The sequence below is a fragment of the Pseudomonas sp. BW16M2 genome (genome assembly GCF_014268865.1).
Classification (GTDB): Bacteria; Pseudomonadota; Gammaproteobacteria; order Pseudomonadales; family Pseudomonadaceae; genus Aquipseudomonas; species Aquipseudomonas peradeniyensis.
Window position 1 is genome coordinate 1 of sequence record NZ_JABWRI010000025.1, and the last position, 88,275, is coordinate 88,275.

Annotated in this window: 75 protein-coding genes and 2 pseudogenes; 34 read left to right on the forward strand and 43 right to left on the reverse strand. The window is 64.3% G+C overall.

Annotation, left to right across the window (positions count from 1 at the left end):
• Positions 1-247: 247 nt before the first annotated feature.
• Complete coding sequence (gene rhtA / locus HU735_RS19800) at positions 248-1,135, forward strand: threonine/homoserine exporter RhtA (RefSeq protein ID WP_186714885.1); 888 nt, start codon at positions 248-250, stop codon at positions 1,133-1,135.
• A 185-nt stretch (positions 1,136-1,320) separates the two neighbouring features.
• Positions 1,321-1,602, forward strand: coding sequence for a hypothetical protein (locus tag HU735_RS19805; protein ID WP_186714886.1), 282 nt, complete (start codon positions 1,321-1,323; stop codon positions 1,600-1,602).
• A gap of 40 nt (positions 1,603-1,642) precedes the next feature.
• Here the strand turns inward: HU735_RS19805 and HU735_RS19810 are convergent, their stop codons facing one another.
• Together HU735_RS19810 and HU735_RS19815 are read right to left on the reverse strand one after the other, a co-directional pair.
• Positions 1,643-3,445 (reverse strand): aminopeptidase P family protein, encoded by a 1,803-nt coding sequence (locus HU735_RS19810; RefSeq protein WP_186714887.1) that lies wholly within the window; start codon positions 3,443-3,445, stop codon positions 1,643-1,645.
• A gap of 140 nt (positions 3,446-3,585) precedes the next feature.
• The gene (locus tag HU735_RS19815) at positions 3,586-3,966 is read right to left on the reverse strand and encodes an antibiotic biosynthesis monooxygenase (RefSeq protein ID WP_186714888.1); all 381 of its coding nucleotides are present in this window, start codon (positions 3,964-3,966) and stop codon (positions 3,586-3,588) included.
• An 88-nt stretch (positions 3,967-4,054) separates the two neighbouring features.
• Here HU735_RS19815 and soxR point away from each other — a divergent pair, with 88 nt between their 5' ends.
• On the forward strand, positions 4,055-4,543 hold the full coding sequence (gene soxR / locus HU735_RS19820; protein ID WP_186714889.1) for a redox-sensitive transcriptional activator SoxR: 489 nt from the start codon (positions 4,055-4,057) through the stop codon (positions 4,541-4,543).
• On the opposite strand, the gene HU735_RS19825 is transcribed toward soxR, so the two are convergent.
• The gene (locus HU735_RS19825; RefSeq protein WP_186714890.1) at positions 4,510-5,487 is read right to left on the reverse strand and encodes a helix-turn-helix domain-containing protein; all 978 of its coding nucleotides are present in this window, start codon (positions 5,485-5,487) and stop codon (positions 4,510-4,512) included. The genes soxR and HU735_RS19825 overlap by 34 nt on opposite strands.
• Positions 5,488-5,569: 82 nt before the next feature.
• Between HU735_RS19825 and HU735_RS19830 the strand changes: the two genes are divergently transcribed.
• The gene (locus tag HU735_RS19830) at positions 5,570-6,118 is read left to right on the forward strand and encodes a cysteine hydrolase family protein (protein WP_186714891.1); all 549 of its coding nucleotides are present in this window, start codon (positions 5,570-5,572) and stop codon (positions 6,116-6,118) included.
• A gap of 4 nt (positions 6,119-6,122) precedes the next feature.
• Here HU735_RS19830 and HU735_RS19835 read toward each other — a convergent pair whose 3' ends face one another.
• A complete protein-coding gene (locus HU735_RS19835) occupies positions 6,123-6,686 on the reverse strand; it encodes a helix-turn-helix domain-containing protein (RefSeq protein WP_186714892.1) in 564 nt (187 codons plus the stop codon).
• A gap of 84 nt (positions 6,687-6,770) precedes the next feature.
• On the opposite strand from HU735_RS19835, the gene HU735_RS19840 reads away from it, so the two are divergent.
• The 7 genes from HU735_RS19840 (at position 6,771) to HU735_RS19870 (ending at position 14,027) form a co-directional block, all read left to right on the forward strand.
• Entirely contained in the window at positions 6,771-7,715 is a 945-nt protein-coding gene (locus HU735_RS19840; RefSeq protein ID WP_186714893.1) for a DMT family transporter, read from the forward strand.
• A 263-nt stretch (positions 7,716-7,978) separates the two neighbouring features.
• On the forward strand, positions 7,979-10,885 hold the full coding sequence (locus HU735_RS19845) for a monovalent cation/H+ antiporter subunit A (RefSeq protein WP_050704996.1): 2,907 nt from the start codon (positions 7,979-7,981) through the stop codon (positions 10,883-10,885).
• A complete protein-coding gene (locus HU735_RS19850) occupies positions 10,885-11,229 on the forward strand; it encodes a Na+/H+ antiporter subunit C (RefSeq protein WP_028690551.1) in 345 nt (114 codons plus the stop codon). Before HU735_RS19845 ends, HU735_RS19850 begins: the two co-directional genes overlap by 1 nt.
• Positions 11,226-12,905: a monovalent cation/H+ antiporter subunit D gene (locus HU735_RS19855; protein WP_186714894.1), complete on the forward strand. Its 1,680-nt coding sequence runs from the start codon at positions 11,226-11,228 to the stop codon at positions 12,903-12,905. Before HU735_RS19850 ends, HU735_RS19855 begins: the two co-directional genes overlap by 4 nt.
• On the forward strand, positions 12,902-13,390 hold the full coding sequence (locus HU735_RS19860; RefSeq protein ID WP_186714895.1) for a Na+/H+ antiporter subunit E: 489 nt from the start codon (positions 12,902-12,904) through the stop codon (positions 13,388-13,390). The genes HU735_RS19855 and HU735_RS19860 overlap by 4 nt, the downstream gene beginning before the upstream one ends.
• On the forward strand, positions 13,387-13,665 hold the full coding sequence (locus tag HU735_RS19865) for a K+/H+ antiporter subunit F (protein WP_011534656.1): 279 nt from the start codon (positions 13,387-13,389) through the stop codon (positions 13,663-13,665). The genes HU735_RS19860 and HU735_RS19865 overlap by 4 nt, the downstream gene beginning before the upstream one ends.
• On the forward strand, positions 13,662-14,027 hold the full coding sequence (locus tag HU735_RS19870) for a Na+/H+ antiporter subunit G (protein ID WP_186714896.1): 366 nt from the start codon (positions 13,662-13,664) through the stop codon (positions 14,025-14,027). The genes HU735_RS19865 and HU735_RS19870 overlap by 4 nt, the downstream gene beginning before the upstream one ends.
• A gap of 3 nt (positions 14,028-14,030) precedes the next feature.
• On the opposite strand, the gene HU735_RS19875 is transcribed toward HU735_RS19870, so the two are convergent.
• Positions 14,031-14,225 carry a hypothetical protein gene (locus HU735_RS19875; RefSeq protein WP_186714897.1) on the reverse strand — a complete coding sequence of 65 codons (195 nt, stop codon included), beginning with the start codon at positions 14,223-14,225 and terminating at the stop codon, positions 14,031-14,033.
• Between the two features lie 11 nt (positions 14,226-14,236).
• Positions 14,237-14,707 (reverse strand): hypothetical protein, encoded by a 471-nt coding sequence (locus tag HU735_RS19880; RefSeq protein ID WP_028690546.1) that lies wholly within the window; start codon positions 14,705-14,707, stop codon positions 14,237-14,239.
• 259 nt (positions 14,708-14,966) lie between these two features.
• Between HU735_RS19880 and HU735_RS19885 the strand changes: the two genes are divergently transcribed.
• Entirely contained in the window at positions 14,967-15,209 is a 243-nt protein-coding gene (locus HU735_RS19885; RefSeq protein WP_186714943.1) for a hypothetical protein, read from the forward strand.
• A 4-nt stretch (positions 15,210-15,213) separates the two neighbouring features.
• On the opposite strand, the gene HU735_RS19890 is transcribed toward HU735_RS19885, so the two are convergent.
• The 3 genes from HU735_RS19890 to HU735_RS19900 all read right to left on the reverse strand — a co-directional run bounded on the left by HU735_RS19890 (position 15,214) and on the right by HU735_RS19900 (position 17,689).
• On the reverse strand, positions 15,214-15,408 hold the full coding sequence (locus tag HU735_RS19890) for a hypothetical protein (RefSeq protein WP_186714898.1): 195 nt from the start codon (positions 15,406-15,408) through the stop codon (positions 15,214-15,216).
• A 116-nt stretch (positions 15,409-15,524) separates the two neighbouring features.
• Positions 15,525-17,009, reverse strand: coding sequence for a methyl-accepting chemotaxis protein (locus tag HU735_RS19895; RefSeq protein WP_238349859.1), 1,485 nt, complete (start codon positions 17,007-17,009; stop codon positions 15,525-15,527).
• Between the two features lie 275 nt (positions 17,010-17,284).
• Complete coding sequence (locus tag HU735_RS19900) at positions 17,285-17,689, reverse strand: TraR/DksA family transcriptional regulator (RefSeq protein ID WP_050704989.1); 405 nt, start codon at positions 17,687-17,689, stop codon at positions 17,285-17,287.
• A 342-nt stretch (positions 17,690-18,031) separates the two neighbouring features.
• On the opposite strand from HU735_RS19900, the gene HU735_RS19905 reads away from it, so the two are divergent.
• Entirely contained in the window at positions 18,032-22,576 is a 4,545-nt protein-coding gene (locus HU735_RS19905; RefSeq protein ID WP_186714900.1) for a hypothetical protein, read from the forward strand.
• 38 nt (positions 22,577-22,614) lie between these two features.
• Here the strand turns inward: HU735_RS19905 and HU735_RS19910 are convergent, their stop codons facing one another.
• From HU735_RS19910 to HU735_RS19945, 8 genes are all read right to left on the reverse strand, one after another.
• Positions 22,615-23,388: an enoyl-CoA hydratase gene (locus tag HU735_RS19910; RefSeq protein WP_023662690.1), complete on the reverse strand. Its 774-nt coding sequence runs from the start codon at positions 23,386-23,388 to the stop codon at positions 22,615-22,617.
• 13 nt (positions 23,389-23,401) lie between these two features.
• Positions 23,402-24,529 carry an acyl-CoA dehydrogenase gene (locus tag HU735_RS19915; RefSeq protein ID WP_110738759.1) on the reverse strand — a complete coding sequence of 376 codons (1,128 nt, stop codon included), beginning with the start codon at positions 24,527-24,529 and terminating at the stop codon, positions 23,402-23,404.
• Positions 24,530-24,537: 8 nt separating this feature from the next.
• Positions 24,538-25,731, reverse strand: coding sequence for an acetyl-CoA C-acyltransferase (locus HU735_RS19920; RefSeq protein WP_186714901.1), 1,194 nt, complete (start codon positions 25,729-25,731; stop codon positions 24,538-24,540).
• Between the two features lie 12 nt (positions 25,732-25,743).
• A complete protein-coding gene (locus HU735_RS19925) occupies positions 25,744-26,511 on the reverse strand; it encodes an SDR family NAD(P)-dependent oxidoreductase (protein WP_186714902.1) in 768 nt (255 codons plus the stop codon).
• Positions 26,512-26,523: 12 nt separating this feature from the next.
• Positions 26,524-28,170, reverse strand: coding sequence for an AMP-binding protein (locus HU735_RS19930; protein WP_186714903.1), 1,647 nt, complete (start codon positions 28,168-28,170; stop codon positions 26,524-26,526).
• 89 nt (positions 28,171-28,259) lie between these two features.
• The gene (locus tag HU735_RS19935; RefSeq protein ID WP_186714904.1) at positions 28,260-32,813 is read right to left on the reverse strand and encodes an NEL-type E3 ubiquitin ligase domain-containing protein; all 4,554 of its coding nucleotides are present in this window, start codon (positions 32,811-32,813) and stop codon (positions 28,260-28,262) included.
• Positions 32,814-32,883: 70 nt separating this feature from the next.
• The gene (locus HU735_RS19940; protein ID WP_186714905.1) at positions 32,884-33,912 is read right to left on the reverse strand and encodes an AraC family transcriptional regulator; all 1,029 of its coding nucleotides are present in this window, start codon (positions 33,910-33,912) and stop codon (positions 32,884-32,886) included.
• A 64-nt stretch (positions 33,913-33,976) separates the two neighbouring features.
• Positions 33,977-34,840 carry a LysR substrate-binding domain-containing protein gene (locus tag HU735_RS19945; RefSeq protein WP_062573400.1) on the reverse strand — a complete coding sequence of 288 codons (864 nt, stop codon included), beginning with the start codon at positions 34,838-34,840 and terminating at the stop codon, positions 33,977-33,979.
• Between the two features lie 114 nt (positions 34,841-34,954).
• Between HU735_RS19945 and HU735_RS19950 the strand changes: the two genes are divergently transcribed.
• Positions 34,955-36,061, forward strand: coding sequence for a 2-aminoethylphosphonate--pyruvate transaminase (locus HU735_RS19950; RefSeq protein WP_186714906.1), 1,107 nt, complete (start codon positions 34,955-34,957; stop codon positions 36,059-36,061).
• A gap of 34 nt (positions 36,062-36,095) precedes the next feature.
• Positions 36,096-36,923 (forward strand): phosphonoacetaldehyde hydrolase, encoded by an 828-nt coding sequence (gene phnX / locus HU735_RS19955; RefSeq protein WP_186714907.1) that lies wholly within the window; start codon positions 36,096-36,098, stop codon positions 36,921-36,923.
• A 109-nt stretch (positions 36,924-37,032) separates the two neighbouring features.
• Here the strand turns inward: phnX and HU735_RS19960 are convergent, their stop codons facing one another.
• On the reverse strand, positions 37,033-37,593 hold the full coding sequence (locus HU735_RS19960; protein ID WP_050704977.1) for an NADPH-dependent FMN reductase: 561 nt from the start codon (positions 37,591-37,593) through the stop codon (positions 37,033-37,035).
• Positions 37,594-37,751: 158 nt separating this feature from the next.
• On the opposite strand from HU735_RS19960, the gene HU735_RS19965 reads away from it, so the two are divergent.
• Positions 37,752-37,970: a hypothetical protein gene (locus HU735_RS19965; protein ID WP_028690532.1), complete on the forward strand. Its 219-nt coding sequence runs from the start codon at positions 37,752-37,754 to the stop codon at positions 37,968-37,970.
• Here the strand turns inward: HU735_RS19965 and HU735_RS19970 are convergent.
• From HU735_RS19970 to HU735_RS19985, 4 genes are all read right to left on the reverse strand, one after another.
• Positions 37,954-40,197, reverse strand: a complete 2,244-nt coding sequence (locus HU735_RS19970) for an Orn/Lys/Arg decarboxylase N-terminal domain-containing protein (protein ID WP_186714908.1) — start codon at positions 40,195-40,197, stop codon at positions 37,954-37,956. The genes HU735_RS19965 and HU735_RS19970 overlap by 17 nt on opposite strands.
• Positions 40,198-40,332: 135 nt before the next feature.
• Positions 40,333-41,088: a DNA polymerase III subunit epsilon gene (gene dnaQ / locus HU735_RS19975; protein WP_186714909.1), complete on the reverse strand. Its 756-nt coding sequence runs from the start codon at positions 41,086-41,088 to the stop codon at positions 40,333-40,335.
• Between the two features lie 161 nt (positions 41,089-41,249).
• Complete coding sequence (gene rnhA, locus HU735_RS19980) at positions 41,250-41,696, reverse strand: ribonuclease HI (RefSeq protein WP_028690529.1); 447 nt, start codon at positions 41,694-41,696, stop codon at positions 41,250-41,252.
• A gap of 13 nt (positions 41,697-41,709) precedes the next feature.
• Positions 41,710-42,483 carry a methyltransferase domain-containing protein gene (locus tag HU735_RS19985; RefSeq protein ID WP_028690528.1) on the reverse strand — a complete coding sequence of 258 codons (774 nt, stop codon included), beginning with the start codon at positions 42,481-42,483 and terminating at the stop codon, positions 41,710-41,712.
• An 84-nt stretch (positions 42,484-42,567) separates the two neighbouring features.
• On the opposite strand from HU735_RS19985, the gene gloB reads away from it, so the two are divergent.
• The 12 genes and pseudogenes from gloB to HU735_RS20045 all read left to right on the forward strand — a co-directional run bounded on the left by gloB (position 42,568) and on the right by HU735_RS20045 (position 55,486).
• The gene (gene gloB / locus HU735_RS19990) at positions 42,568-43,347 is read left to right on the forward strand and encodes a hydroxyacylglutathione hydrolase (RefSeq protein WP_186714910.1); all 780 of its coding nucleotides are present in this window, start codon (positions 42,568-42,570) and stop codon (positions 43,345-43,347) included.
• Positions 43,348-43,447: 100 nt separating this feature from the next.
• Complete coding sequence (locus HU735_RS19995; protein ID WP_186714911.1) at positions 43,448-44,875, forward strand: lytic transglycosylase domain-containing protein; 1,428 nt, start codon at positions 43,448-43,450, stop codon at positions 44,873-44,875.
• Positions 44,876-45,068: 193 nt separating this feature from the next.
• Positions 45,069-46,901 carry an extracellular solute-binding protein gene (locus HU735_RS20000; RefSeq protein ID WP_202888871.1) on the forward strand — a complete coding sequence of 611 codons (1,833 nt, stop codon included), beginning with the start codon at positions 45,069-45,071 and terminating at the stop codon, positions 46,899-46,901.
• Positions 46,898-48,730, forward strand: coding sequence for an extracellular solute-binding protein (locus HU735_RS20005; protein WP_186714912.1), 1,833 nt, complete (start codon positions 46,898-46,900; stop codon positions 48,728-48,730). The genes HU735_RS20000 and HU735_RS20005 overlap by 4 nt, the downstream gene beginning before the upstream one ends.
• Position 48,731: 1 nt before the next feature.
• Positions 48,732-49,805 carry a microcin C ABC transporter permease YejB gene (locus HU735_RS20010; RefSeq protein ID WP_011534684.1) on the forward strand — a complete coding sequence of 358 codons (1,074 nt, stop codon included), beginning with the start codon at positions 48,732-48,734 and terminating at the stop codon, positions 49,803-49,805.
• Position 49,806: 1 nt separating this feature from the next.
• Positions 49,807-50,826, forward strand: a complete 1,020-nt coding sequence (locus tag HU735_RS20015) for an ABC transporter permease (RefSeq protein WP_028690523.1) — start codon at positions 49,807-49,809, stop codon at positions 50,824-50,826.
• 1 nt (position 50,827) lies between these two features.
• Positions 50,828-52,438 carry an ABC transporter ATP-binding protein gene (locus tag HU735_RS20020; protein WP_186714913.1) on the forward strand — a complete coding sequence of 537 codons (1,611 nt, stop codon included), beginning with the start codon at positions 50,828-50,830 and terminating at the stop codon, positions 52,436-52,438.
• A gap of 131 nt (positions 52,439-52,569) precedes the next feature.
• Positions 52,570-53,397, forward strand: a complete 828-nt coding sequence (locus HU735_RS20025) for a hypothetical protein (protein WP_186714914.1) — start codon at positions 52,570-52,572, stop codon at positions 53,395-53,397.
• Between the two features lie 410 nt (positions 53,398-53,807).
• On the forward strand, positions 53,808-54,053 hold the full coding sequence (locus HU735_RS20030; protein ID WP_186714915.1) for a hypothetical protein: 246 nt from the start codon (positions 53,808-53,810) through the stop codon (positions 54,051-54,053).
• A 148-nt stretch (positions 54,054-54,201) separates the two neighbouring features.
• Positions 54,202-54,393 (forward strand): annotated as a pseudogene (locus HU735_RS20035) (DUF3077 domain-containing protein); the annotation flags it as partial.
• Between the two features lie 140 nt (positions 54,394-54,533).
• On the forward strand, positions 54,534-55,157 hold the full coding sequence (locus HU735_RS20040) for a hypothetical protein (RefSeq protein WP_186714916.1): 624 nt from the start codon (positions 54,534-54,536) through the stop codon (positions 55,155-55,157).
• Positions 55,154-55,486, forward strand: a complete 333-nt coding sequence (locus HU735_RS20045; RefSeq protein WP_050704964.1) for a hypothetical protein — start codon at positions 55,154-55,156, stop codon at positions 55,484-55,486. Before HU735_RS20040 ends, HU735_RS20045 begins: the two co-directional genes overlap by 4 nt.
• 94 nt (positions 55,487-55,580) lie before the next feature.
• On the opposite strand, the gene HU735_RS20050 is transcribed toward HU735_RS20045, so the two are convergent.
• A complete protein-coding gene (locus HU735_RS20050) occupies positions 55,581-56,897 on the reverse strand; it encodes an APC family permease (protein ID WP_186714917.1) in 1,317 nt (438 codons plus the stop codon).
• 394 nt (positions 56,898-57,291) lie between these two features.
• Complete coding sequence (locus tag HU735_RS20055) at positions 57,292-58,104, reverse strand: LuxR C-terminal-related transcriptional regulator (protein ID WP_096048302.1); 813 nt, start codon at positions 58,102-58,104, stop codon at positions 57,292-57,294.
• A gap of 123 nt (positions 58,105-58,227) precedes the next feature.
• Between HU735_RS20055 and HU735_RS20060 the strand changes: the two genes are divergently transcribed.
• Positions 58,228-59,043 (forward strand): carbon-nitrogen hydrolase family protein, encoded by an 816-nt coding sequence (locus HU735_RS20060; protein ID WP_186714918.1) that lies wholly within the window; start codon positions 58,228-58,230, stop codon positions 59,041-59,043.
• 57 nt (positions 59,044-59,100) lie between these two features.
• On the opposite strand, the gene HU735_RS20065 is transcribed toward HU735_RS20060, so the two are convergent.
• Together HU735_RS20065 and HU735_RS20070 are read right to left on the reverse strand one after the other, a co-directional pair.
• The gene (locus tag HU735_RS20065; protein WP_186714919.1) at positions 59,101-59,973 is read right to left on the reverse strand and encodes a contractile injection system protein, VgrG/Pvc8 family; all 873 of its coding nucleotides are present in this window, start codon (positions 59,971-59,973) and stop codon (positions 59,101-59,103) included.
• Positions 59,974-60,160: 187 nt separating this feature from the next.
• Entirely contained in the window at positions 60,161-61,264 is a 1,104-nt protein-coding gene (locus HU735_RS20070) for a polyamine ABC transporter substrate-binding protein (protein ID WP_186714920.1), read from the reverse strand.
• A gap of 138 nt (positions 61,265-61,402) precedes the next feature.
• Here HU735_RS20070 and HU735_RS20075 point away from each other — a divergent pair, with 138 nt between their 5' ends.
• Positions 61,403-62,194 carry a response regulator transcription factor gene (locus HU735_RS20075; RefSeq protein ID WP_186714921.1) on the forward strand — a complete coding sequence of 264 codons (792 nt, stop codon included), beginning with the start codon at positions 61,403-61,405 and terminating at the stop codon, positions 62,192-62,194.
• Positions 62,195-62,196: 2 nt separating this feature from the next.
• On the opposite strand, the gene HU735_RS20080 is transcribed toward HU735_RS20075, so the two are convergent.
• From HU735_RS20080 to HU735_RS20090, 3 genes and pseudogenes are all read right to left on the reverse strand, one after another.
• Positions 62,197-62,652 carry a hypothetical protein gene (locus tag HU735_RS20080; protein ID WP_186714922.1) on the reverse strand — a complete coding sequence of 152 codons (456 nt, stop codon included), beginning with the start codon at positions 62,650-62,652 and terminating at the stop codon, positions 62,197-62,199.
• Between the two features lie 41 nt (positions 62,653-62,693).
• A pseudogene (locus HU735_RS20085) lies at positions 62,694-63,180 on the reverse strand (MAPEG family protein).
• Positions 63,177-63,491, reverse strand: coding sequence for a DUF2834 domain-containing protein (locus HU735_RS20090; protein ID WP_186714924.1), 315 nt, complete (start codon positions 63,489-63,491; stop codon positions 63,177-63,179). Before HU735_RS20090 ends, HU735_RS20085 begins: the two are co-directional and overlap by 4 nt.
• 112 nt (positions 63,492-63,603) lie before the next feature.
• Between HU735_RS20090 and HU735_RS20095 the strand changes: the two genes are divergently transcribed.
• Positions 63,604-64,428: a helix-turn-helix domain-containing protein gene (locus HU735_RS20095; protein WP_238349860.1), complete on the forward strand. Its 825-nt coding sequence runs from the start codon at positions 63,604-63,606 to the stop codon at positions 64,426-64,428.
• 45 nt (positions 64,429-64,473) lie between these two features.
• Here HU735_RS20095 and HU735_RS20100 read toward each other — a convergent pair whose 3' ends face one another.
• The 4 genes from HU735_RS20100 to HU735_RS20115 form a co-directional block, all read right to left on the reverse strand.
• Positions 64,474-65,826 carry an MFS transporter gene (locus HU735_RS20100; protein ID WP_186714926.1) on the reverse strand — a complete coding sequence of 451 codons (1,353 nt, stop codon included), beginning with the start codon at positions 65,824-65,826 and terminating at the stop codon, positions 64,474-64,476.
• A gap of 208 nt (positions 65,827-66,034) precedes the next feature.
• Positions 66,035-67,258: an amidohydrolase family protein gene (locus HU735_RS20105; RefSeq protein WP_186714927.1), complete on the reverse strand. Its 1,224-nt coding sequence runs from the start codon at positions 67,256-67,258 to the stop codon at positions 66,035-66,037.
• 172 nt (positions 67,259-67,430) lie between these two features.
• Entirely contained in the window at positions 67,431-67,901 is a 471-nt protein-coding gene (cynS, locus tag HU735_RS20110) for a cyanase (protein WP_186714928.1), read from the reverse strand.
• A 28-nt stretch (positions 67,902-67,929) separates the two neighbouring features.
• Positions 67,930-68,589 carry a carbonic anhydrase gene (locus tag HU735_RS20115; RefSeq protein WP_186714929.1) on the reverse strand — a complete coding sequence of 220 codons (660 nt, stop codon included), beginning with the start codon at positions 68,587-68,589 and terminating at the stop codon, positions 67,930-67,932.
• A gap of 110 nt (positions 68,590-68,699) precedes the next feature.
• Here HU735_RS20115 and cynR point away from each other — a divergent pair, with 110 nt between their 5' ends.
• A complete protein-coding gene (gene cynR, locus HU735_RS20120) occupies positions 68,700-69,590 on the forward strand; it encodes a transcriptional regulator CynR (protein ID WP_186714930.1) in 891 nt (296 codons plus the stop codon).
• A 3-nt stretch (positions 69,591-69,593) separates the two neighbouring features.
• On the opposite strand, the gene HU735_RS20125 is transcribed toward cynR, so the two are convergent.
• From HU735_RS20125 to HU735_RS20165, 9 genes are all read right to left on the reverse strand, one after another.
• Positions 69,594-69,932: a hypothetical protein gene (locus HU735_RS20125; RefSeq protein WP_186714931.1), complete on the reverse strand. Its 339-nt coding sequence runs from the start codon at positions 69,930-69,932 to the stop codon at positions 69,594-69,596.
• A 75-nt stretch (positions 69,933-70,007) separates the two neighbouring features.
• Positions 70,008-70,616, reverse strand: coding sequence for a TetR/AcrR family transcriptional regulator (locus tag HU735_RS20130; RefSeq protein WP_186714932.1), 609 nt, complete (start codon positions 70,614-70,616; stop codon positions 70,008-70,010).
• 88 nt (positions 70,617-70,704) lie between these two features.
• Positions 70,705-71,715 carry an alpha/beta fold hydrolase gene (locus HU735_RS20135; protein WP_186714933.1) on the reverse strand — a complete coding sequence of 337 codons (1,011 nt, stop codon included), beginning with the start codon at positions 71,713-71,715 and terminating at the stop codon, positions 70,705-70,707.
• Between the two features lie 105 nt (positions 71,716-71,820).
• Positions 71,821-73,029: an MFS transporter gene (locus HU735_RS20140; protein WP_186714934.1), complete on the reverse strand. Its 1,209-nt coding sequence runs from the start codon at positions 73,027-73,029 to the stop codon at positions 71,821-71,823.
• A 115-nt stretch (positions 73,030-73,144) separates the two neighbouring features.
• Complete coding sequence (locus HU735_RS20145; RefSeq protein ID WP_186714935.1) at positions 73,145-73,861, reverse strand: 4'-phosphopantetheinyl transferase superfamily protein; 717 nt, start codon at positions 73,859-73,861, stop codon at positions 73,145-73,147.
• A 16-nt stretch (positions 73,862-73,877) separates the two neighbouring features.
• On the reverse strand, positions 73,878-75,572 hold the full coding sequence (locus tag HU735_RS20150; protein ID WP_186714936.1) for an aldehyde dehydrogenase family protein: 1,695 nt from the start codon (positions 75,570-75,572) through the stop codon (positions 73,878-73,880).
• Entirely contained in the window at positions 75,569-76,438 is an 870-nt protein-coding gene (locus tag HU735_RS20155) for an SDR family NAD(P)-dependent oxidoreductase (protein WP_186714937.1), read from the reverse strand. Before HU735_RS20155 ends, HU735_RS20150 begins: the two co-directional genes overlap by 4 nt.
• 32 nt (positions 76,439-76,470) lie before the next feature.
• Positions 76,471-77,646: an FAD-dependent monooxygenase gene (locus HU735_RS20160; RefSeq protein WP_186714938.1), complete on the reverse strand. Its 1,176-nt coding sequence runs from the start codon at positions 77,644-77,646 to the stop codon at positions 76,471-76,473.
• Positions 77,643-84,812, reverse strand: coding sequence for a non-ribosomal peptide synthetase (locus HU735_RS20165; RefSeq protein ID WP_186714939.1), 7,170 nt, complete (start codon positions 84,810-84,812; stop codon positions 77,643-77,645). The genes HU735_RS20160 and HU735_RS20165 overlap by 4 nt, the downstream gene beginning before the upstream one ends.
• Positions 84,813-85,077: 265 nt before the next feature.
• Between HU735_RS20165 and HU735_RS20170 the strand changes: the two genes are divergently transcribed.
• Positions 85,078-85,716 (forward strand): TetR family transcriptional regulator, encoded by a 639-nt coding sequence (locus tag HU735_RS20170; protein WP_186714940.1) that lies wholly within the window; start codon positions 85,078-85,080, stop codon positions 85,714-85,716.
• Positions 85,717-85,783: 67 nt separating this feature from the next.
• On the opposite strand, the gene HU735_RS20175 is transcribed toward HU735_RS20170, so the two are convergent.
• Positions 85,784-86,764, reverse strand: coding sequence for a LysR family transcriptional regulator (locus tag HU735_RS20175; protein ID WP_238349857.1), 981 nt, complete (start codon positions 86,762-86,764; stop codon positions 85,784-85,786).
• Between the two features lie 195 nt (positions 86,765-86,959).
• Between HU735_RS20175 and lysA the strand changes: the two genes are divergently transcribed.
• Positions 86,960-88,189 carry a diaminopimelate decarboxylase gene (lysA, locus tag HU735_RS20180; RefSeq protein ID WP_186714941.1) on the forward strand — a complete coding sequence of 410 codons (1,230 nt, stop codon included), beginning with the start codon at positions 86,960-86,962 and terminating at the stop codon, positions 88,187-88,189.
• The last annotated feature ends 86 nt before the right edge of the window (positions 88,190-88,275 follow it).

Consider the following 88,275-nt stretch of genomic DNA (forward strand, 5'->3'; position numbering starts at 1 on the left):
TGATATTCAAGGAGTTTTTCGTTCCGATGTCGCTGGAAGTGGGGCGCATTATAAGGGGATCTGACAGGGCGTCAACCTTTTATTTCAGGAATATGAAAAGGACCGCGCCAGGGCTACCAAGCGTCCTCCACCGCCCTTGCCGCGCCTTACAGCCCTCACACCATCTTCCCCATCCCATCCTTGCCAACCCGCCCACCACTGCGCACTATATTGCGCACCCTTGCGCGCACAATAAACGGAAACCTTCATGAACACCCCAAACCGCAGCTTGACCGCCACGCTGTTCCCCATCGGTCTGCTGCTGATCGCCATGGCCTCCATCCAGTCCGGGGCCTCGTTGGCCAAGAGCATGTTCCCCGTCGTCGGCGCCCAGGGCACCACCGCCCTGCGCCTCATTTTCGCCAGCATCATCATGCTCCTGCTGTTGCGCCCGTGGCGCGCTCGCCTGGACGCCAGCACCCTGCGCAGCGTGATCATCTACGGCATGGCTCTGGGCGGCATGAATTTCCTCTTCTATATGTCTTTGCGCAGTGTGCCACTGGGTATCGCCGTCGCCCTTGAGTTCACCGGGCCGCTGGCAGTGGCGCTATGGGCCTCGCGACGGGCGCTGGACTTCCTGTGGATCGCCCTGGCGGTCGCCGGCCTGCTGCTGCTGATTCCCGTTGGCCAGGCTGGTGCCAGTCTCGACCCGGTCGGCGCCGCCTACGCCCTGGGGGCCGGAGTGTGTTGGGCGCTGTACATTCTCTATGGGCAAAAAGCCGGCGCCGAGAACGGCATCCAGACTGCAGCCCTGGGCGTGGTGATCGCCGCGCTGTTCGTCGCCCCCATTGGCATCGCCCACGCCGGCAGCGCCCTGCTGACGCCAGCGCTGCTACCCGTGGCCTTGGGTGTGGCCATCCTGTCGACAGCCCTCCCCTACAGCCTGGAAATGGTCGCCCTGACCCGCATGCCCGCCCGTACCTTCGGCACGCTGATGAGCATCGAACCGGCCTTTGGCGCATTGTCCGGGCTACTTTTCCTGGGCGAGAAACTCACCCTCTGGCAATGGCTGGCTATTCTCGCCATCATCACCGCCTCGGTAGGCGCAACCCTATCCATGAAACGGGATACAGCACCGCCCGTGGCCGCCGACTGATTTGAGAAATATTTGCATTTAGCTGACCTGCAACCTTGTACCACCCGGCGTGGCTGATTAAGCTGTCACCCAATCATCATCTTGACGCTATCTACTGTGCGGCACATGGACGCCGGGGATCATCAGGGAAGAGGCAAAGCGCAAACGACAGGTCCGTTAAAGCACTCGGGCCGATAAGGACAGGAATGAAACGTATTTTGCTCATCCTGGGCATCCTGGCCATCGCGGGATGCGCCGCGACAGCCAACACCGAGGTGAAGCGGGGGAAGAAGGGCCTGCACATCAACTGCTCGGGGCTCTCCTCGTCGTGGGACAAGTGCTACAGCAAAGCCGCCAGCGCGTGCAGCAGCAAGGGCTACAAGGTCATCGCCCGCTCCGGCGACACCGACGAAGAGCCTGGCGACTATGTATTCGGCATCAACCCCGCCGGCTATACCAGCCGCAGCATGATCGTGATCTGCAAGTAACAGATGCAAACAGGGCAGCCAGTGGCTGCCCTTTTCATAGTCAGAGCGCTGCGGTGCGCCGCTCCAGCCAAGCCAGCGCCTCGCCTTCGAGCAGCGGTGCCAGGCGTTCCCGCACCGTCTGGTGGTAACGGTTCAGCCAGGCGATATCTTCACTGCCCAGTGCCTCGACCAGTAGGCAACGCGTGTCGATCGGGCACAGGGTCAACGTCTCGAAGTTCAGGAACTCTCCGAACTCACTGGTACCGGCCTCGCGGTTGACCACCAGGTTCTCGATCCGCACGCCCCACTGCCCCGGGCGATAGGTCCCAGGCTCGATGGAACTGATCATGCCCGGCTGCATGGCCGTCTGCGGTGTGGCAGCAGCCTGGTAGGCGATCACCTGCGGGCCTTCGTGCACGTTCATGAAATAGCCGACACCGTGGCCGGTGCCATGGCCGTACTCGACCTGATCGGCCCAGATTGGTGCCCGGGCAATGGCGTCGAGCAGCGGCGAGAGTATCCCGCGTGGGAAGCTGGCCCGCGACAGGGCAATCATGCCCTTGAGTACCCGGGAGCAATCGGCCTTCTGCTCATGGCTCGGCTCACCGATCGGCACCATGCGGGTGATATCGGTGGTCCCGCCCAGATACTGGCCACCCGAGTCGATCAACAGCAGACCATTGCCTTCGATGACGGCGTGGGACTCTTCGGTGGCGCGGTAATGCGGCATCGCGCCGTTGGCGTTGTAGGCCGCGATGGTGGAAAAGCTCAGCGACACAAAGCCTGGGCGGCGGGCACGGGCCGCGCTCAACTGGTCGTCGATGGTCAGCTCGGTGATCGGTTGCGCGCCAAGGTTCGCTTCGAACCAGGCGAAGAATTCGCACAGCGCCGCGCCATCCTGCTCCATGGCCTGACGGATATGGACGAGGTCGCCCTCCCCCTTGCGCGACTTGCTCAGGGTAGTCGGGTTGATACTCTCGACCAGCCGCACCTGCTGGTGCAGGTTGTCCAGCAGGCCACGGGTGACCCGCGCCGGGTCGACCAGCAGGCTCGCCGCGGCCGGAATCGCGGCCAGCGCGTCATTGACCCCGGCGTAGTCGCGAACCTCGATGCCATCAGCCGCCAGCACCTGGCGCAGGTGGTCATCGACCTTGTCACGCCCGACAAACAGGAACGCCTTGTCCTGGCTGACCAGCGCGAAGGAAACGAACACGGGGTTGTAGGAGACATCGCTGCCCCGCAGGTTGAACAGCCAGGCGATGTCGTCGAGGGTGGCGATGAAATGCCAGTCGGCGCCCTTCTCCCGCAGCGTGCTGCGCAACTCGGCGAGCTTTTGCGCACGGTTGACCGTGGCATAGGGTGGCAGGTGCTGATACACCGGATTGCCCGGCAGCGAGGGACGGTCAGCCCAGACACGCTCCAGCAGATCGAGATCGGTGCGCAACGTCGCGCCTCGCGCCTGCAGGCGCTCGCCCAGTTGCCGCGCCGAGGCCAGGGCCATGACCGCGCCGTCCACCGCGACGGTACCGGACACTTCTGCGCCCAGCCACTCCAGCGCCCCCGGCTGGCCGGGGCGCAGCTTCATCAACTCGATGCCGCTGCCGGCCAGTTCCTTGTCCGCCTGTTCCCAGTAACGGCTGTCAGCCCACAGCCCGGCAAAGTCTGCCGTCACCACCAGCGTCCCCACCGAACCGAGGAACCCGGACAGCCACTGCCGTCCTTGCCAGTAGCCCGGCAGGTACTCGGACAGGTGCGGGTCGGCCGAAGGCACCAGCAGGGCATCCACGCCCTCCCGGGCCATGACCTCGCGCACGCGGGCAAGGCGCGCCGGGATGGATTCGTGAAGGGGGTACTGACTGTTCATGCGCACTCCTGCGGATAGGTGTCGACGGGTCCAGGACGCTGATAATGGAACAGCCGGCAGGCGCCCGCAATCTCCGCGACCGTAACAAGGCATGCATTGCCCCATGTGCCCTGATTCGGCACCCCGTGCTTGATGCTCCGCTATGCGCCCTGGGCATCAAGCACCGCACCCAGCTGGCAATGCAGGCCGCCATCGGCGCCACGCACCAGGCTGCGCAGCGTCTGGTACGCGGCGAAGTTCACCCCACGGGCCTGATGCTCGCCCAGCAGGTCGAGGAACGGCTCCTCGATGAAGCAGCCGGCGGCGGCGGCCCAGGCCTGGCGCGATTGCCAACGCAGGTGCTGGAGTACCCGGCGACCATCGTCGCTGACCTGGATGCTGACGCTGAGCAGGCCGTCGCAGCGTTGCGCGAGGTGCTCGCTGCGCACCACCAGGGCCTCGGCCAGGGCATCCTGGCGCAAGGGTGGCACGTCGTACTCGATCATCTGGGTGAACCACAGGGATTGGGTGTTGGCCGCCATGACGCATCTCCTCGTTTCGGGCTCTTGCAGCAGATGGTCGTGGAGGGTAAAACCTCCAGCTAACTCAAGGTCAAGGATTTTATTGCCGATGAAGCCCCCTTCCGCCCAGGAGCGCCTGCTCAGCGTCGGCCAGCTGGCCGCGCGCAGCGGCGTGGCCGTGACCGCCCTGCACTTCTACGAGACCAAGGGGCTGATCCACAGCACCCGCAACGCCGGTAACCAGCGCCGCTATCCACGGGCCATGCTGCGCCGGGTGGCGGTGATCAAGATGGCCCAGCGCCTGGGCATCGCCCTGGCCGACATCGCCAGCGCCCTGGAGGCCCTGCCCTGCGATCACACCCCCACCGCCGACGATTGGCAGCGCCTATCAGCGCGCTGGCGCGACGACTTGAGCCGGCGCATCGACGAGATGGTGATGCTGCGCGATCAGCTCGACGGCTGCATCGGCTGTGGCTGCATGTCGTTGAAGGAATGCCCGCTGCGCAACCACCACGACCGCCTCGCCGATGAAGGCCCGGGGCCGCACCCGACCACCAGCGAAGCTCAGCCGCTGATGACCGCGAAGCGCCGCCGGTAGTCGCTTGGGGTCATCCCGGTCAGGCGCTGGAAGACCTTGCGAAAAGCGCTGGGGTCCTGGTAGCCGACGCCCCAGGCGATCTGGTCGACGCTGCGCCGGGTGAACTCCAGCAAGCGGCAGGCCCGGCCGACCCGCACCTGCTGCGCGTATTCGGTGGGACGCAGGCCGGTGGCGGCGCGAAAGCGACGCAGGAAGGTGCGCGGCTCAAGGCCCGCGCAGCCGGCCATGTCGGCCAGGCCAGCATCCCGGGCCTCCTCGGCCTGCAACCAGTGCTGCACCTTCAGCACCGCCTCGTCACCATGGTCCAAACGCGGCTGGAACAGGGCGCCGGGCAGCGGCGCCGGCGAGGGCTCGACCGCAAGATAGCGGGCAGTCTCGCGGGCCAGGGTGTGGCCGAGGAAGCGTTCGATCAAGTGCAAGCCGAGGTCGGTCCAGGCCATCAGCCCGGCAGAGGTGACGATGTCGCCGTCGTCGAGCAGTGGCTGGCTGCCTTGCACCCGCACCTTGGGGAAACGATCGGAAAGGGCCTGGGCATAGTTCCAGTGGGTACAGGCCGCCCGACCATCCAGCAGGCCGCTGCCGGCCACCAGGAACACACCGATGCACACCGAGGCCAGCACGGTACCCTGGCCGTGCACCTGGCAGAGCGCGGCGCGATGGGCCTGCAACACCTCGGCCGACGGGGTCGCCGCCAGGCTCGGCGGAATCATCAGCGCCCGCAGCGCATGGCCGCCTGCCGGCTGGCTGTCATGCACCACCTGCAGCTGCCCCGCGCCATCGAGCTGCCAATGGGTCACCCGCAGCACCGGCAGATCGTGTGCGCCCAGCTGCGCAGCGACCCGGTTGGCCACCGCGAACAGGTCGGTCAGGCCGTGCACCGCCGCGCTCTGCGCGCCGGGATAGATCAGCACGCCGATTTCCAGGCTGTCAGTTTTTGCCGTCATTGTGTCGCTCGCGCCTATCCTCGATCGGGTCGCCACAGCCTATAACTATCGGCAGTTCATCACTACTGCCGCAGGAGGCACCATGAGCAAGCGCGCCCTGATCATCATCGATATCCAGAACGACTACTTCCCCGGTGGCAAATGGCCCCTGGACGGCGCCGAGGCAGCCTCCGACAACGCCGCCCGGTTGCTGGCCACGGCCCGCGAGCGGGGCGACCTGGTGGTGCATGTGCGCCATGAGTTCGAGAGCGCCGACGCGCCCTTCTTCGCGCCAGGCTCGGCCGGCGCGCAGATCCATCCCAAGGTCGCGCCGGCGGCCGGCGAGGCGGTGGTACTGAAGCACAAGGTCAACAGCTTCCGCGACACCCAGCTGAAGGCCCTGCTCGACCAGCACGACATCAAGGCACTGACCATCGCCGGCAGCATGAGCCACATGTGCATCGATGCCGCGACCCGCGCCGCCGCCGACTTCGGCTATGAAGTCAGCGTGGCCCACGATGCCTGCGCGACACTGGCGCTGGAGTTCGACGGCAAGTCGGTGGCGGCGGCCGATGTGCACGCCTCGGCAATGGCCGCGCTGGCATTCGCCTACGCCAGGGTGGCCAGTACCGACGAGTTGCTGGCCGGTTGAGGGCTCAGATCACCACGTTGCGCACGAAGCGCACCGGCTCCTGGCCGTCGTTGCGGTAGGCGTAGCGGCAGTCGCTGGGAAAGACGAAGAACTCGCCCTTGCCCAAGTGCCGCTCTCCCCCTTCGATGATCAGGGTCAGGCGGCCTTCGGTCACATAGATCTGCTCGCTCCAGCCGGCGGCATCGGCTTCGCTGGCGTAGCACTCGCCGGGGGCCAGGGTCCACTCCCACAACTCGACCTCGCGTCGCGCCGGGCTGCTGCCAAGCAGCACGGCGCGGCTGGCAGGGTACACACCGGCCCAGGCCAGCTCTTCGATGCGGCTGGGGTCGCGGCGGTCCGGCGCCTGGATCAGGGTGCTGAACGCCACCCCGAGCGCTTCGGCGATCAGGTCCAGGGTGGTGAGGCTGACATTTTTCTCGCCGGCCTCGATGGCCACCAGCATCCGCCGGCTGACCCCGGAACGCTCGGCCAGGGCGGCCTGGCTCAGGCCGGCGTCGCCACGCAGGCGACGAACGTTCTGGCTGACATGCTGCAGCACCGATGCGCGGTGCTCGGAATCTTTGTGCACTATATTGCTCACTGGTAGGGGATGCGCAGTATACTGCCCACTTTGCGGCGAATTGTGCGCCGCCCCTTCCGAGTGCGCAAGACCATGAGCCAGGCCCCCACCCGCAAACCCACCGTCAGCTTGCGCCTGAGCAAGGCCGAACTGGTGCTGGTGTTCATCACCATGCTCTGGGGTGGCACCTTCCTGATCGTGCACAACGTCATGACCGTCAGCGGGCCGATGTTCTTCGTCGGCCTGCGCTTTGCCGCCGCCGCGCTGTTCGTCGGCCTGGTGTCGGCCCGTTCGCTGTCGGGGCTGACCTTCACCGAGCTCAAGGCCGGCGTGCTCATCGGCGTGTCGATCATGCTTGGCTACGGCTTGCAGACCATGGGCCTGCAGACCATCAGCAGCAGCCAGTCGGCGTTCATCACCGCGCTCTACGTGCCCTTCGTGCCCCTGCTGCAGTGGCTGGTACTGGGCCGCCGTCCGGGCCTGATGCCGAGCCTGGGCATCGGCCTGGCCTTCGTCGGCCTGATGCTGCTGGCCGGGCCCGAGGGCGGCACGCTGCACTTCAGCGAAGGCGAACTGGTGACGCTGGTCAGCGCCGTGGCGATTGCCGGCGAAATCATCCTGATCAGCCGCTACGCCGGCAAGGTCGATGTGCGCCGGGTCACCGTGGTGCAACTGGCCACCGCCTCGGCGCTGTCGTTCCTGATGATCGTGCCGACCCAGGAGCAACTGCCCGGTTTTTCCTGGCTGCTGCTGGCAAGCGCGGTGGGCCTGGGGGCCATGAGCGCGGTGATCCAGGTGGCGATGAACTGGGCGCAGCAGTCGGTTTCGCCGACCCGCGCCACCCTGATCTACGCTGGCGAACCGGTGTGGGCCGGCATCGTCGGGCGCATCGCCGGCGAGCGTCTGCCGGGCGTGGCATTGATCGGCGGGCTGCTGATCGTGCTGGCGGTGGTAGTGAGCGAGCTGAAGATCCGTCGCCAGGATGAGGCCGACGCCTTGCGGGATGATGAGGCGCGTGAGCGTGAGGCGGGGTTGTAGCGCCCTGTGGCCTATCGCCCAGCACTTTGGGCTGCACTTTCGCGCAGGAAACCATGATTGCGCAGCCAACGCGCTCCCACAGGGAATGCGCATGGTTTGATTGCGGCGCCACGAGCACACGATCAGCCGCTATGCTCTGAAAGAAACTGTTATAAAAAAACAGCTTGTCACAGCACATTTGTAGGATCCTGCAAACCCTTGCGTGTTGGTGATCAACCGTCCGGCACGTATGATCCTTGGCAAACTTCTCAGAACAGAACGCTATGTCATTGATTGTGCTATTGCTTCTGCCCTTCCTGGGCAGTTGCCTGGCGGCTGTACTGCCGCACAACGCACGCAACGCCGAGTCCATCCTTGCCGGGCTCGTGGCTCTGGTCGGCACCGTCCAGGTGGCGTTGCTGTACCCTCAAATCGCCGATGGCGGGGTCATTCGCGAAGAATTCCTGTGGCTGCCGAGCCTGGGCCTGAACCTGGTCCTGCGCATGGACGGCTTCGCCTGGCTGTTCAGCCTGCTGGTACTGGGCATCGGCACCCTGGTGTCGCTGTACGCCCGCTACTACATGTCGCCCCAGGACCCGGTGCCGCGCTTCTTCGCCTTCTTCCTGGCGTTCATGGGCGCCATGCTCGGCCTGGTGATCTCCGGCAACCTGATCCAGCTGGTGTTCTTCTGGGAGCTGACCAGCCTGTTCTCCTTCCTGCTGATCGGCTACTGGCACCACCGCGCCGACGCCCGCCGCGGCGCCTACATGGCGTTGATGGTCACGGGGGCCGGCGGCTTGTGCCTGCTGGTCGGGGCCCTGCTGCTCGGCCATGTGGTCGGCAGCTATGACCTGGACAAGGTCCTGGCTGCCGGCGACACCATCCGCCAGCATGCGCTGTACCCGGTGCTGCTGCCCCTCATCCTGATCGGCGCCCTGAGCAAGAGCGCGCAATTCCCCTTCCAGTTCTGGCTGCCCCATGCCATGGCGGCGCCCACCCCCGTCTCGGCTTACCTGCACTCGGCGACCATGGTCAAGGCCGGGGTGTTCCTGCTGGCCCGCCTGTGGCCGGCGCTGTCGGGCAGCGAGGAATGGTTCTGGATCGTCGGCGGTGCCGGTGCCGCCACCCTGCTGCTCGGCGCCTTCGCCGCGATGTTCCAGAACGACCTCAAGGGCCTGCTGGCCTATTCGACCATCAGCCACCTCGGCCTGATCACCCTGCTGCTGGGCCTGAACAGCCCGCTGGCGGCGGTCGCCGCAGTGTTCCACATTCTCAACCACGCCACCTTCAAGGCCTCGCTGTTCATGGCCGCGGGGATCATCGACCACGAGAGCGGCACCCGTGACATCCGCCGCCTGAGCGGCCTGTTCCGCCTGGTGCCGTTCACCGCGACCCTGGCCATGGTCGCCAGCGCCTCGATGGCCGGCGTGCCGCTGATGAACGGCTTCCTGTCCAAGGAGATGTTCTTCGCCGAGACCGTGTTCATCACCTCCACGGCCTGGGTCGAAGCGGCCCTGCCGGTGATCGCCACCCTGGCCGGGACCTTCAGCGTGGCCTACGCGCTGCGCTTCACCGTCGATGTGTTCTTCGGCCCACCGGCCCAGGACCTGCCACACACGCCTCACGAGCCACCACGCTGGATGCGCGCGCCGGTCGAACTGCTGGTGCTCACCTGCCTGGTGGTCGGCATCTTCCCGGCGCAATCGGTCGGCCCGCTGCTGGCCGCGGCCGCGACCCCCGTGGTGGGTGGCGTGCTGCCGGAATACAGCCTGGCCATCTGGCACGGTTGGAACGCGCCACTGATGATGAGCCTGATCGCCATGACCGGCGGTATCGTGCTCTACCTGCTGCTACGCAAGCAGCTGCAGCGCGGCCGCTTCCCCTACCCACCGCTGATCGAGCGTTTCAACGGCAAGCGTCTGTTCGAGCACGGCCTGGTGCGCCTGATGCTGCTGGCCCGGCATGCCGAGCGGCTGCTGACCACCAAGCGCCTGCAGACGCAATTGTTCATGCTGGTGCTGGCGGCCTTCGTCGCCGGCCTGGTGCCGTTGCTGTACAGCGGCCTGAGCTGGGGCGACCGGCCGAAGATCCCGGGCTCCGGCGTGTTCGTCGCGCTCTGGCTGATCGCCATCGCCTGCGCCATCGGCGCCGCCTACCAGGCCAAGTACCACCGACTGGCCGCCTTGATCATGGTCGGCGTCTGCGGCCTGATGACCTGCATCACCTTCGTCTGGTTCTCCGCGCCGGACCTGGCACTGACCCAGCTGGCGGTCGAGGTGGTCACCACCGTGCTGATCCTGCTTGGCCTGCGCTGGCTGCCACGGCGTATCGAAGGCGTGTCGCCGCTGCCTGGCAGCCAGGACCGCGCACGCCTGCGGCGCCTGCGCGACCTGGTGCTGGCGGTACTGGTCGGCGGCGGCATGGCGCTGCTGTCATACGCCATGCTGACCCGTCCGACGCCTAACGACATCTCATCGTTCTACCTCAGCCGTGCCTTGCCCCAGGGCGGCGGCAGCAACGTGGTCAACGTGATGCTGGTGGACTTCCGCGGCTTCGACACCCTCGGCGAGGTCACCGTGCTGGTGGCCGTGGCGCTGACCGTGTTCGCCCTGCTGCGCCGCTTCCGCCCGCCGAAGGAGAGCATGCAGTTGCCGGCCCAGCAGCGTTTACTTGCGCCGGACGTGGTCACCGACCTGGTCAACCCGCGTCAGGCCACCGACACCGCGCTCGGCTTCATGATGGTGCCGGCCGCCCTGGTGCGCCTGCTGCTGCCGATCGCCCTGCTGGTGTCGATGTACCTGTTCATGCGCGGCCACAACCAGCCGGGTGGCGGCTTCGTCGCCGGCCTGGTGATGTCGGTGGCGTTCATCCTGCAGTACATGGTCGCCGGCACCCAGTGGGTGGAGGCGCAGATGAGCCTGCGTCCGCTGCGCTGGATGGGCACCGGCCTGCTCTGCGCCACCCTCACCGGCGCCGGGGCGATGCTGCTGGGCTACCCGTTCCTGACCACCCACACCGCCCACCTGCACCTGCCGCTGCTGGGTGACGTGCACGTGGCCAGCGCGCTGTTCTTCGACATCGGCGTCTACACCGTGGTGGTCGGCTCGACCCTGCTCATTCTCACCGCCCTGGCCCACCAGTCGGTGCGCGCCTACCGCCCCGCCAAGTCCAGCCAAGCAGGAGCCGCCTGATGGAAGAAGTCATTGCAGTCGCCATCGGCGTCCTGGCCGCCTCCGGGGTCTGGCTGGTCCTGCGCCCGCGAACCTACCAGGTGATCATGGGCCTGTGCCTGCTGTCCTACGGGGTCAACCTGTTCATCTTCAGCATGGGCAGCCTGTTCATCGGCAAGGAGCCGATCATCAAGGACGGCGTGCCCCACGACCTGCTGCACTACACCGACCCGCTGCCCCAGGCACTGGTGCTCACCGCGATCGTCATCAGCTTCGCCATGACTGCGCTGTTCCTAGTGGTGCTGCTGGCTTCCCGCGGCCTGACCGGGACCGACCACGTCGATGGCCGGGAGCGTGAGGAATGAGCGGGATGAACCAACTGATCATCGCGCCGATCCTGCTGCCGCTGATCACCGCCTCATTGATGCTGCTGATTGGCGAGAAGCACCGCTGGCTCAAGGCGCGCTTGAACCTGCTGTCCACCGCCGTCGGCCTGGGCATCGCCATCACCTTGTTGATGTGGGTGCGCACCCAGGGCCAGGCCGAGTCCATCGGCGTCTACCTGCCGGGCAACTGGCCGGCGCCGTTTGGTATCGCCCTGGTGGTCGATCACCTGTCGGCGCTGCTGCTCACCCTCACCGGCATCGTCGGCTTGAGCGCCCTGCTGTTCGCCCGGGCACGCTGGGATGGCGCCGGGGCCAGCTTCCATGCGCTGTTCCAGATCCAGCTGATGGGCCTGTACGGCGCCTTCCTCACCGCCGACCTGTTCAACCTGTTCGTGTTCTTCGAGGTGCTGCTGGCGGCCTCCTACGGCCTGCTGCTGCATGGCTCGGGGCGGGCGCGGGTCAAGGCTGGGCTGCACTACATCGCCATCAACCTGTTCGCCTCGTCGCTGTTCCTGGTCGGCGCGGCCATGCTCTATGGCGTGACCGGCACCCTGAACATGGCCGACCTGGCGCTGAAAGTGCCGCTGGTCCCGGAAGCCGACCGCGGCCTGCTGCATGCCGGCGCGGCGATCCTGGCCATCGCCTTCCTGGCCAAGGCCGGGATGTGGCCGTTGAACTTCTGGCTGGTGCCGGCCTATTCGTCGGCCAGCGCGCCGGTGGCCGCGCTGTTCGCGATCATGACCAAGGTCGGGTTGTACGCCATCCTGCGCATGTGGACGCTGCTGTTCTCCGGCCAAGCCGGCGCCTCGGCGTTCTTCGGTGGCGACTGGCTGGTGTACGGCGGCCTGGCGACCCTGGCCGTGGCGGCCATGTCGATCCTCGCCGCCCAGCGCCTGGAGCGCCTGGCGGCCCTGAGCATCCTGATGTCCGCCGGCACGCTGCTGGCCGCCGTCGGCTTCGGCCAGTCGATCCTGACCGGCGCCGCGCTGTTCTACCTGGCAAGCTCCACCCTGGCCCTGTGCGCGCTGTTCCTGCTGGCCGAGCTGGTGGAGCGCTCGCGTTCGGCCAACGAGGCGCCGCTGGACGATGAAGAAGATGCGATGCCCTCGCCCCTGGAGTCGCTGCATCCGCCCAAAGGCATCAACCTGGACGACGAGCAGCAGGTGGTGATCGGCCAGATCATTCCCTGGACCATGGCCTTCCTCGGCCTGAGCTTCATCGCCTGCGCCCTGCTGATCATCGGCATGCCGCCGCTGTCGGGCTTCATCGGCAAGCTCAACCTGATCAGCGCGCTGTTCAACCCGCAAGGCCTGGGCATTGCCCCGGAGCAACCGCTGGGCGCCGCGGGCTGGACCCTGGTCACCCTGCTGGTGCTGTCCGGCATGGCCTCGCTGATCGCCTTCGGCCGTGTCGGCATCCAGCGCTTCTGGAAGCCCGAGGAGCGCCCCTCCCCGGTGCTGCGCCGCTATGAATGCGTACCCATTGTCATCCTCCTGGGCCTGTGCATCTTCCTCAGCCTCAAGGCCGAGCCGCTGCTGCGCTACACCCAGGACACCGCCGCCAGCCTGCGCACGCCGGAGGCCTACATCAAGGCCGTGATGTCGACCCGGCCACTGCTCGGCCCGACCACCGCCGGCCTGGAGGTGCAGCCATGAACCGACTGTTCCCCGCGCCGCTGCTGTCCGTCGCGCTGTTCGTGCTGTGGCTGCTGCTCAATCTGTCGGTCAGCCCGGGCAACCTGCTGCTGGGTGCCCTGCTGGGCATCCTCGCACCGATCCTGATGGCGCCGCTGCGCCCGCAGCATGCCCACGTGCGCCGGCCCTGGGTGATCGTCAAGCTGATTGGCCGGGTCGGCCTCGACGTGATCCATTCCAACCTGCAGGTCGCCCGTGGCGTCCTGCGCGCCGGTAGCACGCCACCGCGCTCGGCGTTCGTGCACATTCCCCTGGACCTGCGCGACGCGCACGGCCTGGCGGCGCTGTCGATGATCACCACCGTGGTGCCGGGCACCATCTGGTCGGAGCTGGCCCTGGACCGCAGCGTACTGCTGCTGCACGTGTTCGACCTGGACGACGAACCGGCGTTCGTCGAACACTTCAAACACACCTATGAACGCCCGCTGATGGAGATCTTCGAATGAGCGGCCTGCTTGCCAATGCCGTCCTCGCCAGCCTGTTCATCTTCGCCCTGGCCATGGGCCTGACGCTGATCCGGCTGTTCCGCGGCCCGTCCGCCCAGGACCGGGTACTGGCCCTGGACTACCTGTACATCCTCGGCATGCTGATGATGCTGGTGCTGGGCATCCGTTACGCCAGTGACACCTACTTCGAAGGCGCCCTGCTGATCGCCCTGTTCGGCTTCGTCGGCTCCTTCGCCCTGGCCAAGTTCCTCCTGCGTGGCGAGGTGATCGAATGAACGAAAGCGTGGTATTGCCGTTCTGGCTGGAACTGGTCACGGCCGCCTTGCTGCTTACCGGCAGCCTGTTCGCGCTGATCGGCGCCATAGGCCTGGTGCGCCTGAAGGAGTACTTCCAGCGCATGCACCCGCCCGCGCTGGCCTCGACCATCGGCGCCTGGTGCGTGGCGCTGGCCTCGATCCTGTACTTCTCGGTGCTCAAGCAGAGCCCGGTGCTGCACGCCTGGCTGATCCCGATCCTGCTGTCGATCACCGTGCCGGTGACCACCCTGCTGCTGGCCAGGGCCGCGCTGTTTCGCAAGCGCACCTCGGGCGAGGACGTACCGGAAGAAGTCAGCAGCGGGCGTGATCGCGGAAACTGAACCTCAGGCCTGGCTCAGGCGCTGCAACTCGCGTCGCACCATCGCAACGAAAGGCGGCGGGCTCATCTGGTAGAGCTCGCCGGCCACCCAGGCAAGCCATGCCCCCTGCAGCTCATCCCGGCGCGCCAGCAGACGCTCGGCCTGCTCGAGGGCCCGGGCCTGATGCTCGCGGTGGAAGTCGGCCCGCGAGGCGGGCATGGCCTCGTCGCTCACTCGCTGGCCTTGAAGGTGGTCAGCTCGCCCTTGCGCCACTTGGCGACCTTGCCGGTCACCGCCTTGAGCAGCTTGCCCAGGCCTTCCTGGACTTGCTGCTGGGCCGCGAACACCAGCATCACGCCCTGCCCTTCACGGAACACGATGGCCTCGCCTTCCGGCACGGAAACGAAGGCGTAGTCGCCCTGCCCGTACACATTGAACTTGATCTCGCGAAAACGCAGTTCGAGCTTGCCGCCTTCGCGGCTGGGCAGTACCGCGGCGCGGAAGTGGTCACCCACTTTCAGCTCCAGGCGCTGCTTGTCGTCGACCACCATGGCGTCGTCGGTGTCGATCTCGGCCATGTACAGGCCGTCGGGGTTCTGCTCGGTGACATACACGAAGCGCCCCTGGAACAACTTGACCAGCTTGGCGCGCAAATCGCCCAGGGCAAACAACGCATGGGTATCAAGAGTACTGACTGCCAATGAAAAGCTCCTCACATCAATTACAGCGGGCCGCACCGCGCACGCCGCTGGGCGTGGGGTGGCAGCCACTTCAAGTCGAAGTCCGATGGACCATGGATTCGGTAAGCGAAGATCCACGCACAGGGACGATACGCCAAGCAGGGAACACTTCCCCGCTGGAACATCCGGCGTGCTTCGGCAAACTATCCGCAAATAGGAAACGTATTACCTGACAGCTATGGGGTCAGGAAGATGCGACTACTGAGGGCGACACTTCAGCATGAGTGTGCCCCAACCCTTCGTCGCGCATTACAGGGATACGAATATGCACGAAAACACTGAAATCCGTCGAGAGGCGCGTAACATTTCTTGTCATGCGATGGTGCCAGACAAGCCTCGATATCGTGTCGTGGCAGCCGGTAAAGGCTTGTTCCACATCACCGAAAGCCCCTCAGGCAAGGTCCGTGGCTTTCGCCAGCGTTATAAGGACGCCTGTGAACTGGCACGCTGGCTGGAGCGCTGAGGCCTCACGCCGCATGACTCCTGTCCACTTGCCGCTGCCACGCCGCCTGGCACTCCAAGGCCTCGTCGCGGCTGGCAAAGGCCGTGCCACGGCGCTCACCGTCAACCAGCACCACCCAGCAGGCCCTTTTGCCCAGGGCCTGCAAGGACCGTGGCACACCACTGCCGATCATCACGGCCACATCGACTCGGCTAGTCATCATTCCCTCCGGAATTTAATTAGCAACCTAACGATGAACGCATGATACGACCTGGGTACCCCGCGAATAAAGCACATAGCGGTACAGCAGTGTTGCATCCCAGGCAACAAATCGCCTCAGTTGAGCCCGGGTTCGGGCCGATACCCCAGGCGCAGGCCGCCCCAGTGCCGTCCTGCAACGAAGATCGGCACCGACAGGTCGTGCATCAGCTCACCGGTGTCTCGCGTGTACGTCTGCAGCAATACCCGCTGCTGGTGATTGCCGCAGCGTGCACCCGTGCGGTCGTCAAACATGCGCTTGCTGCGGTTATGTGCGGTGTCGTGGGCGATATCGCCGGTCAGCGGCTGGTTGAAGGCATTGTTGTGGGTCGGCACATACCCCTGCTGGGTGCAGGCGATGGCATACACCAGCCCGTCCTGCATCAGCAGCGGCTCCTGGAGCTGTGGCAGCACGGTATCGGTGTAGTGGTCGAAGCGCGTGGAGAAACGCGGGGGCTGCATGCCGGCAATCGGCCGGTACTGCCGGTCGAACAGATCATCCAGGCCGATGCGCCCCTGTTCGATATCCGCCTCGAAACGCTCGCCGATCTGCCGCGCGCCCGCCTGCGCCAGCTCGAACACCCGCTGGTGGTAGGCATCGAGGCCGACCTCGGCCAGCCGTTCGCTGAGGCTTTCCACCTGCCCCTCCATCTGCACGGCCGCCTTGGCCAGGCGCCGGGTCTGCTGGTCGCTGACCTCCAGATCGCCACGCACCTGGGCCACGGCCTGGAACAGGGTGTCGAGCTGGGCCTGGTTGACCTGCGTGCCCCCGGCGATCTCGCTCACCTGCCCCTCGACACTGGCCGCCAGACTGGCGATCTGCGCCAGCTGCCCGCCGGCCTGCTCGACCTGGCCGACCCCCTTGCCCAGGTCCTCTGCCAGCGTGCGGATCTGCGCCACAACCTGGGCAGTGCGCGCCTGGATATCCGCCACCATCTGCCCCACCTCCTCGGTGGCGCTGGCGGTGCGCCCGGCAAGGCCGCGCACCTCGTCGGCCACCACCGCGAAGCCCCGCCCATGCTCACCAGCCCGAGCCGCTTCGATGGCGGCGTTGAGCGCCAGCAGGTTGGTCTGGCTGGCGATGCCCTGGATCACCAGGGTAACCCGGGCGATATCCTCGCTGCGCTGGTGCAGGGCCTCGATCAGCTCACGACTAGCCGAAGCGCGTTCACTCAGTTCGCGCATGCACTGGATGGATTCGGCCAGCACCTCGCTGCCGACCACACTGCTGCCGTGAGCGGTGCGAGCGGCCTCCAGCGCCTGCTGGCTAAGCTGGGCAGTCTGCTCCTCGGTGGTGATCATGATCTCGGCGCTGCCGACGATCTCCTGCGCCGCCCCCAGTTGCGACTGCACCCGGGCAGCCAGTTGCTGTACCGAATGCGCCACGGCAGCGGCCGACAGGGCATTGTGGCTGGTGCCCCGGGCCAGTTCCTGAAGTAGAGCACCATCCTGGGCTGGTGCCAGGGGCGGCTGCACCGCAGCCACCTTGCGCACACGCGGCAGCCACAGCACCAGAAGCGCCAGCGGCAAGGCCAGGTACAAGGGCAGCCCGGCGAACGCCATGGCCGCCAACACCGCACACAGTGCAACGCCCTGCAACAGGGTAACGGCGGTCCCCGCAAGGGCCGGGGTGGCCCGCGGTGATTCGCTGGCCGGCAGAGATCCTTCTCGCATCATCTTCGTGGTCCATCCGCATGTCGTTATTGTGACGCCATTAAACGCCACTATAACGCCATTATCCACGCTCACTTGGATGCAGCCGGCCACCCGTTGATACAGGGCAAGAAAACACGAAGGCCCCAGGGATCACTCCGTGGGGCCTTGCGCAAGGCGCTGGATCAGATCTGCCGCTGGTGGCGGTCGAGCTGCTCGTGACGCTCCTGGGCTTCGATGCAGTACTTGGTGGTCGGGCTGATCAGCAAGCGCTTCAGGCCGATCGGCTCGCCGCTGTCGTCGCACCAGCCGAAGCTTTCATCGGCGATGCGGTCCAGGGCCATCTCCAGCTGCGGCAGCAGGCGCTGGTCGCGGTCGATGGCGTTGACCAGCCAGGTACGCTCTTCCTCGACCGAGGCCACGTCAGCCGGATCCGATGGGCTGTCCAGGCTTTCGATGGAGGTGCGGCTGAGTTCGATGCGCTCGTGCGTTTCGACTTTCATCGCTTGCAGCAGCTTGGTGAAGAACGCGAGCTGTTCGGCGTTCATGTAGTCATCGGCCGACATGGCCAGCAACTGTTCCTTGGTCATCGATTTCTCTATGAAAAAATGTGCATTTGGGCGATTCGGGTGCCGCCGGCGAAGCTTCGGCGGCGGCGGAATTCTTCAAGCGCCAACCGGCACTCTTTTACAGGGGGCGGCAGTCTAAGGCGCCGCGCACGAGTGGGCAACAGAAATGACGGCGGATTTGGCCGAAACACGTGAGGAATCCGCTGACTGGCGCCGTGGAATAGTACGGATTGCGCATCTGCGCGGAGCCACTGGGTAATATGCCGAAATAATAATGGTTCTCTCGGGTAGTAGCCAGCTAGCGCACGAATCGCCAGGCAAGCGCGCTTGATTGTGGCCCTCTCAACGACCCGAGGCCCCCTCATGAACGACAACCTGCACCAACGCCTGGCCAGCTTCAGCAGCCTGGACTGCAAGGTCGCCAAACGCTTCAGCGACCGCCCCACCCTGCTGGACGCCGCAGATGACATCCTGCGTGAACAATGGCAACAGCGCCATGTCAGCAGCGTACATGACCCACTAACCCTGTACCTGGCCAGCCCCCAACCCGATCCAGGGAGTGCCTGGGTCCGGCCGCTTTCACAGGTCTTGGTGGAGCGTTACTGTCAACCGGGCACCTTGAGCCTCACCGCCGAAGAAGACTATCTCACCACCCGAGCCGAGGCCGATCCGGCCTGGAGCGTGGATATCGACCTGCACGAGGTCGAACTGCTGATCAACGAAAGCGGACCGCTGCTGCTCGAGATCTACCTGCAGCAATTGATCGCTTACTGGAGCCGCTTCGACAGCAGCGGCGTGACGCCGTGGAGCTGGTACTCCGGTTACCTGCGCAACCAGTTCCAGCAGGCTCAACGCAAGGCAACCCGCTTGCCGGGCTTTGCCCGTGCCATTTTGCAGATGGTGCACGACGATCCCGCCGGAGGTCAGCGCGACCGCTGGGCGAACACCCAAGGGCTCAAGGCACTCAATATGGGGTTGGACTTGTCAGCCGGCGGCAGGCTCGATGCCGATTTGTCCAGCGCGGTGCTGATCGAGCACAGCGACAAAGATCCCTCGCGCAACGTAGCGCTGCTCTACACACTGACCGGTCGCCTGTTGCGCTATCCATCACGCCCGGCGTTGCTGCGAACGCTCAGCAACGCATTGCCGGTTGCGTTGCGTTCCACGCCACGCCAACTCGAGATCGCGGCCTCGACCGACTCGGTATTTGAAGTCCAGGCCCTCGGCCTGCTGATCCAGCTACTACGGCTCATCGAACACCTCGCCGGGCAATACCGCGGCAGGCTCGACGCGCTTGCCATGAACCGCGACCTGGATCGCCTGACATCATTGATCGATCTGTGCGACGAAGTCGAAACCGCGCAACGCCAGGCCCTCAGCAAACAACTGCCTGACTGGCTGCGCAACGCCACAAGCCGCTCACTGATGCAGTACAGCGAACGACTGATCGATGTCGCCCAGCAATACCGCGACAGCAGTGGGCAATTCTGGCTTGACGGTATCGAGGAAGCCGAAGCCTTCGCCAACCGCCAACTGGCGGCACGACTGGCCAGCGACCATCCACAGGACACACTCAAGCCCGAGGATGTCGTGGTCACCAACTACCAGACCACTGCCAGCGCGATCGCCGGTCAGGACGCGCTCATCACATCGGGGGAAGTCACCCCGGTCGACTTCTCGCTGGCGCAACTGGCCATCGGCAACTTGGGGCTGCTCAGGCCAGGACGCGTAGCCCTGAGCCGAAAGGACGGCGATACCCTGCCTGCCTGGATGGACGCCGCTTATCTACGTCGCCTGGTCTGCGAGCTCGACATAGGCCGCGCCTATCCCGCCATGCTGCGCGAGAAGCTGCTGGACGATCCGCTTCGACGCCCGCAACGTCAACGCCAGCTAAGCGATCAGTTGCGGGTACAACTGCCGGCACTGGCAATGGAGCTGTACCTTCGCGGCCAACTGCCAAGCCCTACCTTGGCAGAGCACATCGCCCATGTGTTCGTACCCGGTCCCGACCAGGGCACGACGCGCTGGATCATGCGAGCACTGGGGTTCATCAAGGCGCCTGGCTCATCACCGGATCATCCGTTCAATACCTGGCTGATCGAACCCGAAACACCCGGTACCGAGGGCTGCCTGCTGTATCGCCCCCTGCACATGGAGCCGCTGCTGTACTTCAGCGACCGCATGGCCCTGTTCGTCGCCATCAGCACCGCAGGTGCGCTGCAGGACGACCTGCTGCAACGCTTGCCCGCCGAGGACCGGCGCTTCTATGCCCACGGCGGCTTCATCGAACCCCATCTGTTCGTGCCCCTGGACGATACCAGCGCCGTGCCTTTCGGGACTCCCGCCCCGATCACACTGTCCGTAGAGGATGCGGTAAGCGATATCGGCAAAGCGCTCTATGAGGGATGCGTGACCGAATCGATCCAACGTTTCGAGGCACAGTCCGCCACCACCGCCCAGGCACGCTGGGAAAGCTGGAAGGAACTGGGCTGGTTGCTGTTCAACACGCTACTGCCCTTGGCAGGCAAAACCCTGGGCAAGATCGCATGGCTGGCCCAGATGGAAGTCGCCCTGACCGATTTCGTCGAATCCGATGCCGAGAAAAACCCGACAGGTCATGAGCTGGCACTGGTCAACCTGCTGGTAAACATCGCCTTGTTGCTGTTTTCCCACTCCCTGTTCCGCCTGGAACTGGAACAGGGCGATACCGCGCAATTGCCGCTCGAACAAAGCCCCCCGACCCTACCTGAGAAAAGCGAGCCCCTCTCCTTCGCCCCCCCATCGCCACCTTCTCGCCTCGAGTTCGGCTGGGCACACCCCGATCGCACACTTAACGCCACACAGCGCAAGACACTTGAGACACTCAAGGCCACGGTTGCCGCTCCCGTGCTTGGTAAACCGATTCCAAATGGCACGCTGCGGGGCCTTTACCTCAAAGGCACACGCTTTTACACGTTGCTTGACGGCAAGGTCTATGAAGTGGAACTGGCTGAACCACAGAAACTGCACATCATCGGGCCGGACGGCACCCAGGGCCCATGGCTGCACCGTGACGAGATCGGCCGCTGGCAACTCGATCTGCGCCTGGGCCTGAAAGGTGGCATGCCATTGTCCGAGCAGATCCGCAAACTGCGCCTGGACAAGGAACAGGCCATGCTCGCTGCCAATGAGGCGATCAAGGCAGACAAGCAAAGCCTCTCGACCAAGCTTGCGCAGATGGCCACGATTGAAAAACTGGTTCACGCCACCCCGGACGACACCATCCTCGAACAGTGCCAAGGCAAGCTCCAGGCACTCTCACAGTTCTGGGGCGAACATATGGAACACCTCAGGGCACGCAACGCCCTGGAACCGGTGAAGGACTTCAGGAAAGTACATGCCTTTGCGTTGTATCAGGATGCCACCTGCCAGCATTTATTGCGCAAGCTCCTGAACAAACGCTACAAGCCCAGTCGCGAACAATTGCTGGTAATCGCCCGACAACAAGAGCAGAACCACGAGGAACTTACCCCCGCCGATATCCAGATCGCCACCCAACGCCTGGACAAGCTGGTCCCCCTGCTCGAGCAGATGATCGACAACAACGACCGGTTGCGCCAACGCCAGGAGGAGTTGGCCAGGCTGGCCAGCCAGCGACACCCGCAGATCGTCGAATGGCGCGACCTCGCGGCCCTGCCTGCGGCCACGGCACAAAAGGACCTGCTCATGCGCTTCCTGCTGCTGGAGGGCCAACTCAATCGCCTGACCCTGGTTCATGGTCTGACCAGCGAAGCGTGCTACTGGCGGGATCGCTTCTGGAGCAACTTCCAGCTGGGTATCGTCCAGCGCAGTGAACTGTACAACCTGATCGACCCGGCACAAGAGCTCACAGTCCGCCTGCTGCGCAGCATCCAGGGACACTTCCAGGCAGCAGCCCGCCAGCTCGGCAATCTCGGTGAGCTGATCCAAGGTCAGGCCGCGCAGCAGACCTTGCGTCTGTTAAAGGACGAGTTGGAACACATACAGGCGCTGATTGCCCAGGATCTTGGCAACCTGCCCGACTATCCCCCGGTCAGCTCCCTGAAGCAGTTACGCAACAAGGCGCCCGGCCTGATCGAGACCACCGAGCATGGTCTGCTGCTGGCCGAGCCCCGAGCGGACGATGAGAACACCGTGGACATACCCGGCCCGGATAGCAAGACACCCGGCCAGACCTACCACCTCAAGCAAGGCGAATGGGTGGAAGTCACGCCGCCCTCTGCCCCAAGCCGCCCCTCGGGGCACAGTCTCAAGCGCCTGCTAAAAGACAGCGACGGTTTGATAGCAGAAGCCCAGAAAGAGGTCGAACGCCTGCTGCGTGCATCGGACAGCTACCTGCCCGTGGAGATCGAAGAGTCCGTGCTGCACCAGCGCGACCGCGTCCTGGCCATGGTCGACGGTATCGAGGCACGCCTGACCCAGGACAATGAAACCGATGAAGCCAGCCAGGGCAAGGACGCCGAGACGGTTGCCAAACACCTGCGCGAATTGGCCGAGACGTTGACCAGCCAAGCGACACGAATGCGAATAGAGGCCGCAGTGACGCGCAAGCCCAAGATGGGTGAGGTGCAGTTCCTGCTGGAGCAGGGCGAGGCGCGTATCGCCAAGGTGGGCCAACGCACGCGCCTGGCCAAGGTCAAGGGGCGCCCTGTCGACTACATCGATGAGTACAGCATCAGCCATGATGGCCAGGTGCTGTGGTACGCGCATTTCCACTACCCCGCCCTGGACACGGCCAAGGCCGACTTCACCGCCGGACACCTGAAAACCGCCGCCCAGCGCCATACTGCCGGCGGACGCTACACCGATGCCAGCGGCAAGGACGTCGAGGTCTACCGCGCGCCCATCACCAGCGCTGCGGCCGAGCGCTACTTCTTCAACCTGGAGTGACGTCAGTGGGGCGCCGCACGGACGGCGCCCCTGTTACATCAACGGTCCTTGAACTGCGCCTCGCGCTTGGCGATGAACGCGGCCATGCCTTCCTTCTGGTCTTCGGTGGCGAAGGCGGCATGGAACACCCGGCGCTCGAAGCGCACGCCCTCGCTCAGGGTAACCTCGAAGGCGCGGTTGACGCTCTCCTTGACCATCATGCTCACCGGAATCGACTTGCTGGCGATGGTCGCGGCCACCTTCAGCGCCTCCTCCACCAGCTCTGCCTGCGGCACGATACGCGCCACCAGGCCGGCGCGTTCGGCTTCCTCGGCCCCCATCAGGCGGCCGGTCAGGCACAGCTCCATGGCCTTGGCCTTGCCGACGGCGCGGGTCAGGCGCTGGGTGCCGCCCATGCCCGGCAGCACGCCGAGGTTGATCTCCGGCTGGCCGAACTTGGCGTTGTCGGCGGCGAGGATGAAGTCGCACATCATCGCCAGCTCGCAGCCACCGCCCAAGGCGAAGCCCGACACTGCGGCGATGATCGGCTTGCGCCGGTTGGCGATGCGGTCGGAATCGCTGAACAGGTCGTCGACGTAGATCTGCGGATATTGCAGCTCGGCCATTTCCTTGATGTCGGCGCCAGCGGCAAAGGCCTTGGCGGAACCGGTCAGCACCACGCAGCCGATGTTCGGGTCACGCTCCAGCTGGTCCAGGGCCTGGTTGATCTCGCCGACGATCTGCGCGTTCAGCGCGTTCAGTGCCTGTGGGCGGTTGAGGGTGATCAGGCCGACCTTGCCGTGGATGTCCAACAGGATGGTTTCGAATGCCATGCAGTCTGCTCCTTCAAAGATTGCGCGCAATGACCATGCGCTGAATGTCGCTGGTGCCTTCGTAGATCTGGCAGACCCGCACGTCGCGGTAGATCCGCTCCAGCGGGAAGTCGCTCAGATAGCCATAACCGCCCAGGGTCTGCAAGGCGTCCGAACAGACCTTTTCGGCCATTTCCGAGGCAAAAAGCTTGGCCATCGAGGCTTCCACCAGCGCCGGGCGCCCGGCGTCGCGCAGGGCGGCGGCGTGCAGCACCATCTGCCGGGCCACGGCGATCTTGGTTGCCATGTCGGCCAGGCGGAAGGCCACGGCCTGGTGCTCGATCAGCGGCTTGCCGAAGGTCTGCCGCTCGTTGGCGTAGTCGCGGGCCGCCTCGAACGCGGCGCGGGCCATGCCCACCGACTGCGAGGCGATGCCGATGCGCCCGCCTTCGAGGTTGGCCAGGGCGATCTTGTAGCCCTGCCCTTCCTCACCGAGGCGGTTGGCCACCGGCACGCGCACGTTGTCGAAGACGATCTGGCAGGTGTCGGAGGCATGCTGGCCGAGTTTGTCCTCGACCCGCGCCACCTGGTAACCCGGTGAGTCGGTAGGCACGATGAAGGCCGTGATGCCGCGCTTGCCGGCGTCCGGATCGGTGACGGCGAAGACGATCACCACCCCGGCGTTCTGCCCGGACGTGATGAACTGCTTGCTGCCATTGAGCACGTAGTGGTCGCCTTCCAGACGAGCGCGGGTCTTCAGGCTGCTGGCGTCGGAGCCGGCCTGGGGCTCGGTCAGGGCAAAGGCGCCGAGCATCGCACCGCTGGCCAGTGGCGCCAGGAACTGCTGCTTCTGTGCCTCTGTGCCGAACTTGAGGATCGGCACGCAACCCACCGAATTGTGCACGCTCATGATGGTCGAGCAGGCGCCGTCACCGGCGGCGATCTCTTCCAGGGCCATGGCATAGGCCACATAGCCGGTGTCGCTGCCGCCGTACTGCTCCGGCACCAGCATGCCGAACAGGCCCAGGCCGGCCATCTCCTCGATAGCCTCCTTGGGGAAGCGGTGTTCTTTGTCCCATTGCTCGGCAAACGGCTTCAGGCGCTCCTGGGCGAAGTCGCGCACGGCGTCGGCGATCTGTTGTTGCTCTTCAGTTACCAGCATGATTCACCTCAGTACAGGCACTCGACCGCCATGGCCGTCGCTTCGCCACCGCCGATGCAGATGGCCGCCACGCCACGGCGCAGGTTGTTCTGGCGCAGGGCCGACAGCAGGGTTACCAGAATGCGCGCGCCCGATGCGCCGATCGGATGGCCCAGGGCACAGGCACCGCCGTGGATATTGACCTTTTCATGGGGCAGGTCGAGGTGCTTCATGGCCGCCAGGGTGACCACGGCGAAGGCCTCGTTGATCTCGAACAGATCGACGTCGGACAGGTTCCAGCCAGTGCGCTTGAGTAGCTTGTCGATGGCGCCAATGGGCGCGGTGGGGAACAGCGCCGGGGTGTCGGCAAAGGCCGCGTGGCCATGGATCACCGCCAGCGGCTTGAGGCCGCGTTTCTCGGCCTCGGAGCGACGCATCAGCACCAGCGCGGCGGCGCCGTCGGAGATGGAGCTGGAGTTGGCCGCGGTAACGGTGCCACCTTCGCGGAAGGCCGGCTTGAGCTGCGGGATCTTGTCCAGGCGCGCCTTGGGCGGCTGCTCGTCGTCCTTGATGACGCGCTTTTCCTTGCCCTCGGTGACTTCCACCGGAACGATCTCGGCGGCAAAGCGGCCGCTCTTGATCGCCTCCTGGGCACGGGTCAGCGAAGCGATGGCGAAGGCGTCCTGGGCCTCGCGGCTGAAGTCGCCCTTCTGCGCGCAGTCCTCGGCGAAGGTGCCCATCAGGCGCCCCTTGTCATAGGCGTCTTCCAGGCCGTCCATGAACATGTGGTCGATGATCTTGCCGTGGCCCATTCGGTATCCGCCACGGGCCTTGTCCAGCAGGTACGGAGCGTTGGTCATGCTTTCCATGCCACCGGCGACGATCACGTCGGCGCTGCCGGCCAGCAGTTGGTCATGGGCCATGATCGCCGCCTGCATGCCCGAGCCGCACATCTTGTTCAGCGTGGTGCAGGTGGTGTGCTTGTCCAGGCCGGCACCCAGCGCCGCCTGGCGTGCCGGTGCCTGGCCCTGGCCGGCCGGCAGCACGCAACCGAACAGCACTTGCTCGACACTGGCGGCATCGATACCGGCGCGCTCGACAGCGGCACGGATGGCTGCGCTGCCCAGTTGCGGCGCGGTCAGGCTCTTGAGGTCGCCCTGCAGGCCGCCCATGGGGGTGCGCACGGCGCTGACGATGACAATCGGATCGTGGTTCAGGCTCATGTTCGGTTCTCCTTACTTGGCAGCCATGCGCAGCGCGCCGTCGAGACGGATCACTTCGCCGTTGAGCATGCTGTTCTCGATGATATGACGGGCGAGCGCTGCGAACTCCTGTGGACGGCCCAGGCGCGGCGGGAACGGCACGCCGGCGGACAGCGAGGCGCGGACTTCGTCGGTCATGCCGGCCATCATCGGGGTTTCGAAAATGCCCGGGGCGATGGTCATCACGCGAATGCCGAAGCGGGCCAGTTCGCGGGCCGCCGGCAGGGTGAGGCTGGCGATGGCGCCCTTGGAGGCGGCATAGGCGGCCTGGCCGATCTGGCCGTCATAGGCGGCGATGGAGGCGGTATTGATGATCACGCCCCGCTCGCCGCCTTCGTCCGCCGGCCCCTCGGCCATGGCTGCGGCGGCCAGGCGCAGCAGGTTGAAGCTGCCGATCAGGTTGACGTTGATGACCTTGGCAAAGCTGCCCAGTGCGTGCGGGCCGTTCTTGCCCAGGACCTTCTCGGCACCGACGATGCCGGCGCAATTGACCAGCCCGTGCAGGCTGCCGAAGGCGCTGACGGCGGCATCGACCGCCGCCTTGGCGGCCTGTTCGTCGCTGATATCGGCTACCGCGAAGCGGGCATTGGCGCCCAGTTCAGCGGCCTTGGCCTCGACGGCCGCGGCGTTCAGGTCGACCAGCATGACCTTGGCGCCAGCCTCGATGAGCATCTGCGCAGTGGCGGCGCCCAGGCCCGAGGCCGCGCCGCTGACGATGAAGTTCTTTTGAGTGATGAGCATATCGGTCTTCCTTCAGGCGCCCGCAGCGATCGGCTGCGCGGCTTGTTGTCGGGCGATTTCCTGGTTGCGCAGGATGAAGCGTTGCAGCTTGCCGCTCGGGGTCTTGGGCAGCTCGCCGACGAATTCGATTTCACGCGGGTAGGCGTGGGCGTAGAGGCGCTGGCGTACATGCTGGCGCAGGGTTTCCTCAAGTTCGGCGCTGCCCTGGTAACCCTGGGCCAGCACCACGAAGGCCTTGATCAGTTCGGTGCGCTCCGGGTCCGGCTTGCCGATCACCGCCGCCTCGACCACGGCCGGGTGCTCGATCAGCGCGCTTTCCACGTCGAACGGGCCGACCCGGTAGCCCGAGGTGGTGATCACATCGTCGCTGCGGCCGACAAAGCTGATGCTGCCATCCTGGTTGAGCTCGACGGTGTCGCCGGACAAGTAGTACTTGCCGATGAAGGCCTTGGTCGGCAGCCCGTGGTAACCGGCGAACCAGCACAGCGGCGACTGCTCACGGTCCACCGCGAGGATGCCGGGCTGGCCGACAGGCAGTTCGTTGCCCTGCTCGTCCACCACGACGATGCGGTGGCCGGGAATGGCGAAGCCCGCCGAGCCCAGGTGCACCGGGTGCGCCAGCGCGTGGTGGTTGCACAGCACCATGCCCAGCTCGGTCTGGCCGTAGTGGTCGTGGATGGTCACCCCGAGCTCGTCGGCGAACCAGCGGATCACCTCAGGATTGAGCGGTTCGCCGGCACTGCTGACCACCCGCAGGCGCCCCTTGATCGGCGCCGAGAACGCACTGCCCGCCGCGATCAGCAACCTGTAGGCGGTAGGCGAACCCGCCAGGTTGGTGATGCCCAGCTTGTCGATGACCCGCGCGCAGCTCTCGACGCTGAACGGACCGTCGTAGAAGGTGGTGGCATGGCCCAGCGACAACGGGCCGGTGACCGCGTAGTAAAGGCCGTAGGCCCAGCCGGGGTCGGCCAGGTTCCAGAAGTTGTCGTCCGGGCGCAGGCCGATGGCATCGCGCATGTAGCCCTGGAACGCGACGATGGCGCGCAATGGCACTTCCAGCGGTTTGGCCGGGCCAGTGGTGCCCGAGGTGAACATCAGCAGGAAAGGATCGTTGCCGCTACGCATGACCGGCGCGCATTCGCTGGCAGCGGCCTCGAGGCTGCGGTGAAAGTCCAGCTCGCCCTCGGCGGCGGCGACCGTGACGATGGTCGGGCAGCCCGCCACCCCATCGAGCTTGGGCCGATTGTGGCGGTCGGTGACCACCACTTTGGCGCGGGACTGCTCGAGACGGTGCTCGATGGCCTTAGGGCCAAAAGCGGTAAACAGAGGTTGGTAGACCGCGCCCAGGCGCCAGGTGGCCAGGATGGTCACCAGCAATTCGGGGGTACGCGGCATGAGCCCGGCGACCCGGTCGCCGGCCTCGACGCCCTGGGCCTTGAGCACGTTGGCAAAGCGTGCGGCCAGGGCCTGCAGTTGGTCGAAGGTGTAGCGCCCGCTGTTGCCATCCCGGTCTTCCCAGACCAGGGCGGGTTTGTTGCTGCCGGCGTGGCGGTCGCAGCACTCGACACAGGCGTTGAGGGCCTCGAGGTTGCCATGCAGCGCCGCGGCGGCGGCCCGGGCATGGTCGAACGAACGGGCGGCCTCGGCGTAATCGCGCATCGTCAGACTCCTGGTTTCTTATTGTTGGAGTGCACCATCGGTCTGACGATGTTCGCGCCGAGCGGCGCGGCCGGCAATGGCCAAAGCTGTCAATCCGGCTGAGCGGATTCGCCATCCTCCGGGTCGAGCTTGACGCCCACGGCCTCGAGGTCCAACACTTCCTGGGTCAGCGTGACCATCATCGTGCGCTCACTGGCCTCGCGCTCCGCCGCCACGGCATTGCAGGCCTTCAGGTACGCATCGCTGCTCAAGGCCTGCTCATCCAGCGCGGCAAGCTTTTCAGCAAACTCTTCGTCATGCTGGGCAAAGAGTTCGCCATGCCGCACTTTCAGGTAATCACGCCAGAATTCACGATTGGCCAGGCTCTGCACCAGGTGCCCATCCGTCTCGTCCGCCAGCACCGCATCGACCGCCCGCTCCTTCAGCGAAGGCGTGATATCCGCCACCGCGCCATACAACATCGACCTGGGCTGCCCGATCAGGCCCAGCGTGTCGGCCAGCTCGACCCGCAGACCAAGCACGACCTCCAGCTCGTCGACCTCCTGCCCCGCAGCCTCCCGCAGCATCACCTCCTGCCTGGCGAACTCATCGAGACGGTCCAGGCGAAACAGGGCTCGTCCCAGCTTCAGCAGTTCGTCACCATTGCTGCCCACTTTGCCCTGTACTTCGGCATGGTGAACCAGCGCCCGCATCCACAACCTGCTGAAGCGTTCCGCGACACTGTCATGGCAGGTGAGCTGGATACCGGCATGGGCGAAAAGGTCATCGCGCAACTCGCTGTCGGTGTCGATATCCTCGATCAACTGCCAGACCTGCTCGCCCAGGTATTCAGAGGCCTGGAGGAAGTCCTGGGTCCTGGTGAGAGTGGCCAACAGCTGGAACAATTGTGCGCTGCCTTCGAGTTGTTGCACGCGCTGCCACATGGCACGTCGTTCAGCACGCCCCTGCGGCTCACCCGTCTCGAGCCAACGTTGCAAGGGGTCGATAACCTCCTGTAGCTGCGCATCGACCGGTTCGTCAGCGTCCCCGGCCATGAATGCGGTCAACGTTGGCAGTGGCACCGGGTTGCCGTCCAGGTTCACGCGACGCCTGAAGGCCCGCGAGGTTGCCATCAGGCCATTGGGAATCGTGGAAATCAGGTTGAAGCGCAGATCGGCCAGGATCAGTTGCGTGCATCGCTCGATACCTGTCGGCACGCTTCTCAGGGAGCATCGGTTCGCCCTGAGGAATTGCAGTTCGGTAAGACGGGAGAAGTCCAGCTCGAGCGAACGCAGCGGATTGAAGTCGAGCACCAGGGTCTCCAGGCCTTCAAGGCTGGACAAGGTGGCGACACCCGAGGCATTCATCTGGATGCGGTTCGACCTCATTTCCAGCCGCCTGAGCCTGGGCAACTGGGCAATCTGCTCAGGTACCGAAGTCAGCAGGTTATTGTTCAGGCTCAAGGTTTCCAGGGAGTCGAAGCAGCCCAGGAACATCGGCGACATGCTCATCAGGTCCATGCCGGACATGCGCACCTCGTAGATGTGCCCCATGTCGATTTCCGCCGGCAGGTCGGGCAATGAGCCGATGCGCCAGCCCTCGATGCTCAGGATACGCCCGACACGGTCCTGGCCGCGGCTGCGAATGGTTTCACCCTCATGGCGCCAGGCGCTGCGCAGGCGATTGGAGAACTGCCGGCGCCGATTGCGCAGTGCACGGCTGCGCGGCTCACGCTCCCAGGCGCTTAGCGTATCTTCCAGGTAAGTGAAGTTGGTTTCCTGGGACAACAGTTCCTCGATGGCATCCCCGGTGCGCAACTGCCACTCCTGGATCATCCTGTCCACCTCGATGATACTGAGCGAGGGGTAAAGCGCCCTGACACGTAGCCTCAGGGTATCCATGGTCCCAGAGCGCCTGGAAAGAGAGCCGCCAAGGGTGTAGCCGACTCGTCCATCAGGCAAGCGCTTGCCAGGGTTGAACCTGGGGGCCACTGCCCGCCAGCCTAACCGATTGATGATGGCGCCTCGTGATTTTGGCAGTTCGCCGATGATCGCTTGGCGCAGTTGCTCGGCGGGTGACTGGCCAGTGAGCTTGAGGGCCAGCTTCCCCTCCTGCCCAAGCACGCCGACCAGGGCCTGGAACAACCCGCCCGGCGCGTCGATGTCCTGCTCCAGCGCCAGCCCCTGGTGGTCATAAAGGTGGAACTGGCCCGACCGCCAGACCAGCACAGTGCGTTTCTCGCGCAGACCTTGAGGGTCCAACACACTGATCAGGCGACCAAACGCCGAACCTTCGCGCAGCTCCAGGTTCAGCGACGCAGGCCAGTTGGCGAGTCTGGGCAGCAAGGCCAGCACCAGCTCGCCAGTCCCATCGGTGTAGCTGGTATCCAGCAAAAGACCTTCCAGTGCCCGTGTCAGTCGCGCTTGCCCGAGCAGCGAGCGAACCTGCTTTAGGATCGTCATCGGCAGCCGAGACTCGCTGATGGCCACCCGACGCAACATCGAATCGGCGCCTTGCACCACCTCGGTGGCATAAGCCAGGGGCAAGCCGGGAAACTCGCTTTGCAACTGCTTTAACAGCGCGTCAGCAGGAGGCTCATCGTCGGGCAAGGCCTCCAGAGGATCCTCGGCGAGCAGCAGGTCCTCCGCCAGGTGACTCTGCAAGGCCTCTCGCAGCTCATACCGTCGCGTCAGCAACTGCCTGACAATGGTCTGGTCATCCAGCGTATGCATGTCCGCACTGGCTCTGCACCATGCCAGTACCTGGGTGTCCTCGAGGAGCGCACCGGGTTTCTCCAGTGCACTGAACAGCGCCGAAACCCGACTCGCCGCCATGTAGCGCCTCAAGGTATCTCGCAGGGCGATCGGCGCCTGGCGGTTCTCCACCAGCACCCCACGCAACCCCTCCTTGTCGACGCCGGCCACCTGCAGTATCCGCCCGGCCGTTTCAGCAGACAGCGGTGGGTCCAGCGGCCACAGGCGGTTGAGCATCCGTGTGCTGTCATCCCATTCCAGAGGCCGCTCCAGGCGTATGCGCCAGCAACGCTCGCCATTGAAGTCGACCGGCGGCCCGTAAGCGTCGGCGCGCTCGGCATGGCGCAAACTCCAGGGTTTGCCTGGCGCTTCCCGTTGCAATTCGTAGTACTTGTCGTCGACACGCAACCAGCGCCTGGAGCCCTCACCGTACAAGCCGTTGTCCAACAGCCGTGCCGTCCCCGGGTCAGATTCGTACACCTGAAGGTCCGCCTGCCACAGGCGCGAACCCTGGCTTGTCCTGACCGGATCGAGCAGGTCGACGAACGAACTGCGTTTCAGCACGCTTGCCAGCGCCGTGGCACCTGCGGCGGTGGCTGCGGTGATTGCCACAGTCTCGGCGACGCTGAACAGGTGCTCCAGCGCTTCATGCTGGTGCCCCTCACTCCAGTCGACCGAGCCTTCATACACATGCGCGAGGGTGTCCACCACCAGCGTCGCGAACAGCGCCACACCAACGATGGGAATACCCAGCCCCGCCAGTCCGAGCACTGTAAACCCAATCCCTGACCAGGTGGCCAGACGCTCGTTGGCGGCTCGTTGATCGGCGTCCGCGTTAGAGACCAGCAGCAGTCGCCCATCGTCCTTGAACCGCTCGACCTGGGTAGCAGCCAGTGCGGTGAAGATATCTTGCCCGGAAGCGGCACCTTCCAATTGCAGGTCTGGCACATCATCTCTCAGACGCACGTCCAGCAACTGACTGAAGGCAGCGCGGTCACGCAGGCGAATCCGTTCGCGAAAATCCCGACGGATATCCGCGTTTTCCAGCTCACTTGCCAGCGCCTGCTCCATTCGCCGGGCCGAATCGAAACGGCGCAGCGAGTTCTGCCCGTCGTCGGGCACGTATAGGATGACGCCCTTGTCCGTACCCTGCGCGTCACGCAACTGGATCTTCAAGGCGTTCTCGACGGTGAACCCCAGCATGCGCAGTTCACCGGCGCCGGCGAAGCATTGTTGGCCTGGCTGATCTGCCTTGTCGCTCGATAACTGCTCAAGAGCGCGGTATTCGTCGACGCTGATCTGCGCACGACACACGGCAAGCTCGCACATCAGGACAAACGCGGCTCGTTTATGTTCAGCAAGCAAAGTTCGATTGGCCGGGCTGAGCACCTGAGCGATCAATGCCTGGTACTGCTTGCCCAGATCCAGCTTGCGGCAGGCACCGGCGACACCCTCTGGGCTGGACAGGACAGCCGAAGCGCCGCTGTTCACCAATCCTGTGGCAACGAAAAACGAGGCAGATGTGGGAAAGTTCTGCATCAGCCGCAGCCGTGCCGGCGAACGCAACTCATGTGGCTCGACACTAGGCGTGGACAGGATCGGCGTCACCCCGTACCAGGCGTCGACCCACTCCAGCGCATCCAGCGCGGGCCCGTCGGGCAACAGGGTCTTGAGCATCGGTTGGAAATGCTGCTCGGCGAACTGTTGCGCCGATACCAAAGCAGTTGTAGCCCGCGCCAGTTGCTGACGACTCTTTTCATGGACCTGGAACGCCTTGTGCAGTGCCCTCAGGCGCTCCACGGAAGCCTGTGTGAACCAATCCGGCAGTCTTGCACCAATGAATTTGTCCAGAAGTACGCGAAGTTGAGCATTCCTGCCTGCTTCGGTTGGCGAGAGGGTATTAGAAGTCATGCTGTAAGGACCTTGTGCTTTTAGGTGCCTCACAGTGCACAAGCCGCCAGCGCCGCTTCAGCGGGAAGACTCACCCACCCGCTACGCCACCTTCATGCATGACCAGCGAACGGTAATGGCCCGGGTTACAACCGAACCACTTGCGAAACGCCTTGTAGAACGAGCTGCTGTCGGCAAAGCCCAGGCGTTCGGCGATATCACCCAATCCCAGTTGCGCCTCGGCCAACCAGGCGATGGCCAGCTCCCGACGCACGCCATCCTTGATGCCCTGGTAGCTCTGGCCCTCTTCCGACAGACGCCGGCGCAACGTCGACACCGACATGTGCAGGTTGGCGGCCACCTGCTCGGCGTCCGGCCAGGCGCCCGGCGGCATCTCCAGCAAGCGGTGGCGGATCTGCCGGGCCAGGCTGGCCGGGTCGCGGAACTTGACCAGGATGTTGCCCGGGGCCTCGGCCAGGAAGCGCTGCAACTCCTCGTCACTGCGCCTGACCGGCAGCTCAAGGCATTCTGCGGCGATGATCATCCGCGTGCGCGGGCGCTCGAACTGCAGGTTCTCGGAGAACATCACCCGGTAGTCGTCGCAAAACGGCGGCTCGGCGCAACGCAGGTCGATGGCCAGGATCGGGATGCGCCGCCCGGCCAGCCAGCAGGCCAGACCGTGCACGATCATCCAGAAGGTGAAGTAGGTGAACGCCCGGCGCGGCGTGTCGCCGGGCTCGTTGATGACGATCTCGGCCAGGCTCTGCTGGCGCACCAGGCCCGGTTGCAGGTCTTCGAGCATCAGCGACAGGAACGCCAGCAGGTTGTCCAGGGCCGCGCCCAGGGTCGGCTGGGCCATGGCGCTGCGGGCCATGAAGGCCAGGCTGCCGCTGCGCAGGCCGCGGCGGTCCATGGAGAAGAACTCGTCGTTGCAGCGCCGCGCCAGCAGGCGCCAGAGCCGGGCATAGGACTCTGCCGTCACCCGCGCCTCGGGCAAGTCCAACTGCTCGGCCGCGATCCCGGCACGGGCCAGCAGCCCGGCGTCGGGTTCACCGGCCGGGCAGGTCTGCAACAGGGCCTCGCGCACCAGTTGCATGGAAATGGTGTCCTTCTCGCTCATCGACAATCCAGTCTGCGCTGTGGCGGCCATCTTAGGCCGCCACGGGGAAAACGTCAGCCGCCAATCACTGGCCGGCGGCCAGGCCCAGGAACGCCTGGATCAGGCGCAGCTCGCGGCGGCGCTCCAGGCAACCGACCATGTGCTGGTTGACCAGGCCCTGGCCAGCCAGGGGACGGGCCACCACCCGCGGGTCATGGGCCACTTCGGTGGAGGACACCACGCCAATGCCCAGCTCCGCCGCCACCGCCTCGGTGACCGCTTCGCGGCTGTCCAGCTCCAGCAGCACCCGAGGTTGCACTCCAGCATCGGCGCAGGCCTTGTCGAAGGTACGCCGGGTCGTCGAGCTGGGCTCGCGCAGCACCATGATCTGCCTGTCCAGCTCGGCCAACGGCAAGTCTCCCCCGGCACCCGCCCACGCATGCCCCACGGGCAGCAGCGCACACAACCGCGATTCGCGCAACGCCTGCAGGTGCAGGCCCTTGCGCGGCTCGATCTCGGTCAGCACAGCCACATCGGCATGTTCCGACAGCAACGCGGCCAGGGTTTCCTGGGCATTGCCCAAGCGCAGGTTGACGGTAATGCCGGGATAGCGCTCGCGCAGCTGCGCCAGCATCGGCATCACTCGGTGCGGGCCGTCCGCCGCCACCTCCAGGCGCCCGGTCAGCAACTGCCGGTTGGCTTCGAGCATGGCCTGGGCCTCCTCGGCCAGGCCGAACATGGCCCGGGTGATGGCCGCCAGGCGCGTGCCCTCCTCGGTCAGCTCGACCCGCCGGGCGGTGCGGCGCAGCAAGGTGATCTGGTAGTGCTCCTCCAGCGCCTTCACATGCCCGGTCACCGCCGGCTGGCTGATGAACAGGCGCTCGGCGGCGCGGGTGAAGCTGCCTTCGCGGGCGACAGCGTCGAAGGCGCGGAGCTGGAACAGATTCATATCTATCGGCCTGACTTATGGCTGGCATATCTACAAACAATTTGATTGATGGCACGGCGAATTGCAACCTACCCCCACTAAGTTTCCAGCCCACCGCAAGTGAGGAACCACGGAATGAGCAACGCCCCGATCCTGCTGACCCCCGGTCCACTGACCACCTCGATCCGCACCCGCCAGGCCATGCTCGTGGACTGGGGTTCCTGGGATCGCGACTTCAACCAGCTGACCGCCAGCGTGTGCGAACAATTGCTGGCCATCATCGACGGCAGCGCCAGCCACCACTGCGTGCCGCTGCAAGGCAGCGGCACCTTCGCCGTCGAGGCCGCCATCGGCACCCTGGTACCCCGTGACGGCAAGGTCCTGGTGCTGATCAACGGCGCCTACGGCCAGCGCCTGGCGAAGATCTGCAAGGTGCTAGGCCGTGCCTACAGCACCTTCGAGACCGCCGAGGACCAGCCGACCACCGCCGCCGACGTCGACCGCCTGCTGGCCGCCGACCCTGCCGTGACCCATGTGGCACTGATTCACTGCGAGACCAGCACCGGCATCCTCAACCCGCTGCCCGAGATCGCCCAGGTGATCCAGCGCCACGGCAAGCGCCTGATCATCGATGCCATGAGCTCGTTCGGCGCGCTGCCGATCGATGCCCGCCAGATCCCCTTCGAGGCGCTGATCGCCGCCTCCGGCAAGTGCCTGGAAGGCGTGCCGGGCATGGGCTTCGTCTTCGCCGAGAAAACCGCCTTGGCCGCCGCCGAAGGCAACGCCCACTCCCTGGCCATGGACCTGCACGACCAGCACGCCTACATGGCCAAGACCGGCCAGTGGCGCTTCACCCCGCCGACCCACGTGGTCGCCGCCCTGCACGAAGCGCTGCAGCAATACAACGAAGAGGGTGGACTGCCCGCCCGCCACCAGCGCTACGCCGACAACTGCAAGACCCTGCTCGACGGCATGGCGAAGATCGGCCTGCAGAGCTTCCTGCCCGCCGACATCCAGGCACCGATCATCGTCACCTTCCACGCGCCGAAGGATCCGCGCTACCAGTTCAAGGACTTCTACGAGCGGGTCAAGGCCAAGGGTTTCATCCTCTATCCGGGCAAGCTGACCCAGGTCGAGACCTTCCGCGTCGGCTGCATCGGCGTGGTCGGCGCCGACGGCATGCAGGCCGCCGTCAATGCCGTGGCCGAGGTGCTGCGGGAAATGGAAGTGCTGGACATCTGACCCTCTACCCACCCATTTCAAGGAAAACGCGCACATGAACTACAGCAACCCCACCCAGCTGCAAGCCGCCATCCTCGACTGGGCCGGCACCGTGGTCGACTTCGGCTCGTTCGCCCCGACCCAGATCTTCGTCGAAGCCTTCGCCGAGTTCGACGTGCAGGTGTCCATCGAGGAGGCCCGTGGCCCGATGGGCATGGGCAAGTGGGACCATATCCGCACCCTGTGCGACGTGCCGGAGATCGCCGAGCGCTACCGCAAGGTGTTCGGCCGCACGCCGACCGACGACGACGTCACCGCCATCTACGAGCGCTTCATGCCGCTGCAGATCGAGAAGATCGCCGTGCACTCGGCGTTGATCCCCGGCGCCCTGGACACCCTGACCGGGCTGCGCAAGGACGGCCTGAAGATCGGTTCCTGCTCGGGCTACCCGAAGGTGGTGATGGACAAGGTGGTCGAACTGGCCGCGCAGAACGGCTACGTGGCCGACCATGTGGTGGCCACCGACGAGACACCGAACGGTCGCCCGTGGCCGGCCCAAGCACTGGCCAACGTGATTGCCCTGGGCATCGATGACGTCGCCGCCTGCGTGAAGGTCGACGACACCGTGCCGGGGATTCTCGAAGGCCGCCGCGCCGGGATGTGGACCGTGGCGCTGGTGTGCTCGGGCAATGCCCTGGGGCTGACCTGGGAAGGCTACCGGGCGTTGAGCGCGGAGAAGCTGGAGAGCGAACGCAAGCGGATCCATGGGATGTTCGCCAGCTCCCGCCCGCACTACCTGATCGATACCATCAACGAGCTGCCCGAGGTCATTGCCGATATCAACCGGCGGCTGGCCAAGGGGGAGATGCCGCAGAGCGCGTGATGTCGAAAAACATCGCGGGGCAAGCCCGCTCCCACGCCCAGCATACATGCAGGCTGGCGTGGGAGCGGCGGTTCGCCGCTGCGACTTGCCCCGCGATGACTTTGGGAGGTCAGACCGCCCGATTGAGCTTCACCCACGATGCAAACCTATCGATAAAGCCCTGCAGGAACGGCCGGGTCTTATCGTTCAACTTGCCGCTGTCATCGAACAGGGTTGCCGCCCCGCCGATATACGCCTCGGGCATCTGCATGCACGGCATGTCGAGGAACACCAGCGACTGGCGCACCGCGTGATTGGCGCCGAACCCGCCGATCGCCCCCGGCGACACGCTGGCCACCGCCGCCGGCTTGCCGCCCCACACACTCTGCCCATAAGGCCGCGAGCCCACGTCGATGGCGTTCTTCAACCCGCCCGGCACCGAACGGTTGTACTCCGGCGTGACAAACAGCACCGCGTCGCTGCGGCGGATCTCGTCGCGAAAATGCTTCCACGCCTCGGGCGCGCCCTCGGCCTCGACATCTTCGTTGTACAACGGCAGCTCGCCGATCTCGACGATCCGCAGGGCAAGGCTGGACGGCGCCAGCTCAGACAGCGCGCGGGCCACCTTGCGGTTGTAGGACTCCTTGCGCAAGCTGCCGACGACAACCGCAACCGAATAGACCTGGCTCATGGCGTTTTGCAACCTCTGCTCTGGGAATGGGACCTGTTAGTTATAGATGACCGTTCCTCGGCTTCCCGGTTTTTTTCCATTCGGCTGAAAACTTCCCGGGCGTTTCACTGGTCTATGCCTACAGACATTTCCTACACGATTCAGAGGTTTCCACCTAAATGGCAGCAGTAATGGTCGGCCAGTTCCACGCCCGCGACGCCGAAGGCCGTATCTACCCCGTCCACGAATTCCAGGAATCCACCCTGCAGGCCGACGGCAGCACCCTCGGCGCGCCAGTCACCAGCTATCGACTGGCCATCGGCGACCGCGTCAACCACCTGGGCGACGACCGTTTCGAGCTGGCCCAGACCGGCGTCGAGATCATCCGCATTCCTTGACGCAATCGACGGTGTACAGCGTCCCCTCGCGCTGCAGGCCATGCACGTCGGCGACGAAACCCGGGAAGCCCTGGTCGAAGGCCCGGGCGCACTCCAGGTAGACCAGGATCGAGCGGGTCGCCTCGGTGAAGCGCTCGCCCGGCATGATCAAGGGAATTCCCGGTGGATACGGCACCAGCATCACCGCCGCGACCCGGCCCAGCAGCTGCTCGATCGGCACCGCCTCCACCTCCCCGCGCACCATCCGGTCATAGGCCTCAGCCGGGGTCATCGCCACTTCGGGCAAACGGGTGAACAGCAGCTTGAGCTGCCTGGACGTGGCATTGCCGCGATAGAAGGCATGCAGTTGCTGACACAGGTCGCGCAGCCCCAACCCCTGGTAGCGTGACGGCTGCGGCGTCACCACGCTGGGCAGGCAGTCGGCCAGCGCGGTATTGGCGTCGTAGTGGCGCTTGAACTCCAGCAGTTCGGTGAGCAGCGTGCTCCACTTGCCCTTGGTAATGCCCATCGAGAACAGCACCAGGAAGCTGTACAGACCGGTCTTTTCCACCACCAGCCCCCGCTCCCACAAAAACTTGCTGACCACCGCAGCCGGAATACCGTGCTCGCCCACGCCGCCACCGGCCCCCGGCATCACCAAGGTGACTTTGAGTGGGTCAAGCAGCACATAGTCGTCGCTCAGCTCGGCAAAGCCATGCCACTCGGCACCCGGCTGCAACAGCCAGTCCGCCGCCTCCAGCCGCTCACCGCCCTGGGCCTGTGGCGGCTGCCAGATGCTGAACCACCAGTCGTCGGCGGCGATGTGCTCGCGCAGGTTGGCCAGCGCCCGACGAAAGCTCAAGGCCTCGTCGAACATCTCCTGCAGCAGCGAACGCCCGGCCGGACCTTCCATCATCGCCGAGGCCACGTCCAGCGAGGCGAGGATGCTGTACTGCGGCGAGGTGGAGATATGCATCATGAACGCTTCGTTGAAACGGTCGCGGTCCAGCTGGCGGGAGGCGCCGTCCTGCACATGGATCATCGACGCCTGGCTGAAGGCGGCCAGCAGCTTGTGGGTCGAATGGGTGCTGAACAGCAGCGGCCCTTCATCGCCGCGTGCCGTGCCCATGGCATAGCGGCCAGCGAAGAACTCGTGGAAGGCGGCGTAGGCGAACCAGGCCTCGTCGAAGTGCAGCACCTCGACACTGGCGCCGAGGGTCTGCTTGATCAGCCCGGCGTGGTAGCACAGGCCGTCGTAGGTGGAGTTGGTGACCACCGCCAGCTTGATCGTCGCCGGCCGCCCCTGGGCCAGCGGATGGGCCTGGATCTTCGCCTGGATCGACGCCGGGGTGAACTCGCTGAGCGGAATCGGCCCGATGATGCCCAGCTCGTTGCGCTCCGGGCACAGGTAGAGGGGGATGGCGCCAGTCATGATGATCGCGTGCACCACCGACTTGTGGCAGTTGCGGTCCACCAGCACCAGGTCACCGCGCCCGACCATGGCATGCCAGACGATCTTGTTGGCGGTGGAGGTGCCGTTGATGACGAAGAAGGTGTGGTCGGCGCCGAAGTTGCGCGCCGCCCGCGCCTCGGCGGCGGCCAGGGGGCCGGTGTGGTCGAGCAGCGAACCCAGCTCGGGGACCGACACGGACAGGTCCGAGCGCAGGGTGTTCTCGCCGAAGAACTGGTGAAAGGCCTGCCCCACCGGGCTCTTGTGATAGGCCACGCCGCCGCCGTGGCCCGGCGTGTGCCAGGAATAGTTCGACTGCGCGGTGTGTTGCACCAGGGCCTTGAAGAACGGCGGCAGCAGGCCGTCGAGGTAGCTGTGCGCGGCCCGCGCCACCTGGCGGGCGAGAAAGGGCACGGTGTCTTCGAACAGGTAGAGGATGCCGCGCAGCTGGTTGAGCTCGCCCATGGCCTCGGCCGGGGCGTTCTCCAGGGTAACTTGCTCGCCCAGGGCGAAGATCGGCAGGTTGGGGGCGCGCAGCCGGGCCAGGCGGATCAGCTCGGCCATGTTCTGCAGCAGGCGGCTGTTGTCGCCGACGCCCTCGGCGGCGATCAGCATGCAGGCCAGGCCATGGTGGGTGGCGGCCACCAGGCGCGCCTCGGCCTGGTCGGCGGCGGCGAGGATGGCGAAGCCGTCCCTGGCCAGTTCGTCGGCGATGCCGCGTACCCGCTCGCCGGCGACGCTGTCGGCCTTGATCGCCCGGTGGACGATGAGGATGGGGAACTGGAGGTCCTTGTACATCGGGCGGCTACCTCTGCGGGTAATTTCCCTCAGGGTAGTTGATGCCATCGCGGGGCAAGCTCGCTCCCACGCCAGATTGTGTAAGCTAGCGTGGGAGCGGGCTTGCCCCGCGATGGGAACGGTACTGTCAGTGGATCAGCTGGCGGGGGCCTCGGTCAGCACCTGCCACATCGCCGGCCCACCGGCTGACTTCGCGACGGCCGCCAAGCGCTCTGCATGGGCCTCGAGCTCTTCCTCGCTGGCCATGATCACCTTACCCGCCACACGACCGGTAATCCGACGGATCTCGCTGCCGGTACTGGCCTGCCCATCCTCCCCCTGCGCGCCATCCCCCGCTAGCGACAGGCTGGTCTGGCCACCGGTCATCGCCAGGTAGACGTCGGCCAGCAGTTCCGAGTCGAGCAATGCGCCGTGCAGTTCACGGCCGGAGTTGTCGATGCCGTAGCGTTTGCACAACGCATCGAGGCTGTTGCGCTGCCCCGGATGGCGCGAGCGCGCCATCATCAGGGTGTCGAGGATCGGGCAGTGCTGCGAGATGTCGGCGCGGTCCTGCTGACCGATCAGCGCGAACTCGTTGTTGATGAAGCCGACGTCGAACGCCGCGTTGTGGATAACCAGGGTGGCGCCCTGGATGAACTCGAAGAACTCCTCGGCCACATCGCCGAAACGCGGTTTGCCGACCAGGAAGGCGTCAGTGATGCCGTGGACGTTGATCGCGCCCTCGTCACTGTCGCGGTCGGGCTGCAGGTAGACGTGGAAATGCCGCCCGGTCAGGCGCCGGCCCACGACCTCGACGCAACCGATCTCGATGATGCGGTGGCCTTCGGCCACCGGCATGCCGGTGGTCTCGGTGTCGAGGATGACGAACCGTTTGTCTTGCTGCTGCTCCACGGGTGACTCCAACTTGCGGGGCTTGAATTCGAGGCGGGAGTATACCGGAATCGGGGCCGCTTTGCGGCCCATCGCGGCACAAGGCCGCTCCTACAGGGACCGCATGAATCCTGTGGGAGCGGCCTTGTGCCGCGATGGGCTGCGCAGCAGCCCCAGTTGGCTCAACGCTGGGCCCGAACCTCGTCGACCCCACGATTGGCCAACTGGTCGGCCCGCTCGTTGCCCGGGTGGCCGATATGCCCGCGCACCCACTTCCAGGTCACCTTGTGCCGGTTGACCTGTTCATCGAGGGCCATCCACAGGTCGGCGTTCTTCACCGGCTCCTTGGCGGCGGTTTTCCAGCCGCGCTTCTTCCAGTTGGTCATCCACTCGTTGATGCCCTTCATCACATACTGGGAGTCGGTGGTCAGCACCACCTCGCACTCGCGCTTGAGCGCCTTCAGGCCCTCGATCGCGGCCATCAGCTCCATGCGGTTGTTGGTGGTCTCGCGCTCGCCGCCCCACAGTTCCTTCTCGACGCCCTTGAAAACCATCAGGACGCCCCAGCCGCCCGGGCCGGGATTGCCCTTGCAGGCACCATCGGTGTAGATCTCGACGCTATCGCTCATGTACCACTCGTGTTCAGTGCTTTTCGGAATCGGGGTGGGTGGCGCTGCGGTTGACCTTGGCCAATGGCAGCGGCAGCAGCTTGCCCATCGGCTCGCGGCGCTCAAGACGCAGCGGCCGCAGGCCGACCACCATCTTGCGCGCCACCAGCAGGTAAACGCCGCCCCCGGCGCTCTGCCAGCCCCCGGCCACCCGCTCCCAACCGGCCAGGCGCTGCTGCCAGGCCGGCGAGGCAAGCGGCGGACGATAGCACCCGAAGCGGCGTTTCTCCAGCGCGAAGCCCAGCAGGTTGAGCCAGTCGCCGACCCGCGACGGCGAGATGCAGCGGGCCTTGCGCAAGGCGCCCTGGCTGAAGAAATGCCGCAGCCCCCAGCTGCTCCACGGGTTGATGCCGACGATCAGCAGGTGACCGCCCGGGCGCACCGCGCTGGCCGCCTCGCGCAGCAGGCCATGGGGCGACAGGCTGAAGTCCAGGCCATGCTGCAGCACCACCACGTCGGCGGCGTGCTCCGACAACGGCCAGGCCTGTTCCTCGCAGACGATCTCCACCCCCGGCAGTGGCGCACCGAGGCGCACGTTGCGCTGCACCTGTGGCGCATTGGGCGGAGGTTCGGCGCAGGGACCGTAGTGCACCAGGTAACCACCGAAGAAGCGCCGCAGCTCTTCTTCAAGCAACTTTTCCTCTTCCTTGAGCATCAACTGCCCAAGGGGGCCATTGAACCAGTCGCGGGCCAGGCTGATGAGTTCGACCCAGTCGGGGTCGGCCTGGGCGAAGGCTTGGTCGGTCATTGCGTTCTCCCTCGAAGGTTCTCCGGCCGCGCCATCGCGGCTAAGATGCCCCCAATGTCCAGGCTTGGCGATACGGATCCGCACATGATACAGATCGATGCCCTACCCGCTTTCAACGACAACTACATCTGGTTGTTACAGGATACTGCCAATCGCCGCTGCGCAGTGGTCGATCCCGGCGATGCCGGGCCGGTGCTCGCCTGGCTCGGCCAGCATCCCGACTGGGTGCTGGAGGCAATCCTGGTCACCCACCATCACCATGACCACGTCGGCGGCGTCGAAGCCCTGAAGCAGGCCAGCGGCGCCACCGTCTACGGCCCGGCCAACGAGCGCATCCCGGCCCGTGACGTCGCCCTGGAGGACGGCGCGCAGGTCCAGGCACTGGGCCTGACCTTCGAGGTCCTGGCCATGCCCGGCCACACCCTCGGCCACATCGCCTATTACACTGCGCAATCGCCCACGCCGCTACTGTTCAGTGGCGACACCCTGTTCGCCGCCGGTTGCGGCCGCCTGTTCGAAGGCACGCCCGAGCAGATGCACCATTCGCTGCAGCGCCTGGCCGCGCTGCCGGCCGAGACCGAAGTGTACTGCGCCCACGAGTACACCCTGAGCAACCTGCGCTTCGCCCGCGCCGTTGAGCCGGAAAACCCGCACGTTCTGCAACGCTTCGAAGACGTTACCCGCCTGCGCGCCGACAATCGCATCAGCTTGCCCTCCACCATCGGCCTCGAGCGCCTGACCAACCCATTTTTGCGTACCGCTGAAACATTCGTTAAACAAAAAGCAGACGAATGGAAGGGACATTCCAACCCCACCCAAGCCACTGTTTTTGCTGCCTTGAGGTCTTGGAAGGACGTGTTCTGATAACCTCAAGATATATCGTGACATAAGCCCAAAGGTTGACCCGGCCGGGGCCGGTTTCTAGAATCGCCCAACTTTTTTGCCCGGATAACCGTTCCAGCCGATGTCTTCCCCTAGCCGCAGAACCGCTCATTCGGTCGCCCTGACGCGACTGGCACAGATCAGTGCACTGGCGCTGGCCGCCACCCTGGTCGGCTGCCAGAGCACCCGTCAGCTCGACGATTCGGACAGCGTTCGCGCGCACAACTACCAGGCGCGGATCAAGCACAAGCCCGCGCCGCTGGTGGTCAAGCCCAAGGAAGCACCGCCCCAGGACGTCTGGGAGCGCATGCGCCAGGGCTTCGCCCTGCAGGACGGCATGGACGTCAATCCGCGCATCGAACAGCAGCGCCTATGGTTCGCCAGCAACCCCTCGTTCCTCGAGAACGCCGGTGAGCGCGGCAGCCTCTACCTGCACTACATCGTCGAGCGCCTCGAAGAACGCGACATGCCGCTGGAGCTGGCCCTGCTGCCGGCCATCGAGAGCGCCTACAACCCGATGGCCTACTCCCGCGCGCACGCCGCCGGCATGTGGCAGTTCATCCCGTCCACCGGGCGCCACTTCAAACTGCGCCAGACCAACTTCTACGACGGCCGTCGCGACGTCACCGCCTCGACCAACGCCGCGCTGGACTACCTGAACCGCCTGCACGACATGTTCAACGGCGACTGGCTGCTGGCCCTGGCGGCCTACAATGCCGGCGAAGGCACCGTTAGCCGCGCCATCGAGCGCAACGAGCGCCTGGGCCTGCCGACCGACTACTGGAACCTGCCGCTGCCGCAGGAAACCCGCGACTACGTGCCCAAGCTGCTGGCCCTGTCGCAGGTGGTCAACACCCCGGCCGCCTACGGGATCAACCTGAACCCGATCGCCAACGAACCCTATTTCGAAGCTGTCGCCATCAACGACCGCCTCGACCTGTCCCGCGTCGCGGCCTTCGCCGACATCGACGAAGACGAACTGATCCAGCTCAACCCCGCGTTCAAGAAGCGCATGACCGTGGACGGCCCGCAGCAACTGCTGGTGCCCACCGCCAAGGCGCAGCTGCTCAGCGACCGCATGTCCAACCTCAAGCCCGAGGAACTGGTCGCCCTGCAGCCGAACAAGGCCGTGTTCCAGGCCGCCCTGGCCGATGCCAAGGCGCCGGCGGCGCGCAGCTACCGGGTCAAGCGTGGCGACAACCTGGGCAGCATCGCCAAGGCCAACCGCGTCGCGGTCAAGGACATCCAGCGCTGGAACAGCCTGCGCGGCAACAGCCTCAAGGTCGGCCAGGTGCTGGCCCTGCGTGGCGGCAACGCGCCGAGCGCGGCGGCCAACCGGGTGGCCGATGCGAAGCAGCGGTCCACCCAGTACAAGGTGCGCAAGGGTGACTCGTACTATCTGGTGGCCAAGCGTTTCAACGTCGAGATGAAACACCTCAAGCGCTGGAATCCGCGCAGCGGGCATGCGCTCAAGCCGGGGCAGACGCTGACCGTCTACCTGTCGCGCTAACAACCCAATCGCGGGGCAAGTCGCAGCGGCGAACCGCCGCTCCCACGCCGATCGCGACCTGGCGTGGGAGCGGGCTTGCCCCGCGATGCTTTGAAGGCTGAAGCAAAGCCCCGCGCCCTACCCTTTTTCCATTCCAGACAAGCTGTTACTGTACCCCGAACCAAGCCCAACGCCTTCTGGATCGGATGCCGACTTGATACGTCCCCTCCTGCTGTCTCTCAGCCTGGCCTTGAGCTTCCCCGCCGTCGCGATGGTGAGCGAAAGCCACGGATACGCGCAGTTCGGCACGCTCAAGTACCCGGCCAGCTTCACCCACTTCGACTGGGTCAATCCGCAAGCCCCGAAAGGCGGCACCTTGCGGGCCATGGCCTTCGGCACCTTCGACACGCTCAACCCCTACACCTTCAAGGGCTCGAGCCCGGTCACCACGCCCAACTTCCTGCAGTACGGCATCAACGAGCTCAACGAGCCGCTGATGGTCGGCACCGGCATGTACGACCCCTCCGGCGACGAACCCACCTCCAGCTATGGCCTGATCGCCCGCTCCGTCGAGTACAGCGAGGACCGCAGCTGGGTGGTGTTCAATCTGCGCCCCGAGGCGCACTTCCACGACGGCGTGCCGATCACCGCCGCCGACGTCGCCTTCAGCTACCGTACCCTGCTCAAGGACGGCCACCCGATCTACCGCACCAACCTGCAGGAAGTGGCCCGGGTCGACATCCTCGGCCCGCTGCGCATCCGCTTCGTGTTCAAGCGCGCCGGCAACCCGCTGCTGATCCTGCGCCTGGGCGAGATGCCGGTGCTGCCCAAGCACTACTGGGAAAAGCGCGACTTCAAGGCCACCACCTTCGAGCCGCCGCTGGGCAGCGGCCCCTACCGCATCAGCGAGGTGCAACCGGGTCGGCGCCTGGTGTTCGAACGGGTAAAGGACTACTGGGGCAAGGACCTGGCCGTGAACCGCGGCAAGTACAACTTCAAGCGCGTCGAATACGAGTTCTACCGTGACGCCACCGTGGCCTTCGAAGCGTTCAAGGCAGGTGAGTTCGACATCTATATCGAGCACCAGGCGAAGAACTGGGCCAACGGCTACACCTTCCCCGCCGTGCGCCGGGGCGAGGTGATCAAGGCGCAGATCCCTCACAAGATCCCCACGCAGACCCAAGGCCTGTTCATGAACAGCCGCCGTGCCGCGTTCAGCGACCCACGGGTGCGCCAGGCGCTGGGCCTGATGCTCGACTTCGAATGGACCAACCGCGCCCTGTTCAACGGCGCCTACCGGCGCGCCACCAGCTACTACCCCAACAGCGATTTCACCGCCACAGGCCTGCCCACCGGCAAGGAATGGCTGCTGCTCAAGCCGTTCCGCGACCAGTTGCCCGAAAAGCTGTTCACCCAGCCCCATCAGGTCAGCCACACCGACGGCAGCGGCATCAGCCGCGCGGCCCTGCGCCAGGCCCTCGACCTGTTCGCCCAGGCCGGCTGGAAGCTCAACGGCCAGCGCCTGGTGAACGGCAAAGGCCAGCCGTTCCGTATGGAACTGCTGCTGGTAAACCCGAACCTCGAACGCATCCTGCAACCTTATGTCGAAAATTTGGCCAGCATCGGCATCGATGCGCGCTTGCGCACCGTCGACCGCGCCCAGTACAAACAACGGCTCGACCAGTTCGATTTCGACATGATCCTGATGACCCTGAACCAGACCCTGAGCCCGGGCCTCGAACAGTGGCTGTATTTCCATTCGAGCCAGGCCGCCACCAAGGGCAGCAAGAACTATGCTGGCGTGAAGGACCCGGTGGTCGACCACCTGCTCGACACCCTGCTCGCCGCCCGCAGCCGCGATGACCAGATCGCCGCCGCGCGCGCCCTGGACCGCGTGCTCTCATGGCAGTACTACATGATCCCCAACTGGTACCTCGACAATCACCGCCTGGCCTACCGCAACCGGTTCGCCTTCGTCACCACGCCGCCCTACACCCTCGGGCTGAACAGCTGGTGGATCAAGAAGACTTCGGAGAAAGCCAAATGACGCCGACCCTGCGCCGCCTGGCCGCCAGCCTGCTGCTGGCCTGCCTCACGCTCCCGGCCGTGGCCGCCCCGCAACACGCCCTGACCCTGTATGGCGAGGCGCCGAAATACCCGGCCACCTTCAAGCACTTCGAATACGTCAACCCCGACGCGCCCAAGGGCGGCACCTTCCGCCAGTCCAGCTTCGGCGGTTTCGACAGCCTCAACCCGTTCATCAACAAGGGCGTGCCCGCCGACAACGTCGGCAGCATCTACGACACGCTGATGCGCCAGAGCCTGGACGAGCCCTTCACCGAGTACGGCCTGGTGGCCGGCAAGATCGAAAAGGCCCCCGACAACAGCTGGGTGCGCTTCTACCTGCGCCCCGAGGCGCGTTTCCACGACGGCCAGCCGATGCGCGCCGAAGACGTGGTGTTCACCTTCAACGCCCTGATCAAGGACGGTGCGCCGCTGTACCGCCAGTACTATGCCGACGTCGCCGAAGTGGTCGCCGAAGACCCGCTGAAGGTGCTGTTCAAGTTCAAGCACAGCAACAACCGCGAGCTGCCGCTGATCCTTGGCCAGCTGCCGGTGCTGCCCAAGCACTGGTATGCAAACCGCGACTTCAACCGCGGCAACCTGGAAATCCCGCTGGGCAGTGGCCCGTACAAGGTCGCCGACGTGAAGGCCGGCCGCTCGATCCGCTACGAGCGGGTCAAGGACTACTGGGCCAAGGACCTGCCGATCAACCGCGGCTTCTACAACTTCGACGTAATGACCTTCGACTCCTACCGCGATAACACCGTCGCCCTCGAAGCCCTCAAGGCCGGCCAGTTCGACTACGCCCTGGAAGTCAGCGCGAAGAACTGGGCCACCGCCTACGACGTGCCCGCCGTGCGCGACGGCCGGCTGATCAAGGAAGAGATCCCCAACGGCAACCCGGTGGGCATGCAGGGCTTCATCTTCAACCTGCGCAAGCCGATGTTCCAGGACATCCGCGTGCGCCACGCCATCAGCCTGCTGCTGGACTTCGAGTGGACCAACAAGCAGCTGTTCAACGGCGCCTACACCCGCACCGGCAGCTACTTCGAGAACTCCGAGATGGCCGCCAGCGGCCTGCCCTCGCCCGCCGAGCTGAAGATCCTCGAACCGCTGCGCGGCAAGGTGCCCGACGAGGTGTTCAACGGCGCCTTCCGCAACCCCGTCACCGACGGCAGCGGCATGATCCGCGACCAGCAGCGCCAGGCCTACAAGCTGCTGCAGGACGCCGGCTGGAAGATCGTCGACGACAAGATGGTCGACAAGGACGGCAAGCCGCTGAGCATCGAGTTCCTGCTGACCCAGACCCAGTTCGAGCGCGTGCTGCTGCCATTCAAGCGCAACCTTGCGGACCTGGGCATCAACCTCGAGATCCGCCGCGTGGACGTGTCGCAGTACATCACCCGCCTGCGTTCGCGGGACTACGACATGATCGTCGGCGGCTTCGCGCAATCGAACTCGCCCGGCAACGAGCAGCGCGAATACTGGAACAGCGCCGCCGCCGACAACCCCGGCAGCCGCAACTTCATCGGCCTGCGCGACCCCGCCATCGACCAACTGGTGGAAGAGTTGATCAACGCCGATTCGCGCCAGAGCCTGGTCGACCACTGCCGCGCCCTGGACCGGGTGCTGCTGTGGGGCTACTACGTGATCCCCAACTGGCACATCAAGACCTCCCGCGTGGCCTACTGGAACCACATCGGCCACCCCGCCGTGTCGCCCAAGTACGACATCGGCATCGACACCTGGTGGATCAAGCCCGACGTCACGCCTGCCGTGAGCGAAGCCCCCGTCGTGGAAGAGGCCCACTGACATGCTGGCCTATATCCTGCGGCGCCTGCTGCTGATCATCCCGACCTTGTTCGGCATCCTCATCATCAACTTCATCATCGTCCAGGCCGCCCCCGGCGGCCCGGTCGAGCAGATGATCGCCAAGCTCGAAGGCTTCGACGGTGCCACCAGCCGCATCGCCGGCGGCGGCGCCGAAGTCTCGGTGGCCGGCTCCAACTACCGCGGCGCGCAAGGCCTGGACCCGGCGCTGATTGCCGAGATCGAGCGCATGTACGGCTTCGACAAGTCCGCGCCCGAGCGGCTGTGGATCATGGTCAAGAACTACGCCCAGCTGGACTTCGGCAACAGCTTCTTCCGCGATGCCAAGGTCATCGACCTGATCGCCGAGAAGATGCCCGTGTCCATTTCGCTCGGGCTATGGAGCACGCTGATCATGTACCTGGTGTCGATCCCCCTGGGGATCGCCAAGGCCGTGCGCCACGGCAGCCATTTCGACGTGTGGACCAGCTCGGCGATCATCGTCGGCTACGCCATCCCCGCGTTCCTGTTCGCCATCCTGCTGATCGTGCTGTTCGCCGGCGGCAGCTACTTCGACTGGTTCCCGTTGCGCGGGCTGACCTCCAACAACTTCGACGAGCTGTCCACCACCGGCAAGGTGCTCGACTACTTCTGGCACCTGGTGCTGCCGATCACCGCGCTGGTGATCGGCAACTTCGCCACCATGACCCTGCTGACCAAGAACAGCTTCCTCGACGAGATCAACAAGCAGTACGTGGTCACCGCCAAGGCCAAGGGCCTGAGCCGTTCGCGGGTGCTGTACGGCCACGTGTTCCGCAACGCCATGCTGCTGGTGATCGCCGGCTTCCCTTCGGCGTTCATCGGCATCTTCTTCACCGGCTCCTTGCTGATCGAGGTGATCTTCAGCCTCGACGGCCTGGGCCTGATGAGTTTCGAAGCGGCGATCAACCGCGACTACCCGGTGGTGTTCGGCACCTTGTTCATCTTCACCCTGCTCGGTCTTGTGGTGAAGCTGATCGGCGACCTCACCTACACCCTGGTCGATCCACGCATCGACTTCGCCAGCCGGGAGCACTGACATGGCCCTCTCTCCCCTCAATCGCCGGCGCTTCGAGCGCTTCAAGGCCAACCGCCGCGGCTGGTGGTCGCTGTGGATCTTCCTGGTGCTGTTCGTGCTGAGCCTGGGCGCCGAGTTCATTGCCAACGACAAGCCGATTGCCGTGCGCTACGACGGCGAATGGTACTTCCCCGCCTTCAAGCGCTACCCGGAGACCACCTTCGGCGGCGAGTTCCCGCTGGAGGCCAACTACAAGAGCCCGTACATCCGCGAGCTACTTGAGAAGAAAGACGCCTTCGTGCTGTGGGCGCCGATCCCCTACAGCTACCAGAGCATCAACTACGACCTGAAGGTACCAGCCCCCGCGCCGCCCTCCACCGACAACCTGCTGGGCACCGACGACCAGGGCCGCGACGTGCTGGCCCGGGTGATCTATGGCTTCCGTATCTCGGTGCTGTTCGCCCTGACGCTGACCATCGCCAGCTCCATCGTCGGCGTGATCGCCGGCGCCTTGCAGGGCTTCTACGGCGGCTGGGTCGACCTGGCCGGCCAGCGCTTCCTGGAGATCTGGTCCGGCCTGCCGGTGCTGTACCTGCTGATCATCCTTGCCAGCTTCGTGCAGCCCAACTTCTGGTGGTTGCTGGGCATCATGCTGCTGTTCTCATGGATGAGCCTGGTGGACGTGGTGCGCGCCGAGTTCCTCCGTGGGCGCAACCTCGAATACGTGCGCGCCGCCCGCGCGCTGGGCATGCGCAACGGCCCGATCATGTTCCGGCATATCCTGCCCAACGCCATGATCTCGACCATGACCTTCATGCCGTTCATCCTCACCGGCGCCATCGGCACCCTCACCGCCCTGGACTTCTTAGGCTTCGGCCTGCCTGCCGGCTCGCCGTCGCTGGGCGAGTTGGTGGCCCAGGGCAAGTCCAACCTGCAAGCCCCGTGGCTGGGCATCAGCGCCTTCGCCGTGCTGGCGGTGATGCTGAGCCTGCTGGTATTCATCGGCGAATCCGCCCGCGACGCCTTCGACCCGAGGAAATGACATGAGCCAAGACACCCTGATCGAAGTCCGCGACCTGGCGGTGGAGTTCGTCACTGGCGAGCAGGTCAACCGCGTGGTCGACGGCATCAGCTTCGACATCCGCAAGGGCGAGACCCTGGCCCTGGTTGGCGAAAGCGGCTCGGGCAAGTCGGTGACCGCGCATTCGATCTTGCGCCTGCTGCCCTACCCGCTGGCCCGGCATCCGAGCGGCACCATCCAGTACGGCGGCAAGGACCTGCTGCACCTGGGCGAGAAGCCCATGCAGCGGATTCGCGGCAACCGCATTGCGATGATCTTCCAGGAGCCGATGACCTCGCTGAACCCGCTGCACAGCATCGAGAAGCAGATCAACGAGATCCTGTTGCTGCACAAGGGGCTGACCGGCAAGGCCGCCACGGCGCGCACGCTGGAGCTGCTGGAGCTGGTGGGTATTCCCGAGCCGAAGAAGCGCCTGAAAGCCCTGCCCCATGAGCTGTCCGGTGGCCAGCGCCAGCGGGTGATGATTGCCATGGCCCTGGCCAACGAGCCCGAACTGCTGATCGCCGACGAGCCCACCACGGCGCTCGACGTGACCGTGCAGTTGAAGATTCTCGACCTGCTCAAGGAGCTGCAGGCACGCCTCGGCATGGCCCTGCTGCTGATCAGCCACGACCTCAACCTGGTGCGCCGTATCGCCCACCGCGTGTGCGTGATGCAGTGCGGCAAGATCGTCGAGCAGGCCGATTGCGCCACGCTGTTCAGCAAGCCGCAGCATCCGTATACGCAGATGCTGATCAATGCCGAGCCCAGCGGCGCGCCTGCCGCGAATGCCGAAGGGGCGCCGTTGCTGGAGGTCAAGGATCTGAAGGTGTGGTTCCCGATCAAGAAGGGGCTGCTGCGCCGGACCATGGACCATGTGAAGGCCGTGGATGGGGTGAACTTCAGCCTGCCCCAGGGGCAGACGCTGGGGATCGTTGGCGAGAGTGGGTCGGGCAAGTCCACCTTGGGGTTGGCCATCTTGCGGTTGATTTCCAGCCAGGGTGGCATTCGCTTCCATGGGCAGAATCTTGAGGGGCTGAACCAGAAGGCCGTGCGGCCGCTGCGGCGGGAAATGCAGGTAGTGTTTCAGGATCCCTTTGGCAGCCTGAGCCCGCGCATGTGCGTGGCGGATATCGTTGGCGAGGGGTTACGGATTCACAAGATCGGCACGCCGGCTGAGCAGGAAGCGGCGATTATTGCAGCGTTGGAGGAAGTGGGGCTGGATCCTCGGACGCGGCATCGGTATCCCCATGAGTTTTCTGGGGGGCAGCGGCAGCGGATTGCGATTGCTCGGGCATTGGTGTTGAAGCCTGCTTTGATTTTGCTGGATGAGCCGACCTCGGCGCTGGATCGGACGGTGCAGCGACAGGTGGTTGAGCTTTTGCGGAATTTGCAGGTTAAGTACAACCTGACTTATCTGTTTATCAGTCATGACCTGGCGGTGGTCAAGGCGTTGAGTCATCAGTTGATGGTGATCAAGCATGGGCAGGTGGTGGAACAGGGGGATGCGGGGGCTATATTTCATGAGCCGAAGCATGGGTATACGAGGCAGTTGTTGGCAGCAGCCTTTTTAGATACCACACCTATCACCTAAACTACATAATCAGATAGCAATAAAACTATGGAAACACTGAAAGCCACCCAAAAATCACCCCACACCAAGGATCGAAACCGATAGAGTTCTTCTGCCTATTCATTACTCCACCAAGAACCAAGGTAAAATTTATGGCGATAGGGAAATGTTTGCTAACTGGCGCCACAGGAACTTTTGTAAAATCCCATCTCACTCCACAGGCCTTTACAGCCCCGACCACTCCGGGGGGCTTATTCATAACAGCAGGAGAGCGCACCCGCCCAATTCGTACATTTACGAGCTGGTACGATAAAAAGATAGTCACCCGAAAGGGTGAAGATATTTTAGCAGACCTGGATAGCTACGCAGTAAACACCTTACGAAATAAAAAATTAGTCTGGAGCGGCTGGCATAAAGAAGACCATCTCGACCAGCACTTGCACGACATGTTCAGCGACACCCACGGAATAAGAAAAATCACTTTCGAAGACGCAAATAAAATTCGACTATTTTTCTTATCTCTTCTCTGGAGGTGGGGAGTTTCAACGCTTCCAGCAGCACGAGAGGTTAAACTATCAATAGATCAACTGCATCAGTTGCGCGATATGATCCTTACGTCAAATGCTGGTGACCCAGGCTATTTCCCTATCACACTGGTTCAAATTTCAACTCGCGGCGAGACGCAAAATATGTCTCCCATCCTGACTGAAAAACAAATATATCACCACCAGTCAGATACAGACAAATCAGTCCCCTTCTATAGATTTTACTTTGACGGATTAATCGCACACTTCGATATGCCATCGGACGTTTCCGGGCTCGGCGACCTTGTGTTAGGGGCAGGAAAAGATCTTGTTTTCCCTACCGTGGCATACGAAGCTTCTTTTCAGTCCCAGAACCTCACATACCTAAAACAAGATGTAGAGCATGAATTCCCTGACACCCTACGCAAACTACTAAAGGCTTCTACTAAAACCTAGCTAATCTAGCTACTAGCAAAGATTTCATAGAAACCCGGCAATCCAAGGCCTCAATTCATAACGAATCATCAAATCTGAAATTCACTTCGCCCTCCAGCAAGACCTAGGGACGAGAAAAATTCAGATTTAGCCTATTTCTTGTAGTCCATTTCCCAAAGATACTCCGACCTCCTATTTCCCGTTGCGATCGCTCCGCCAGCGCTCTAGTCTCGGCAGGTCGCTGCATATCAGCGATCGGCTTTGACAGGCCGCGACGCGACACCTGCACTGCTTGCCCTCTATGGCGGCTGTGCATGGGGCACGCTTGCGTGCGCCGGTTTTTGTGTCCGCCGGTCTGTCAACCTATGCATAGCTGCCACCTTCCTGTTTGACAGCAGTCCGGTAGCGGCCCCATCAAAGGGCACAAAACCATGCTGAAGATAGTTCCCGATCCACCCCACAACCACCACTCCCTCGAAGACACCATCATCCAGGCCACGGAGTACGCCCTGTGCGCGCAGACCGTGGCGCATCAGGCTGTTCTGCTGCATCCCAAGTCGCCCGTGTCGATCCTGGTCATGGCCGCGATGCATAAAATGGAGGCGCTGCGAGTGCTGCTCGAGTCGGCGTTGATTCAGGTGCAGATGCCGCAGGTGGAGCCTCGGACGTTGCATTAAGGCGTTAGCCATAGGTTGCCTGGGCTGGCCTCATCGCCGGCAAGCCGGCTCCCACAGGGGATCGGCGTGGCTGCGCGGCAGATGCTGTGTAGCTGATTGCTGGACTACCTGCTTGCCCAGGCACCGATCATTTCAGGGAGATTGAGCCATGAGCACAGACGACACCACGCCCCACACCACGGTGGGCAAGACCAAGTTCTACCAGGGTGAAGGGCATACCGACCCGCTGTTCTGCATCGAGCCCGGCATCTCTTGCCAGCACGCACGGGAACAGGCTTCGGAGTTGATGGGCTGCGTGTGCGACCTGACCATCACCGGGATCATGGAGGACAAGCCTCAACGGCAGAAGCGCCACCCCATGGCTGTTTGGGAAAGCACTGACACACCGAGTCACGCTATCGGGCAGCTGCACAGTTTGCCCTGCCACTATAATCAGTTTTCTTGTTCGGCCCGGCACAGTAAAAACAATGGAACTCCCCCATGAAAGGAAACCCCTTAAGCCGATTGGTGTACATAGCTATCTTGGTTCTCCTCGCAGTAGGTGCACTTTTCACTGCACACAAATACCCAGCATTGCATGACACTGACGTCAACACCTTGGGCTTCCTGGGATTCTGGTTAACGCTGTACGGCTTGATTGTTGCCATATGCGAAATTGTACGCAATGGCTCAGTGGCTCATCAAATGGCTCGCGTTGCCGAGGCTTCACACAATAGGCTCAAGCGTCAAATGGAACATCATGAAGTCCAAGCCTGCATTGAAATAATAAATTCCGCACTGAGCGACCTGTATAACAAGAAAGCCGTTTCGGTCATTTTTATCACCCGGATCAAACAAGGCTACATCTCGTCATTCTCAAAAGCCGGGATACCTGATCGTTACCGAGAAAATCTGAACATCCTGAATAGCTACGAGCATCTGGTGCAATCCCGAGTGCTCAAGACCAAAACCAATCCCAACTATGCGGGAAGCCAGTATCCCAAACCCAACCCCGGGGCGCCCGACAATCCCTATAGACTGACCATAGACACACTGAAACGAATGCAAGATGACCTGCTGATGCATTCGGCTTCAAAAAATGAATACATAGGTGACCCTGCATGATTCCATCTCACTTCGAACGTTTTATGCAATTCGTCCTGACCCACACTCAAAATGGCGACTTGCAATGGGGCATTGGCGAGGGTGGTAGCTTCGTTGCTTCTCACGAAGAAATCACCTTGATCATCTCCTCTGATTACGACCCAGACCGCGATATCAACACATTTTGGTTCCGTCTGAATGGCAGTACACGCTCTACGCCATTTTCAGTCTCTGAAAAGGAACAGGGATATGGGCTTATGAAGAGTATTTTTGAAGAAGTCACTGCAAACGCGAACGATGTCAAAAGCGATATGGAGAAGTTCATGGCCGGGTTCAGTCGTGGAGCTTGAGGCATAGCTCGCCATGCCTCGTTTTATTTCGATCTCAGTTGATCGCGGGGCAAGCCCGCTCACACCAGATACCTGACCTGGACACCCTGCGCTTTCAGGTCTCAACCTCCATCAACCCCGGCGTGGGCTTGCTGAACCCTGCCGTCAGCCACATCAGGTACAACCCGCCACACACCAGCCAAGCCACCCCGGCCAGTATCACCACCGTGCTCAACAGCGACAGCAGATACAGGTTCACCCCAATCGCCAGCAGCGGAAACACCACGAACCCCACCCCACTCAACCGCTGCTTGCGCCGCTCACGCAGGTAGTACGCAATTACGCAGACATTCACCGCGGCAAACGCCAGGAACGCGCCGAAGTTGATCAGCGAAGCGGCCGAGCTCACATCCGCGCCGATCCCGATCAATCCCAGCCCGGCAATCAGCAGCAGGTTGAACACCGGCGTGCGCGCCCTGCCCTGCAGCTTGGCGAAATAACGCGGCGGCAGCACGCCTTCGCGGCCCATGAAGTACAGCAAGCGGCTGGCGCTGACCTGCACCGCCAGGCACGAGGCGAAGCCGGCGACGATGCCGCCGAGGTTGACGAAGTCGGCGAAGAACTGCCCACCCACCTCGATCGACAGCGCGTAGGTCGCGGTCTGCGGGTCGGCGAACTGGCCGCCGGGGTGGCTCAGTTGCATCAGGTAGGCCACCGCCGTGAACAGCAGCCCGCCCACGCTGATCACCAGCAGCACCGCCCGGGGGATGTCGCGCTTGGGCTGCTCGGCCTCCTCGGCCAGGGTGGTCACGGCGTCGAACCCGAGGAACGAATAGGCGGCGATGGCGGCGGCGGCGGTGAGGCCGGTCAAGGTGCTGTGTTCGTTCCATACGGGGTGGGTGAAGCCGACCTGGGGCTGGCCGGCCACATAGCGCAGGCAGTAGCCAATGAACAGCAGCACCAGGGCCACGCTGAAGACCGTGAGCACTTTGTTCAAACGGTCGGTCAGGGTCATGCCGCTGACGGTCACCGCCGTGGTCAGGCCGATGTTGATCAGCAGCCAGCCCCAGGTGGGCACCTGCGGGAACTGGGCGTTGAGGAACACCGACTGCAGCAGCCAGGCGACCATGGGCATGAACAGGTAGGCCAGCAGCACCGCCCAGCCGACCACGAAGCCGCAGCCGGGGCCGAGCAGGCGCTTGGCGTAGTAGTAGGCCGAGCCGGACACCGGGAACAGGCGTGACAGCTTGGCGTAGCTCAGGGCCGACAGCAGCATGGCGCCGGTGGCCAGCAGGAAGGCGCTGGGGGCGATGCCGTCGCTGCGTTCGGAGATCACGCCGAAGATCACCATGGCCAGGCTCGGGCACATGTAGGCCAGGCCGAAGACGGTCAGGGAAGTCAGGGAGAGTTTTGCGGGGGTGGCGTCAGGCATGGGTGGCCTCCTGGCGCGCAGGGGCGATGCCACGGGCCGGGCCGTGAGCGAAATGAGCCATGGGTCATCCTCTTGTGATTGTTCTAGGAAATTGCCAAGCCGGTCTGCAGCACGCTAAGCAGGTGCAGCAGGTGCAGGTGCAGGAAATACAGCGTGGGAGCGGGCTTGCCCCGCGATGCAGGTGGTGGATGGCACCGGCCTTGCCGGTGATCGCGGGGCAAGCCCGCTCCCACGCTACGACCGCGAAGTCCGCTCCCACGCTGCGACCACGAAGCCCGCTCTCACGCGGCTTCCAGGTGGTAACGCGCAAGGAAGCTGCCAGCCCAGTATGCGGATCCCCGTGCGGATTCCTATAACGTCGAAGGATTAACCTGGGGGTAATGGCGCGGGGGAATCACGGCGCCGGTTGCAGGCTGGCGAGGTCTTCACCGGCCAGGAACAGCAGCGAAAAAAGCTCGCTCTGGGAGTTCACGTCCAGCTTGCGGTACACGTTGCGTCGATGGACCTTCACCGTCTCGGCCGACAGCTTGAGCTTGATGGCCGTCTCCTTGTTCGAATGCCCCGACAGGATCAGCCGCACCACGTCCAGCTCCCGCGCCGTCAGCACCGACTCCAGCTGCCGTCGTGCTTCGTCACGCCCCTGGGCCAGGCCCAGCGCGGGCTTGGCCGGAGCGCGCTCGGGCAGTTGCTCGAAGTGCAAGCGCTGGCGCAGCAGGCCGATCAGCCAGGGGCGTACCAGCTCCAGCTGGGCGATGGCCTGGGCGTCGAAACGTGAGCGCCCGCCCAGCGACAGGCACAGCGTGCGCCCATCGCCCAGGGCCAGGTTGAACTGCACCTCGTCGGCGACTACGTTGTGGGTGAAGTACAGGCGGTAGTAGTCGGTCTGCTGGAACTGCTCCGGGGCCACGTCGGCCAGGCGCACCAGGCCGGTCAGCGGCCGCTCGCGGCTGCTGATGTAGAACGGGTCGAGCAGGTACAGGCCGTTGGCGTACACGCTCACCAGCGGGTCGATGCCCTCGCGCTCGTAAGGGCTCTGGTCGAAGATCAACGGCTTGTCGTGGCTGAACAGCAGCGCTACCCAGGTATCCACCTCGACGAAGTCGCCGAGCAGCGTGGCCAGTGTGCGCCAGAAGCTCGGCCGGTCGAGGTGCTCGATGCATTGGCCCACACCCTGGTGCCACGAAAGATCCTGCAGGCTCAAGCTCATGCCCTACCCCCGGGTTAACCCGTCGAAGTGATTGTTTTGCCAGTGATTGTTTTCATACTTGCACCACCCTTCGCAAATGTCACTCGCCCGCGGAAGGGTCGGGCCCAGCGAGACGGATTGCCCATGAAGATCGAAGTGATACAGACGACAACCCGCGACGGCGACACCGCCCACAACCTGCGCGGCATCCTCGAGGCCCTGGCCCAGTGCGCGCCGGACACCGATATCCTGCTGTTCCCCGAGTCGCACCTGACCGGTTTCCTCACCGCGGACGATGTCGGCATGCTGTCCGAAGCCATCGACGGCGATGCCGTGCAGGCAGTGGTCGCGGCGGCGCGCCGGCACAATGTCGCGGTGGTGCTGGGGCTGTACGAGAACGACGGCGGCACGTTCTACAACACCACCTTGTTCATCGCCCCTGAAGGCATCCTGCTCACCTACCGCAAGACCCACCTGTGGTTGCCGGAGCACGGCATCGTGGTACCTGGCGACCGTTTCGCCACCGTCGAATGGCGCGGCGTGCGCCTGGGCCTGTTGATCTGCTACGACAGCGAATTCCCCGAGACGGCACGGGCACTGAAGGCCCTGGGCGCGCAGTTGATGCTGATCACCGATGGCCTGGCCGAACCGGAGGATCATGTGCACCGGGTGTCGGTGATGGCCCGGGCGATGGAGAACCAGGTGTTCGCCGTGGTCGCCAACCGCGTGGGCGATGGGCCGGATGGTTGCGTGTTCGTGGGGGCGAGCCTGGCGGTGGACCCGTATGGCCGGACGTTGTTCGAGGCCGGGCGTGGCGAGTCGCGGCATAGCGTGACCCTGGACCTGTCGCTGATCGGCAAGGCCCGTGCCTTCCATGACTACAGCGCCAACCAGCGTATCCAGTTGCCAGGGGAACGGATTAAGCATGCCAGTGGCGTATGGGAGCTGGTTATCGATTAAAGGCAAACACTACAGGAACAGAGGATTTCGGATAAAGCTGCCGTAGCCAGAATGAGGCTATCGGCAGCACAGGCACCCACTGACCCGCGGCTGATCAGGATCGTTTCCGAGAAACGAGACCATCACCTCCATCCCCGCTCGCGGAGGCGTGACCGCACAACACCAATCGGAAGCCACCGCCAGCCAGCAACAGCTCTTATCGTCAAACCTGTCCTCAGGATCCCAGGGAAATTTGACCTGAATCCGGGCAAGGCGCCGATCACACCGGCTCTCGTCATCCTCCACGGCAATGACCACGGCGGTCTGGTTCTCCACCACCCGTGGTTTGGCATGAACCAGGGGCGGGCGATACAGCACGCCCCACGGCAGCACCGCCTGACCATCGGCAAACACCAGCACATGGCCTTGGGCACTGTGCTGGAAGTGAAAACGGATGCCCTCCTCTTCACACAAGCGCTGGACGAAGTGCAGATCCGTTTCGCCATATTGGGTGCAATAGTCGCGCTCGGGGTAGCTCGCACTCAGCTCGAAGCGATAGGCGTCTCCCACGATCCCATGCTCTTCCAATATCAAGGCGACGATCCTGGGCACCGAGAACTGTTGAAAGATCCGCTGGTTGATGCGGTGACGCAGGTAGGACAAATGCGGCACCAGGGTCAACCTGTAACGCGCCGAACACGGGGCCTGCCCCATCGGTGCGATGTGGTAGATCCGCCCATGGATGCCATTGCCGTTCATGTCGAAGCTGAAGAACGCCTCGTGGTCGAGGAAGCGTTCAAGGTTCAGGTCAGGCCATTCGCTGGCCAGTTCCACGTTGAAAAAGAAAGGCCTGTTGGCCACCGCTTCCCCGGTGTAGCCGAGCACCTGGAAATCGTGCTCCACACCTTCGATCGTCAAGTTCAAGTGTGTCTTATGGGCTGGGCTGAACATCCGCTGTTCTCCTCCGGCTCAAGATGAAATCAGGTGCGCAAGACCATCGCCCGCCTCGGCTGGGCAGCCGGATACCGCGAGACGATGGTGTTCGCTGGTGCTTGAAGCAATCGGCCGCAGGCAACCTTGGTCAACGCGCTGTCCGGGACTCCCTTGCACCGGGCAGCGGGCGACACGTCAATTCAGGTCAAACGCCACTCTTCACCTTGGTCCAGACCCGTGTGCGGATCCGCTCCAGTTTCAACGGCAGCGGCTCGAGCGGGATCAACGTGGCAACCGTCTTCTTGTCGGGGTAGATCCACGGGTTGTCCCGCAGCGCCTGTTCGACGAACTGGGTGGCGTCCTTGTTGGCGTTGGGGTACAGGGTGTGGTTCGAGGTCTTGGCGATCACTTCCGGGCGCATCATGTAGTTGATGAACGCCATGCCGGCCTTGGGATGAGGCGCATCCTTGAGCAGCACCAGGTTTTCCGACCACACCAGCGCGCCTTCGCGCGGCAGGCTGTAGTTGATCCTGCGCCCGGTGTTGTTCTTCTCGTTGAGGGCCTGCGCGGCCAGGGCGCCGTTGGCCCAGCCGACCACCGCGCAGATATTGCCGTCGGCCATGTCGGTGTCGATGCGCGACGAGTCGAAATACAGCACGTACGGGCGGATCTTCATCAGCAGGTCTTGCGCCTTCTGGTAATCCGCCGGGTTGCTGCTGTTGCTGGGCAGGCCCAGGTAGTTCAGGGCAATCGAGATGATCTCGCTGGGCGAGTCGAGCATCGCCACGCCGCAGGATTTGAGCTTGCTGATGTTCTCTTCCTTGAAGATCAGGTCCCAGCTGTCCACCGGCGCCTGGTCGCCCAACGCGGCCTTGACCTTGTCGATGTCATAGCCGATACCGGTGGTGCCCCACAGGTAGGGCACCGCGTAGCGATTACCGGGGTCGTTGACCGCCAGCTGAGCAAGGATATCGGGGTCGATATGCGACAGGTTGCCCAGTTGCGCGCGGTCCAGCGGCTGCAGCACGCCCGCCGCGATCAGGCTGGGCAGCACGTTGGAGGTCGCCACCACCACGTCATACCCGGTGCGCCCGGCCATGACCTTGCTCTGCATGATGTCGGCGCTGTCGAACGCGTCCATGTGCACGCGGGTGCCGGTTTCCTGCTCGAACGCCTTGGGCGTCTCCGGCGCGAGCAGCCCGAACCAGTTGTACAGGTGCATCCCAGGCTCGGCGGCCAGCACCGAGGTGCTGATCCCCGCGCAGAGCAGCGAGGCCGAAAAAAGGGTTCGCAAACGTGACCTTCTCATGCAACATCCTTATCGAATCGATGTATCTTCACGGCCATCCTAGGCCCAGTGAGCGACTATACCGGGCAGGACCGGATAGTAAATACCTCGGAATACTTACCTCTGACCCGCGAATGCCTAACCCAAAAGGGGTAGATAATGCCGTTCGACCTGCAAAGCCTGGCCTGGCACCGATCGATCGGCAAGCTGATCATGCAGCTGGACCGTCCGGCGTTCTGGAGTTCGCTGGTTCGGGTGTTGAACGAGTACGTGCAGATCGACAACTGGGTGGTGCTGATCTTCGCCAGCCAGCAAGTGGAAGTGGTGAGCCTGCCCGAGGTGGCGGATGCCGAAGAGGTCAACGCGTTCATTCATCGTTATGTGAAGGGGCTCTACCTGCTGGACCCGTTCTACATCGCCAACCGGGAAAACCCGCAGAGCGGTTTCTTCCACCTGCTGGATATCGCGCCGGAGTACTTTCTCGAAACCGAGTACTACCATCAGTATTTCGCACACTACATCTCGGCCGATGAGGCGCAGTACAACGTTCAACTCGACGCTGACCGCACGCTGTGCATCTCCATTGGCAGCAAGGCGCGCTTCAGCCAGGAGCAAATCACCATCCTCGACCTCATCAAGCCCTGGGTGACGGCCTTGATGCACCAGCGCATGGCCTTCGAGGTAGACGTCGAGAAGGACCTTGCCGAGACCCCGCCCTGGCAGGAAACACTGACCCAGCTGGGCGCGCAGATCACCACCCGTGAAAGCGATGTGCTCAGGCTACTGCTGAGCGGTTTCTCCAACAAAGAGATTGCCGGGAAGCTTTCACTCTCGGCGGAAACGGTGAAAGTGCACCGCCGGAACATTTACGCCAAGTTGAACATCAAGTCACAGTCGGAATTGTTTGCTCGCTTCTTTGTGCCGAAACCGGATGTTTTCTGTTCAAGCTGAAGTCAGGCTTTCAGACTGGCACTGGTTAGTGTCCCTCGGGTGCTTTGCAGCAACAACAAGGCAAACACCGCACAGCCCAACAAAGGCCATCCCAGAAACACCATGAACCACGGCGACCCTGGAAACCAGCACATGATCGCCAGGTTCGCCACGGTTCCACAGCCCAGCCCCGCCCAGGCCGAGCCGATCCACTCCGGCGCCCGGGTGCTACGCAAAAAATGCCGGTACAGCTTTATCCCCGTGTTCACGCCGAAAAGACCTATGACCACCACGATGGCCAAGCCGACGCGACTCAGCTGATAGTCCCAAGGGTCATTGAACCCGTTATAGATCATCCCCGGGAGCAGGATCACGGCGAACATGGCCCAGTAACCTGTCACCAGTACCACGGGAAGCACCAGGACCAACCCCAGTAGCCGAATGGCCAGTTTTCGGATTAAGGAAGGGGTATCGCTCATATCGACTGTCCTTGTCATTCGAGAATCAACGGCACGCAGCCTCATGGCTGGGCGGCGCACGCTACCACAGCCGGCCTTTGGGCACGAGCGCTTGCTGAACCCTGCGCCGAACACAGGCTGTCGATGACCAGCGCCGCCAGCCCGATGATGCACAGCAAACCGACCCCATAACTCACCGTCCGCCACGGCTGGATACCCGCCAGGTAAGTCACCGTATGCGACACCCTGGCCACGGTGAATACCCCGCTCAGCCATGCCGTCATGACAGCAGGCGCCTCCAGCACGACCGCCAGGCCGCCCAGTGCGAGGAACATCGGGATGTTCTCCAGATCGTTGCGCCAGGCCTGCATGGCCCGCGTGACCTGCGGCAGTTCCACAGGGCAAGCCGAGCGTTTGAACACTGCCGCATCCTCGCTGTTGGTGAAGGCCAGGAAGCGCAGGCGGAAGTAGCCCTGGTAGCAGGAAATCGCCAGCATCTTGAAGCACAGCACCACTACGCAGCAGATAGACCGCCAGGGCGGCGCTCATGCCCCGCGCTTCTGCGCAAAGCCCTTGACCACGATGTACAGCAGCGGCCCCAGGGAGACGAAAATCGCCGTCAGCAACAGATAGGGCAAGACCCCGAGCAACGAGCCGCCTCGCTGGCGCTGGTCGCTGACCATCCACACACAGCCCAGCCCGGCCATCACATACAGGTCGATAACGACTTGAGCTGTATCCGGCCGGGACATCAGGTCTAGGCCAAAGGCGATGAGCGACTGATCCGCAATCATCAGGGCCCAACCGGTGTACAAGGTAAACAGCAGCAACACTGGCAGCGCGATCCATCGTGCGTTCATTGTCCGATTCCTACAGGAGCGATGTTGCCGTCACGGTAGTGATAGAGTCGTCCCCGCCTCAATGACCTCACAGGTCATGGACGCATCAGCCAAGGACAGCCAGAGTCGCAGCATGAGCCCTTCTCCCTTTCACCCCACGCAAACACCTGCCATCACCGATGCCGGAGAACACCTGCGCCGCCTACGCCGCCAGGCCGGGCTCAGCCAGCTCGACCTCGCGCTGTTGGCCGGCCTGTCGCAACGCCACCTGAGCTGCGTGGAAACCGGCCGAGCCAAGGCCAGCCCCAGTACCCTGCATGCCCTCCTCAGCGCGCTGGATGTACCACTCGAGCACTGCAACGAAGTATTCCTCGCGGCAGGTTACGCACCGCGCTACATGGCCTCTGCACCGGACGCCCCAGCCATGAAGATGGTGCATGACGCAGTGGAGCACATCCTGCAGGCCAACAACCCCGCACCGGCCATCGTCATCGCCAGCAACTGGGACATCACTGCGGCCAATGCCAGTGCCGGGTTGCTGTTCGCCATGGCCGGGGTAGCGACAACCAGCACATCGGAACTCAACCTGCTGGACACACTGCTGCGCCCGGGCGGACTGGGAGATCATCTGATCAATGCCGATGAGATACGGGCGATCGCCTGGCAGCGTGCGGCCAGGGAGGCGGTGGGCAATCCTGACCTGGCGCGGCGGCTGCAAGGCTTGCCCGCCCCGCCCACATTGGCAGCAGGCACGCCGCAATCACCTGTGGTGTTGACGCGAGTGCGGACTGCCGAAGGTGAATTGAGGTTTCTGTCCACCTTCACTACCTTCGGCATGCCACAGGACATCACGGTGGCTTCACTGCGCATCGAACACCTGGTGCCGGCCGACGGCACCACGTGGCGAACAATGACGACGGCCTATGATCAATGGCTGGCTCAGCATCACCCACGATAAAACCGATAATGATCGAGCCGCAACATCCGGCCGAACTACAAGGACTCAGGCCTGTGCAGCCTGCCCCGCCACCGCTCCGCCATCCAGCACCATGCCCTCGCGCATCCGCTGCGCATCCCGGCTGAAACACCGCGAGGCCGCCAGCAGGAACACCATGGTCAGCAACAGGGCCACGGGGATCAGGTACATCGCGTCATGCAGCCCCTGGGCCTTGAACGCCTCGCTCATCGCCACCTCGCCCGCCGCCGCCATGGCCGCTCCGGCAAAGTGGTCCGACAGTCCACCGACCACCACCGGCCCCAGGCCACCACCCAGCAGGTACAACCCGGCGAAGAACAGCGCCATGGCCGTAGCCCGCAGGCGCGGCTGCACCACGTCCTGGATGGCGGTGTACACGCAGGTGTAGAAGTTGTACGAGAACAACCAGCCGACACCGAACACCGCCACGAACACCCCCAGTTCGATACGCCCGGCATGTAGCGCCCAGGCGGTGCACAAGGTGGCCGCCAGCATGCTCAGCGCGGCGAACACCAGACGGCCGTTGGCAAAGCGCTGGTGCACCTTGTCGGCCACCCAGCCGCCAAGGGTCAGCCCCACCAGGCCGCTCAGGCCGACGATCATCCCGGTGGCCACCGCGGCGTCGTGCAGCGCCAGCGCGAAGTAGCGCTGCAGCATCGGCACCATGAACGAGTTGCAGGCATACGAGGCGAAGTTGAAGGTCAGCCCCGCCAGCACCAGCCAGGCGAAGGTGGGCACGCTCAACACCCGGCGCAGGGGGCGGTCCAGCGGGGCCTGGGCGGTGGCCACTGTCTCCGCGGCGCCGCGCGCGGGCTCGCGGATCATGAAGATGAACAGCGCCAGCAGCACACCGGGCACGGCGGCGATGAAGAACGGCGCGCGCCAGCTGTCGAAGGCCTGGACCATCGCACCGATGGTGAAGAATGCCAGCAACAGGCCCAGCGGCAGGCCGAGCATGAAGATGCCCATCGCCCGCGCCCGCCGTCCGGCGGGGAACAGGTCGCCGATCAGCGAGTTGGCCGCCGGCGCGTAGCTGGCCTCGCCGATACCTACGCCCATGCGCACCAGCAGGAAGCTCCAGAAACTGCCGACCATGCCGTTGACCGCCGTCAGCCCGCTCCACGCCAGCAGGCCCCAGCCCATCAGCCGGCTGCGCGAGCCGGTGTCGGCGATGCGCGCCAGCGGCAGGCCGGCGATGGCATAGACCAGGGTGAAGGCGGTGCCGATGATGCCGATCTGGAAGTCGCTCAGGTGCCACTCCAGGCGGATCGGCTCGATGACGATGGCGGGGATGGTGCGGTCGAAGAAGTTGAACAGGTTGGCCAGGAACAGCAGGAACAGAATGCGCCAGGCGTTGGACGCTTGGATGGCGGTGGGCATAGTCGGGTCCCTCGTTATCGTTGTTCGGGGTTCCAGCACGCCCTGCGCAAACTAGAGGGAGATGGCAAAGCACGTCTGCCAACATTGATCGCGTTGATAGCGGACGATAGCCAAACCTTTCACTGCGACCACTGCACATCCCTACACTGACGTTCACAGTATGCCGATGGCCTGGTTGCCGTCGCGGGTGCCGTTGAGGGTCAACCGCTCAGAACACCACCGACCGGCGATGCTCGGCCGTCGCCACTACCCGCCCACGCTTTAGCACCGCCAATCGCGCCGGCAGGTCGAGGATCACATCGCTGACGCGCTGGGTATCCACCAGTACTAGATCCGCATCCTTGCCCACGGCCAGGCCATGGTCGCGCAAGCCCAAGGCCCTGGCCGGGTTGGTCGTGAGCATCGACAACACCGTGGCCTGGTCGTCCGCCCCGCCGAGGTGACAGGCGGGGATGGCCAGTTGCGCGATGTTCAGCAGGTCGCCCGTGCCATAAGGGGTGAAGGCGTTGCGAATATTGTTGGTGGCCAGGCACACGTTCACCCCGCCATCGCGCAAGGCTCGCACCGGTGTCAGGGTGCGGCGCACGTTGTGGCTGTCGCCACGGGCGCCCAGGTGCAGGTCGGTGGCCGGCAGGCACATCACGCTGATACCGGCCTCGCGCAGCAGCGCGACGATACGCGCCCGCCGCTCGGACTCGACGGCCGCGAGGCTGGTGAGGTGGCCGACGCACACCCGCCCCTGGTAACCCTCGGCGAGGGTCCGACGGGCCACGTATTCGATGGTCATCTGCTCGGCGTCATCGGCGAAATCCTGATGCAGGTCGATGTCCTTGTCGTAGCGCCTGGCCAGGTCGAAGACGAAGTCAATGTGCTCGTGGGGCGATACGTCGTTGTAGGGAATGCCACCGACCACATCGGCGCCCTTCTCCATCGCCTCGACCATCATCGCCTTCATGCCGGGCAACTTGAGGATGCCTTCCTGGGGAAAGGCGACCACCTGGATATCAATGACATCGCGCAATGTTTCCCGCAGATCCAGCACCACATCCAGGCCCGTGAAACCCTGGGCGGGGTCGAACTCGGCATGGGCACGGACATGGGTGGTGCCGGCCTGCACCAGCGCGCGCAACACCTGGGTCGAACGCTCGCGGATGTCTTCGCGGGTGAGCGTGGGCTTGAGCTCGGCGGTGACGGCGATCGCTTCCTTCAAGGTGCCGGAGCGGTTGGCCTTGCGTTGCATGACGTTGGCTTTTTCCAGGTGCAGGTGGCCTTCGACGAAGCCTGGGATCAGGACATTGCCATTGCCTTGAATTTCCTGGTTTGCCGTTGCGGTGATCATCGGGGCGATTTCAGTGATCTTGCCGTTGTGCACGGCCACATCCATCAAGGGTTTTGCATCGTCGATGCGGACATTTCTGAAGATCAGGTCCATGCCGTCGGTCCTCGTAATCGATCCTTACGGTCGACACCCTGTACTCGCGATGTCGGACAACGCGGAGGATGGCACCGGCTTTGCCGGTGTTCGCGGGGCAAGCCCGCTCCTACAGGGGGCCAATAGCGGCCCGGCCACCCTGAGGCGACCGGGCCATTTCCCTACGAGCGAATCAGAACGGCTTGGTCGGCAGGTACTTGCCATCCAAGGTGATCACGGCGCGGGAACCGCCTTCCGGATCATCGACCTTCTTTACGTCCAGCTTGAAGTTGATGGCGCTGATGATACCGTCGCCGAACTTCTCGTGGACCAGCGCCTTGAGCGTGGTGCCGTACACCTGGAGCATCTCGTAGAAGCGATAGATCGTCGGGTCGGTCGGCACGCCGCCTTCGATACTGCCGCGCAGTGGGATGGTCTGCAGAAGTGCGATGCCGTCGGCGTCCAGACCGAGCTTGTCACCCACCACCTGGGCAGCGCTGGCCGGCAGCGGGTGCTGGCCCAGCAGCGCGGCGGTGACGAAAGCTTCGGACAGGCCGGTGCCGTCGGTGATCTGGGCGAACGACAGGTCCTTGCGGGCCTTGGCCAGTAGGATGACCTCGCTCAGGGCAAGACGGGCGTTCTGGCTGATTTGCGACTGGATCATGGGAGTATCTCCTTGGGTTGAAAAAGGTTCAGGCAACGTGTCGGGAAGCGTGGGAAACAGCGCGGACTCCTGGGTTGTCCGCCAGGGATACGAACTGGCCGGTGCGCCCGTCGAAGGCGTCGATACGACCGCTCTCGATGTCGTAGATCCAGCCATGCAGGGCCACGCGGCCCTCTTCCAGGGCCAGGCGCACCGAGGGGTGGGTCTGGATGTTGGCCAACTGGGCGATCACGTTCTCGCGCACCATGGCCTCGACCTTGGCGTGAGGGGTTTGATGCGGGCGGGCTTCGTTGACCACACGGGCGGAGTCGGCGTAGCGCAACCAGCCGGCCACGGCGGGCATGTGGTCCAGGCACTTGCAGGTGGCGATGGCGGTCATGGCACCGCAGTCGGAGTGGCCGCAGATGACGATATCGGCCACTTGCAGGGCGGCGACTGCATATTCAACCGAGGCCGACACCCCGCCGGGTTCAGGGCCATAAGACGGCACGATGTTGCCGGCGTTGCGGATGACGAACAGGTCGCCGGGTTCGCGCTGGGTGACCAGTTCGGGCACCAGGCGGCTGTCGGAGCAGGAGATGAACAGCGCCCGTGGGCTTTGCTGGGTGGCCAGGTCCTTGAACAGCTTGACCCGCTCGGGGAAGGCGTCGCGCTGGAACTTCAGGAAGCCGTCGATGATGTCTTGCATGGCTGATGCCTCAGTGTCGCGGTGTGTGAGGCAAAGGTTAGGCTTAGCGTTACATAAGGTAAAAGTCTCATTTATGATGCACAGCATCAGATTATCTTATGGGTCGTAAAATGCTCGCCCGGCACATCCAGTACTTTCTCGCGGTCGCACAACACCACAGCTTCACTCGGGCGGCGGCGGCCCTGCACGTCTCCCAGCCCGCGCTTTCGCAGCAGGTCAGGCAACTGGAGGAAAGCCTGGGGGCGCAGTTGTTCGATCGCTCGGGGCGCACGACTCGGCTGACCGATGCCGGCGAGGTCTATCTGCGCTATGCGAAACGGGCGTCGCAGGAACTGCAGGAGGCCAGACGCGCGATCCATGATGTGAGCGACCTCAGCCGCGGCTCATTGCGGGTAGCGGTGACGCCGACCTTTACCAGCTATCTGGTCGGCCCCTTGGTCGAGGCCTTCCACAGCCGGTACCCGAATATCACCCTGAACTTGCGCGAAATCGCCCAGGAGCACATGGAGGAACTGCTGCTGGCGGACGAACTGGATGTCGGTATCGCCTTCGATGAACCCCACGCCCAAGACATCGACACCTACCCATTGCTGGTCGAGACCCTGGCGCTGGTGGTCGGCAGCCAGCACCCATTGGCCCACGCAAGCGCCATCGGGCTACAGGCGCTGAACGACGAGTCGATGATCCTGCTCAGTGCCGAATTCGCCACCCGAGAGCAAATCGAGCGCTACTGCCGGCAGCACGGTATCCGCCCGCAGGTAAGAATGGAGGCCAACGCCATCGGCGCGGTGATCGAGGTGGTGCGCAGGACAACGCTGTCGACCTTGCTGCCAGCCACCCTCGCCCTGGCGCATGACGACCTGGCCGCCATCGCCCTCGACCCCTTGCGCCTGCAACGCACGGCCGTGCTCATGCAGCGCAGGGGTGTCTATCAGACGGCAGCGGCGCGGGCCTTCCTGATGCTGGCCAAGGAGGTGGCCGCACAGCTGGAGCGCAGCTGAGGCTCAGCTCAATTGCGCAATCAGCACCGCGTTGGTGTAGATCAGGCTGCCGTCGCTGGCCCGATGTCCGACCAAGTGGAACTGGCCACGCTCGTCGTTGCTCAGGTAGACGCGCAGGCGACAGTCGGACAGTGGAGCGTAGCCTTCAGGCAAGACCAGGTTCAACGTGTTCATATCGACATCCACCATTGCTTCGAGCTCGTGGCTCTGCTGCAGGCGTTCTTCGGCCTGCTCCAGCGCCGTGTGGGTCGGGCCCTGAATATCAAAATGAACATCACCCACCGGGGTGGATCTTTGCGCGCCGTCAGGTTTGCACCAGCCTTCGATCGTCAGCGTACTCATGACCAATCCTCATGCAGTGGACCGTTTTCGTTTACCGGTGAAAGGTGGACCTCGAGGCCAGCCGAATCGTTCCGATCACGCGCCCTGGCGCTCCGGCCCCGCCGCCACCCGCATCCCGCGCAGCAGCAGATCGAGTGCCGCGCTGGCCTGGGCCAGCCGCGCGGCGCCATCGTCGCCCTCGGCGATCCAGAACGCCGACTCGGTCAGACTGCCGTAGATGAGCGAGGCCAGCGCCTGGGCATTGACCCGAGCGACGATGCCCTGCTCGATCAGGTTGTGGATCAGCCCTTGCATCGACACCACACAGTGGCGCTGTGCCTCGGGTGAACCGCCGCCCAGTACCGCCCTGGCATCGCGCAGCACGATGCGCTGGATCGGAGGCTCGAGTGCCATTTCCAGATAAGCGTGGCAGCGTTGGCGAAAACCGTCCCAGCCATCTTCGGCGGTGTCGGTGATCGCACACAGGCGTGCATCCATTTCGGCGTCGAGCTGCTCCACCACCGCCTGCAACAGGCCCTTCTTGTCACCGAAGTGGTGATACAGTGCGCCGCGAGTCAGGTGCGCCTGGGCGGTCAGGTCGTCCATCGAGGTATCCGCATACCCCCGTTCAGTAAAGACCGTTCGCGCGGTCGCCAACAAGGTGGCGCGGGTTTCTTCCATTTCGGCGCGGGTGCGACGAACCATCCAGTTTCTCCTATCCTGCGGGCTTGGGCGGCTGTTCAAGGGCCGGCCGCCATTGTCATGATCGTCCGCGGCGCTGACAAGCATGCGCCTAACGTCCTAGCAGGTCGGTGATGGCCTGCTCGATCGCACGGGTGTCGGTCTGGTTCAAGCCTTCGCCGGCCACATGACCCCAGTCAGTCTGCAACACCCGCAGTTCGGCGTTGGGAATACCCCTGGCCTCGAGCTCGGCATCGGCTACCGGGAAGTACAAATCGCTCGACGACGGCATCAGCAGGGTGTCGGCCTTGATGGCCGCCAGTGCCTTGGCGAAGTCGCCGTGATAGCGGCTGTTGGCGCTGATATCCGCGCCCTGGCCACTGCGCAACTGGGCGATGATGTCGTTGGCGTCGCGCGCGAGGAACCATGCCTCCCAGAACTCCACCAGGAACGCCTCGAGGGAGGAATAGCCCAGTGCAGTCTGGTCCAGATGCCGGCGAAAGAACGCCTGCGAGAAACCCCAGGCGGCGTAGACCCGCGCCGCTGCGCGCAAGCCCCGCTCCGGCGGCTGGGTATAGGCACCTTGACGAAACGCTGGATCGAGCTCGATGGCCATGCGCACACTGTCGAAGAACACATGGAAATGCCGCGAGGTGCGCGCAGCGCTCTGGAAGGCAAACAGCCGTTCCACACTGTCGGGGAAGGTCGCCGCCCACTCGAAGGCCTGGGCACCACCCAGCGACCAGCCCACGGCCAGGCGTACCCTTTCCACGCCGAAGCGCTCGCTCAACAGGCGCCGCTGCTGGAGCACATTGTCGTGCAGGGTGAGCGCAGGGAACTTTCTGCCGTGCTGCGGCGCCGGTGTGTTGCTGGGCGAGCTGGACAGGCCGTTGGCGAAAGCGTCGGGCACGATGATGAAGTACTTGCGCGGGTCCAGCGCCCGACCCGGCCCGATCAGCCAGGTGGCGTCGTCATGGGTGGCGGCGAAGGAAGTGGGATAGACGATGACGTTGTCCCGGGCGGGGCTAAGCGTGCCGAAGGTCTTGTACGCCAGCCGGGCCCTGGTCAGCGTCGCGCCGGATTGCAGCGTAATATCGCCAAGATCGAAGATTTCGTGGGTCATCAGGTCAGCCTTGTTTCGGGCCAGGGTGGATGGCCAGCCTGGGAAGACTGGCCTTGCTCGCCTGGTCGACGCTCGCCGCCCAGGCACCACGTGGCGAAGGGCCGGTCAGACGGAGTAGGACACCTGCTCGTCGCGGTCACGCATGCGGTAGTAACCCCAGAGGGCCACCAGCAACACCGCCACACCTGCGCACAGGGCCACGTTGAAACCACCCTTGGCGCCGATCAGGTCGACCACCTGGCCCGAGGCGGCGGCACCACCCGCGACCCCGATGTTCAGGCCGGCCAGCAACCAGGTCATGCCTTCGGTCAGTTTGTGCTCGGGCACGATGCGCTCCACCAACGACATGGCCACGATCATCGTCGGGGCGAAGAACAGGCCCGCCACCAGCACCGCGGCCGACAGGCCAAAGATGTTGCCGGCCAGCAGCAGTGGCAAGGTGGTCGCCGCCGTTGCCAGGCCGCCCAGGAGCAGCAGCTTGCGCAGTGGCGTGTTGAGTTTCAGCGCGCCAAACACCAAGCCGGCGACGCAGGAACCGATGGCGTAGCACGACAACACCACACTGGCCGCAGCCGGCGTGCCCATCTGCTCGGCGAAGGCGACGCTGACGATGTCCACGGTACCGACTATCACGCCCATGGCAACCATGAGCAGGGTCAGCAGGCGCACATCGGCAAGACGAAACACCGAATCGTTATCCCGACCGCCCGCTGCGGCAGTTTCCACTGGCGGCTCGGTGCTCACCTGCACAGCCAGGGCGAACACGCCGATTGCCAGCAGCGCTGCGGCCGCCAGCGGACCTGCCTGGGGCAGCACGGCCACGCTCAGGCCCACGGAGATCGGCGGGCCGGCGATGAAGGTGACCTCATCGAGCACCGTCTCCAACGAGAAGGCTGTCTGCAATTGCGGCTTGCCGCGGTAGATGGCGGTCCAGCGGGCACGCACCATCGCCGACATGCTAGGCATGAAGCCGGCCAGCACAGCGCCAACGAACAGCGTCCAGTCAGGCGTATTCCAGTGGCTGCAAGCCAGCAGCAGGAGGATGCCGCAGACACTCAGGCCGGCAGCCGCCGGCAGCACCCGACGCTGGCCGTAACGGTCCACCAGCCGCGAGATCTGCGGTGACATCAAGGCATAGGTGAGGACGAAGGTGGCCGACACCGCGCCGGCCAGGCCATAGCTGCCGCGGATCTGCGACAGCATGGTGATGATGCCGATACCTGTCATCGGCAACGGGATGCGCGCCAGTAGGCCGGCCAGGGCAAAGCCCTTGCTGCCACGGGCTTGGAACAACTCACGGTAGGAACTGAACATGCTCGACACTCCTTATCGAAAAGCCCACGACGCGGATGTCGACGGGCCAGAGCAAGATACATACAAAGCGTATGATTAAAATCTTATTATCATACGCACCGAATGTAAAGACACTTCAGCCACGCCCACAGCACGCCACATCGTGACCAATGGTCAGCAAGGTCAGCAGGGTTTCGCCCTGCACACCCCAGCAGCCATCGAACACCTGCCCGATGGCAAACCAGGGGGCAAGCCGGGTCGAAGTCAGGCGCAGGCGAAAACTTCCCTGCTCGTCCCAGCTCAAAAGCTGCGCTTCGCAGAAATCCATGTCGGTGTGGCAGATCGGGAACACCGCCTTGAAGAATGCCTCCTTGGTACTGAAACTCAGGTAGAAGAAACGCAGCGCCTCGGTCGGCGACATGTCCTCCAGTTGTGCCAGTTCACTGTCGGACATCACCTGTTTGGTCATAAGACATAGCTCTGGGTGCCATGCGATATGCTCGGCATCCACTCCCACCCCAATGAAATGCTGGGCGTCGCCAGCGCAGGCCATGGCCAAGCCTTGGGTATGGGTGATCGAGCCAACCACGCCGAGCGGAAACTGCGCATAGCGATACGGCCGGGCCACCGGCAACCAGGCCGGCGCGTGGCCAAGGGCCTGCAGCGCCGTGGCGGCACAGGCCCTGCCCGCGGCGAACTCCTTGCGCCTGGCGGGCAAGGCGTGCTCCAGACTCGGCTCGCAGGCCGACCCCGGCTCACTGGCACCCCGGTAGTCATCAAGACCGATGGCATATAGTTCAAGGCCTTCGGGGCGCGGTTGCTGGAAAGGCCAGATGGACTGCGCCGCGGTCATGAACGAGCTCCTCGATTCACAGGATCTTCCGTTGTTCGGTCATGCGCAGGCGAGCATGGTAAAAACCCGGCCCGCCATAGGTGACATCCGCAGCCGGGCCGATCGCCCCACCATGCAGGTCGGTGAATACAGCGCACTGGCTGATGAAGAAGTTCTCGCAGAAGTTCGTCGACAACAGCGCGCCGATCTGCGCGGCAACCTGCCCCATCGCGCTCTCCACGCCTGCGTCGGTGGTGTACAGGCCAAGGCCCAGCACGCCATACGCCTGGCCGATACGGCGAAGCTCCGCGAGCACCTCGCGCATATCCGGCTTGCCAATGATGAAAGACACCGGCCCGCGCACCTCACGGGCGTAATGCTCGACACTGCTGGCAAAGCCCGGACGCACCTCGATCACCGACGGCGAGAGGATGCACGCCTGCGGATATTCGACATCCTCCAGCACCTCGGCGCGGCGCAGCACCCTGGCGAAATGTGCGTCCTCGCACGCTCGGATCTCGGCCAACCTGCTGCGGTCCAGCACTGCGCCCAGCAGTTCGCGGGGTGGGGCGAACCTGCCCAGCACCTCCTCGACACGCGCGACCAGGTCGTGCTGGAACCGCTCCACCGTGACGCGGCCGCCGGGCACGCCGATGCCCTCGGCCAGCAGGTAGATGTTCTGCGGCGAGGTGCACAGCTGGGCGGAGTAAGAACACAGGCCGAACGCCAGGTTCTCGAGCATTCCGTCGTAATCCGCCGTCGAGTGCACCAGCACCGAGGTTTGTGCGCTCTGCTGGGTCATCACCCGAGCTTGCCAGGCATGTTGGCGCAACCAGCTACCGAACTCGGCGCCGCCCATGTAGTCGACCAGGCGCACGGCGTCATGCCGGGCGGCGTCACGGTAGTGCGCCAGGTTGTCGGAATGGAACAGGTTGACGATGTCGTGCGGCACCCCCACCTGGGCGCAGGCCGCCTTGATCGTCCTGACCGTCAGGGCGATCGGCAGAACCGCATTGGCGTGGGCGACGAGCACCACCGGGCAGCCGGCGGCCAATGAAGCGAACAGCCCAGGGTAAGCACCCCAGGTCGGCACCACTTGGCCGGCGAACACCAGTGACAGCCCGGCCGGCATCACACGGAAGTCACGCTGAATGCGCTGCGCCGGCCCCTGCCCCACCAGCAGCTCGTTCTCCAGCTGGCAGGTGAGCCCGCGCGACACCTCGAACACATTGGCCACCGACTCCAGGGCCCGGGCCTGGGCGTGGATGGCATTGGCATGAAAGCCCATGAACAGGCCGTGGCCACTGGTGTGCATGCCGACATGGGCAAACAGGAAGGTGTCGGCGTGCAACCGCGCGATCACCTCGCAGAGCAAGGCGCAACGCAGCTCGACATCCAGCTGCTGCCACTTGCGCATGGCACCGTCGGCGCGCTCGACCAGCGTATCGAAGGCCTCGGCCCGGTACGTGATGCCCAGGTCGAAGCCATAGGGCGAGCGTTCGGCACCTGCGCGCCGGTCCGCTGCCCCGTCCACCACACCCGGTTCGACCGTGAACGGGTTGCCCAACAGGCTGTTGAATTTCTTCTCGCCCTGCTCGATCAGCTTGGCGTCGTAATCCGTCAAGTCGTCGGAGAACGGGCTGAACGGCTGGCGTGTGCGCACCGCGGCAGTGGCCGCGAGCAGCATCGGTCCATGCTGCTCGCGCCAGGCCTTGAGCTTGCGCAGGTTCATGCCGTGCCACCGGCCTGGGCGAAGGCCTGCGCGCCCGGCATCTGTGCGCTGAACAACGCATCCAGCTCGGCGGTGCTCAGGCTACGTGCCATGGCGACAAACTCAGCGGCGTCGTTGCCGACACAGTAATGGCTCTCGACGTGCGGGGTGGTCAGCACCTGCAGGATGACCTTGGCGAAATCATCGGCCGTGGTCACGGCCTGCTGCGCCAGCGCTTCGCTTTGCCCCAGGAAGGTCTCGAACGACGCCCCGTAGATCGCCCGCGCCTGAGGTTGCGCCTGGGCCAGGACCTGCTGTCCGGTGGCGCGGAACTTGCCCCAGATCGGCGTATTAATCGCGCCGGGCTGCACCACGCTCACGCTCACCCCGGAGTGCTCGAGTTCACGACGCAGGGCATCGGTGAAGGCCATCTTGGCGAACTGGGCAATCGAATAGGCACCCAGGTAGGGCACGGCAATGCTGCCCAGCCCAGAGGTGACGTTGACCACCCGGCCACGGCTGCTACGCAGCTGGGGCAAGGCGGCCTGGGTGACCAACAGTTGGCCGATCACGTTGGTGTCCAGCTGGCGCCGCAGCTCCTCGGCACTCAACAGTTCCAGCGGGCTGGGCACGCAGATCCCGGCGTTGTTGACCAGCGCCCACAGGGGCTTACCATCGGTAGCCCGGGCGATTTCACCGAAGGCGGCGGTGACCGACGCCTGGCAACTCACGTCCAGGGTCACGGGTAGCAGCCCTGGTTCATCGGGCAGCTCCTGGACATGACGCGCGGCGGCGAACACCTGGAAGCCGCTGCGCGCCAGCAACAGAGCGGCCGCCAGGCCAAGCCCCGAAGATGCGCCGGTGACGAGTACGCTTTTCTTGCTCATGACAATCCCTTATCTGGTGGTTGATCGCGGTTTCACTGGGCACGCACGGCAAGGTCGTCGAACAGCAGCGAGACTTGCAGGCGTTCGCGCATGGTCCGCGCGGGCGCCAGCCACATGCTCAGGTCGCGCTTAAGCCGCGGTACGAAGCGGTCGTATTGCTCCACCTCGCTCAAGGCCCGGGAGGCGTTGACGATGGTCCTGGCCCGCGGCTGGCGGATAGCTTCGTAGCGGCGCAGGGCTGCGGCGTGGTCCGGCGCATCGGCCAGCACATGGCCGAGCACTGCGGCATCCTCGATCGACATGCCGGCGCCCTGGCCGAGGCTGGTCAGCATCGGGTGCGCGGCATCGCCCAGCAGGGTTACCCGCCCCTTTGTCCAGGTCGCGGGGAACGAGCGGTCCTTGGCATCGACGCTGATGATGGCATCGTCTGGCGTGGCCTGGATGATGTCGCCGACGATCTCTGGCCAGCCCTCGTACACCTGCGCCACATCCGTGCGGTTACCCTGCCACTGCCGGGCCTGCTGGTTGGGCATGTTGGCCGTGCCCCACCAGTACACCCAGCCATCGCCGATATCGATGATGCCGACGCGCTTGCCCTTGCCCCAGTAATGCACCACATAGCCTGGGGTGATCTGCGGGTGGCTGTAGCGCACCAGCGCCAGCCAGCAGATGTAGCCGGCTTCCTGCACGACGCTACGCACGCCCATCGCCTCGCGCACCGCGGAGTGATAGCCGTCGGCGCCGACCAGGATGTCGCCGCTGACCTGGCTGCCATCCTCGAAACTCACCCGAACCCCTCCGGGCTGCTCTTCATAGCTGGCAAAGCGCTTGCCCAGCTGGATGTCCGCCTCGCCCAAATTGTCCAGCAGTGCTTTCTGCAACTGCTGGCGAGAGATGCACACGCTCTGCGCGCCCTGCGCCTGGGCAATCTCCTGGAACGGCAGGCGTTTGAGCAGCAGGCCGGACTGGTGGCGGATCTCGAAGTCGAGGATCGGCGCGCCGTAGCGTTCCAGGCCCAGGTCAATACCCAGCAGGCTCTGCATCGCGGCGCTGGCATTGGACATCACCGACAGGCCCGAGCCGGAAACCCGCAGGCTGTCGGCCTTCTCGAACAGGCGCACAGCCCAGCCCGATTTCTTCAAGGCCACGGCGGTTGCCAGGCCACCGATGCCGGTACCGATGATCAGTGCGGTGGGTGCGTTGCTCATTGCTCAGTCCCTTGTTGAATGTCTGCCAGGATCGCGGCCACCAGCGGGCCGACGAAGGGTTCTTCCATGATGGTCAGGTGGTCGCCTTCAACTTCCACCAGCCGCACTTGCCCCGAGGTCTGCGCGGTCCAGCCGTTGAGCGGGTCGTTGTATTCGCTGCGGATGGTGTCGTGCATCTCGCGCAGAATCCGCGGCAGCGGCTGTTTCGCCCGCACCAAGGTGATGTCGACAGCCGGACGGCGGGCCAGGTAGTTGTATTCGGTGGCTGCATCCCAGTTGTTGCGGTACACCTCGAAAAGACGCTGCATCACCGCTTTGGTGCTGCCGGCCGGGATCGCGCCGATGGCAATGGCATGGTCGGTGATGTAGTCGAAACGTGCCTGCAGGCCCTCGATATGCTCGGGCACCAGGGTCACCGGCAGCTCCGAGCCGCGTGAGGTCCACAGCAGTTCCCAGAAGAACCAGCTCAGCAGACCGTCATCGCTGGCCTTGCCCTTGGCCTGGTCGCTCAGCGCCATGGTGTCGAGCACCAGTACGTTGCTCACCTGCTCACCCGCCTGGATCAACTGGTTGGCGATCTCGAAGGCGACGAACCCGCCATAGGACCAGCCACCGATCAGGTAAGGCCCCTGCGGCTGCACACGGCGCATGGCCTCGATATACAACGCGGCCTGCGCCTCGACGCTGGCGACCGGTTGCGAACCAGCGTCCACGCCCGAGGCCTGCAGGGCGTAGAACGGCTGGTCGGCCGGCAGGTGCGGCAGCATACGCAGGTACGAAAGGATGTTGCCGCCCATGGGGTGGACCAGGAACAGCGGTTGGCGCTCGCCGGTCTGGCGCAGTGGCACCAGCGGGTCGAACTTGAACTGCCCGCCTCCCTGCTCGATCAGTTGCGCCAGCTTCTCCATGGTCGGCGCGCTGACGAAGGCCGACAGCGGCACGTTGATGCCATAGAGCTTTTCGACCAGTACGACGATACGCATCGCCGTCAGCGACGTGGCGCCACAGTCGAAGATGCTCTGCTCGGGCGCCAGGCTCGGCAGCTTCAACAGTTCGGCGGCCAGCTGGCAGAGCTGGGTCTCGTAGGCGCCGATTGCTTCGCGGTAACTGCGGTTGCTGGCCAGGCGGATCTCCAGGGCACGAAGCTGCGCATCATCGCGCTTGCCGCTCGGCGTGGTGGGCATCCGCTCGATTGCCACGATATGGCTCGGCACCATGTAGGCTGGTAATTGCTCGGCCAGCTGCGCGCGCAGAGCGTCGATATGTGTCGACTGCTGCGCGGCGTCCCCCACCAGGTAGGCCACCAGGTAGGCGTCCAGCTGATCCCGTGGACGGGCGACCACCGCGACCTCCACACGCTCGCCAAGTGCCTCGAAGTACTCAAGGATCTTCAGTTCGATTTCGGAAGGCTCGACCCGGTAGCCACGCACCTTCACCTGCGCGTCGTTGCGCCCCAGGCTGATGACCTGCCCCTGCAGGCTGCGGATACCGATATCGCCAGTGCGGTAGTAACGACCACCTGGCACTTTGCCATGACGGACAAACTTGGCAGCGGTTTCGTCCGGCGCACGGTGATAGCCGTTGGCCAGGGCCTCGCCGAACACGCAGATCTCACCCGGCACACCATCCGGCAGCACCTGCCCGGTACTGTCGAGGACCAGCACGCCGACGCCGTCGATGGCCCGGCCGATCGGTGGTAGCGCCGGGAAGCGATCAGGGTCGCCGCTCATGGCATGGCTGGTCACCACGTGAGTTTCGGTCGGCCCGTACTGGTTCTCCAACAAGCTGGCCGGCAGCCTCTTCATCAGCGCACGAATCTCCGGGGTGACTCGCAGTTGTTCGCCAGAAGAGCCGATTACCCGCAGACCACGGGGGTACAAGTCCAAGGTGGCGGCGGTCTCGGCCAGTTGCTGCAACGCCACGTAGGGCAGGAACACCCGCTCCACGGCGTACTGATCGAGGTAGCGCAACAGCGCCGCCGGATCGCGCCGCTGATCCTCGGCAATCACCTGCAACGTGGCGCCGGCGCCGAGGGTGGCGAATATTTCCTGGAACGATACGTCGAAACTCATCGGCGCGTACTGCAGCGTCGAGGCCACCGCGCCGCTAGCGGAGCCGTTCTGCCACACTACGAGATTGGCCAGCCCGCGATGGGCCATGGCTACTCCCTTGGGCGTGCCGGTGGAGCCTGAGGTGAACAGGATGTACGCCGGGTCGGCGGCTTCGATCTCCGCACACGGTGCCCAGGCCCTCGTCGCGCCGCCGGGCTCTTCCTGCCCCAGAGGCATACACGGCACCTGGGCCGATGCCCCCGGTACCTCAGTGTCGCTGACGATCAACTTAGGTGCGGCCATGCGCACAATCAGTTCGAGCCGGCTGGCCGGGTAGCCAAGGTCGAGTGGCAGGCACACTGCGCCGACGGCCGAGATGGCGACCACGGTGGCGATCTGCTCGAACGAGCGAGGCAGGGCCACGCCAATGATGTCGCCCTGGGTCACGCCACGGGCTTGCAGGCGGGTAGCCACCTCACCCACTTCACGCCACAGACGGGCGTAGTCCCACTGCCCTTGCTCACCCCTCAAGGCGATGGCCTGCGGGTTGCTGCCCACGGCGGTGGCGATGCGCTGCGGCGCCGCGACAAAGGCTTGCCCGGCTTCGCTGTCGAGCAGTTGGCCAAGTTCGGCAAGACTTCGCCCGACCGTGACGGCGGCCTGAGGTTGGTAGGCCATGCCGGCCAGCGCCAGGTTGAACAGCTCCGCATAGGCCTGGCCTTGTTCACCGGCATAGCGCCCGGCGTCCATGTCGACCCGTACGCTTACACCTTCGCCGGAGTAGCCGCGCATCACGTTGGCTAGAATGGCGAAACTGGTTTCTTCCTGCGGGTCGAACTCGGCGATCTCGATTCCGGCCTGGGTCGCCACATCGTGCAGCACATGGAAATGGATATAGTTGAAGGCTGTCGCCAGGGTGATCCCCGGGCTGGCGTGCTGGATCTCACTCAAAGGCAAGCGACGATGCTTGTGGCTGCGCTTGTCGAGCAGGTACAGGCGTTCGACCAGGGCTTGCCAGCTGCCCTCGAGGCTGGCACGTATGGGCAGGGTGTTGAGGAAAAGCCCGAGCATATGCTCGGCATGCTCGACCTCTGGACGGGCATGGGTTACCACGCCGGTAGTCACCTCCTGCGCGCCGCTCATGGCCCCAAGCGCCAGACAGTGCGCGGCGAGGTAATACAACTTGATCGGCACGTGGCTGGCACGGGCCACTTTGGCCAGCGCGGCGTCCAGGCGCGTATCCACTTCGAAGCGGTACGAGAGCACGCCATGGCCTGGCGCCTGCAGGTGCCCTGCCAAACCGACCGGCAGGGTGTTGCTGGCGCCATCGAGGTAATCGCGCCAATACTGGCGATGCTCGTCGTCGGCCATCGCCGCCAGTTCGTCCTCGACGAACATCGCCGGGCTCGGCAATGCCTGCCCAGGGTAGTCAGGCTCGGCGCTGCCGCCCTGAGCGTAGGCCAACAGCAACTCGCGCATCAGGTTGGCGACACTGCCGCCGTCAAGGATCGCATGGTGGAAACTGAGCACCAGGTCGACCACCCCGGCGTTGTCATCGGGGAACAGGGTGATGTTGAACAACGGTCCTTCGGCAAAGCCATAGTCGTGCTGGGCCCAGTCACGCATATGGCGCGCGATCCGTTGCTCGTGACGGCCATCCTGGATGGCGACGATCGCCAGCACACGTTCCACCGGTAGCGTCCGACGCACCAGTTGCAGCGGCCGACCGGGATCGCTCAGGTTGAAGCAGGTGCGCAGGGCCGGGTGCCGTGCGACAACGCCCGCCAGCGCCTGGCGGAACGCGGCCTCGTTCCAAGCCATCTTCAGCGTGTAGCGGAACACGTCTTTGTAAGCCTTCGCATCCTGACGCTCACGACTGTGGAACAACAGGCCCAGTTGCAGTTGCGACACCGGATAGGCATCGGCCCAGTCTTCGGCCAGACGCTTGCGCTCCACCTCGCGCACCAGGGCGAACGCCGGCAGCGCTTCGCGGCTTGGCACACTGGCCAGCGCATGCTGCTCCAGCACTTGTGCCAGATCGCCGAGGGTGGTGTGTTCGCCTAGCGCCGAGAGGTCGATGGCATAGCCCCGGTGCTCAAGCTCCGAGCGCACCTTGAGCATGAGGATCGAATCCCCGCCCAGGGAATAGAAGTCATCCTCACAGGCCATGTCCTGCTCGCCGAGCACCTTGCGCCAGACCTCGGCGACCAGTGCCTGGTGCTCGTCCAGCACGGCGGTCGGCGTCACCGCCACCGAACTGTTGATCAGTTGCAACGCACGCTTGCGGTCGAACTTGCCGTTGGGCGTGAGCGGCATGTGGTCCAGGGCGGCCCAACGCGACGGCAACATGAACGCAGGCAGCGTAACAGCCAATTGCTGGCGCAACTGGCGCTCTTGCAGCGGTTGGCGGCTGACATAGGCCGCGATCAGGTGCTTGCCGCGTACTTCGTCGTCTTCGACCAGTATCTCGGCGTTGAGGATGTGCGGCAGTGCCATCAATGCGCTCTTGATCTCGCCGAGCTCGATGCGATTGCCGCGGATCTTGACCTGGCCGTCCATGCGACCGAGGTACAGGATCGAACCATCTGCCTCCCAGCAAGCCAGGTCGCCGGAGCGATACCAGCGGCGGTTGTCGTTGGGGTCGGTGATGAAGCGTTCGGCCGTCAGTTCGGCGCGGTTCAGGTAACCGCGGGCCAATTGCACGCCGCCGATCTGCAGCTCGCCCGGGATGCCGATCGGCTGGCGTGCGCCATGTTGCGAGACGATGCGGATCGAGGTGTTGTTGATCGGGAAACCAATGGGCACCACTTCGATATCGTCACGGCCACGCAGATCAAGCTCGAACCAGGTGACGTCCACGGTCGCCTCGGTAGGGCCGTACAGGTTGACCAACCGCGGCGGCCGCGTGTCTTCGCCGAACAGCCGGCGGTACTTGTTGACCACCGCCGGGCTCAAGGCCTCGCCACTGGTGAACAGACATTCCAGGCTGGCCACCGACGCCAGCAGCCGTCGGTCATCGGCCAGCGCCTGCACGTAGGGCTCAAGCATCGAAGGCACGAAGTGGGCGACGGTCACCCCGTGGTACTGGATTGCTTCGACCAGCGCCCGCGGATCGCGCTGGGCGCCCGGTGCGAGCAGGGCCACACTGGCGCCGGTCATACTCCACCAGAACAGCTCCCAGACCGACACATCGAAGGAAACCGGGGTCTTCTGCAGGATCACGTCGGTGGTGGCCAGCGGATGGACCTGCTGCATCCACTCCAGCCGGTTGATCACGCTGTGGTGCTCGATGACCACGCCTTTGGGGCGGCCGGTCGAGCCCGAGGTGTAGATGACATAGGCCGGGTCGCGGGGGCGGGCCTTGCTGCGCAGCAGCGCACCTTGTGGCCCCTGCTCGGGAACCGCGGCAAGGTCGAACCAGCGCGGATCGCTACTGGCGATCACTTGGGCCAGGTCGGTGATCACCACCTTGGCCTGGCTGTCCTCAAGCATGTACTGGATACGGTCCTGCGGGTATTCGCTGTCGATGGGCAGGTACGCGGCGCCGGTCTTGAGCACGCCGAAGATCGCCGCGAGCATGCGTGGCGAGCGCTCCAGCGAGACCGCGACGATGTCGCCGCGCCCAACGCCGCGCGCCTGCAGGGCCAGGGCCAGCGACGAAGCCCAGGCGTCGAGCTGGGCGTAGCTCAGCGCTGCCCCCCGCCCGTCGCGCACGGCGACCTGGTGCGGGTGCCGCGCTGCGGTTGACTCGAACATCGACATCAGCGTTTCGTGTTCGCTGTAGGACTCGGCAGGGCCGTCTTCGAACTGGGCGAGGGTCGTGGCCTGTTCGGTGGTCAACAGGTTCATCGCCGACACGGGCTGGTCGAGGTGGCTCTGGAAACACTCGACCAGTTGCACGAAGGCATCGAGGAACTCCGTGGCGCTGCGTTCGGAGGCAAAGGCCAAGCTGTTCAGGCACACCTCGCCCTGCACCTGCGCGCATTCGCCGTAACTATGCAAGTGCACCGCAACGGCATCCTGAGCGTGCACATGGGCGATGTTGCGCAGGTCCGCCGGCTGCAGCGCGTCCAGGTCATGCGATGGATAACGCAGGTAGGAAATAGTGGCATCGAACAACTGGCGTGAATGCCCCGAGCGAGCCAGGGCCGAAACCTGGCGACCGAACGGGAGCGCTTGCCTGTCCTTGAGAAATGCCGCTTCCTGTCGGATGGCCTGGGCGATTTCGCGGAAGGTCTGGTGCTGATTGATTTCGACACCGAGCGCCAGGGTGTTGGCGCGCTGCTCGACACGGGTGATCCGCGCAGCGTCACGGTTGAGATAAGGGACGCCGATGAAGAATCGCTCACTGCCGTACTGGCAGGACAGCAACACCGCCAGCGCGGCCGATACGCTCATGAACGGCGTGATGCCACCTTCCAGGGCGTGCTGCACATCGGCGGCGGCGATCTGGAAGGTGCGCCGATAAATGGGCGCCGTCGACAGCGTGCCCGCCGACTTGCCGAACAGAACCGGCTCCGTCGCGGCGTACCGGGTGGCGACTTCACGCGCGGCGGTGTCGAACTCATCCGCTGCCAACAGGGGGCTGGCGGCGGCGAACGGCTGGCTCTGCAACAGTCGCTCGGTGCCGCCAGTACGTACGTCGAGGATCTTGCGGGCCAGCATATCCAGCGCCCAACTGTCGGCGACAATATGGTGGGCACGCAGCATCAGCACCAGCTCGGAGGGCGAACGCCCCACCGCAATGTCCACCAGCGGTTCGCCGGACAGCGTCCAAAACTTGCGCGACCACTCTTCGAAAAAGGCCTCGGCACCCGCCGCGTCGGCGAACGCATAGCGCTCGACTGCACTCGGCGCGGGAGCAGCCTCGGCGCACGCAGCGCCTGCATGCTCGACATAGATTCGCCGGCAGGCGGGCTCGCCCTGCATCACGCCCTCGGCGGCCTCATGCAGCGCATCCAGACCGAACGACAGTGGCAGGCGAATGCTCAACGCCACGGTGAACTGATGGCTTAGCGGCTCACGCTGAGCCTCGACCCAGATGTCCTGTTCGTAAGGGCTCAGCGACTGTGCTTCATGCAGGGTTGCTTCGCTGGCGTTGATCGCAATGTTCATCGGTGACCTAACTCCCTTTAGATAGTGGATTCCGGCTCAGCGGACCGCCCCTGCAAGCCCTCTTCAGGCTCGTCGAATCCAGCGCAGGATGGTCCGTCATCCGCTTTGTAACACTGGCGCGAATAATGTCGCTGAGTGACAGATTGTGTCAAGCGTCATATTTCTTACAGTGAATACTTTAGAAATTGCGCAAATGTCACATAAAAACCATACTGCTCGATTGGTCTACACTCGTTGACCTGACCTAACAGGAGGAAGTAGACGCGTGACAGAGAAAGAAGAGGTAGGTAGGCGTGAACGCAAGAAGCTGATGCTGCGTGACGCGCTGATTTCCGCGGCCTATGAGCTGTTTGCAGAAAAAGGCTTCGACGAGACACGGGTCGAGGACATTACCGAGAAAGTTGACGTATCCACCCGCACGTTCTTTCGCTACTTCGCGTGCAAGGAAGACGTGGTGCTCGACTATCAGTCAGCCGAGCACGACGACTTCATGGCCGCCCTCAACCGCCGCCCGCCCGAAGAGCCAGCACTGAGCGCGCTGCACCACGCTGCGGTGGAAGTCGTGCGATGTTGTGAAAATGGCTCTTACGGCTTTGATGCCGACCGCTTCATGACCCTGCAGGAACTGCTGCGCAGCCACCCGCTGGTCAGGGCGAAGAACCTGCAGAACGGCGTGGAGCGCCGTGACTCGATCGTCAAGCTGTTGGCCCAGCGCATGGGCACCGACTCCAGCGAGGATATCCGGCCCAATGTCCTGGCCTGGGTGCTGGACTACGCGCACATCGCTGCCCATGACCTGTGGAAGATGAAAAAGTCCTCACCGGTGCCCTATTCCGACGTTCTCGACGAAATCTTCACGGTCATCGAGCAAGGCCTGAACTTCCCGGCGCATGCCCCGGCCTGAACTGTCTTGCCTGAACCAATCATCCCTGGACCTTCGCGCACTCGAATTGGCGTTACCCCTCATGGGGTCATTCGGGTGCCCTTGCCGGGGATGCATCGGGTTCTTGAACAACACGCTCACCGTCTCCAAGGCGACCGAAGTCTTTCACCAATACCGCTTCCATCTCTCGTGCCCGCATCGCCAACACTTGGCAAAACGGCTCCAACACCGCTGACGCTGGCCGATGCTCCGGGCGGATCAACATCACTCGGTAGGGCACTGAAATACTCAACCGCCGAATAGAAAGCCCCGCCTGTCGAGCATCCAATCCGCTCAACGGATTGATGATCGCCACCCCCAGGCCCTGTCGAACCATGGCGCACACCGAAGCCGCGCTGGTGGTTTCGATCACGGTACGCCGGTTCACCCCCGCCTCGCGGAAACGGCGGTCAAGCTGCTGTCGGTAGCTGTCCAGGCTGGCCAGGTTGATGAAATCGACTTCGTGGAAATCGCGCAGCTCAAGTATCGGCTTGGCCAGCAGCGGGTGCCCCCTGGGCAGCACGCAGACCATGTCGGCGCTGAACAGCAACTCACCGACCGCGCCCCTTGGCACCTGCTCGGTTTCGGTCAAACCTAGGTCGTGCTGCTGGGCGACCAGCGACTCTTCCAGCAGCGGCGACTCCTGGGCGGTGATACTCAGGCTTACGCCCGGGTGTTGCTGATGGAAGGTTTTGCAGGCCTTGGGCAGCAGTGTCTGCGAGAACAGCGGCAGGCAGGTGATGGCCAGCCGGCCCTGTTCGAAGTTGCGGATGGCCTGGGCGAAGCGGTCGATGCGCTCCAGGCCGACGAAGGCGCGTTCGACTTCCTCGATCAGCAGCAAGGCCTGGGCCGTGGGCGCCAGGCGCCCGCCTTCGCGCTCGAACAGGTTCAGCCCGGTGACCTGCTCCATGCGCGCCAGCTCGCGACTGACGGTGGGCTGCGAGGTGAACAGCAGGCGGGCGGCGCCGGTGACGCTGCCGGCGGCCATGATGGCGCGGAACACTTCGATGTGGCGGATAGAGAGTTTCATGTTTGAACCCGCACCTGTGGAATGAACGCGTGGGAGCGGGCTTGCCCCGCGAGGCTTGGCATTGATCGCGGGGCAAGCCCGCTCCCACAAGGCTTTCATTGCATATCAAATATGAATAACTAATTGAAGAAAAGATATTTTTATGGATCACCAATCTCCCTCACCATCGGTGTATCCATTACAAGGAACCCCACCATGACCACCACCCTCCTGGCCCAGGCCGTTCGTCAGCACGGCTCCCCACTGTGGGCCTACGACGCCCAGACCATCCACCAGCGCATCGACCAGCTGCAGCAGCACTTCGACACGGTCCGCTTCGCGCAGAAGGCCAACCCGAACCTGCGTGTCCTGCGCCTGATGCGCGAACGTGGCCTGGTGCTCGATGCCGTGTCGCTGGGGGAAATGGAGCGGGCCTTCGCGGCCGGGGCGACGGTGGACGGCGATCCGGCCGGCGTGGTGCTGACCTGCGACGTGCTGGACCAACCGACTCTGGCGCGGGTAGTCGACACGAAGATCGAGGTGAACGCCGGTTCCATCGACATGCTCCGCCAGCTGGGCGAGCACTCCCGTGGGCACCGGGTGTGGCTGCGCATCAACCCGGGGTTCGGCCACGGCCACAGCCGCAAGACCAACACCGGCGGCGAGAACAGCAAGCACGGCATCTGGCACGAGCAACTACCCGAGGCGCTGGCTTGCGTGAAAGAACACGGCCTGCATCTGGTCGGCGTGCACATGCACATCGGCTCAGGGGTGGATTACGCGCACCTGGAACAGGTGGCCGGCGCCATGGTCGGGCTGGTCGGCAAGCTGGGCATGGATATCGAGGCCTTTTCCATCGGTGGCGGGCTGTCCACGCCGTACCGCAGCGATGACCAGCCGGTAGACCTGCAACGCTACGCCCGCACCTGGGCGGTGGCTCGGGCCGAGATCGAAACCATGCTCGGCCACCCCGTGCGCATGGAGATCGAACCGGGCCGCTTCCTGGTGGCGGAGTCGGGTTGCCTGGTGACCGAGGTGCGCGCCGTCAAGCAGATGGGCGACCGGCACTACATCCTGGTCGATGCCGGCTTCAACGACCTGATGCGTCCAGCGATGTACGGTGCCTACCACCGCATGAGCCTGTTCGATGCGGTAGGCCGGCCAGTGAGCCGCCCGCTGCAGCCGACCGTGGTGGCCGGGCCGCTGTGCGAGTCGGGTGATGTGTTCACCCAGAACGACGAGGAACTGACCCCGCAGCAACTGCCCCAGGCCAAGGTGGGCGATCTGCTGGTGATTCACGATGCAGGGGCCTACGGTGCTTCGATGTCGTCGAACTACAACAGCCGTCCCCTGCTACCTGAGTTTTTGATCGAACAGGGCAACCTGCGCATGATCCGCCGGCGCCAGACCGTGCAGGAGCTCTTGGCCCTGGAACTGGGGGTTTAACGCCCAGCTCTACCTGTGGGAGCGGGCTTGCCCCGCGATGCGATGTATGGCGCCGGCTTCGCCGGTGGTCGCGGGGCAAGCCCGCG

What these genes read in the sequence shown, in the direction of transcription:
- HU735_RS20080 (WP_186714922.1), bottom strand. Translation starts at nt 62,652, where the DNA reads ATGAGCGATACCCCTTCCTTAATCCGAAAACTGGCCATTCGGCTACTG.
- HU735_RS19805 (WP_186714886.1), top strand. Translation starts at nt 1,321, where the DNA reads ATGAAACGTATTTTGCTCATCCTGGGCATCCTGGCCATCGCGGGATGC.
- HU735_RS19985 (WP_028690528.1), bottom strand. Translation starts at nt 42,483, where the DNA reads ATGACCGACCAAGCCTTCGCCCAGGCCGACCCCGACTGGGTCGAACTC.
- HU735_RS20135 (WP_186714933.1), bottom strand. Translation starts at nt 71,715, where the DNA reads ATGACCCACGAAATCTTCGATCTTGGCGATATTACGCTGCAATCCGGC.
- phnX (WP_186714907.1), top strand. Translation starts at nt 36,096, where the DNA reads ATGAACTACAGCAACCCCACCCAGCTGCAAGCCGCCATCCTCGACTGG.
- cynR (WP_186714930.1), top strand. Translation starts at nt 68,700, where the DNA reads ATGCTCGCCCGGCACATCCAGTACTTTCTCGCGGTCGCACAACACCAC.
- HU735_RS19940 (WP_186714905.1), bottom strand. Translation starts at nt 33,912, where the DNA reads ATGAGCGAGAAGGACACCATTTCCATGCAACTGGTGCGCGAGGCCCTG.
- HU735_RS20160 (WP_186714938.1), bottom strand. Translation starts at nt 77,646, where the DNA reads ATGAGCAACGCACCCACCGCACTGATCATCGGTACCGGCATCGGTGGC.
- HU735_RS20130 (WP_186714932.1), bottom strand. Translation starts at nt 70,616, where the DNA reads ATGGTTCGTCGCACCCGCGCCGAAATGGAAGAAACCCGCGCCACCTTG.
- HU735_RS20100 (WP_186714926.1), bottom strand. Translation starts at nt 65,826, where the DNA reads ATGCCCACCGCCATCCAAGCGTCCAACGCCTGGCGCATTCTGTTCCTG.
- HU735_RS20005 (WP_186714912.1), top strand. Translation starts at nt 46,898, where the DNA reads ATGACGCCGACCCTGCGCCGCCTGGCCGCCAGCCTGCTGCTGGCCTGC.
- HU735_RS19870 (WP_186714896.1), top strand. Translation starts at nt 13,662, where the DNA reads ATGAACGAAAGCGTGGTATTGCCGTTCTGGCTGGAACTGGTCACGGCC.
- HU735_RS19920 (WP_186714901.1), bottom strand. Translation starts at nt 25,731, where the DNA reads ATGAGCCTGAACCACGATCCGATTGTCATCGTCAGCGCCGTGCGCACC.
- HU735_RS19915 (WP_110738759.1), bottom strand. Translation starts at nt 24,529, where the DNA reads ATGCTGGTAACTGAAGAGCAACAACAGATCGCCGACGCCGTGCGCGAC.
- HU735_RS19995 (WP_186714911.1), top strand. Translation starts at nt 43,448, where the DNA reads ATGTCTTCCCCTAGCCGCAGAACCGCTCATTCGGTCGCCCTGACGCGA.
- HU735_RS19860 (WP_186714895.1), top strand. Translation starts at nt 12,902, where the DNA reads ATGAACCGACTGTTCCCCGCGCCGCTGCTGTCCGTCGCGCTGTTCGTG.
- HU735_RS20040 (WP_186714916.1), top strand. Translation starts at nt 54,534, where the DNA reads ATGAAAGGAAACCCCTTAAGCCGATTGGTGTACATAGCTATCTTGGTT.
- HU735_RS19950 (WP_186714906.1), top strand. Translation starts at nt 34,955, where the DNA reads ATGAGCAACGCCCCGATCCTGCTGACCCCCGGTCCACTGACCACCTCG.
- HU735_RS19965 (WP_028690532.1), top strand. Translation starts at nt 37,752, where the DNA reads ATGGCAGCAGTAATGGTCGGCCAGTTCCACGCCCGCGACGCCGAAGGC.
- HU735_RS20010 (WP_011534684.1), top strand. Translation starts at nt 48,732, where the DNA reads ATGCTGGCCTATATCCTGCGGCGCCTGCTGCTGATCATCCCGACCTTG.
- HU735_RS19865 (WP_011534656.1), top strand. Translation starts at nt 13,387, where the DNA reads ATGAGCGGCCTGCTTGCCAATGCCGTCCTCGCCAGCCTGTTCATCTTC.
- HU735_RS20065 (WP_186714919.1), bottom strand. Translation starts at nt 59,973, where the DNA reads ATGTTCAGCCCAGCCCATAAGACACACTTGAACTTGACGATCGAAGGT.
- rnhA (WP_028690529.1), bottom strand. Translation starts at nt 41,696, where the DNA reads ATGAGCGATAGCGTCGAGATCTACACCGATGGTGCCTGCAAGGGCAAT.
- soxR (WP_186714889.1), top strand. Translation starts at nt 4,055, where the DNA reads ATGAAGCCCCCTTCCGCCCAGGAGCGCCTGCTCAGCGTCGGCCAGCTG.
- HU735_RS20020 (WP_186714913.1), top strand. Translation starts at nt 50,828, where the DNA reads ATGAGCCAAGACACCCTGATCGAAGTCCGCGACCTGGCGGTGGAGTTC.
- HU735_RS20115 (WP_186714929.1), bottom strand. Translation starts at nt 68,589, where the DNA reads ATGCAAGACATCATCGACGGCTTCCTGAAGTTCCAGCGCGACGCCTTC.
- HU735_RS19910 (WP_023662690.1), bottom strand. Translation starts at nt 23,388, where the DNA reads ATGGCATTCGAAACCATCCTGTTGGACATCCACGGCAAGGTCGGCCTG.
- HU735_RS19825 (WP_186714890.1), bottom strand. Translation starts at nt 5,487, where the DNA reads ATGACGGCAAAAACTGACAGCCTGGAAATCGGCGTGCTGATCTATCCC.
- HU735_RS20150 (WP_186714936.1), bottom strand. Translation starts at nt 75,572, where the DNA reads ATGAACCTGCGCAAGCTCAAGGCCTGGCGCGAGCAGCATGGACCGATG.
- HU735_RS20050 (WP_186714917.1), bottom strand. Translation starts at nt 56,897, where the DNA reads ATGCCTGACGCCACCCCCGCAAAACTCTCCCTGACTTCCCTGACCGTC.
- HU735_RS20095 (WP_238349860.1), top strand. Translation starts at nt 63,604, where the DNA reads ATGAGCCCTTCTCCCTTTCACCCCACGCAAACACCTGCCATCACCGAT.
- HU735_RS20025 (WP_186714914.1), top strand. Translation starts at nt 52,570, where the DNA reads ATGGCGATAGGGAAATGTTTGCTAACTGGCGCCACAGGAACTTTTGTA.
- HU735_RS19905 (WP_186714900.1), top strand. Translation starts at nt 18,032, where the DNA reads ATGAACGACAACCTGCACCAACGCCTGGCCAGCTTCAGCAGCCTGGAC.
- HU735_RS19960 (WP_050704977.1), bottom strand. Translation starts at nt 37,593, where the DNA reads ATGAGCCAGGTCTATTCGGTTGCGGTTGTCGTCGGCAGCTTGCGCAAG.
- HU735_RS19840 (WP_186714893.1), top strand. Translation starts at nt 6,771, where the DNA reads ATGAGCCAGGCCCCCACCCGCAAACCCACCGTCAGCTTGCGCCTGAGC.
- HU735_RS19900 (WP_050704989.1), bottom strand. Translation starts at nt 17,689, where the DNA reads ATGACCAAGGAACAGTTGCTGGCCATGTCGGCCGATGACTACATGAAC.
- HU735_RS19890 (WP_186714898.1), bottom strand. Translation starts at nt 15,408, where the DNA reads ATGACTAGCCGAGTCGATGTGGCCGTGATGATCGGCAGTGGTGTGCCA.
- lysA (WP_186714941.1), top strand. Translation starts at nt 86,960, where the DNA reads ATGACCACCACCCTCCTGGCCCAGGCCGTTCGTCAGCACGGCTCCCCA.
- cynS (WP_186714928.1), bottom strand. Translation starts at nt 67,901, where the DNA reads ATGATCCAGTCGCAAATCAGCCAGAACGCCCGTCTTGCCCTGAGCGAG.
- HU735_RS19925 (WP_186714902.1), bottom strand. Translation starts at nt 26,511, where the DNA reads ATGCTCATCACTCAAAAGAACTTCATCGTCAGCGGCGCGGCCTCGGGC.
- HU735_RS19970 (WP_186714908.1), bottom strand. Translation starts at nt 40,197, where the DNA reads ATGTACAAGGACCTCCAGTTCCCCATCCTCATCGTCCACCGGGCGATC.
- HU735_RS20090 (WP_186714924.1), bottom strand. Translation starts at nt 63,491, where the DNA reads ATGAACGCACGATGGATCGCGCTGCCAGTGTTGCTGCTGTTTACCTTG.
- HU735_RS19945 (WP_062573400.1), bottom strand. Translation starts at nt 34,840, where the DNA reads ATGAATCTGTTCCAGCTCCGCGCCTTCGACGCTGTCGCCCGCGAAGGC.
- HU735_RS20155 (WP_186714937.1), bottom strand. Translation starts at nt 76,438, where the DNA reads ATGAGCAAGAAAAGCGTACTCGTCACCGGCGCATCTTCGGGGCTTGGC.
- HU735_RS20075 (WP_186714921.1), top strand. Translation starts at nt 61,403, where the DNA reads ATGCCGTTCGACCTGCAAAGCCTGGCCTGGCACCGATCGATCGGCAAG.
- HU735_RS19935 (WP_186714904.1), bottom strand. Translation starts at nt 32,813, where the DNA reads ATGACTTCTAATACCCTCTCGCCAACCGAAGCAGGCAGGAATGCTCAA.
- HU735_RS20145 (WP_186714935.1), bottom strand. Translation starts at nt 73,861, where the DNA reads ATGACCGCGGCGCAGTCCATCTGGCCTTTCCAGCAACCGCGCCCCGAA.
- HU735_RS20070 (WP_186714920.1), bottom strand. Translation starts at nt 61,264, where the DNA reads ATGAGAAGGTCACGTTTGCGAACCCTTTTTTCGGCCTCGCTGCTCTGC.
- HU735_RS20045 (WP_050704964.1), top strand. Translation starts at nt 55,154, where the DNA reads ATGATTCCATCTCACTTCGAACGTTTTATGCAATTCGTCCTGACCCAC.
- HU735_RS19815 (WP_186714888.1), bottom strand. Translation starts at nt 3,966, where the DNA reads ATGGCGGCCAACACCCAATCCCTGTGGTTCACCCAGATGATCGAGTAC.
- HU735_RS20105 (WP_186714927.1), bottom strand. Translation starts at nt 67,258, where the DNA reads ATGGACCTGATCTTCAGAAATGTCCGCATCGACGATGCAAAACCCTTG.
- rhtA (WP_186714885.1), top strand. Translation starts at nt 248, where the DNA reads ATGAACACCCCAAACCGCAGCTTGACCGCCACGCTGTTCCCCATCGGT.
- HU735_RS20060 (WP_186714918.1), top strand. Translation starts at nt 58,228, where the DNA reads ATGAAGATCGAAGTGATACAGACGACAACCCGCGACGGCGACACCGCC.
- HU735_RS20165 (WP_186714939.1), bottom strand. Translation starts at nt 84,812, where the DNA reads ATGAACATTGCGATCAACGCCAGCGAAGCAACCCTGCATGAAGCACAG.
- HU735_RS20140 (WP_186714934.1), bottom strand. Translation starts at nt 73,029, where the DNA reads ATGTTCAGTTCCTACCGTGAGTTGTTCCAAGCCCGTGGCAGCAAGGGC.
- HU735_RS19895 (WP_238349859.1), bottom strand. Translation starts at nt 17,009, where the DNA reads ATGGCGTTCGCCGGGCTGCCCTTGTACCTGGCCTTGCCGCTGGCGCTT.
- HU735_RS19875 (WP_186714897.1), bottom strand. Translation starts at nt 14,225, where the DNA reads ATGCCCGCCTCGCGGGCCGACTTCCACCGCGAGCATCAGGCCCGGGCC.
- HU735_RS19885 (WP_186714943.1), top strand. Translation starts at nt 14,967, where the DNA reads ATGAGTGTGCCCCAACCCTTCGTCGCGCATTACAGGGATACGAATATG.
- HU735_RS19855 (WP_186714894.1), top strand. Translation starts at nt 11,226, where the DNA reads ATGAGCGGGATGAACCAACTGATCATCGCGCCGATCCTGCTGCCGCTG.
- HU735_RS20015 (WP_028690523.1), top strand. Translation starts at nt 49,807, where the DNA reads ATGGCCCTCTCTCCCCTCAATCGCCGGCGCTTCGAGCGCTTCAAGGCC.
- HU735_RS19850 (WP_028690551.1), top strand. Translation starts at nt 10,885, where the DNA reads ATGGAAGAAGTCATTGCAGTCGCCATCGGCGTCCTGGCCGCCTCCGGG.
- HU735_RS19830 (WP_186714891.1), top strand. Translation starts at nt 5,570, where the DNA reads ATGAGCAAGCGCGCCCTGATCATCATCGATATCCAGAACGACTACTTC.
- HU735_RS20175 (WP_238349857.1), bottom strand. Translation starts at nt 86,764, where the DNA reads ATGAAACTCTCTATCCGCCACATCGAAGTGTTCCGCGCCATCATGGCC.
- gloB (WP_186714910.1), top strand. Translation starts at nt 42,568, where the DNA reads ATGATACAGATCGATGCCCTACCCGCTTTCAACGACAACTACATCTGG.
- HU735_RS20125 (WP_186714931.1), bottom strand. Translation starts at nt 69,932, where the DNA reads ATGAGTACGCTGACGATCGAAGGCTGGTGCAAACCTGACGGCGCGCAA.
- HU735_RS19810 (WP_186714887.1), bottom strand. Translation starts at nt 3,445, where the DNA reads ATGAACAGTCAGTACCCCCTTCACGAATCCATCCCGGCGCGCCTTGCC.
- HU735_RS19845 (WP_050704996.1), top strand. Translation starts at nt 7,979, where the DNA reads ATGTCATTGATTGTGCTATTGCTTCTGCCCTTCCTGGGCAGTTGCCTG.
- HU735_RS20055 (WP_096048302.1), bottom strand. Translation starts at nt 58,104, where the DNA reads ATGAGCTTGAGCCTGCAGGATCTTTCGTGGCACCAGGGTGTGGGCCAA.
- HU735_RS19930 (WP_186714903.1), bottom strand. Translation starts at nt 28,170, where the DNA reads ATGCGCGATTACGCCGAGGCCGCCCGTTCGTTCGACCATGCCCGGGCC.
- HU735_RS20030 (WP_186714915.1), top strand. Translation starts at nt 53,808, where the DNA reads ATGCTGAAGATAGTTCCCGATCCACCCCACAACCACCACTCCCTCGAA.